Origin of the sequence: Streptomyces sp. NPDC050560 (assembly GCF_044457285.1) — a bacterium.
Lineage (GTDB): Bacteria > Actinomycetota > Actinomycetes > Streptomycetales > Streptomycetaceae > Streptomyces.
Genome location: NZ_JBITGT010000014.1, coordinates 82,342 through 172,304 on the forward strand (window position 1 = coordinate 82,342; position 89,963 = coordinate 172,304).

At 72.8% G+C, this 89,963-nt stretch carries 75 protein-coding genes, 1 other RNA gene and 1 pseudogene; 28 read left to right on the forward strand and 49 right to left on the reverse strand.

Annotation, left to right across the window (positions count from 1 at the left end; genetic code table 11):
* Nucleotides 1–604: 604 nt before the first annotated feature.
* The 4 genes and pseudogenes from ACIBIW_RS28800 to ACIBIW_RS28815 form a co-directional block, all read right to left on the reverse strand.
* Nucleotides 605–1,129: pseudogene (locus tag ACIBIW_RS28800) on the reverse strand (transposase).
* A gap of 334 nt (nt 1,130–1,463) precedes the next feature.
* Nucleotides 1,464–2,414 carry a PLP-dependent cysteine synthase family protein gene (locus ACIBIW_RS28805; RefSeq protein WP_399340090.1) on the reverse strand — a complete coding sequence of 317 codons (951 nt, stop codon included), beginning with the start codon at nt 2,412–2,414 and terminating at the stop codon, nt 1,464–1,466.
* Between the two features lie 6 nt (nt 2,415–2,420).
* Nucleotides 2,421–2,708 (reverse strand): MoaD/ThiS family protein, encoded by a 288-nt coding sequence (locus tag ACIBIW_RS28810; RefSeq protein WP_399340092.1) that lies wholly within the window; start codon nt 2,706–2,708, stop codon nt 2,421–2,423.
* 130 nt (nt 2,709–2,838) lie between these two features.
* Nucleotides 2,839–2,997, reverse strand: a complete 159-nt coding sequence (locus tag ACIBIW_RS28815) for a putative leader peptide (protein ID WP_399340094.1) — start codon at nt 2,995–2,997, stop codon at nt 2,839–2,841.
* Nucleotides 2,998–3,212: 215 nt separating this feature from the next.
* Between ACIBIW_RS28815 and ACIBIW_RS28820 the strand changes: the two genes are divergently transcribed.
* Complete coding sequence (locus ACIBIW_RS28820; protein WP_399340096.1) at nt 3,213–4,172, forward strand: PRC and DUF2382 domain-containing protein; 960 nt, start codon at nt 3,213–3,215, stop codon at nt 4,170–4,172.
* Between the two features lie 293 nt (nt 4,173–4,465).
* Here ACIBIW_RS28820 and ACIBIW_RS28825 read toward each other — a convergent pair whose 3' ends face one another.
* From ACIBIW_RS28825 to ACIBIW_RS28835, 3 genes are all read right to left on the reverse strand, one after another.
* A complete protein-coding gene (locus ACIBIW_RS28825) occupies nt 4,466–4,888 on the reverse strand; it encodes a Mov34/MPN/PAD-1 family protein (protein ID WP_399340098.1) in 423 nt (140 codons plus the stop codon).
* A 98-nt stretch (nt 4,889–4,986) separates the two neighbouring features.
* Nucleotides 4,987–6,426 carry an amino acid permease gene (locus ACIBIW_RS28830; protein WP_399340099.1) on the reverse strand — a complete coding sequence of 480 codons (1,440 nt, stop codon included), beginning with the start codon at nt 6,424–6,426 and terminating at the stop codon, nt 4,987–4,989.
* 101 nt (nt 6,427–6,527) lie between these two features.
* Nucleotides 6,528–7,133, reverse strand: a complete 606-nt coding sequence (locus ACIBIW_RS28835) for a DUF2017 domain-containing protein (protein WP_399340101.1) — start codon at nt 7,131–7,133, stop codon at nt 6,528–6,530.
* 602 nt (nt 7,134–7,735) lie between these two features.
* Here ACIBIW_RS28835 and eno point away from each other — a divergent pair.
* Entirely contained in the window at nt 7,736–9,016 is a 1,281-nt protein-coding gene (gene eno / locus ACIBIW_RS28840) for a phosphopyruvate hydratase (RefSeq protein ID WP_399340103.1), read from the forward strand.
* Nucleotides 9,017–9,058: 42 nt separating this feature from the next.
* Nucleotides 9,059–9,568: a MazG nucleotide pyrophosphohydrolase domain-containing protein gene (locus ACIBIW_RS28845; RefSeq protein ID WP_399340105.1), complete on the forward strand. Its 510-nt coding sequence runs from the start codon at nt 9,059–9,061 to the stop codon at nt 9,566–9,568.
* Between the two features lie 102 nt (nt 9,569–9,670).
* On the opposite strand, the gene clpS is transcribed toward ACIBIW_RS28845, so the two are convergent.
* Entirely contained in the window at nt 9,671–9,982 is a 312-nt protein-coding gene (gene clpS, locus ACIBIW_RS28850; protein WP_399340107.1) for an ATP-dependent Clp protease adapter ClpS, read from the reverse strand.
* 80 nt (nt 9,983–10,062) lie between these two features.
* Between clpS and ACIBIW_RS28855 the strand changes: the two genes are divergently transcribed.
* Nucleotides 10,063–11,391: a nicotinate phosphoribosyltransferase gene (locus ACIBIW_RS28855; protein WP_399340109.1), complete on the forward strand. Its 1,329-nt coding sequence runs from the start codon at nt 10,063–10,065 to the stop codon at nt 11,389–11,391.
* 301 nt (nt 11,392–11,692) lie between these two features.
* Nucleotides 11,693–12,277 (forward strand): isochorismatase family protein, encoded by a 585-nt coding sequence (locus ACIBIW_RS28860; protein WP_399340111.1) that lies wholly within the window; start codon nt 11,693–11,695, stop codon nt 12,275–12,277.
* Between the two features lie 70 nt (nt 12,278–12,347).
* Here the strand turns inward: ACIBIW_RS28860 and ACIBIW_RS28865 are convergent, their stop codons facing one another.
* Both ACIBIW_RS28865 and ACIBIW_RS28870 read right to left on the reverse strand, forming a co-directional pair.
* The gene (locus tag ACIBIW_RS28865; RefSeq protein WP_399340112.1) at nt 12,348–12,710 is read right to left on the reverse strand and encodes a hypothetical protein; all 363 of its coding nucleotides are present in this window, start codon (nt 12,708–12,710) and stop codon (nt 12,348–12,350) included.
* A 124-nt stretch (nt 12,711–12,834) separates the two neighbouring features.
* Entirely contained in the window at nt 12,835–15,237 is a 2,403-nt protein-coding gene (locus ACIBIW_RS28870) for an immune inhibitor A domain-containing protein (protein ID WP_399340113.1), read from the reverse strand.
* Nucleotides 15,238–15,733: 496 nt separating this feature from the next.
* On the opposite strand from ACIBIW_RS28870, the gene ACIBIW_RS28875 reads away from it, so the two are divergent.
* Entirely contained in the window at nt 15,734–16,027 is a 294-nt protein-coding gene (locus ACIBIW_RS28875; RefSeq protein WP_399340115.1) for a hypothetical protein, read from the forward strand.
* A gap of 44 nt (nt 16,028–16,071) precedes the next feature.
* On the opposite strand, the gene ACIBIW_RS28880 is transcribed toward ACIBIW_RS28875, so the two are convergent.
* Together ACIBIW_RS28880 and ACIBIW_RS28885 are read right to left on the reverse strand one after the other, a co-directional pair.
* On the reverse strand, nt 16,072–16,785 hold the full coding sequence (locus ACIBIW_RS28880; RefSeq protein ID WP_399340116.1) for an RDD family protein: 714 nt from the start codon (nt 16,783–16,785) through the stop codon (nt 16,072–16,074).
* An 87-nt stretch (nt 16,786–16,872) separates the two neighbouring features.
* Nucleotides 16,873–18,552: an RDD family protein gene (locus tag ACIBIW_RS28885; protein WP_399340118.1), complete on the reverse strand. Its 1,680-nt coding sequence runs from the start codon at nt 18,550–18,552 to the stop codon at nt 16,873–16,875.
* Between the two features lie 260 nt (nt 18,553–18,812).
* On the opposite strand from ACIBIW_RS28885, the gene ACIBIW_RS28890 reads away from it, so the two are divergent.
* The gene (locus ACIBIW_RS28890; RefSeq protein WP_399340120.1) at nt 18,813–19,247 is read left to right on the forward strand and encodes an SsgA family sporulation/cell division regulator; all 435 of its coding nucleotides are present in this window, start codon (nt 18,813–18,815) and stop codon (nt 19,245–19,247) included.
* 114 nt (nt 19,248–19,361) lie between these two features.
* Here the strand turns inward: ACIBIW_RS28890 and hppD are convergent, their stop codons facing one another.
* A complete protein-coding gene (gene hppD / locus ACIBIW_RS28895) occupies nt 19,362–20,516 on the reverse strand; it encodes a 4-hydroxyphenylpyruvate dioxygenase (RefSeq protein ID WP_399340121.1) in 1,155 nt (384 codons plus the stop codon).
* A 121-nt stretch (nt 20,517–20,637) separates the two neighbouring features.
* On the opposite strand from hppD, the gene ACIBIW_RS28900 reads away from it, so the two are divergent.
* The 7 genes from ACIBIW_RS28900 to ACIBIW_RS28930 all read left to right on the forward strand — a co-directional run bounded on the left by ACIBIW_RS28900 (nt 20,638) and on the right by ACIBIW_RS28930 (nt 26,412).
* Entirely contained in the window at nt 20,638–21,108 is a 471-nt protein-coding gene (locus ACIBIW_RS28900) for an Lrp/AsnC family transcriptional regulator (RefSeq protein ID WP_399340123.1), read from the forward strand.
* A 355-nt stretch (nt 21,109–21,463) separates the two neighbouring features.
* Nucleotides 21,464–22,111 carry an ABC transporter permease gene (locus ACIBIW_RS28905; RefSeq protein WP_399340125.1) on the forward strand — a complete coding sequence of 216 codons (648 nt, stop codon included), beginning with the start codon at nt 21,464–21,466 and terminating at the stop codon, nt 22,109–22,111.
* Nucleotides 22,104–23,396 carry an ABC transporter ATP-binding protein gene (locus tag ACIBIW_RS28910; RefSeq protein ID WP_399340127.1) on the forward strand — a complete coding sequence of 431 codons (1,293 nt, stop codon included), beginning with the start codon at nt 22,104–22,106 and terminating at the stop codon, nt 23,394–23,396. The genes ACIBIW_RS28905 and ACIBIW_RS28910 overlap by 8 nt, the downstream gene beginning before the upstream one ends.
* Complete coding sequence (locus ACIBIW_RS28915; protein ID WP_399340129.1) at nt 23,393–24,307, forward strand: ABC transporter permease; 915 nt, start codon at nt 23,393–23,395, stop codon at nt 24,305–24,307. Before ACIBIW_RS28910 ends, ACIBIW_RS28915 begins: the two co-directional genes overlap by 4 nt.
* Nucleotides 24,304–25,296 carry a glycine betaine ABC transporter substrate-binding protein gene (locus ACIBIW_RS28920; protein WP_399340130.1) on the forward strand — a complete coding sequence of 331 codons (993 nt, stop codon included), beginning with the start codon at nt 24,304–24,306 and terminating at the stop codon, nt 25,294–25,296. Before ACIBIW_RS28915 ends, ACIBIW_RS28920 begins: the two co-directional genes overlap by 4 nt.
* Before the next feature lie 167 nt (nt 25,297–25,463).
* Entirely contained in the window at nt 25,464–26,141 is a 678-nt protein-coding gene (locus tag ACIBIW_RS28925; RefSeq protein WP_399340131.1) for an ArsR/SmtB family transcription factor, read from the forward strand.
* 82 nt (nt 26,142–26,223) lie between these two features.
* Nucleotides 26,224–26,412: a hypothetical protein gene (locus ACIBIW_RS28930; protein WP_399340133.1), complete on the forward strand. Its 189-nt coding sequence runs from the start codon at nt 26,224–26,226 to the stop codon at nt 26,410–26,412.
* 219 nt (nt 26,413–26,631) lie between these two features.
* Here ACIBIW_RS28930 and ACIBIW_RS28935 read toward each other — a convergent pair whose 3' ends face one another.
* From ACIBIW_RS28935 to ACIBIW_RS28995, 13 genes are all read right to left on the reverse strand, one after another.
* Nucleotides 26,632–27,420: a S16 family serine protease gene (locus tag ACIBIW_RS28935; RefSeq protein ID WP_399340134.1), complete on the reverse strand. Its 789-nt coding sequence runs from the start codon at nt 27,418–27,420 to the stop codon at nt 26,632–26,634.
* 57 nt (nt 27,421–27,477) lie between these two features.
* Complete coding sequence (locus ACIBIW_RS28940) at nt 27,478–28,119, reverse strand: IclR family transcriptional regulator (RefSeq protein ID WP_399340135.1); 642 nt, start codon at nt 28,117–28,119, stop codon at nt 27,478–27,480.
* A gap of 474 nt (nt 28,120–28,593) precedes the next feature.
* On the reverse strand, nt 28,594–30,384 hold the full coding sequence (locus ACIBIW_RS28945; protein ID WP_399340137.1) for a DEAD/DEAH box helicase: 1,791 nt from the start codon (nt 30,382–30,384) through the stop codon (nt 28,594–28,596).
* A gap of 166 nt (nt 30,385–30,550) precedes the next feature.
* Nucleotides 30,551–32,842 (reverse strand): xanthine dehydrogenase family protein molybdopterin-binding subunit, encoded by a 2,292-nt coding sequence (locus tag ACIBIW_RS28950; RefSeq protein WP_399340139.1) that lies wholly within the window; start codon nt 32,840–32,842, stop codon nt 30,551–30,553.
* Complete coding sequence (locus ACIBIW_RS28955) at nt 32,839–34,989, reverse strand: 2Fe-2S iron-sulfur cluster-binding protein (RefSeq protein WP_399340140.1); 2,151 nt, start codon at nt 34,987–34,989, stop codon at nt 32,839–32,841. The genes ACIBIW_RS28950 and ACIBIW_RS28955 overlap by 4 nt, the downstream gene beginning before the upstream one ends.
* Complete coding sequence (locus ACIBIW_RS28960; protein ID WP_399340142.1) at nt 34,986–35,888, reverse strand: FAD binding domain-containing protein; 903 nt, start codon at nt 35,886–35,888, stop codon at nt 34,986–34,988. Before ACIBIW_RS28960 ends, ACIBIW_RS28955 begins: the two co-directional genes overlap by 4 nt.
* Nucleotides 35,889–36,148: 260 nt before the next feature.
* A complete protein-coding gene (locus ACIBIW_RS28965; protein ID WP_399340143.1) occupies nt 36,149–37,774 on the reverse strand; it encodes a beta-N-acetylhexosaminidase in 1,626 nt (541 codons plus the stop codon).
* 40 nt (nt 37,775–37,814) lie between these two features.
* Nucleotides 37,815–38,648, reverse strand: coding sequence for a carbohydrate ABC transporter permease (locus ACIBIW_RS28970; protein ID WP_399340283.1), 834 nt, complete (start codon nt 38,646–38,648; stop codon nt 37,815–37,817).
* 80 nt (nt 38,649–38,728) lie between these two features.
* Nucleotides 38,729–39,718, reverse strand: a complete 990-nt coding sequence (locus ACIBIW_RS28975; protein ID WP_399340144.1) for a carbohydrate ABC transporter permease — start codon at nt 39,716–39,718, stop codon at nt 38,729–38,731.
* Nucleotides 39,719–39,737: 19 nt separating this feature from the next.
* Nucleotides 39,738–41,042, reverse strand: a complete 1,305-nt coding sequence (locus tag ACIBIW_RS28980; RefSeq protein ID WP_399340145.1) for an extracellular solute-binding protein — start codon at nt 41,040–41,042, stop codon at nt 39,738–39,740.
* A 193-nt stretch (nt 41,043–41,235) separates the two neighbouring features.
* Nucleotides 41,236–41,931 carry a DUF899 domain-containing protein gene (locus ACIBIW_RS28985; protein ID WP_399340147.1) on the reverse strand — a complete coding sequence of 232 codons (696 nt, stop codon included), beginning with the start codon at nt 41,929–41,931 and terminating at the stop codon, nt 41,236–41,238.
* A gap of 262 nt (nt 41,932–42,193) precedes the next feature.
* On the reverse strand, nt 42,194–42,475 hold the full coding sequence (locus tag ACIBIW_RS28990; RefSeq protein WP_399340148.1) for a DUF3039 domain-containing protein: 282 nt from the start codon (nt 42,473–42,475) through the stop codon (nt 42,194–42,196).
* A gap of 99 nt (nt 42,476–42,574) precedes the next feature.
* On the reverse strand, nt 42,575–43,150 hold the full coding sequence (locus ACIBIW_RS28995) for a YqgE/AlgH family protein (RefSeq protein ID WP_399340150.1): 576 nt from the start codon (nt 43,148–43,150) through the stop codon (nt 42,575–42,577).
* 330 nt (nt 43,151–43,480) lie between these two features.
* Here ACIBIW_RS28995 and murA point away from each other — a divergent pair, with 330 nt between their 5' ends.
* Nucleotides 43,481–44,821 carry a UDP-N-acetylglucosamine 1-carboxyvinyltransferase gene (murA, locus tag ACIBIW_RS29000; protein WP_399340152.1) on the forward strand — a complete coding sequence of 447 codons (1,341 nt, stop codon included), beginning with the start codon at nt 43,481–43,483 and terminating at the stop codon, nt 44,819–44,821.
* Nucleotides 44,822–44,986: 165 nt separating this feature from the next.
* Here murA and ACIBIW_RS29005 read toward each other — a convergent pair whose 3' ends face one another.
* From ACIBIW_RS29005 to ACIBIW_RS29055, 11 genes are all read right to left on the reverse strand, one after another.
* Nucleotides 44,987–45,268: an HU family DNA-binding protein gene (locus ACIBIW_RS29005; protein WP_069466456.1), complete on the reverse strand. Its 282-nt coding sequence runs from the start codon at nt 45,266–45,268 to the stop codon at nt 44,987–44,989.
* Between the two features lie 296 nt (nt 45,269–45,564).
* The gene (locus ACIBIW_RS29010) at nt 45,565–46,995 is read right to left on the reverse strand and encodes an NAD-dependent malic enzyme (RefSeq protein WP_399340154.1); all 1,431 of its coding nucleotides are present in this window, start codon (nt 46,993–46,995) and stop codon (nt 45,565–45,567) included.
* A 547-nt stretch (nt 46,996–47,542) separates the two neighbouring features.
* Nucleotides 47,543–49,942, reverse strand: a complete 2,400-nt coding sequence (locus ACIBIW_RS29015) for a HelD family protein (protein ID WP_399340285.1) — start codon at nt 49,940–49,942, stop codon at nt 47,543–47,545.
* A 176-nt stretch (nt 49,943–50,118) separates the two neighbouring features.
* Nucleotides 50,119–51,024, reverse strand: a complete 906-nt coding sequence (locus ACIBIW_RS29020; RefSeq protein ID WP_399340156.1) for a zf-HC2 domain-containing protein — start codon at nt 51,022–51,024, stop codon at nt 50,119–50,121.
* Nucleotides 51,021–51,593 carry a sigma-70 family RNA polymerase sigma factor gene (locus ACIBIW_RS29025; protein ID WP_399340158.1) on the reverse strand — a complete coding sequence of 191 codons (573 nt, stop codon included), beginning with the start codon at nt 51,591–51,593 and terminating at the stop codon, nt 51,021–51,023. The genes ACIBIW_RS29020 and ACIBIW_RS29025 overlap by 4 nt, the downstream gene beginning before the upstream one ends.
* Nucleotides 51,594–51,750: 157 nt before the next feature.
* Nucleotides 51,751–52,359, reverse strand: coding sequence for a CGNR zinc finger domain-containing protein (locus ACIBIW_RS29030; RefSeq protein WP_399340160.1), 609 nt, complete (start codon nt 52,357–52,359; stop codon nt 51,751–51,753).
* Nucleotides 52,360–52,585: 226 nt separating this feature from the next.
* On the reverse strand, nt 52,586–53,731 hold the full coding sequence (locus ACIBIW_RS29035; protein WP_399340162.1) for a uroporphyrinogen-III synthase: 1,146 nt from the start codon (nt 53,729–53,731) through the stop codon (nt 52,586–52,588).
* A gap of 87 nt (nt 53,732–53,818) precedes the next feature.
* Nucleotides 53,819–55,225, reverse strand: coding sequence for a nitrate/nitrite transporter (locus tag ACIBIW_RS29040; RefSeq protein ID WP_399340164.1), 1,407 nt, complete (start codon nt 55,223–55,225; stop codon nt 53,819–53,821).
* A 208-nt stretch (nt 55,226–55,433) separates the two neighbouring features.
* Nucleotides 55,434–56,711, reverse strand: coding sequence for an acyltransferase (locus tag ACIBIW_RS29045; RefSeq protein ID WP_399340166.1), 1,278 nt, complete (start codon nt 56,709–56,711; stop codon nt 55,434–55,436).
* Nucleotides 56,708–58,942: a polysaccharide deacetylase family protein gene (locus ACIBIW_RS29050; RefSeq protein ID WP_399340168.1), complete on the reverse strand. Its 2,235-nt coding sequence runs from the start codon at nt 58,940–58,942 to the stop codon at nt 56,708–56,710. The genes ACIBIW_RS29045 and ACIBIW_RS29050 overlap by 4 nt, the downstream gene beginning before the upstream one ends.
* Nucleotides 58,939–59,568 carry a hypothetical protein gene (locus ACIBIW_RS29055; RefSeq protein ID WP_399340169.1) on the reverse strand — a complete coding sequence of 210 codons (630 nt, stop codon included), beginning with the start codon at nt 59,566–59,568 and terminating at the stop codon, nt 58,939–58,941. Before ACIBIW_RS29055 ends, ACIBIW_RS29050 begins: the two co-directional genes overlap by 4 nt.
* Nucleotides 59,569–60,326: 758 nt before the next feature.
* Here ACIBIW_RS29055 and ACIBIW_RS29060 point away from each other — a divergent pair.
* Together ACIBIW_RS29060 and ACIBIW_RS29065 are read left to right on the forward strand one after the other, a co-directional pair.
* The gene (locus tag ACIBIW_RS29060) at nt 60,327–61,538 is read left to right on the forward strand and encodes a hypothetical protein (protein ID WP_399340171.1); all 1,212 of its coding nucleotides are present in this window, start codon (nt 60,327–60,329) and stop codon (nt 61,536–61,538) included.
* A 10-nt stretch (nt 61,539–61,548) separates the two neighbouring features.
* Nucleotides 61,549–62,007, forward strand: coding sequence for a hypothetical protein (locus ACIBIW_RS29065; RefSeq protein WP_399340172.1), 459 nt, complete (start codon nt 61,549–61,551; stop codon nt 62,005–62,007).
* Here ACIBIW_RS29065 and ACIBIW_RS29070 read toward each other — a convergent pair.
* Entirely contained in the window at nt 61,986–62,792 is an 807-nt protein-coding gene (locus ACIBIW_RS29070) for a GNAT family N-acetyltransferase (protein ID WP_399340174.1), read from the reverse strand. The two genes, ACIBIW_RS29065 and ACIBIW_RS29070, sit on opposite strands and share 22 nt — an antisense overlap.
* A gap of 826 nt (nt 62,793–63,618) precedes the next feature.
* On the opposite strand from ACIBIW_RS29070, the gene ACIBIW_RS29075 reads away from it, so the two are divergent.
* Nucleotides 63,619–64,155: an ester cyclase gene (locus tag ACIBIW_RS29075; protein WP_399340175.1), complete on the forward strand. Its 537-nt coding sequence runs from the start codon at nt 63,619–63,621 to the stop codon at nt 64,153–64,155.
* 49 nt (nt 64,156–64,204) lie between these two features.
* Here the strand turns inward: ACIBIW_RS29075 and ACIBIW_RS29080 are convergent, their stop codons facing one another.
* Complete coding sequence (locus ACIBIW_RS29080; protein WP_399340177.1) at nt 64,205–64,852, reverse strand: maleylpyruvate isomerase N-terminal domain-containing protein; 648 nt, start codon at nt 64,850–64,852, stop codon at nt 64,205–64,207.
* Between the two features lie 472 nt (nt 64,853–65,324).
* Here ACIBIW_RS29080 and ACIBIW_RS29085 point away from each other — a divergent pair, with 472 nt between their 5' ends.
* The 3 genes from ACIBIW_RS29085 (at nt 65,325) to ACIBIW_RS29095 (ending at nt 67,585) form a co-directional block, all read left to right on the forward strand.
* Complete coding sequence (locus ACIBIW_RS29085) at nt 65,325–65,936, forward strand: hypothetical protein (RefSeq protein ID WP_399340179.1); 612 nt, start codon at nt 65,325–65,327, stop codon at nt 65,934–65,936.
* A 10-nt stretch (nt 65,937–65,946) separates the two neighbouring features.
* Nucleotides 65,947–66,396, forward strand: coding sequence for a protein phosphatase (locus ACIBIW_RS29090; protein WP_399340181.1), 450 nt, complete (start codon nt 65,947–65,949; stop codon nt 66,394–66,396).
* Between the two features lie 178 nt (nt 66,397–66,574).
* Entirely contained in the window at nt 66,575–67,585 is a 1,011-nt protein-coding gene (locus ACIBIW_RS29095; RefSeq protein WP_399340183.1) for a LacI family DNA-binding transcriptional regulator, read from the forward strand.
* Between the two features lie 311 nt (nt 67,586–67,896).
* On the opposite strand, the gene dacB is transcribed toward ACIBIW_RS29095, so the two are convergent.
* Both dacB and ssrA read right to left on the reverse strand, forming a co-directional pair.
* Nucleotides 67,897–69,558, reverse strand: a complete 1,662-nt coding sequence (gene dacB / locus ACIBIW_RS29100; RefSeq protein ID WP_399340185.1) for a D-alanyl-D-alanine carboxypeptidase/D-alanyl-D-alanine-endopeptidase — start codon at nt 69,556–69,558, stop codon at nt 67,897–67,899.
* Nucleotides 69,559–69,823: 265 nt separating this feature from the next.
* Nucleotides 69,824–70,193, reverse strand: a transfer-messenger RNA (tmRNA) gene (gene ssrA, locus ACIBIW_RS29105).
* A gap of 411 nt (nt 70,194–70,604) precedes the next feature.
* Between ssrA and ACIBIW_RS29110 the strand changes: the two genes are divergently transcribed.
* The 5 genes from ACIBIW_RS29110 to ACIBIW_RS29130 all read left to right on the forward strand — a co-directional run bounded on the left by ACIBIW_RS29110 (nt 70,605) and on the right by ACIBIW_RS29130 (nt 75,720).
* Nucleotides 70,605–71,366 carry a DeoR/GlpR family DNA-binding transcription regulator gene (locus ACIBIW_RS29110; RefSeq protein ID WP_399340187.1) on the forward strand — a complete coding sequence of 254 codons (762 nt, stop codon included), beginning with the start codon at nt 70,605–70,607 and terminating at the stop codon, nt 71,364–71,366.
* 184 nt (nt 71,367–71,550) lie between these two features.
* Entirely contained in the window at nt 71,551–72,921 is a 1,371-nt protein-coding gene (locus tag ACIBIW_RS29115; protein WP_399340189.1) for an ABC transporter substrate-binding protein, read from the forward strand.
* Nucleotides 72,918–73,862, forward strand: coding sequence for a carbohydrate ABC transporter permease (locus tag ACIBIW_RS29120; protein WP_399340190.1), 945 nt, complete (start codon nt 72,918–72,920; stop codon nt 73,860–73,862). The genes ACIBIW_RS29115 and ACIBIW_RS29120 overlap by 4 nt, the downstream gene beginning before the upstream one ends.
* Nucleotides 73,859–74,734 carry a carbohydrate ABC transporter permease gene (locus tag ACIBIW_RS29125; protein WP_399340192.1) on the forward strand — a complete coding sequence of 292 codons (876 nt, stop codon included), beginning with the start codon at nt 73,859–73,861 and terminating at the stop codon, nt 74,732–74,734. Before ACIBIW_RS29120 ends, ACIBIW_RS29125 begins: the two co-directional genes overlap by 4 nt.
* Nucleotides 74,731–75,720: a zinc-dependent alcohol dehydrogenase family protein gene (locus ACIBIW_RS29130; protein WP_399340194.1), complete on the forward strand. Its 990-nt coding sequence runs from the start codon at nt 74,731–74,733 to the stop codon at nt 75,718–75,720. Before ACIBIW_RS29125 ends, ACIBIW_RS29130 begins: the two co-directional genes overlap by 4 nt.
* A 386-nt stretch (nt 75,721–76,106) precedes the next feature.
* On the opposite strand, the gene smpB is transcribed toward ACIBIW_RS29130, so the two are convergent.
* The 4 genes from smpB to ftsE all read right to left on the reverse strand — a co-directional run bounded on the left by smpB (nt 76,107) and on the right by ftsE (nt 79,676).
* Nucleotides 76,107–76,592: an SsrA-binding protein SmpB gene (gene smpB, locus ACIBIW_RS29135; RefSeq protein ID WP_399340195.1), complete on the reverse strand. Its 486-nt coding sequence runs from the start codon at nt 76,590–76,592 to the stop codon at nt 76,107–76,109.
* Between the two features lie 106 nt (nt 76,593–76,698).
* Entirely contained in the window at nt 76,699–77,856 is a 1,158-nt protein-coding gene (locus tag ACIBIW_RS29140; protein WP_399340197.1) for a S41 family peptidase, read from the reverse strand.
* Nucleotides 77,857–77,946: 90 nt separating this feature from the next.
* Complete coding sequence (ftsX, locus tag ACIBIW_RS29145; protein WP_399340199.1) at nt 77,947–78,864, reverse strand: permease-like cell division protein FtsX; 918 nt, start codon at nt 78,862–78,864, stop codon at nt 77,947–77,949.
* A gap of 122 nt (nt 78,865–78,986) precedes the next feature.
* The gene (gene ftsE, locus ACIBIW_RS29150; protein WP_399340201.1) at nt 78,987–79,676 is read right to left on the reverse strand and encodes a cell division ATP-binding protein FtsE; all 690 of its coding nucleotides are present in this window, start codon (nt 79,674–79,676) and stop codon (nt 78,987–78,989) included.
* A gap of 406 nt (nt 79,677–80,082) precedes the next feature.
* Between ftsE and ACIBIW_RS29155 the strand changes: the two genes are divergently transcribed.
* Nucleotides 80,083–80,274 (forward strand): hypothetical protein, encoded by a 192-nt coding sequence (locus tag ACIBIW_RS29155; protein ID WP_399340203.1) that lies wholly within the window; start codon nt 80,083–80,085, stop codon nt 80,272–80,274.
* 243 nt (nt 80,275–80,517) lie between these two features.
* Here the strand turns inward: ACIBIW_RS29155 and ACIBIW_RS29160 are convergent, their stop codons facing one another.
* From ACIBIW_RS29160 to ACIBIW_RS29175, 4 genes are all read right to left on the reverse strand, one after another.
* Nucleotides 80,518–81,351, reverse strand: coding sequence for an LPXTG cell wall anchor domain-containing protein (locus ACIBIW_RS29160; RefSeq protein WP_399340204.1), 834 nt, complete (start codon nt 81,349–81,351; stop codon nt 80,518–80,520).
* A 391-nt stretch (nt 81,352–81,742) separates the two neighbouring features.
* A complete protein-coding gene (gene prfB / locus ACIBIW_RS29165; protein WP_399340206.1) occupies nt 81,743–82,849 on the reverse strand; it encodes a peptide chain release factor 2 in 1,107 nt (368 codons plus the stop codon).
* Nucleotides 82,850–82,977: 128 nt separating this feature from the next.
* Entirely contained in the window at nt 82,978–84,201 is a 1,224-nt protein-coding gene (locus tag ACIBIW_RS29170; protein ID WP_399340207.1) for a serine/threonine-protein kinase, read from the reverse strand.
* Nucleotides 84,202–84,470: 269 nt separating this feature from the next.
* On the reverse strand, nt 84,471–86,042 hold the full coding sequence (locus ACIBIW_RS29175) for a serine/threonine-protein kinase (protein ID WP_399340209.1): 1,572 nt from the start codon (nt 86,040–86,042) through the stop codon (nt 84,471–84,473).
* 674 nt (nt 86,043–86,716) lie between these two features.
* Here ACIBIW_RS29175 and ACIBIW_RS29180 point away from each other — a divergent pair.
* Nucleotides 86,717–89,950, forward strand: a complete 3,234-nt coding sequence (locus tag ACIBIW_RS29180; RefSeq protein ID WP_399340211.1) for an FHA domain-containing protein — start codon at nt 86,717–86,719, stop codon at nt 89,948–89,950.
* Nucleotides 89,951–89,963: the final 13 nt, after the last annotated feature.

Sequence of the window (89,963 nt, forward strand, 5' to 3'; positions counted from 1 at the left end):
GCGCGCCCTTCCTTGCGCGCCGGGGGAGGCGGCCGAGTTGGCTCAGGGCAGGGTAGTCCGGTTCTCCTGTAAGCCCGTACAGCCGCGCGATCCCTGTGGCCGACTCGACAACCGAGCCGGCTCGGGCGTCTTCACTGGCCCGCGCTACTCCGGGGTTGATGTGGAAACCCGGGTGCTTGCCCCGGGACTGCAGGGGCAGTTCCGCATCGCGCAGCACCGCCTCCTCAGCAGCACTCGCCCTGTTCTGGGACCTGAGCAGATTATAAAGGCGCTGGCGGGCTGCCCTTTCCCAGTCGGGCGCGCCCTTCCTTGCGCGCCGGGGGAGGCGGCCGAGTTGGCTCAGGGCAGGGTAGTCCGGTTCTCCTGTAAGCCCGTACAGCCGCGCGATCCCTACCTCCGACGGTACGGGGGGAAGAGACTGGTCCATGCGATCCTCCGAGTCACCGATACGGACATCACCCATCGCTTCTCACTACGCGCTCCGAGTACCGACGGTTCACCCCAGGCGATCGACAGCACGCGCAGCATCGCCGGTTCGCGCACCGGTGTGCACGAACACCTGGCCATTACACGCAAGTGCATATCAACGCGCTTACTGATCATTTCAGAATGGGGTGCGGAGTCGTCGCAAGCAGATGATGCTGCAGGCGAGTGGGAGGAGCCCGTGGTGGAGGGCGGCGCGTGTTTCGTACCGGGTCCGGGGGCGTGTGAACTGGTGGAGCCAGGCCGGGGTCCGCTCGACGACCCAGCGGGTCCTGCCCGGGCCGGACCGGTGCGGGACGCCGCGGCGGGCGATATCGGTGTGATAACCCGGGCCCGGAGCAGGCGGCGATACCTGCCGAAACCGTAGCCGCGGTCCGCGCACAGACGGACCGGCCGGTGACGCGGTCTCCCGTGCGTACCGCGGATGTGAGGCATGGCGTCCAGCAGGGGCATCAGCCAGGTGACGCCACGCCGGACCATGTCCAGCTCAGCCGCCCCTCACAGTTCCGCCAGAAGGACCCCCGCGCAGGGCAGCCCGGCCGGCTGCCGACAGGCGACCGGGACACCTATGACGCCCCGGCGGACGCGCAGACAGCAAGGAGACCACCCGTTCCCACAGGCCATCAGGCACAAGATCACCCGACACCCGCACAACTCCGCCGCCACTGTCCCCAACCGCCAAACCCTCCAACCGAACTCATTCTGAAATGATCAGCAAGAACGGACGCGCCCCCGGAAACCGTCCCGGGGGCGCGGGGGCCTGGAGCCCAGGCAGGGGCCTAGGCCGTGTCGTTTGGATCTTCGCGGGGGTGCGACGCCAGCTACGGCACCTCGCCGCGTTGTCGGACCGCCCACGTACGCCCAGTACGAGGACGATCCTCCGCCTTGCGATGCTCCCCCACAGCCCGAAGGGCGTGGGAGGTACCCCCAGCATCTGACGCCGCACCCTGGTCCACGAAGATCCAAACGACACGACCTAGCTAGGCCCAGAGCTGGCCCTGCAAGGTCTCGATGGCCTCTTCTGTGGTCGCCGCGGTGTAAACCCCGGTGGAGAGGTATTTCCAGCCACCGTCGGCCACGATGAACACGATGTCCGCGTGCTGCCCGGCCTTGGCCGCCTTGCGGCCGACACCGATCGCGGCGTGCAGTGCCGCGCCGGTCGAGACGCCCGCGAAGATTCCTTCCTGCTGGAGCAGTTCCCTGGTCCTGGTCACGGCGTCCGCGCTGCCCACGGAGAAGCGGGTGGTCAGCACCGACGCGTCGTACAGCTCGGGCACGAAGCCCTCGTCCAGGTTGCGCAGCCCGTAGACGAGGTCGTCGTAGCGCGGCTCGGCCGCCACGATCGCGACGTCGGGCTTCTTCTCGCGCAGGAAGCGGCCGACGCCCATCAGAGTGCCCGTGGTGCCGAGGCCCGCGACGAAGTGCGTGATCGACGGCAGGTCGGCCAGGATCTCGGGGCCCGTGGTGGTGTAGTGCGCGGCGGCGTTCCCGGGGTTGCCGTACTGGTAGAGCATCACCCAGTCGGGATGCTCGGCCGCCAGCTCCTTCGCCACCCGTACCGCGGTGTTGGAGCCGCCCGCCGCCGGGCTCGGCACGATCTCCGCACCCCACATGCCGAGCAGGTCACGCCGCTCCTGTGAGGTGTTCTCCGGCATCACGCACACCATGCGGTAGCCCTTGAGCCTGGCCGCCATCGCCAGTGAGATACCGGTGTTGCCCGAGGTGGGTTCGAGGATGGTGCAGCCGGGGGTGAGGACGCCCTCCTTCTCCGCCTGCTCGATCATGTGCAGCGCGGGGCGGTCCTTGACGGAGCCGGTCGGATTGCGGTCCTCCAGCTTGGCCCAGATCCTGACGTCCGGTGCCGGGGAGAGCCGGGGCAGCCGCACCAGCGGGGTGTTGCCGACGGCCGCAAGCGGGGAGTCGTAGCGCATCGGGGCTCAGACCCGGCCCCCGGCCACCGCCGGGAGGATCGTGACGCTGTCTCCGTCGGCGACCTTGGTGTTGACACCGTCGAGGAAACGGACGTCCTCGTCGTTCAGGTACACGTTGACGAAGCGGCGTAGCTGGTCGGCGTTGTCCTCGTCGAGGAGGCGGGCCCGCAGGCCGGCGTGCCGGGTCTCCAGGTCGGCGATGAGCTGCGCGAGGGTGTCCCCGCTGCCCTCGACGGCCTTCGCGCCGTCGGTGTACTGGCGCAGGATGGTGGGGATGCGGACCTCGATGGCCATGTCTTGGCTCCTGTCGGGAGGGTGTCGGGTGGGCGGCTCGGCACCGCGGCCCTGGTGACGGGCGCCCGGCCACCGCGGGGCCGCACGGCGCCCCGCCGTACGGCCGCGGGCCCGGTGGCCGCGCGGTGGTTCAGCACGTACAGATGGCGCTCGTGAGCCTGCACAGGTCGACATGGAGCCGCGCCGCGCCGCATCCGAAGGCCCCGAGCAGGCCGGAGGCGGAGCGGGCGTAGCCGAACGGGACCGCGCGGGGCCCCGGCATGCCGCTGCTCACGTCAGGGGGAACCATGCGGTCATCGTATCGATTCCCCCCTGAACGGCGGGGGACTGATCTCGGGTCGTGGATGAACGGCGCCCGGCATGTGGGATAGCGCGGCACGGCGCCGGGGAGCGCGTCGATGATTGAACGGTTTCGCGATGTTTATCCGTTTTATTCGGTTTCGCATGGTGACTCGCCCTCCGAGAGACGCTCCGTAGACATGCGACAGAGACGAGGAGCACACCGTGATCACCCGAGAGCAGATCCCCAGCGTGCTCGACCACGCGGTATACGACAGCGAGGGCAACAAGATCGGGGACGCCAAGCACGTCTTCCTCGACGACGCGAGCGGGCGCCCCGAGTGGGCCAGCGTGAAGACCGGCATGTTCGGCAACCGCGAGTCCTTCATCCCGATCAGGGACGCCAGCCTGGTGGAGGACCACCTGGAAGTGCCGTTCGACAAGACCAAGGTCAAGGAGGCCCCCGAGGTCGACGTGGACTCCGGTGGGCATCTGTCGGCGGAGGAGGAACAGCGGCTCTACGAGTACTACGGGGTGGACTGGGACGCCGCCTGGCAGGACGCCAACGAGCCGGACCGCGGCTGGGCCGGCGGTGCGGCGGGCGCGGCCGGTGCGGCGGGCGCCGCGGGGGCCGCGGGCAAGGCCGGGGACCAGCCGTCCGCGGCGACCGGCATGACCGCGGGCACGGCGCGCACCCCGGACATGGCCGCGGGCACCGCCGGGGCCGACGCCACGGCCCCCGGCTCGATGGACATGCCGGGCGAGGGCCGGGCCGGCGACGCGTACATGGTCCGCTCCGAGGAGCGCATGCACATCGGCACCGAGCGCCGTGAGACCGGCCGGGCCAGGCTGCGCAAGTACGTCGTCACCGAGGAGACCGACCAGCCGGTGCGGCTGCGCCACGAGGAGGTCAAGGTGGTGCGCGAGCCGATCGACGAGTCGGACCGCGCCTCCGCGGCCACGCCCGGCGCGGGCATCGCCGAGGGCGAGCGCGAGGTGACGCTGCACGCCGAGCGCGCCGTGGTGGAGACGGAGACGGTGCCGGTGGAGCGGGTCAGGCTCGCCGTCGAGGAGCACACCGAGGAGGAGACGGTGCACGGTGAGGTCCGCAAGGAGCGCATCGACGTCGACCTCCCCGAGGACGCCGGGGGCTCCGGCGGCGGGAAGAGCGGCGGACAGCGGTGAGGTGACCCGGTGCGGACGCCAGGCGCCACGCGGCGCCCGGCCCCCCTGCCCGGCGGGCCAGGAGCGGTGACGGGCTCCGGGTCCGCCGGCCCCCGCGGCCGGCGGGCGGTCCGCCTCATGAGGTCGCATCCGCGTTCGGCGGCGGGCGGGGCGAGACCGGTGGCGCCCCGCCGAGCGGGGCACCGAACGGGGTCGGATGAGCTGCGGAGTCTCGGGCCGGCCCGGCAACCCTGCGGGAGGACGGGACCGGAGTTCCCGGGCGACCGGGAACGGGGAGGGGCGCGGGAGCGGCGTCAGTAGGCGTCGACGACCCGTACCTCTTCCTCCTCCACCACCCCGTCCAGAATGCGGAACGACCGGAACTGGAACTCGCCGAAGCCGTCCGTGTCGGCCGTCGAGACCAGGACGTAGTGGGCTCCCGGCTCATTGGCGTACGAGATGTCGGTGCGCGACGGGTACGCCTCCGTGGCCGTGTGCGAGTGGTAGAAGATGACCGGGTCCTCCTTCCTCGCGCGCATTTCCTTGTCGAGTTGCAGCAGGTCATGGGAGTCGAACTCGTAGAAGGTGGGCGAGCGCGCCGCGTTCAGCATGGGGATGAAGCGCTCGGGCCTGTCCTCGCCCTCGGGTCCCGCGACGGCCCCGCACGCCTCGTCGGGGTGGTCCTTGCGGGCGTGCGCGACAATCCTGTCGTACAGATCCTGGGTGATGGTCAGCATGCGGGCCAGGATAAGCGGCCACCGTGCTCATTCCGAGGGCTGATACACGGCCGTCCGTATCACGGACATCCGCCCGGGGCACGGCCCTGGCGGCGGCCTCACGGGGAGTCGGTCGACGGGAGCGCGCGAGCGGCGCGGCGGCGTGCCAGCGCATGGCCCGCGACCATCAGCAGCGCCCAGGGCGGCGCGCAGTACAGCGAGACCCTGGCGTCCTTGTCGACGCCCATCATCACCACCACGAGGGCGATGTACGCGAGGCAGAACCAGCCCGCGTACGGCGCGAGCGGCGCACGGAACGGGGTCTCGGGCAGCGCGCCGCGGCGCACCGCCGCCCGGTGCCGCAGTTGGCAGACCAGGATGACGACCCACGCCCACATCCCGGAGATGGTCGCGAAGGAGACCACGTAGGTGAACGCCTCCCCCGGCCACTGGTAGTTGACCCAGACCCCGGCGAGCATGAGCACCGCGGAGAAGGTGGTGCCGGTGAGCGGGGTGCCACCGCGGGAGAGCCGGGCGAACCTGCCGGGCGCCTGGCCGCTGAGCGCCAGGTCGCGCAGCATCCGCCCGGTCGAGTACATGCCGGAGTTGCAGGACGAGAGCGCGGCGGTCAGCACGACGAAGTTGACGATCCCGGCGCCCGCCGCGAGGCCCATCTTCTGGAACGCGGCGACGAAGGGCGAGACGTCGGCGGCGAAGGCGGTCCATGGCACCACGGAGAGGATCATCACCAGGGCGCCGACGTAGAAGACGGCGATCCGCCAGGGCACGGTGTTGATGGCCCGCGGCAGGGTGCGCGCCGGGTCCCGGGACTCGCCCGCGGTGACCCCGACGAGTTCCACGGCGAGGAAGGCGAACATGACGATCTGAAGCGTCATCAGGGTGCCGCCCACACCGTGCGGGAAGAAGCCGCCGTCGGCCCAGAGGTGGCTGACCGAGGCGTCGTCACCCGCGTCGGAGAAGCCGAGCAGGAGGATGCCGAGGCAGATCAGGATCATGCCGACGATGGCGGTGACCTTCACCATGGAGAACCAGAACTCCAGCTCGCCGAAGAGCTTCACGGAGATCAGGTTGACGCCGTAGAGGACCGCGGTGAAGGCGAGCGCGGAGGCCCACTGCGGGATGTCCCACCAGTACGTCATGTAGGTGGCGGCGGCCGTGACCTCCGTGATGCCGGTGACCACCCAGAACAGCCAGTACGTCCAGCCGGTGGCGAACCCGGCGAGCGGGCCGATGAACTCGCGCGCGTACTCGGCGAAGGAGCCGGACACCGGGCGGTACATGAGGAGTTCGCCCAGGGCCCGCATGATCAGGAAGATCACGACACCCGAGACCGCGTAGGCGAGCACCAGGCTGGGTCCCGCCTTCGCGATCGCCTTCCCCGCGCCCAGGAAGAGCCCGGTGCCGATCGCGCCGCCGATGGCGATCATCTGGATCTGCCGGGCCCCCAGCGCCCGCCGGTACCCCCCGGAGCCCCCCTCCACCACCGCCTCGGCCGGTCTTTGCCCGTCGTCCTCGGTGTCCAGCTCGACAGAGGTCATGGAACTCCCTTGCCTGGTCCTGGTACGTCCGCGGACTGCGCAACACCAGAAATAGCAGGGGTGGGGCTTATGGGCTTATTTATGATCGGCCAGACGGGCCGTCACGGCAGCAACGTCGCCACCAATGTCTCCTGTAGCGAGCCGAGCCACAGATAGGCCATGACCAAGGGCTTGCGGGGGTCCTCGTCGGGGAGGCGGAACAGGTCCTCGATCTCGTCCTCGTCCTTGACCTCCAGGCGTTCGCCGAGGGCGAGCCGCAGGTCGTTGAGGGCGCCGAGCCAGCGGCGTGAGCCCTCGGGGTCGAGGTGGAGTTCCGCGGAGCCGCCGGTGGGGACGAGGGCGTCGAGGGAGCGGATGACGGCCAGGGCGTCGTCGCGTTTGCGGGCACGCAGGTCGTTCTCGGTGTAGCGGCGGAACTCGGCGGCGCGCTCGCGCTGCTCCGCGGCCTCCTTGTCGTCCGGCGGGCGGCGGCCGGGGGCCTGGGGGCCGCCGTACGCGTCGGGGAAGAGGCGTTTGAGCACGGGGTCGCTCGGGGGTTCGCTCGGGCCTTCCTCGAAGAGCTGTGCGAGCGGGTCGTCGGGGGTCTCCTCGCCGGGGCCGAAGAGTTCGAGGAGCTGGGTGGCGAGCGACCTGATGATGGAGATCTCGACCTCGTCGAGCGTGACGGCGGCGCCGCCCCCGGGGATCGGTGTGAACTGTCCTGACATGGAGTGGGCCGCCGCTTCCGATGCTGCTTGAGGGTTCATCCGGCCGTGCCGGGGGCCGGTCCGGGAACCGTACCCCGCGATCCTCCGTCCACGCCCGTCCGCGCCCGCCCCGGCACGTGCCACGGCGACCGTTTCTCCGCGGCCGTGCGCCCGCCGGGGGCGCGTACACCTAATCGTTCCAGCGTAACAAGGGCATGACCGGACGCAGAAATTCCGCGCATGGTCGCGCCGGTTATCCGGGAGGGGCGGGGAGGGCCGGGGGCGGCTTATTTCTGTTGCATTCCGGACGGCCGTACGGGGCTTTTGGCGGGTTTCCGCGAGGGTTTTACGGGGGTCTTACGAGGGGTTCCTTCCGGGGTCGGCCGTGGGGGCGTCCTGTATAGGGCGAAAGGGGGTGGTGGCCGGTGAACTGCCGTGGTCGAGGGGTGGAATGACGGGTGACGGGGGTGTCGCGCGGTTCCGGCGGGAAGCTGCGTCGGCGTATGACAATTGAGTCGGGGTGCGCTCAGAAGAAGCATAAAGGGGGCGGGCGGGCGGCCGAAACGGCTCTGGCAGAATGGGCGGCGACTGAGAATCAGGGAACGAGTTTTCAGGAGAGTCCCATGACTGCGGTATCCAGAGTCGTCGCCCGCGAAATCGTCGACAGTCGCGGCAATCCGACCGTCGAGGTCGACGTCACCCTGGAGGACGGCTCCTTCGGCCGCGCGGCGGTCCCCTCCGGCGCCTCCACGGGCGCGGGCGAGGCCGTGGAGCTGCGCGACGGCGACGCGTCCCGCTTCCACGGCAAGGGCGTGCGCAAGGCCGTCGACGCGGTGAACGGCCCGATCGCCGACGCACTCGTCGGCCTCACCGCCGAGGACCAGTCCCTCGTCGACCGTACGATGATCGACCTGGACGCCACCGCCAACAAGGGCAGCCTCGGCGCCAACGCGATCCTGGGCGCCTCGCTCGCCACCGTGAAGGCCGCCGCCGCCGCGCACCGGCTGCCGCTGTACCGGTACGTGGGCGGGGTGGGCGCGCGCCTGCTGCCGGTGCCGATGATGAACATCATCAACGGCGGCGCGCACGCGGACAATCCGATCGACTTCCAGGAGTTCATGATCGCCCCGGTCGGCGCCGACAGCTTCGCCGAGGCGGTGCGGATGGGCTCCGAGGTCTTCCACACGCTGCGCAAGGCGCTGTCCGACGCGGGCCACAACACCAACGTCGGCGACGAGGGCGGCTTCGCGCCGAACCTGCGCTCGGCGGACGAGGCGCTGTCGTTCGTGGTCCGCGCCGTCGAGGCGTCCGGCTACGAGCCGGGCCGCGACATCTGCCTGGTACTGGACCCGGCCACCTCGGAGTTCTTCCGCGACGGGGTGTACGACTACGCGGGCGAGGGCGTCAGGCGCTCCGTCGACGAGCACATCGCGTATGTGACGGAGCTGGTCTCGCGCTACCCGATCGCGTCGATCGAGGACGCGATGGCGGAGGACGACTTCGACGGCTGGAAGCAGATCACCGCCTCGCTCGGCGGCCGGATCCAGCTCACCGGCGACGACGTGTTCTGCACCGACGTGAACCGGCTCCGGCAGGGCATCGACGGCGGCTACGCCAACTCCATCCTGGTGAAGGTCAACCAGATCGGCTCGCTGACCGAGACCCTGACCACCGTGGAGAGCGCGCACAAGGCGGGCTACACCGTGGTGATGTCGCACCGCTCGGGCGAGACCGAGGACACCACCATCGCGGACCTCGCGGTCGCCACCAACTGCGGCCAGATCAAGACCGGTTCGCTGTCCCGCTCGGACCGTACGGCCAAGTACAACCAGCTCATCAGGATCGAGGAGGAGCTGGGCTCCGAGGCGGTCTACCCCGGCGACAGCGTGCTGCGGGTGCACTGACCCGGGGGACCGCGGGACGCGGGTCCCGGTAGATTCGGGCAGATGCGTCCCACCTCACCAGCCGCCGCCACGCCCGCCCCCGGTCTCCACTCCCCCGCCCCCGCCGGTGAAGAGCCCGCGGGGGCCGGGGGCCCCGCCGCCGTGCGCCCCTCCCCCGCCGCGTCCGTGCGCGCCTTCCACACGGCCTTCGGGCTCGACGTCGGCGCGGTCCCCGCCGAGGTGCCCGCCGCGCTCGGGGAGCACAGGGCGCGGCTGCTCGCGGAGGAGGCGGCCGAGGTCGCGGAGGTCGCCACGGGCCCGCTCGACAAGCTGGCGCACGAACTGGCCGACGTGGTGTACGTCGCGTACGGCACGGCGCTGGTGCACGGCATCGACCTGGACGCGGTGATCGCGGAGATCCACCGGGCGAACATGACCAAGGTCGCCCCCGACGGCACCGTGGCGCGCCGCGCGGACGGCAAGGTGCTCAAGGGCGGCCACTACCGGGCGCCCGACGTGGCGGGGGTGCTGAGGGAGCAGGGGTGGAGGGGCCCGGCGCAGGACACGGCCTGACCCCGAAGGGGCCGAAGGCCCTTCAGCTCCCGCCGCGACGGCGGGCCACCGCACGGGACAGGACCTGCGGCACCAAGCCCCGACCGGCCCCTGTCCCGCCCGCTACTGGTGCTGGAGCGTGGCCCACAGACCGTACCCGTGCATGGCCTGGACGTCGCGCTCCATCTCCTCGCGGGAGCCGGTGGAGACCACCGCGCGGCCCTTGTGGTGGACGTCCATCATGAGCTTGGTCGCCTTGTCCTTCGAGTAGCCGAAGTACGCCTGGAACACGTAGGTCACATAGCTCATCAGGTTGACCGGGTCGTTGTGGACGATGGTCACCCAGGGCAGGTCGGGCTCCGGTACCGCCGAAGCCTCCTCGGTGGCCTCGGGCTTCTCGATCTCAAGGGGGGCTGGTGCCGTCACAGGCCCCATGCTGCCACTTGCGGCGTGTCGTCGCACACATCCCCCGGCCTGAAATCGTCAGTCTGACGAGATGGGGGTAGCATCGAAGCATGAACCCTGCGGACCTGGGCCTGCCGGTGGACGTCCCGTCGACGGCGCTCTTCACCGACCAGTACGAGCTGACCATGCTGCAAGCCGCGCTGCACTCGGGGACCGCGGACCGGCGCTCCGTCTTCGAGGTCTTCACCCGGCGCCTGCCCGACGGCCGCCGCTACGGGGTCGTGGCCGGCACCGGGCGGGTGCTCGACGCCGTGGAGAACTTCCGCTTCGACGACCAGGTGCTCGGCTTCCTGCGGGACAAGGAGATCGTCGACGCGCGCACCCTGGACTGGCTCTCCGGCTACCACTTCTCCGGCGATATCTGGGGCTACCCGGAGGGCGAGGTGTACTTCCCCGGCTCGCCCGTGCTGCGGGTGGAGGGCTCCTTCGCCGAGTGCGTGCTGCTGGAGACGGTGCTGCTGTCCATCCTCAACCACGACTCCGCCATCGCCGCCGCCGCGTCCCGGATGGCCTCGGCCGCGGGCGGGCGGCCGCTGATCGAGATGGGCGCCCGCCGCACCCACGAGCTGGCCGCGGTGGCCGCCTCGCGGGCGGCGTACATCGGCGGCTTCACCAGTACCTCGGACCTCGCCGCGGGCTTCCGCTACGACATCCCGACCGTCGGCACCTCGGCGCACGCCTTCACCCTGCTCCACGACAGCGAGACGGACGCCTTCCGCGCCCAGGTGGAATCGCTCGGCCGGGGCACGACGCTGCTGGTGGACACCTACGACGTCGCGGAGGCGGTACGGGCGGCCGTGGCGGTCGCGGGCCCCGAACTCGGCGCCGTCCGCATCGACTCGGGGGACCTGCTGCTCGTGGCGCACCGGGTGCGCGGCCAGCTCGACGCGCTGGGCGCCACGGGCACCAGGATCGTCGTCACCTCCGACCTCGACGAGTACGCCATCGCCTCCCTCGCCGCGGCCCCGGTGGACGCGTACGGGGTCGGTACCCAGCTCGTCACGGGCTCGGGGCACCCCACAAGCTCCATGGTGTACAAGCTGGTGGCCAGGGCCGAGTCCGGCGACCCCGGGGCGCCGCTCGTACCGGTCGCGAAGAAGTCGCTGGGCGGGAAGCTGTCGGTGGGCGGCCGCAAGTGGGCCGCGCGCCGTCTCGACGCCGACGGGGTCGCCGAGGCCGAGGTCGTCGGCACCGGCGCGGTGCCCGCCGCGCTCGCCGACCGGCAGCTCCTCGTGGAGCTGGTCAAGGGCGGCACGGTGGTGACCAGGGAGCCCCTGGACACGGTGCGCGACCGGCACGCCGCGGCCCGCGCCAACCTGCCGCTGTCCGCCACCCAGCTCTCCCGGGGGGAGGCGGTCATCCCGACCGAGTACCGGTAGCCGCGGGGGCGGGACGGAGCGGGGTGCGCCGGGTGCGCCCGGGCGCCCCGGGGGTGCGCCCCCCGGCGCTCCCTGTGGTATGCGCCGGGGCCCATGCCCGCCCTCGCGGAATGCCGGGCCAGTCCCTAGGGTCTGTGAGGTGAACTCCGTCGGAGCGGGCGCCCACGGGGCGCGGGCCGCCCGGCCGGTCCCCGGGTCCGGCCCCGCCCGCCCCCGGCCCCGAGCGCCAGGACTCCCCGAAGGCACCGAACCCCCGAAACTCCCCGAAGTCCATGAAAACCCCTCGAAGAGGACACCCGACATGCGTCGTGCGTTGATCGTCGTCGATGTACAGAACGACTTCTGCGAAGGAGGCAGCCTCGGCGCCCCAGGGGGATCGCACGTGGCCGCCGCCATCACCGATCTCATCGGGGAGGCCCCGGCCGGCTACCAGCACGTGGTGGCGACCAGGGACCACCACATCGACCCCGGTGACCACTTCTCCGACCACCCCGACTTCGTGCACAGTTGGCCCCCGCACTGCGTGGCGGGCACCGAGGGCGTCGGCTTCCACCCGAACTTCGCCCCCGCGATCGCCTCGGGCGCCGTGGACGCGGTCTTCGACAAGGGCGCGTACGCGGCCGCGTACAGCGGGTTCGAGGGCTTCGACGAGAACGGCCTCTCGCTGGCCGACTGGCTGCGCGGGCACGAGATCACCGACGTGGACGTCGTGGGCATCGCCACCGATTTCTGCGTACGGGCCACGGCGCTGGACGCGGCCCGTGAGGGCTTTCGCACCCAGGTCCTGCTCGACCTCACCGCGGGCATCCACGCGGACACCTCGGAGGCGGCCCAGCGCGACCTGACGGACGCGGGCGTCGCCCTCACCGGCAAGCCGGTCCTCTAGACCTTCCGGCCCCCGCCCAGGCGCGGCCGGGCCCGCTCCCGGGCGCGGTCGGCAGGGCCGCGGCGCCGCGCTATGCGGCGCGGCCCGTCGAAGGGCCCGCGGGTCCCGTGGCGCCGTGCTCCCAGAGCGCCCGGATCGGGTGCCACAGCTCGGCCGCGTCACCGCGGGCGTCCCGCCATATCAGGCCGTCGGGGTGGTGCAGCACGGCCGTGATCTCGTCCGGGGTGGGCGGCTCCGTGTTCCCCCGCAGGTAGACGCCGCGCAGTCCGGTGTTGCGCAGCCGGGTCAGGGCCCGTGAGCGGTTCACCGAGCGCACCACCACACGCACCGTGGCCGCACCGGCACGCACCGCGCCCGGGGCGCCGGGGGCGGCCAGCGTCAGGGCCACCACCATGCTGCCGTCCGGCTGCTTGCTGTACCCTCCCGAGCTCATTCCGGTCACACCCCCGGGAGACGTCGCGTCAATAAGGAATCCACAGGACGCACCTAAACACGACCGGCCGCCACCCCGCTAGGGGGCGACGGCCGATCATGCTCTGAACTGGGACTTTACCTGTTTATTTGGCGGAGGGCGCCACCTGGACGGTCAGGGTCGAGCCGTCCTTCGGCTCCTTGAGGATCTTGATCTGGGTACCGGTGTCAGGAACGCGCACACTTCCGGCGGGGTTGTCCTCCGACCAGTACGAGCCCTTGTGGTCGTCGAAGACGGGGACCCCGGGGCTGGACGGGATCTTCAACGGCTCGTCGGCCTGGTGCAGCGTGAAGCCGTCGGTGCGGCGGGTGCTGAAGGGCGCGTCGAACGGCTGGATCTTGTTCCGTACGACGGTGCCGTCCGACCAGCGGAGCGGGTCCGGGTGCGAGTCGACCGGCAGGATCAGGCCCTCGCCCGGGTGGACGCTGGTGTTGTTGTCGACCTGGGAGGTGTCCCAGAGCCAGACCATCAGGCCGTTCTGGTACGGGTAGTGCTCCACCCAGTCGGGGCGCTTCGCGGAGCCGAAGTTGTACGGGCCGACCTTCAACGTCCTGTCGTACGACACGTACTGCCGGTTCTCGGCGATGTAGTACTGGTCGTAGTCCTTGGTGAAGGACTCGCCGATACGTGAGAAGCCGGAGGCGGTCCAGCCGCCCGCGTCGGACTCGGCGTCGTCGGAGAAGACGGGTTGGCCGTCGGCGGTGACGGTGATCTCGTCGGCGGCGAAGCCCTTCTGCGCGACCCCGCCGTCCGTCAGATAGCGGAACCTGAGCTGGATCTTCTTCCCCGCGTAGTCGTCGAGCGGGAACACCAGGTCCTGGTAGGCGCCGTTGGTGCCGGTGAGCACCGGCCGGTCGCCCGCGTCACGCGGGAGGGGCTTGCCGTCGGCGGTGCCGTCGAGCGGGGTCCAGGTGGCGCCGTCGTCCGTCGACGCCTCGGTGTAGAGGTAGTCGTAGTCCTTCTCGATGTCGTACCAGCCCTTGAGCGACAGCTCCGCCTTGCTCTTCCCGGTCAGGTCGACGGATCTGGTGAGGGTGTTCTTCAGGTTGTCGCCCATGCCGCTCCACCACTGGGAGTCGCCCTGGGCGGGCTTGGCGACGGTGGTGGTGACGGACTTCTTCGGCAGGTCGACGACGAGCGCCTGGGGGTTCTTGGTGTTGTACTCCTCGACCCCCAGTCTGTGGGCGGACCTGGTCGCGGCCTTGGCCTCGTCGTAGGTGAGCCAGCCGAGCTGGAGCTTGTCCCACGCGGTCATGTCGCCCGGCAGGTCGCCGATGACGTCCTTGCCGGTGCCGAGCCAGGAGCCTGCGGACATCAACGACCAGTAGCCCACGGAGTTCTCGGAGCTGCCGACCGTGTCGTAGAGGTCGGGCAGGCCCAGGTCGTGGGCGTACTCGTGGGCGAAGACGCCGAGTCCGCCGTTCTCCGGCTGCATCGTGTAGTCGCCGACCCAGATGCCGGTGTCACCGATCTCGGTGCCGCCCGCCTGGTTGTCGGCGGGGCCCGAGTGGCCCGCGTCGTTGCCGTACGCGTACCAGCGGTGCGCCCAGACCGCGTTGGTGCCCTCGACCCCGCCGCCCGCGGACTCGTCCTCGCCCGCGTGCACGATCTGGAAGTGGTCGATGTAGCCGTCGGGCTCGTTGAAGTCGCCGTCGCCGTCGTAGTCGTAGCGGTCCCAGGTGTCGTACTGGGCCAGGTCGGCCTTGACCTCGGCGTCGCTCTTCCCGGCGGCCTTCTGGTCCGCGACCCAGGCGTTGACGCCGTCGCGCACCAGGTCCCAGACGCTGTCGCAGTTGGTGGCGCCGCAGTAGTTGGAGCCGTAGCGGGCCTCGTTGTACGGCACCTTGACCCAGTCGGAGACCTCGCCGTCGACCGAGTAGCGGCCGGAGGAGGTCTTCTCGTAATAGGTCTTGAGCGATTCCTTCTTCTTGCCGCCCGCGTCCTTACCCGTGCCGAAGTACAGGTCCTGGAAGTGCTGCCGGTCGAAGTCCGCCTGCCAGTCGGTGCTGTTGTCCTGGCTGCGGTCGGGCTGCGCTATCTCGTTGTGCTGCGGCCCCGGCTCGCCGCCGTACTGCACGACCGGCGGCTCGGGCCCGTCGGGGCCGTCCGGGTCGTACATCGTGGTGTCGTCGACCTTGTCGCCGAACTCGGCCAGGATGGTGAAGATCTTGTCGGTCTTCTCCCGGCCCAGCTCGACGTACTTCCTGTCGCCGAGCCTGACGACCTGTGAGCCGTCCTTCTTCTGCACGTGCTTCCTGCCGGACAGCACGTCCTGCATGGCGGCCCTGCGCCGGCCGTCCTGCTCCTTGCTGAAGGGGCCCGGCAGGTTGTGGGCGCCCAGGCCCTTCGCCGCGCCGGGGGCCGGGTCCTGACGGTCGATCGCCGCCGGGGCGCCCGCGTGCCCGTCGGCCTGCGCCGTGGTCGCGTAGGCCGAGAACGCAGTGGTGGCGGTGGCCATCGCCACCACCACCGCGCCGGTTCTGAACATGCCGAATCTTCTTGGGATTCTTCTCACGTGGATTTTTCCTCCCCCGCGCCCGCGCGCACGGTCCGGGGGTCCGGACGTGGGGGTCCGCGCGCGGTATCGCGTCACAAGTGACGACATTCGACCGGAGTTGACGAAGAAAAGACAGACCTTGACTTGTACAGGTCGACTGCACTACGCGCGTCACCCGTCCCGTCCGCTCTCCGGAATGCGGACGCGCGAGGACGGCGCCGTGGACGGCAGCCGGGCGCAGAACACCGTCCATCCACTGGACTCGGTGAATCCGTGCGCCCCTTGTGCACCGGCACCGTGGGTTAGGCCACGCTTACCGCCAGTGCCGCTCGGGCATACAGGGGAGGGCGGGAGCGGCGTGCACGGCCGTGTCCCGCGCCCGTATCGCACGCCGTATCCGCACCAGCGGCCCGTCCGGCAGTGTCGCCGGTCCGCGACCGTCACGCGCCTTCCCGTCGGTACCGCCGCTTCGAGGACTGATCACGCCATGCCCCGTCCGACCGCCGCACAGATCGCCTACGGTCTCTCCACCGTCGTGCTCGCCACCGTCGCCATGCTGCTGCTGTCGCAGACGACGTCGGGCGCGGGCGTCGTGGTCGTCGCGCTCGTCGCGCTCGCCCTCGGGGTGGTGGTCGCCGTGGCGGTACGGATGCCGCGGCATGCCCGGCGCCTCGCGCAGGAGCGCCCGCTGCCCGCGGCGGTGCCGGCCCAGCGGACCGCGCCGCGTCACCTCACCGGGCACGGCGTCTCCGACAGCGCGCGTGGCCACTCCTCCCGCTGAGCCCGCGCGGCCCGCCGCGGCGGGCCGCGTCCCGTGGGGCGCGCTCACGGGGTGCTGACCACGACGGTCTTCGCCGACTTGTCGTGCAGCCCCTGCTTGTACGGGCGGTCGAAGAACGACCAGCCGCCGCAGATCGCGGTCCACACACAGGCGCAGCAGAAGGCGAACGGCAGCCAGAGCACCGCGGCCCTGCCGAGCGAGGCGCCCACCGAGGGGTTGGTGCCATTGCTGAGGTTCGCCACCCGCATCCGCAGCCAGCGCTTGCCCAGGGTCTGACCGTTCCTGGCGATGAGGAACGTGTCGTAGACGATGTAGAGCACGGCCGCGATCACGGACTGTCCGAACGACTTGCTGAATCGCATCTCGTCCGGGTCGACGTGGTACTCGCTGGTGCCGACGCCCCAGGAGATGAGGCCGACGACGATCCCCACCAGGATCATGTCGATGATCCGGGCGAGCGTGCGCCGCCACGAACCGGCCAGCGGGGGCATCCCGGCGAGCGGGTCATCCCCCGCGCCCTGCGGGCCGCCGCCGTAGGGGCCGCCGGGACCCGCGCCGCCGGGGCCTCCTCCGTACGGGCCTGCGGAGCCGCCCCCGTAAGGGCCGCCCGGACCGCCGCCGTACGGGCCGGAGCCGCCGGGCGGGGTGGGGCCGCCCGCGTCGCCGGGGGGCGGGGTGCCGTAGGGGCCCCCGCCGCCTGACGGGGGCGGCTGCTTCCTGAACGGGTCGTCCTCCGGCGGCGGCGGTTCGGTGCTCATGGCCCGAGTCCAACCCGGATCGCGCCACCGCGCATCCGGCGGGGGGCCAGACGGGGGTCGGCCGCGCGTGCGCTTTCTGAGGGCGGGTCAGGAACCGGCCACGAACGTGCCCGCGGCCTTGTCGTGCCAGCACTGCCGCCACGGCCGGTCGACGACGCACCAGAGCAGCCCGAGCAGCCCGACCACCAGCAGGCTCGGCACCCACAGCACCAGCCAGCGCCGTAGCGCCCCGCCCAGCGACGGGGGCTCGTACCCCTCGATGTCGCGCACGCCGAGCCCGAGGAGCCTCTTGCCCAGGGTGCGGCCCCACTTGGCGGTCGGCAGCACCTCGTACAGCACCCCGACGACCACCAGCACCGCGAGCACCGCGGCGAGGTAGCCGCCCGTGGTGCCGTCGAGGACCCAGACCTTGACGGTGCGTCCGGTGAGCTTGGCGGTGTCGATCTTGCCGTGTACGTGGTCGCTGCCCCTGGTGTACAGCGGCACCGCCGCGGCGGTGGTGACGGCGCCGACGACCACCGTGTCGATCAGCCGGGCCGCGAAGCGCCTGCCGAGCCCCGCGGGCCGCGCCGCGGCCTGGGCCTGCGCCGCCGCCTGGAACGGGTCGACCACCGGCGGCTTCCACGGCACCACCGGCTCGTCGGCGCCCGGCTGCGCGAGCCGCCGCACGTCGCCCGCCCAGCCCCCGCCGCCCTGCTGGGGCACGGCCCCGCCGTGACCCGCCGGATAGCCGTAGCCGCCGGGCGCGCCGGACGCGGAACCGCCCGGGTAGCCGTACCCCCCGGAGGCCGGGGGCCCGCCGCCCTGGGGCGGTGCCGGGTAGCCGTAGCCGGCCGGTGCCTGGCCGCCCTGCGGGGGCCCCGCCGGGTAGCCGTAGCCGGGGGCCGCGGGCCCGGCGGGCGGCTGGGCCGCGGTGGTGGCGACCGGATAGCCGTAGCCCGCGGGCGGTGCGGCGCCGGGGCCCGACTGGCCGGGGATCTGCGGGGCCGCGGGCGCGCCGAACTGCCCCGCGGACTGCTGGGGGATGCGGTTGTCGCCGGGGGGCGCGGCCTGGTCGCCGCCACCCGGCGGGGCCGCGGGCGGGCCGCCGCGCCCGGTGCGGATCGTCATGGTGCCGTCGTCGGCGGAGTCGGCGCCCGCGCCACCCGGGCCCGGCCTGCGGAAGGTGACGGTGCCGTCGGTCGCGGGCTCGTCCCCGGCGCCCGCCGTGGGCCGCCGGGCGCCGGGCGGTTCCTCGCCCACGCGGCGGATGGTGACGGTGCCGTCGCTCACCGGCGGGCCCGCGGGCTCCGCGGCCTCGGCGGGGACCCTGCGGATGGTGACCGTGCCCTCGGGCTCGCCCGCGTGCACCGGGGCGGGCGCGGGGGCGCCCGGCTGCCGGGGGTCGGCGCCGGGGCGCGCGCTCCAGGGAGCGGCGGGCTCCTGCGCGCCGGAGGCGTCGGCCGGTTGCCCGACCGGGGGCTGCTCGGCGGACTGTTGCGCGGGGGCCGGGTCCTGGGGCTGCGGCGCCGGGCCGGGGTCCTGCCCGTCGAGGAACAGGGGGCCCGTCTCCTCGGCCGCGGGCGGCGGCATGTGCGGCGGCGGAGCGGGGGCGGGGGCGACGCCGGGCGGCGGCGACAGCGTCTCGCCGGGGCCCGGCGCCGGGCGGCTGGTGCCCGGCACCCAGGTGGCGCCGTTCCAGTAGCGGACATACCCGGGGATGGACGGGTCCGGGTAGTAGCCCTCGCGGGGGCTTTCGTCGCCGGGGGCCGGAGTTGGGGCGCTCATGTCCGTCATCCCGTATCTGCTCGGGGGATTTTTCTGAGGGTCCCACATCTATCAGACCCGCCGGAGCGTCCGTGCCCCTCGGACACCGCCGCGCACCCCTCGGTGACCGTCCCCGCGCCGCCCGTTGCGGGGCCTTCGCGGCACCCGGGAAAAAAATTCCGCCGACTCGCGTAACGCCGGGCCGTTGACGCCCTCGCTCCCGGTACGGGCCCCACCGCCGGGTCCGTGAGCGGGAACAACGGAAAAGAGAGGAAGACGCCATGTACTCCGTGGTGGAACGCGAGATCGAGTTGCTGCTGATCCTTTCACCGGACCAGAGCATCCCGGTACCGGCGAAACTGCTGTACCGCACGGATGATCCGTGCGCGGTGCGCATCACCTTCCACGTGGGCACCGACACCCCCGTGAGCTGGACGTTCGCCCGAGACCTGCTGATCGAAGGGGTGTTCAGGCCGAGCGGCCAGGGGGACGTCAGGGTGTGGCCCTCGCGGTCGGAGGGCCGCGACGTGGTGCTGATGGCGCTGAGTTCGCCCGAGGGGGAGGCACTGCTCTCCGCCCCCGCGGTGGCGCTCTCGGCATGGCTGGAGCGGACCCTCAGGGTGGTACCGCCGGGCTCTGAGGGTGAGCGACTCGGTATCGACACGGCCCTCACCGAGTTGCTCACGCGCCATGTTTCCGAGGGGCCGTGGGCGTAGGTCGGGTCACACTGCCGCGGCAGTACGTCGTCGTGGAGCGGGGTGCGGCGCCCGGGGGACATCCCGGGCCGCAGCGGTCGCGGGTGCGCCGCGCCCCCGCTCCGGGCGGCACGCTCAGAGGTTGCCGCGGCGCTCCTGCTCGCGCTCGATGGCCTCGAAGAGGGCCTTGAAGTTGCCCTTGCCGAAGCCCATCGAGCCGTGCCGCTCGATCAGCTCGAAGAACACGGTGGGACGGTCCTGGACCGGCTTGGTGAAGATCTGGAGCAGGTAGCCGTCCTCGTCGCGGTCGGCGAGGATCTTCAGCTCGCGCAGGGTGTCGATCGGCACCCTGGTGTCGCCGACCCACTCCCCCAGCGTGTCGTAGTACGAGTCCGGGGTGTCGAGGAACTGCACGCCGGACGCGCGCATGGTGCGCACCGTGGTGACGATGTCGTTGGTGGCGAGGGCGATGTGCTGGACGCCCGCGCTGCCGTAGAACTCCAGGTACTCGTCGATCTGGGACTTCTTCTTGCCCTCCGCGGGCTCGTTGATGGGGAACTTGACCTTGAGGGTGCCGTCGGCGACCACCTTCGACATCAGCGCGCTGTACTCGGTGGCGATGTCGTCGCCGACGAACTCCTTCATGTTGGTGAAGCCCATGACCTTGTTGTAGAACTCCACCCACTCGTTCATCCGGCCGAGTTCCACGTTGCCCACGCAGTGGTCGACGGCCTGGAAGGTGCGGCGGGCCGGGGGCGCGACGATCGGTTCCGCGGCGGTGAAGCCGGGCAGGTAGGGGCCGTCGTAGTGGCGGCGCTCGACGAGCGTGTGCCGGGTGGTGCCGTAGGTGGCGATGGCGGCGAGCACCACGGTGCCGTGCTCGTCCCTGGTCTCGTACGGCTCCGCGAGCCCGCGCGCGCCGTGCTCGACGGCGTAGGCGTACGCCTTCCTGGCGTCGGGGACCTCGATGGCCAGGTCGACGACGCCGTCGCCGTGCTCCGCGACGTGCTGGGCGAGGAAACGGCCCCACTCGCTCGCCGCCTTGATCACGGAGGTGAGCACGAACCGGGCCGAGCCGCTCTCCAGCACGTACGTCGCCAGTTCCCGGCTGCCGTTCTCGGGACCCGCGTAGGCGACGAGCTTCATGCCGAACGCGGACGCGTAGTAGTGGGCCGCCTGTTTGGCGTTGCCCACCGCGAAGACGACCGCGTCCATGCCGTTCACCGGGAAGGGGTCGGCCTGTCGCGCGGTGGCGGGGGTGTCCTGCGGGTGCGCTGAGGTGGTTGCCATGTACGAAGGTTCGCGCCGCCCGGCAAGGTGCGCAATTGTTTGCGATTTCGCTGGGCAGTATGTATATCGGAGGTGCCTGGTCAGCGGGCGATCTGTGCAGTATGACCACCTTGGAGGCGGTGTGGCGATCGATCGCCTCGACGGCAGGCTCATCGTGCTGCTCGCCCGTGAGCCCCGGATCGGCGTGCTTGAGGCGTCCCGCCGGCTCGGGGTGGCCCGTGGCACCGTCCAGGCCAGGCTGGACCGGCTCAGGGCCACCGGGGTGATCCGCGGCTTCGGCCCCCAGGTCGACCCCGCGGCACTCGGCTACCCCGTGACCGCGTTCGCCACGCTGGAGATCAGGCAGGGCATGGGCGGCCAGGTGCGCGAGCACCTCGCGACCGTCCCCGAGGTGCTGGAACTGCACACCACGACCGGCAGCGGCGACATGCTCTGCCGTCTGGTGGCGCGCTCCAACGCGGACCTCCAGCGGGTCATCGACCTGGTCGTCGGCTTCGACGGGATCGTGCGCGCCGCCACCGCGATCGTGATGGAGAACCCGGTGCCGCTGCGGATCATCCCGCTCGTGGAGCAGGCGTCCCAGGACCCGTGACGCCCCGGCTCCCGGCCGCGCGCGATCGGTGGGAGTGCGTAAGGGCTCGTTTCCCGGACCGAAACTCCGTACATTCACACTTTTCACCGTGATCCCCACGGGGGACATTCCCGCGCCACCGGCCCACACGCAGCGTCACCCCCGTACGCCCCCTTCGTTCCCCCCACATCGTCGGCCGCCCCCCGACCCCCCACCACCCGGCGGCACCTCCCCACCACCCCGCACCCGTACGGCGAGCCACCCGCACGCCACCCGCCACCCGTCCTTACCTGTCCTTCACCCGTACGCACCCACGTCCGGCACGCGGCCGAGCATCCGGCTCGGGCGGCCGGAACCACTGAGGAGATGACGCGGATTGAACTTCTGGGACTATCTGGTGGGCCGCCACCAGCAACTTCTCGCCGACGCGGGGCAACACGCGTCGGCCGTCTTCCAGTGCATGGTCGCGGCGACGCTGATCGGTGTACTGATCGGGGTCGCCACGTACCGCAGCGAGTGGGCGGGCAGTCTGGCGACGACCGCCACCTCGACCATCATGACGATCCCCTCGCTCGCCCTGATCGGCCTGCTGATCCCGATCGCGGGGCTCGGGGTGGCGCCGACCGTCATCACCCTGGTGCTCTACGGGCTGCTGCCGATCGTGCGCAACTCGATCGTGGGTCTGCGCGGGGTCGACCCGGCGCTCGTGGACGCGGCCAACGGCATGGGGATGTCACGCCTCGCCCGGCTGCTGCGGGTGGAGCTGCCGCTCGCCTGGCCCGCGATCCTCACCGGCATCCGGGTCTCCACCCAGATGCTGATGGGCATCGCCGCCATCGCCGCGTTCGCCTCCGGGCCCGGTCTCGGCAACGAGATCTTCCGCGGCATCGCCTCGCTGGGCAGCAAGAACGCGCTCAACCAGGTGCTCTCCGGCACGCTCGGGATCATCGTGCTCGCACTTCTGTTCGATGCCGCCTATGTCCTGATCGGGCGGCTGACCATTCCGAGGGGGATTCGTGCCTGACACTCCGACCACGACCACAGGCGAGCCCGCGGCGGGCGGGCAGCCGGCCCCCGACCGGACGACGACCGGCGCCACCATCGAACTGGAGGGCCTGACCAAGCGCTACCCGGGCAGCGGCACGGCCGCCGTGGACAACGTCAGCATGGAGATCGCGGCCGGGGAGATCGTCATCCTGGTCGGGCCCTCGGGCTGCGGAAAGTCCACCACGCTGCGGATGATCAACCGGCTGATCGAGCCGACGTCGGGCCGTATCACCATCAACGGCGAGGACGTGACCCGGATGGACCCGGTGCGGCTGCGCCGCAAGGTCGGGTACGCGATCCAGTCCTCGGGCCTCTTCCCGCACATGACGGTGGCGCAGAACATCGCGCTCGTGCCGAGGATGGTGGGCTGGTCCAAGTCCCGTACCAAGGAGCGGGTCGCGGAGATGCTCGACCTGGTGGGGCTCGACCCCGGCGAGTTCCGCGGGCGCTATCCGCGCCAGCTCTCCGGCGGGCAGCAGCAGCGCGTCGGGGTGGCGCGGGCCCTGGCGGCCGATCCCCCGGTGCTGCTGATGGACGAGCCGTTCGGCGCCGTCGACCCGATCACCCGCGACCATCTCCAGGACGAACTGATCAGGCTCCAGCACGAACTGCACAAGACGATCGTCTTCGTCACCCATGACTTCGACGAGGCGATCAAGCTGGGCGACCGTATCGCGGTGCTCAGGGAGCAGTCCCACATCGCCCAGTTCGACACCCCGGAGGCGATCCTCACCCACCCCGCCGACGACTTCGTCTCCGGCTTCGTGGGCGCGGGCGCCGCGCTGAAGCGGCTGAACCTGACCCGGGTGCGGGACGTGGGGATCACCGACTATCCGACGGTGAGCCTCGACGATCCGCTTCAGCACATCTTCGACCGGTTGCGTTCGGAGAAGACCAACGAGCTTCTGCTGCTCGACCGGAAACGGCGCCCGTATAAGTGGCTGCGCCGTGGGGACCTCACGCTCGCCAAGGGCTCGCTCGCCCGCGCCGGGACGCTGGTGCACGACACGGTCACCCGGGACGCCACCCTGCGCGACGCGCTGGAGGCGGTGCTCACCGACAACGCGGGCCGGGTCGCGGTCACCGGGCGGCGCGGCGAGTACGAGGGCGTCGTGGACATGGAGACGCTGATGAACTCCGTCCACGAACTGCTGGAGGAGGACCGGCTCGACGCGCTGGAGAACCAGCACGAGCTGGCCGAGAGCCGCAGGTCGCGCACCGAACTGGCCCAGGAGGGCGGCTTCGGGGAGGGATCGTCATGAGCCCGTCGAGCCGTGCCCCTGGGCCGCCCGCGGAGGGCCGGGGCGGCAGCGCCATAAGAGGTGAGGACGAGCGCACGGCGGGCGAGCACGACGTCAAGGGCCGGGCGTTCCGCGACTCGGGCGAGGCCGCGCAGGAGGCGCCGCCGACCGCGCGGGCCGCGGCCCGGGAGCCGGCCAGGATCACCTGGCCGAAGCTGGCGCTGCTGCCCGGCTTCGTGGGCCTGATCCTGCTGGCCACCTGGATCTGGTACCAGGGCGCCGACCTCGACGCCGTCTCCCGCAACTCGCTGGCCAACGGCAATATGTGGGTCAGGCTGTGGCAGCACGTCGAACTGACCGGCATCTCCACGTTCTTCGTGCTCATCATCGCGATCCCGCTGGGCATCCTGCTGACCAGGCCCGGGGCGCGCAGGGCCGCCCCGCTGGCGATGGCGCTCGCCAACATCGGGCAGGCCACGCCGTCCATCGGGCTGCTGGCGCTGCTGGTGATCTGGATGGGCGTCGGCATGAAGGCGGCGCTGATCGGGATCATCATCTACGCGGTGCTCCCCGTGCTGTCCAACACCATCACGGGCCTGCGAGGAAACGATCCGACACTGCTGGACGCGGCGCGCGGCATCGGGATGTCGCAGTTCGCGGTGCTCGGCCGAGTGGAGCTGCCGCTCGCGGTGCCGCTGATCCTGGCCGGGGTGCGCACCGCGCTCGTACTGAACGTGGGCACGGCGACGCTGGCCACCTTCGGCGGGGGCGGCGGCCTCGGCGACCTGATCAGCGCGGGCATCACCAACCACCGGATGCCGGTGCTGATCCTCGGCTCGGTGCTGACGATCAGCCTGGCGCTGATGGTGGACTGGCTGGCGTCGCTCGCCGAACTGTTGCTGCGGCCACGCGGGTTGGAGGTGCGGGCATGAGGATCTATCGACCCCGGCGAGGGGTGAGGACACGGGCCGCGCTCGCGGTCGCGGTGAGCGGGGCGCTGCTCGCGGGCTGCGGCCTGACCAGCGGCTCCCCGATGGCGGACGCGGTACGCCCCGGCTCCATCGGGCAAGGCGAGCCGCTGAAGGGCGCCCATCTGACCGTGGCGTCCAAGGAGTTCACCGAGCAGTTGGTGCTCGGCGCCGTCATGGGCATCGCCTTCGAGGCCGGGGGCGCCGACGTGGTCGACCGCACCGGCATCCAGGGCTCGTTCGGCGCGCGCGCCGCCGTCGAGAACGGCGACGCGGACGGCATGTACGAGTACACGGGCACCGCCTGGATCACCTACCAGGGCAACGCGAAGCCGGTGCCGGACCCCGACAAGCAGTGGAAGGTGGTCAAGGAAGCGGACGCGAAGAAGGGCATCGCCTGGCTGCCGCCCGCCTCGCTGAACAACACGTACGCGCTGGCGCTCAACCAGGCCAACCTGCGCAAGTACAAGCCGAAGACCCTCTCCGACGTGGCCGCGCTCGCCAAGAAGAACCCGGGGGCGGTCTCGCTCTGCGTGGAGGGCGAGTTCTCCGCGCGCGAGGACGGGCTGCCCGGGATGCAGCGCGCCTACGGGATGAAGCTGGCGTCGAACAAGATCCAGAAGATGGACGGCGGTGTCGTCTACACCCAGGTCTCCCAGGGGCGCTGCACCTTCGGCGAGGTCTTCACCACCGACGGCCGCATCCAGGCCCAGCATCTGACGGTGCTCGCCGACGACAAGCACTTCTTCCCCAACTACAACGTGGCCCCCGAGATCCGCGCCAGCACCCTGAAGAAGTACCCGGGTATCGCGGACGTCCTCGACCCGATCACGAAGAAGCTCACCAACAAGGTCGCGCAGGAGCTGAGCGCGAAGGTCGACGTGGACGGTGAGGACCCGCACGAGGTGGCGCTCGACTGGCTGAAGAAGGAGGGGTTCGTGAAGGGGGGCTGACGCCCCCGGCGACAACGGTGGGGCGGAGGCCCGGCGGCTCCGGCCGGGTCGATGCCCCGGCGGCTCCCGTCCGGCTTGCAAAGGGTTCTGTGCAAAAGGTCCGCTGCAAAGACTTCGATGCAAAGGAAGCCTTGCAAAGGTCTCTTTGTAAGCCGTAGGCTGGGGCCATGAACGATGACGCGAACCGCGGGGCGGGGGCGGCCCGCGACCCGGGCGCCGCCGCCCCGCGCAGGCTGCGCACCCTCGACGCCCGCTCGCTGCGCGGCCTCGCGCACCCGCTGCGGATGGAGTTGCTGAACACGCTGCGGCACGACGGCCCGGCCACCGCCTCGCAGCTCGCCGCGCGGCTCGGCGAGTCGAGCGGCGCCACCAGCTACCACCTGCGCCAGCTCGCCGAGCACGGCTTCGTCGAGGACGCGCCGGAGCAGGGCAAGGGCCGGGAGCGATGGTGGCGGGCGGTCGAGGAGGGGACCCAGTTCGACGACACCCTGCTGACCGACTCCAACCCGGCGGTGCGCGGCGCCGCCGACCTCTTCATGCACGAGGTGGCCGCCACCCACACCAGAGAGCTGTCCTCCTGGATCGGCTCCCGCGGTGAGTGGCCGCGCGCCTGGCAGCGGGTGAGCGACGTCAGCGACTTCACCATGAGGCTCACCGCCGGGCAGGCGCGGGAGCTGGGCGAGAAGATCCACGACCTCATCGAGAGCTACCGGGTGCCGGACCCCGACGCCCCCGCGGACTCCGCGCAGGTGCGCCTCCACATCCACGCGTTCCCCCGGGGCCCGGTCCCCGGCGCCGACGACAGCCGGTCCCCGGGGCCCGGCACCGCACCCCCGGACGCCTGAGCGTCCCCGCGCCCCGCGCCGCCCTACGCGCCCCTCGCCGCGCACCCACAGACCCACACGGCACCCACAGGAGAGGCCCGCCATGCACCCCGACGTCCATCTGATGCTGCACCACGCCCGCGCGGCCGAGCTGTACCGGCGGGCGGCCACGGCGGGGCCCCGGCACCGGCTGCGCACCGAGCTGGGCTGGGCCCTTGTCGGCCTCGGCCTGCGCCTCGCCACCCCGCGCCGCCCGCTCCCCGCCCTGCCGGGCAGCCCTGCGGCGGTCTGACCCGCGCCGCCTCCCCCTGAAGGAGCGGGCCCCTGAGGGAGCGCGCTGGGGAGTGTCTTCAAAAGAGCGTCGTCCGCCTGGAGGGCGGGGTCGGGGTGGTCCGGTGCGTGCGGTCGCAAGGCGGAGGAGGGAGTCGACGCGGCGCGTCGGCGACCGACGACAACGCGGCGAGCGTGCGTGCCGGGCCGCCCCGACCAGACGGGCTTTTGAAGACACGACCTAGCAGGCCGGGACCGAACCGCCCTTCTGCAAGGCGTGCAGCGCGCTCACCGCGCCCTTGAGGGTGGTCACCGGGACCAGTCTCAGGCCCTTCGGCAGCTCCGCCCCGGCGTCCGCGCACTCGTCCCTCGGGACCAGGAAGACCGTGGCGCCGTCCCTGCGGGCGGCCTGGGTCTTCATCTGCACCCCGCCCACCGCGCCGACCTTCCCCGCACCGTCGATGGTGCCGGTGCCCGCGATGGTGCGGCCCCCGGTGAGGTCGCCGCCGTCGCCGTCGCCCTCCAGCTTGTCCACGATGCCGAGCGAGAAGAGCAGCCCGGCGCTCGGGCCGCCCACGTCGGCCAGTTTCAGCGTGACCTCGATGCCGTCGCCGTCCCTGCCGAGGTAGCCGAGCGCGGCCGCGGTGGCGCTGTCCTGGGAACGCTCCATCTCCCGGGTGTTGTGCTTCTCGATCTCCTGGGTGGAGTCGCCGCTCGGGTAGACCGCGTCACGCGGCATCACGGAGCGGCCGGTGTCGAACCAGCCGTCGATGATGTCACCGAGGTACACGTCCGCGTCGGGGCTCGTGGCCACGATCGTGGTCATACGCAACTGCCCCGAGGTCTTCCTGGTGTCCGCGCCGCTGATCGTGATCACCTGGGTGCCCTTGTTGCTGCCCAGCACGTCGGCGGTGAGGCCCGGCTGCGCCACGGAGAACGGCAGCGGTACGAACACGGCGGCGAGCACCAGCGCCAGGGCGGGGGCGGCGCAGACGGCCAGGAGCGCGGGACGCCCGAGTTTGAACAGCACGCACCAAACCTATCTTGACGCCCCGGGGACACTTCGCCCCCGGTGCCGCCCGCGGCCTCATCTGAGGGCGTCGGCGACCTCGCGGGCCGCGTCCATCACCCGGGCGCCGACCCGTTCCGGCACCGCGTCGGAGAGCATCACCACCCCCACGCTGCCCTCCACGCCTGTCACCCCGAGCAGCGGCGCCGCCGCGCCGCTCGCGCCGGTCTCCAGCTCGCCGAAGGTGAGGGTGTAGCCGGGGTCGGCCGTCGCGCCCTGGCGGGCGGCGAGGATCGCCCGGCCCGCGGCGCCCCGGTCGAGCGGGTGCCGGAAGCCGGTGCGGTAGGCGACGTGGTAGTCGGTCCAGGTGGGCTCGACGACGGCGACCGCCAGCGCCTCGGAGCCGTCGACCAGCGTCAGATGGGCGGTCGCCCCTATGTCCTCGGCGAGCGAGCGCAGCGCGGGCAGCGCCGCCTCCCGCACCAGCGGGTGCACCTGCCGCCCCAGGCGCAGCACCCCGAGCCCGACCCTGGCCCGGCCGCCGAGGTCGCGGCGGACCAGCGCGTGCTGCTCCAGGGTGGCGAGGAGCCGGTAGACGACGGTTCTGTTCACCCCGAGCTTGTTGGACAGCTCGGTGACGGTCAGGCCGTGATCGGTGTCGGCGAGCAGTTTGAGGACGCGCAGTCCCCGATCGAGCGTCTGGGAGGTCTCCGCGGTCACGACGCCCACTCCTTCGCGTGAGGGGTCGGCGGCCCCCGGTGCGCAGGCGCCGCCGCCGGTCCCACGGCGACGGGCATCGGGGCCGCCGGTCGGCAGACGGCCGCACGGGGGTACGCCGCTCCCCCTGGGCCGCATCGGCACCGGCACGCTCCGCCGCGCCGCCGCCGGGCCGTGTCCTTCGACACGCCCTGGCCACGAGCCGCCACGGGGCGTTTTCAGATAGCCGGGACAGTAGCGACCCAAGTCCGCTCAGCGAAAGCCATGGTCCAGAATCCGGTCACCCGCATTCGACATCGCCCCGTATTGCCCCGTTTTCCCCGGCGAACTTCGGCCATGACAGGCTCTCCACAGACTCCGAGCGAATCCCACAGAAACAAACCGAATTCCCGAAATCCGCTCGCCCGCCTTCACAAACGGAATCCCGTGAATACGACACCGGGTGCGCGGACGCGGAGGTACGGTCGCGCGGGCGGGTCAGTGGGAGCGGGTGGCCCACTCCCGGACCTTGTCGATGCGCTGTCGGAGCTGCCCCGCGGTCGCCTCCGCGCTCGGCGGGCCGCCGCAGGCCCTGCGCAGCTCGTTGTGGATCACGCCATGGGGCTTGCCGCTCTGGTGGACATAGGCGCCGACCAGGGTGTTGAGCTGCTTGCGCAGCTCAAGCAGCTCCTTGTGGGTGACCACGGGGCGCCGCTCCGCGGGCAGTTCGAGCAGGTCGGCCTCCTCGGCCGGCTTCTTGCGGCTGTGCGCGATCTGCCGGGCCTGGCGGCGCTGGAGCAGCAGTTGCACCTGGTCCGGTTCGAGCAGCCCAGGAATGCCGAGGTAGTCCTGCTCCTCGTCGCTGCCGGGGTGCGCCTGCATGCCGAACTCGGCGCCGTCGTACAGGACCCGGTCGAAGACGGCCTCGGACTCCAGCGCCTCGAAGGCGAACTCCTCCTGTTCCCCGGTGTCCTCGTCCTCCTCGCGGTTCGCCTCCGCCATTTCCTTCTCGGACTCGGCGTACGGGTCCTCCTCGCCGTCCTTCTTCGGCTTGTCGAGCACATGGTCCCGCTCGATTTCCATCTCATTGGCGAAACCGAGGAGATCAGGAATCGTCGGCAGGAACACCGAGGCGGTCTCGCCGCGCCGCCTCGACCGTACGAAACGGCCGACGGCCTGGGCGAAGAAGAGCGGCGTGGAAATGGTGGTGGCGTAGACGCCGACGGCGAGCCTGGGCACGTCGACGCCCTCGGACACCATCCGCACCGCGACCATCCAGCGGCCGTCGCCGTGGCTGAACTCGTCGATGCGGTCGGAGGACCCGGTGTCGTCGGAGAGCACCACGGTGGCCCCGTGCCCGGTGATCTCGCGCAGCAACTTGGCGTAGGCGCGCGCGGAGTCCTGGTCGGAGGCGATGACCAGGCCCCCGGCGTCGGGGATGGACTTGCGGACCTCGCCGAGGCGCCGGTCGGCGGCGCGCAGCACATTCGGCATCCAGTCGCCGCGCGGGTCGAGCGCGGTGCGCCACGCCTGGGACACGGCGTCCTTGGTCATCGGCTCGCCGAGCCTGGCCTCGATCTCGTCGCCCGCCTTGGTGCGCCAGCGCATGCTGCCGCTGTAGCTGAGGAAGATGACGGGGCGCACCACGCCGTCGCCGAGGGCGCTGCCGTAGCCGTAGGTGTAGTCGGCGGCCGAGCGGCGTACGCCGTCGTTGCCCTCCTCGTACGCGACGAACGGGATCGGGTTGGTGTCGGAGCGGAACGGGGTGCCGGTGAGGGCGAGGCGGCGCGCGGCCGGCTCGAACGCCTCAAGGCACGCCTCGCCCCAGGACTTGCTGTCGCCCGCGTGGTGGATCTCGTCGAGGATCACCAGGGTCTTGCGCTGCTCGACCCGGTTGCGGTGCAGCATGGGGCGCACCCCGACGCCCGCGTACGTCAGCGCCACGCCGTCGTACTCGCGGCTGAGCGGGCCCGCGCTGTAATCAGGGTCCAGCTTGATCCCTATGCGGGCGGCGGCCTCCGCCCACTGCTTCTTCAGGTGCTCGGTCGGCGCGACGACGGTGACCTGCTTGACCACGTGGTGGTGCAGCAGCCAGGACGCCAGCGTCAGCGCGAACGTGGTCTTCCCCGCGCCGGGGGTCGCGACGGCGAGGAAGTCGCGGGGCTGCTCCTGGAGGTAGCGGTCCAACGCGCCCTGCTGCCAGGCACGCAGCTTGCCCGCGGTGCCCCAGGGCGCGCGTCCCGGGAAGGCGGGTGAGAGGGAGTGCGAGTGGCTGCTTGTGGTGGTCACGGTCTTTGCTGGTCCAGGCTCGACGACGGGGGACGGCGAGCCACCCTACCGGCGCCGCGGGGCCCAACCGGGTGAAGCAGGCCGGGTGGTGGCCCGGTGCGAGATGGCTCACAGCGACGGCTCACCGAGGTACGCCCGGGGCCCGGCCGCCCCGGACCCGGCGTGCTCAGCCGCCCTGGACGACCACCGCCGCCTGCGGGCGGATCGGGAGGCGGTTCGCGGGGCGCCCGGTGGCGGCGCGCACCGCGGAGGCGATGGCCGCGGGGGCGGTGACCGCCGGGACCGCGCTGACCGACTTGGCGCCGAACGGGGCCACCACGTCGCGCTCCTCGACGAGCCGCACGAGGCGGATGTCGGGGGTGTCGAGCGCGGTCGGCAGGGTGTAGCCGGTGAGGTCGGGGTGGCGCAGCAGGCCGCGGGGGGTGCGCAGGTTCTCGGTGAGCGCGGCGCCGACGCCCTGGGTGATGCCCGCCTCGATACGGGCCCTGAGCCTGGCCGGGTTGAGGACGCGGCCGACGTCCTGCGCGACGGCCAGCTCCACCACCCGTACCGAGCCGAGTTCGATGTCGACGTCCACCACGGCGCGGATCGCGCAGAACGCGAGCCCGACGAACGCGTCGCCCTGGCCGTGCCCGTCGAGGGGTTCCGTGGGGTGCGGGCGGCACTGGGCGGTGGCCCACAGCTCCTTGCCGTCCATGGCCTCGGTGACCGTCGTGGAGAGTACCCCGTCATAGGAGGTGATCTTGCCGTCGGTGATCTCCAGCAGCTCGGTGGACATGCCGAACTTGTGGGCGAGCGGCTGGAGGAGCTGGGTGCGCACCATCTTCGCGGCGCGCTCCACGGCGCCGCCCGACACCCAGGTGTGCCGGCCGCGGCAGCCGGGCCCCGCGGGCGGCTGGTCGGTGTCCACGGGCGCGACGTGCACCTCGTCGATGCCCAGGGTCTCCTGGACGATCTGCCGGGCCAGGGTGGTGAAGCCCTGCCCGGTCTCGACGGCGGCGCAGATGACGGTGGCGACGCCGTCGCGCACCCGCACGGTGGCGGTGGAGACCTCGTCGGTGCCCTCGGCGCCGAGCATGTGGACCATGCCGAGCGCGTAGCCGACGCCCCGGCGCACGGCCCCCGGCTCCCCCGCGCCCTCGGGGCCGCCCGGCAGCAGCCACTGGTCCTCGGGGGCGTCCTTGGGCAGCGTCGGCAGGTCGGCGTCCTGGACCGCGGCGAGGAGTTCGGCGACGGGCGCGGGGCAGGTCACGGTCTGCCCGGTGGGCAGGGTGTCGCCGGTCGCGAGGACGTTGCGCAGCCGCAGCTCCACCGGGTCGAGGCCGAGCTTGCGGGCCAGCTTGTCCATCTGGGCCTCATACGCGGCGCACACCTGCATGGCGCCCTCGCCGCGCATATGGCCCGAGGGCGGGTTATTGGTGCGCACCGCCCAGCCCTCGATGAAGGCGTGCGGCACGACGTAGGGGCCGCAGGCGAAGGCGACGGCCGCGGCGAGCGCGTCGGACGAGGTGTCCGCGTAGGCGCCCGCGTCCAGCAGGATCTGCGCCTCGACCTTGACGAGCCTGCCGTCGGCGTCGGCGTGGTGGCGGTAGCGCAGCAGGGTGGGGTGGCGGTGGACGTGGCCGAGGAAGGACTCCTCGCGGGTCGCGGTGAGCTTCACCGGGCAGCCGGTGCGCAGCGCCAGCAGCCCGAGCGGCAGGTGGAAGCCGGGGTCCTCGCGGTCGGAGGTGGCGCCGGGCACCCCGGTGACGACGACCTTGACCTGGTCCTCGGTGAGCCCGAAGCAGGCGGCGGCGGTGTCGCGGTCGCCGTGCGGGTCGGTGGAGGCGATGTACAGCTCCACGCCGCCGTCCGGGCGCGGCACGGCGAGCCCGGCCTCGGCGCCGATCGGGGCGGGGTCCTGGCGGCCGATGCGGTACAGGCCCTCGACGACGGTCTCCCCGGCGGCCTCGGGGTCGCCGTGGGAGAGCGGGATGTGCCGGATCAGGTTGCCGTCGGGGTGCAGCGGCTCGGCCTCGAACGCCTGCTCGGGGTCGGTGACGGGCTCCCGTACCTCGTACTCGACGACGACGGCGGCGGCGGCCATGCGGGCGGTGTCGGGGTGGTCGGCGGCGACGGCGGCGATGGGCTCGCCGTGGTGGCGCACGACCTCGGAGGCGAACACCGGGCGGTCGGCGGTGCGCCGGCCGTGGGCGGGGGTGCCGGGGACGTCCTCGTGGGTGACGACGGCCCGTACGCCCGGCATGCCGCGGGCGGCCGAGGTGTCGATGGACAGGATCGCGGCGTGCGGGTGCGGGGAGCGCAGCACGGCGGCCCACAGCAGCCCCTCGGCCCACAGGTCGGCGGCGTAGGGGAAGGTGCCCTCGGTCTTGGTGCGGACGTCCTCGGGCGCCAGCGAGGAGCCGATGCCGTGCGGCAGGGGCTCAGCGGTGGTGGCTGCCGGGGCCTCGTTGCTCACGCCCTGCCTCCGTCGTCCTCGTGGCGTGCGGTGTCCTGCGGGGTGCCGAAGGCGGTGTGGGCGGGGTCGGTGCCGCCGGGGCGCGACGGGCGCGGGCGGGGTCTTGGCCGGGCCGAGCGCCCCTCGCCGTCGGCGCCGTCGGCCCCCTCGCCGCCGTCCGGCCCGTACCCGGGCTCGGGGTCGCCCGAGCCCTGGCGGCCCGCGACCACCTCGCGCACCGCGTCGAGTACGCCCCGGTAGCCGGAACAGCGGCAGAGGTTGCCGCTGAGGGCCTGCCTGGCCTCCAGGTCCGTGGGGTCGGGATTGCCTTCGAGCAGGTCGTGGACGGTCATGGCCATGCCCGGGACACAGAACCCGCACTGGACGGCGCCGCACCCGGCGAGCGCCCGCTGCACATCGGACGGGGTGCCGGCGGCGGCGAGCCCCTCGACGGTGCGCACCTCGCTGCCGGCCGCGGTGGCCGCGGGGACCAGGCAGGACGCGACGAGCCGGCCGTCGACCTTGACGTTGCAGGCGCCGCACTCGCCCTGGGAGCAGCCGTCCTTGGCGCCCGCGAGGCCGAGGCGCTCGCGCAGCACGTACAGCAGGGACTCGCCGATCCAGGCGCCGGTCACCGGCCGGTCGGTGCCGTTGACCCGCAGCACGTAGGAGTGGAGCGGGTGTTCGTCGTACGGCAGCGGTGCGGTGGCGTCGTCCTCGGGGGTGACGGACGGGTCGGCGAGCGCGTGCGCCTCGGGGGCGCGGGGGGCCTCGGGGGCGTCTGCGTCCGCCCCGTCCCGTGGGGCGTCGGCGGCGTCCCGCTCGACGGTCTCGGGGCCGCTGTCCGCGGGGTCCTCGGGGGCGGCGTCGTCCTGGCCCGTGTCGTCGGGGGCGCCCTCGGCCGCCGGGTCCTCGGGGGCGTCGAAGGGCTCAAGCTCCGGGTCGCGGGTTCCGGCGAACTCCTCGACGGCGGGCGGCTGCTGCGGCGGCGCGAACTGCTCGGCGTGCTCCCGCGGGTGGGGCGCGCGCGCCCCCGGGATCTGGGGCTCGAACGCCCCGGGCCCGCCCGGGTGCGGCGCCCGCTCCCGGCGCGGATAGGGCTCGTGGGCGTAGGGGCCGGGCGCCGGGCGCGGCTCGGGGCGCACACCGGTGCCGTACGCCTCGCCGCCGGGCGCGGGGGCTCTTCCGCCGCCGTACAGGGGCTGTTCGCCGGAGTCGTACGGGGACTGCTCGCCGGTGTCGTAGGGGGACTGCTCGCCCGTGTCGTACGGGGACGACTCGCCGGTGTCGTACGGGGTCTCGGCGTGCTCCGCAGGGGCGGGCGGGTAGCCGGGGCCCTGGTGGGCCCGTTCGCCCGGCGCGCGGGTGTCGGGCGGCGGGTAGGGGCCGGGCCTGGCGGCACCCCGAGGGGCGTATGGCGCCGGGCGCCGGGCGCCGGGCGCGTTCCGCGGCGCCGGGCCCTGGCGTGCGCCGTCGTCGGGCCTCGGCCGCTCGGGCGCGTCGGGGCGCAGGCGCGCGTACGGGCGCACGAGGGGGTGTTCCTCGGCTTCGGGCGCGCCCTGCGGGCGGTGCTCGGCGGGCCCCTGCCCGGGGGCGGCGTGGTCCTCGCGCCCCGCGCCGCCCCAGGCCCTGCCGGTGTCGGCGGCGCCCGGTGCGGCCGCCCAGGGCGCGGGCGCGCCGCCCGGCAGGGTCTGCGGCGGGGTGCCGCCCCACTGCTCCGCGAGCGCGGACGCGCTGAACTCCCCCGACTCCTCCGGCAGGTCGCCGCGGGCCACGGGGATGGACCACTGTCCGGTCACGTCGGTGCCGTCGCCGCCCTCGGCGGGCGCGTCGCCCTGCGGGGGCTGGTACCAGCCGGTCCGCGTCTCGTACCCGTAGCCGTCCTCGGGGCGCGCCGGGGCCCAGCCGTCGCCCCCCGCGGCGCCCGGCAGCGGCCAGACGCCGGTGGAGGCGGGGTCGGCCGACCCGTCGGGCAGCGGGGCGACCGTTATCTGCGGCGGTACGTAGCCGTGGCCCGGGGCGGCGAGCGGGATCTCGTCGTCGCCGCCGGTCAGATGCTCGGGCAGCTTGACGAAGGCGGTGGCGTCGGCGTCGTAGTCGCCGCCGGGCGTGGGCTGCCAGCCGCCCGTGGTGCCGGTGCCAGGATCGTCGTGCTCGTCGTCGGTCACGACAGCGCCCTCCCCAGTGCTCGTCGGGCCAGCGCGGCGACCGTGCGCCGCAGGTGCAGGACGCCGGGCGGCAACTGCTGGGGGGAGCCGTCGGCTGCGGGTTCCGGATCGGGGATGCAGGCCGCCGCGACGTACTCGCCGAAGGCCGCGGGCGCCTCGGGGACCACGGTGCGCCCGCTGTCCCAGTCGATGAGCGAGGCGATCCACTGCTCGGCCTCGACGGGGCGCAGCGGCATCGGCGCGACGGCGCCCACGGCGCACCGCACGCCCCGGCGCGCGGGGTCGAGCACCAGCGCCACGGACGCCACCGCGCGCCCGGGTCCGGTGCGGCCCGTGGCCTTCAGGAAGACCTGGGGGGCGTGCAGCAGCGGCACCCGTACGAAGCCGATGACCTCCCCGCCGCGCAGCAGGTCCATCCCGGCGAGGAGATGGGACACCGGGACCTCTCTGCGGTCGCCCTCGGGCCCCGCGACCACGAGGGTGGCCTCCAGCGCGGCGAGCACCGGCAGGGTGTCGCCGGTGGGCGCGGCGCTCGCGATGTTGCCGCCGAGGGTGCCGGCGTTGCGGATGTGCGGGGGGCCCGCGGCGCGGGCGGCCGCGGCGAGGCCCGGGATCAGGGCGGCGAAGTCGGGGCGGCCGATGCGGGCGTGGGTGAGGCCCGCGCCGAGCAGGGCGTGCCCGTCCTGGTACTGCCAGCCGCGGATCTCGCTGATCCGGCCGAGGCCGACGAGCGCGGCGGGCCGCAGCAGGCCCGCGTTGACCGAGGCCATCAGGTCGGTGCCGCCCGCCACCGGCACGGCGGCGGGCATGGCGTTGAGTGCCGCCACGGCTTCGTCCAGCGTGCCAGGCAGTGTCACCGTCGGTGCCTTCAGCGCTTTCTGCGGTGCGTGCGTGGTCAAACCGGCTGCCCCTTCCCGCTGTCCCGTCTGATCCACCTGCGCCGTACGGTACGTGCCTCCAGACCGGACGTTGGCCACTCTGGCACATCTTCCCGGGGCCCCGGCACAGGGGTCCGCTAGGAGGCATTCCTCCGGGGTGCCGGTGGTTGGGCCGGTTTGCTGCCCGCTTGACCGCCAGGGGGCGTTGGCGTATTTCGGCGGGGCTTGTGTGACTTTCTCCCCGCCCCTTCCGGCGGCCGGGCGGGGGCGGGGAGCGTGACTCACACGGTCGGGGGCGGTCCCTCGACGGGGCGGCCGAGTACGCCGGGGCGGCGCTGCCAGGGCAGGGGCCCGGTGGGCGGGCGGTAGGCCACGCCGAGTGCGTCAAGGCGCCGGTAGTGCGCGGTCATGCGCCGCAGGAAGTCCTCGTGGTCGCGCTCGGCGGGCGGCGGCAGGGTGCTCCAGGCGACCTCGGCGAACGCGACGAGGCGCGGGAACACCTGGTAGTCGACGCGGCCCTGATCCTCCATGACCTCCGTCCACACGTTGGCCTGGGTGCCCAGGATGCGGGACGCCTCCTCGGGGGTGAGTCCCGGCGGCACGGGGTCGAAGCGGTGGACGTCCTCCAGGGTGCGCACGTAGCCGATCGGCACCGGCTCGTCGTCGCCGCCGTCCTGCCGGTGGTCGAGGTAGACCTGCTGCTCCGGGCACATCACGACGTCGTGGCCCGCGCGCGCCGCGGTGACGCCGCCGCCGTAGCCGCGCCAGGAGGAGACCGCGGCGCCGGGCGCGAGGCCGCCCTGGAGGATCTCGTCCCAGCCGATGAGGCGGCGGCCGCGGTCGGCGAGCCAGCGGTCGAAGTGCCGTATGAACCAGGACTGGAGCTGGTCCTCGTCGGTGAGGCCGAGTTCGGCCATGCGGGCCTGTGCGGCGGGCGAGGCGCGCCACTCGTCCTTGGGGCACTCGTCGCCGCCGATGTGGACGAAGGTGGAGGGGAAGATGTCGAGCACCTCCTCCAGCACGTCCTCGTAGAAGCGCAGGACGGCCTCGGTGGGCGCCAGGATGTGCTTGCTGACGCCCCAGTTGTCCCAGACCCCGAGCGCGGCGGTGTCCACGACGTCGGTGTTGCCGAGTTCCGGGTAGGCGGAGACGGCGGCCTGGGAGTGTCCCGGGATGTCGATCTCGGGCACCACGGTGATGTGCCGCGCGGCCGCGTAGGCGACGATCTCGCGCAGGTCGTCGTGGGTGTAGTAGCCGCCGTGCGGCCGCTCGTCCCACAGCGGGGACGCGCGGTGGCCCGCCTTGCTGCGGGGGCGCCAGGAGGCGGCCGAGGTGAGCCTGGGGCGGCGCTCGACCTCGATGCGCCAGCCCTGGTCGTCGGTGAGGTGGAAGTGCAGGACGTTCAGCTTGTGCGCGGCGAGCAGATCGAGCCACCGCAGAACGCCCTCCTTGGGCGTGAAGTGCCGCGCCACGTCCAGCATCATGCCGCGCCAGCCGAAGCGCGGCGCGTCCTCGACGACGACGGCGGGCACGCTCCAGGAGCGCCCCGGCGCGAGCGGCGCGCGGCGGAACGCCTCGGGGCCGAGCAGTTGACGCAGCGTCTGGGCGCCCCAGAAGACCCCGGCCGGGCCGCCGCCGTCGATCCTGACGGCGTACTCGTCCACGATGAGCCGGTACGCCTCGGGGGCGAGCGCCCGGTCGATCCTGAGCACGATGCCGCTGTCGCTGCCGCCCTCGGGCAGCGGGAGCCCGGTGGCGGCGCCGAGGGTGGCGCGCAGCCAGTGGGCGGTGGACTCGGTGCCGGGGGCGGCGTGCAGCGGGGTGCCGGGGCCGAGCGGGTAGGCGCCCTCGCCCGAGGGCACCCGCCAGGCGCGGCGCGGGGCCGGAATCAGATCCTCGAATGTCACGGGTGTTCCCTTTCCGTCCGCTCGTGGCGGGACGCGTGTCTCAGTCCTTGACCGCGCCGCCGAGCCCGGAGACGAGGCGGCGCTGCACGAGCACGAAGAAGACGAGGACGGGGACGGTCATGACGGTGGAGGCCGCCATGATGCCGCCCCAGTCGTTCTCGTCCGGCTTGAAGAAGACCAGCAGGGCCATGGGGAGGGTGGACTGGGAGGTGTCGCTGATGATGAACGACTTGGCGAACAGGAAGTCGTTCCAGGTGGAGATGAAGGAGAAGACGCTGGTGGCGACGAGCCCCGGCAGCACCAGCGGGAAGAGGATGCGCCACAGGAACGCGGCCCGGCTCGCCCCGTCGAGCGCGGCGGCCTCCTCGATGGCCTCGGGCACGGCCCGTACGAAGCCGCGCAGCATCCAGATCGCGAACGGCAGCGAGAACGCGATGTGCGGCAGGATCAGCGAGCCGAGCGTGTTGAGCTGGCCGGCGTCCCGCATCAGGAAGAACAGCGGGATGGTCAGGGCCTCCACCGGCACCATCTGGGCGATGAGGAACATCACCAGCAGCGTGGTGCGGAAGCGGAACCTGAAGCGGGTGACGGCGGTGGCCGCGAGGAACGCGATCAGCGCGGACACCACGACGACGCTGACCGCCACCACGAGGCTGTTGACGAAGTAGCGGCCGAAGTCCTGCTGTCCGAAGACCCGTCGGAAGGAGTCGAGGGAGGGGGCGAGCGTCCAGGGCCGCGGCCGGGTGGACTCGACCTCACCGGCCGGTTTGAACGCGGACAGCACCATCCAGTACAGCGGGAAGGCGACGACCACCGCGATGACGAGCGCCGCCGCGTCGGCGCCCCAGCGGCGCCCGCGCCTGCGGCGCCGTATGCGCGCGGGGCGTTCGGCGCCGGTCGCGGGCGCGGCGCCCGGCTGCGCCGCCGCGGCCGCCGTCGCGGCCTGGGACACGCTCACAGCCCCTCCCCTTCCCGGCCGTCCGCTCCGGCGCGGTCCTGACGGCGCAGCAGCCGCAGGTAGACCAGGGTCACCGCGAGCAGGAGCAGCAGCATCACGACGCCGATCGCGGAGCCGAGGCCGTACTGCGACGACGCGAACGCCTTCTGGTACGCGTACACGTTGAGGACGAGGTTCTGTCCCGCGATGCCGCCGCCGTTGGTCATGACGTAGATCTGGGTGAAGACCTTGAAGTCCCAGATGACGGACTGCACGGTGACGACGACCAGGACGGGCCGCAGCATCGGCGCCAGCACCGAGCGCCAGACGCGCAGTTGGGAGGCCCCGTCCAGTTCCGCGGCCTCCAGGACCTCCCCGGGCACCGCCCTGATGCCCGCGTAGACGGTCACCATGACGAACGGGAAGGAGCACCAGACGACTTCGAGCAGGACGAGCGCGAAGGCGCTGTAGCGGCCGTAGGTCCAGGAGTGGTCGCCGAGCCCGAGTACCTTGTTGACGGGCCCGAAGTCCGGGTCGAAGAGGAACACCCAGACCGTGGAGCCGGTGATCGCGGGCGTGGCCCAGGCGCCGAGCGCGGCGAGCAGCAGCGCCAGCCTGGGCAGCGCGCGCACCCGGGTGAGCAGCACGGCGAGGGCGCAGCCGATGGCGAGCGTGCCGACGACGCAGGCGCCCGCGAACAGCACGGTCGAGGCGAGCACCCGCCAGAACTCGGGGTCGCCGAAGAGGTCCGTGTAGTTGCCGAAGCCCCGGAAGGACGTCGGCTGTCCGCCGCTGACCTGCGCCTGGGTGTAGTCGAGGAACGAGATCAGGCCGAGCTGGTAGACGGGGTAGACGAGGAGCCCGCCGAGGACGACGAGCGCGGGCGCGAGATAGAGCCAGGGGGTCCATCCCGGGTGCGCGGGCCCGCGGCGGCGGGTCCCGGCTGCGGGCGAGGGCGGCGGCGGGGCCGTGAGACGCGGCCCCGCGGCGGCCTGTGGCGTGGTCACGGTGCGGGTTCCCGGCCGGTCACCCGGCGTTCCCGAAGGCGTCGTCCATCTTGGCCGCCGCCTCCTTCGCCGCCCCCGCCACGTCCTTGCGGCCGCTGATGACCTCCTGGAACATCGTCGGCAGCACCAGCGACGCGTCGATCTGGCCCCAGCCGGGCGACGCGGGGACGAACTTGGCGCCCGCGCCGAGGGTCTTGATGAACGGCGCCACGAACGGCTCCCGCTGCGCGGCCTGTTCGCGTACGTCCTTATACGTGGGCAGGAAGCCCATGCCGTCGAAGAGTTCGCCCTGGGTCTTCTTGGAGGCGAGCCGCTCCATCAGGTCGACCGCGAGGGTGCGGTGCGACGTGCTCTTGAGCACGCCGAGGTTGTTGCCGCCCGCGAACGCCGGGGCGATGTCGCCCTTCTTCGCGCCGGGCAGCGGCACCACCGCGTACTTCCCCTTGACCTTGCCCGCCTCGATGGCCTGGTGGTTGAAGTCGCCGCCGATGGCCATGGCGGCCTTCCCCGTCGCGAACGCGGTCACGGTGTCGTTGCCGCCCCAGCCCGCGCACTTGGCGGCGGGGCAGTTGTCGTCGCCGAAGAGGTCCGTGTACGCGGTGATGCCCTTGCGGGCGGCGGGGCTGTCGATGGACGAGGTGTAGGAGCCGCCGTCGGCGGTGGCGAGTTCGCCGCCGCTCGCCCAGATGAACGGCATGGCGCCGTAGGTGTAGGCGCCGCCGACCGCGAGCCCGTAGAGGTCGGGCCGCGCCTTGTGGACGGCGCGGGCGGCCTCGGTGACCTCGGCGAGGGTGGTGGGGACGGCTATGCCGAGGTCCCTCAGGACGTCGGTGCGGTAGTAGAGGGCGCGGACGCCGACGAAGAGGGGCGCGCCGTACACCCTGCCGTCGACGGTGACCGACTCGCGGGCGGTCGGGTCGGTGTCCTTGGCCTCGTCCCACGTGCCGAACTCGCCCGTGATGTCGGCGAGTCCGCCGTCGTGGACGTAGCCAGCGGTGTCCGTGTTGCCGTACTCGATGACGTCGGGGGCGCTGTCGGGGTCGTTGAACGCCGCCTTGATCTTCTCCGCCCTGGTGTCGACGGGGATGTACTCGACGCGCACGTCGGCGCCGTCGTGGGCCTTCTCGAAGGCGTCGACCGCGCGGTTCACGGCCTGCTGCTTCGGCTGGTTGTCGACCTCCTGGAAGAGCCAGACCCGCAGGGTTCCGCTCTTGTCGTCCTTGGCCGTGCCGGAGCCACCCGAGGTGCTGGGGGCGCAGCCGGCGGCCAGGGCGAGAACGGTGAGTGCGGCGAGGGGGGTGGCGATTCGGGCGGGAAGCTTCATCGGCATCCTCTGGGCGGTGTTGCACCACGCGCAACGGGTGATTCGTGCTGCGCACCGACATCACGGAGGCTAGAAGGTCGGGGACACGCCGACAAGAGGTCTGTACCAGTGTTGTTGGCCGGTCTTCGGCCCCGCCCGTGGCGGGCCGGTGCGCCTCCGCAGCGGCCCGGCGGGTCCTCTCAGGGGCGGCGGCTCACGCGCCCGCGGGCCCGTAGGACGCGGCGATCTCCTGTGAGCTGGGCCAACGGCTGTACGCGGGCTCCTTGGGCCAGCCCTCCGGGGAGTCCTGCCACTCCTCCCTGCGCCCGTAGGGCAGCAGGTCGATCAGCGCGAAGGAGTAGGTGAGCTGCTCGGTGCCGCGGCCGTCGGTGTGCCAGGTGCGGTAGACGGTGTCGCCGTCCCGCAGGAAGACGTTGACGGCGAAGCCGCCGTCGGGCGGGGCGCCGATGTCGCTGCCGAAGGAACTGTTCGCCGTCGAGTACCAGGTCATCGTGTTCCCCACCCGGTGGCGGTAGGCGAGCGCCTCGTCGAGGGGGCCCTGGGTGACGACGACGAACCTGGCGTCGTACTTCTTCAGGAAGTCCAGCCGGGCGTACAGGGAGGTCAGCCCCGTGCAGCCGGGGCACTGCCACTCCTCGCCCGCGGACCACATGTGGCTGTAGACGATGAGCTGTGACGCGCCCTCGAAGACGTCGGCGAGCCGTACGGGGCCGTGCTCGCCCGCCAGGCGGTAGTCGGGCATCTCGACCATCGGCAGCCGCCTGCGCTGGGCGGCGATCGCGTCGAGTTCCCTGGTCGCGGCCTTCTCCCTGGCGCGCAGGGCGGCGAGGTCCCGCTGCCAGGTCTCGGCGTCGACGACGGGCGGCAGTGCGTGCGCTGCTGTGGTCATGGCGGTCCCTCGCTCATCCTGTGCGGCCTCCGGTGGCGGAGGCGTTCACAGGCGTAGACCCCGGGGGGCCGCCGAAGTCATCGGTGGCGGGCGGGGCGGCCGGCGCGTGGCGGCCGCGGGAGCCCGGCGGGTACGCACGGTGAGCGGGCGGGCCGTGAGCGTGGCGCGCGGGCGCGCCCGGAGGCGCGCGGAAGACGCGGGCGGGCGCCCGGGGCCGCCAGGCCCCGTCCCCCACGCCCGCTCGTCCCCCTGAGCAGTGCGGCTACTTGTCGTCCTTCTTGCCCTTGTCGCCGCCCGCGCCCATGGACTCGTAGATCTCCTTGCACATGGGACAGACCGGATACTTCTTGGGGTCACGGCCCGGCACCCACACCTTGCCGCAGAGCGCGACGACGGGCGTGCCGTCGAGCGCGCTCGCCATGATCTTGTCCTTCTGGACGTAGTGCGCGAAGCGCTCGTGGTCGCCGTCGCCGTGCGACGTCTGCGGCGTCGGCTCTACGAGGGTCCCCGTACCTGCCCCGCGCTCGGGCTCAAGAGTGCTCATACGCCCAAGGGTACTGAAGCCGCGGGACATCAGTTGAAACAGTCACCAACTGCCTCCGGCCGGTGTTCGGGGGCCCGTACGGGGTGGCGGCGGGCGGTGTCAGTTCAGGGAGGCGTCGTCGGGATAGGTGGCGACCATGGCCAGTTCGTTGCGCTGGCGGCGCAGGACCTGGCGCCACAGCCGCTCGGGGGACGGCGAGGACACGTCGCCCGGTTCCGACTCGACCACGTACCACGCGCCCTCGCCCAGTTCCTCCTCAAGCTGCCCGGGGCCCCAGCCCGCGTACCCGGCGAAGATCCGCAGCGAGCCGAGCGCGGACGCGAGCAGTTCCGGCGGGGCCTCCAGGTCGACGAGGCCGATGGCGCCGTGCACCCGCCGCCAGCCGAGCGGGGCGCTCTCGCCGCCCTCGCCGCCGCCCGGGACGACGGCGACGCCGAGCGCGGAGTCGAGGGAGACGGGACCGCCCTGGAAGACGACGCCCGGGGCGCCCGCGAGGTCGCCCCACCCCTCCAGGATGTCGCCGACGTCGACGGGGGTGGGGCGGTTGAGCACGACGCCCAGCGAGCCCTCGTCGTCGTGGTCGAGGACGAGGACGACGGCCCGGTCGAAGTTCGGGTCCGCAAGGGCGGGGGTGGCCACGAGCAACCGCCCCGTGAGCGAGGACACCTCGGTCATGCCTGACATGATCCCGCATCTTCCTCTCGGGGGAGCAGCCGATGATGGGACTTCGTCCTTCTCTTGGGCATTGTCGCCCGCACCCCGCCTCCCGGGCATCGCACCCCGCGCCCCCGCCGCCCGGTTCCCCGGGGCGGGCGGCCCGGCACTCTTCAAACTGTCGCTGCGGGCGTACAGTTCGGGCGCCGGATGGGTCATGTACCCGTTTTGTGGCGAATATCTCCGGGCGGGAACAGCACGGTCCGGTGTCGTCACCGGGCTTACGGAACAGGGGGCCCCGCCCATTACTCTTGGGCATCCGGCCCACCGTCTCTTCGGAACGCGAGATTCATGACCGTCACCGATGATGTCCTGCTTGTCCACGGCGGCACCCCGCTTGAGGGCGAGATCCGTGTCCGAGGCGCCAAGAACCTTGTGCCGAAGGCCATGGTCGCCGCCCTGCTCGGCAGTTCGCCGAGCCGCCTTCGCAACGTCCCCGACATCCGCGACGTCCGCGTCGTACGGGGGCTGCTCCAGCTTCACGGCGTCACGGTGCGGCCGGGCGAGGAACCGGGCGAACTGGTCATGGACCCGACCCGGGTGGAGAGCGCCAACGTCGCCGACATCGACGCGCACGCCGGGTCCTCCCGCATTCCGATCCTCTTCTGCGGCCCGCTGCTGCACCGCCTCGGCCACGCGTTCATCCCGGGCCTCGGCGGCTGCGACATCGGCGGCCGCCCGATCGACTTCCACTTCGACGTGCTGCGGAAGTTCGGCGCCAGGATCGAGAAGCGCGCCGACGGCCAGTACCTGGAGGCGCCGCAGCGGCTGCGCGGCACCAAGATCGCGCTGCCGTACCCCTCGGTGGGCGCGACCGAGCAGGTGCTGCTGACCGCGGTGCTCGCCGAGGGTGTGACGGAACTCTCCAACGCCGCGGTGGAGCCCGAGATCGAGGACCTGATCTGCGTCCTCCAGAAGATGGGCGCCATCATCGCGATGGACACCGACCGCACCATCCGCATCACGGGCGTCACCCGGCTCGGCGGCTACGCCCACCGCGCCCTGCCCGACCGCCTTGAGGCGGCCTCCTGGGCGTCGGCGGCGCTGGCCACCGAGGGCAACATCTATGTGCGCGGGGCGCAGCAGCGCTCGATGATGACGTTCCTGAACACCTACCGGAAGGTGGGCGGCGCCTTCGAGATCGACGACGAGGGCATCAGGTTCTGGCACCCGGGCGGCGCGCTCGACGCCATAGCGCTGGAGACCGATGTGCACCCGGGCTTCCAGACCGACTGGCAGCAGCCCCTGGTGGTCGCGCTGACACAGGCGAACGGCCTGTCGATCATCCACGAGACGGTGTACGAGTCGCGGCTCGGCTTCACCTCGGCGCTCAACCAGATGGGCGCCCACATCCAGCTCTACCGGGAGTGCCTCGGCGGCTCCGACTGCCGCTTCGGGCAGCGCAACTTCCTGCACTCGGCGGTGGTCTCCGGGCCGACGAAGCTCCAGGGCGCGGATCTGGTGATCCCCGACCTCAGGGGCGGCTTCTCGTATCTGATCGCGGCGCTCGCGGCGCAGGGGCGCTCCCGGGTGCACGGGATCGACCTGATCAACCGCGGCTACGAGAACTTCATGGACAAGCTCAAGGAGCTGGGCGCCAAGGTGGAGCTTCCCGGCAAGGCCCTGGGCTGAGCCCTGCCGCCGCGGGGGCGGCGGCGGGGGCCGCAGCAGGCCGCCCGGGTCTTCGTGCGGCGCCGCGGCCCCGGGAAAGCCGGACGGGGCGGCCTCGTCTTGAGGCCGCCCCGTGGGACGGCAATGGCCCCTGACGGGGCCCGCCCGGCCGCCGCCGGGGTGTGGTCACTTGCCCTTGGCCGCTTCCTTGAGCTTGGAGCCCGCGGACACCTTCACGCTGTAGCCGGCCGGGATCTCGATCGGCTCACCCGTCTGCGGGTTGCGCGCGGTACGAGCCGCACGGTGGGTGCGCTCGAAGGTGAGGAAGCCAGGGATGGTGACCTTCTCGTCGCCCTTCGCGACGATCTCGCCGACGGTCTCGGCGAACGCGGCCAGCACGGCGTCGGCGTCCTTGCGGGTCACCTCGGCGCGGTCGGCCAGCGCGGCCACCAGCTCACTGCGGTTCATGTTTGTACTCCCGTGTTCAGCTTGCGTTGAGGCGTGAGATCGAAGGCCGATGCTGCCAGGGCCCATGCAGGTCCCCGGACCGGGTCCTGAGGAGACCTTCGCGCCCAGAGAGGCATCCTGCCCCCACCTGCGGCGGGAAAGCCAATCCAGCACCCTTGGGAGTCACACGAAAAGCGCCACTGCCTCGAATCGGTGACGCTCCGTCCGCTCCCGGCAGCGGAGGGCAGGGCCCCGCGAGTCCCTGCCCCGACACCCTAAAGTCTGTTTCCGGTCACTTGCCCACGACGCGCCGTTCGTCAGGCCGTGGTACCCGTCACAGCTACGCCCGCGGCCTTGGCGGCCCGGCTGACCGCGCCGGCGACGGCGCCCGCCACCCGGTCGTTGAAGACGCTGGGGATGATGTAGTTCGGGTTCAGCTCGTCGGCGCCGACGACGTCCGCGAGCGCGGTGGCCGCGGCCAGCATCATGTCGGTGTTCACGGTGCGCGACTGGGCGTCGAGCAGGCCGCGGAAGACGCCGGGGAAGACGAGCACGTTGTTGATCTGGTTGGGGAAGTCGGAGCGGCCCGTGGCCACGACGGCCGCGGTCTGGCGGGCGATCGCGGGGTCCACCTCGGGGTCGGGGTTGGCCAGCGCGAAGACGATGGCGCCCTCGGCCATGGCGGCCACGTCCTCGGCGCCGAGCACATTGGGCGCGGAAACCCCGATGAACACATCGGCGCCGCGCACGGCGTCCTTGAGGGTGCCCGTGGTGCCCTCGGGGTTGGTGTTGTCGGCGATCCAGCGCAGCGGGGAGTCGGGGGCGGCGCCCACCAGGTCCTCGCGGTCGCAGTGCACCACGCCGTGGATGTCGGCCACGACGGCGTCCTTGACACCGGCGGCGAGCAGCAGTTTGAGGATGGCGGTGCCCGCGGCGCCGGCCCCTGACATCACGACGCGCACGTCGGCGGCGGACTTGCCGACCACGCGCAGCGCGTTGGTGAGCGCGGCGAGGACGACGATGGCGGTGCCGTGCTGGTCGTCGTGGAAGACGGGGATGTCGACGGCCTCGCGGAGTCTGGCCTCGATCTCGAAGCAGCGGGGCGCGGAGATGTCCTCCAGGTTGATCCCGGCGAAGCCGGGGGCGATGGCCTTGACGATCTCCACGATGGCGTCGGTGTCCTGGGTGTCCAGGCACAGCGGCCAGGCGTCGATGCCCGCGAAGCGCTTGAACAGCGCGGCCTTGCCCTCCATCACCGGGAGCGCGGCCCGTGGCCCGATGTTGCCGAGGCCGAGCACGGCGGAGCCGTCGGTGACGACCGCGACGGAGTTGCGCTTGATGGTGAGGCGGCGCGCGTCCTCGGGGTTCTCGGCGATGGCCATGCAGACCCGGGCGACGCCCGGCGTGTAGACCATGGAGAGGTCGTCACGGTTGCGGATGGGGTGCTTCGACTGCATCTCGATCTTGCCGCCGAGGTGCATCAGGAACGTACGGTCGGAGACCTTGCCGAGGGTGACGCCCTCGATGGTGCGCAGCTTGCCGACGATCTCGTCGGCGTGCGCGGTGGAGCTTGCGGCGATGGTGACGTCGATCCGCAGCTTCTCGTGCCCCGAGGCCGTGACGTCGAGTCCGGTGACGGACCCGCCGGAGGATTCCACGACCGTGGTGAGCTGCGAGACCGCGGTGCCGCTCGCGGGCACCTCAAGGCGGATCGTCATCGAGTAGGAGACGCTGGGCGCCGTTGCCATGGCCGACTTCCTCTGCTTTCCCTCTGTGTCGCGCGCCGGAGCCCGCGGCTCTCTTTCCCCCACCCGGGCGGCGCCATTTGATGGTCGCACCTACCCCCGGGTACGCGTTAGCCGCCCCCGCCTCGCGACCAGCTTGTTCGTCCACTGTTCCCGGAGAAACCCCAGATAAGCGGAAAGACATTTCCACCATACGGTATTTATGGTGAGGTACCGGAAGCGGGGGACGGAGTCTGCGGTGCGGGCCCGTGCAGCGCAAGGTATCCGCTACGGGTGGGTACGGGAACGCAAAGTGCGGAGCGCCACAGCGGGCTGCCGGGGCGGCCGCGGGCCGACGCACGAGAGGCCCGCGCCAACGGATGGCGCGGGCCTCTCGCTCACGTTCATGACACCGGCCCGCCATGCTCGCCTCGCGGCAAGTGGTCGCTCGAAGCGACTAAGGTTGGGCCCGGGGGCGTGGATCGGGCCGGTGCCACGTCCAAGGTAACAAACGTTCGGCCGCGGGTGATTCCCGTACCGGCAAAGTCGATTCGGGAGCGGCCGGGTCCCGTCAGTCCCGCAGAAGCTCCGGCACACCGTCCGCGTCGGGCGCGTCCGCGGGCAGCGAGAGGACCGTCAGCTCCCTGGTGGCGCGGGTCAGCGCCACGTACAGCACCCGCAGTCCAGGACGCGGCGCGTTCGCCGCGCCGCCCCCGGCGATGCCCGCGGGCGACACCACGAGCGTGGCGTCGTACTCCAGGCCCTTGGCCTCCAGGCTGCCGAGGACCACCAGGCGCTCGCCGAGGCCGCCGAGCCAGCCGCGCGCCTGCGCGCGCCGCTCCATGGGGACGATCACCCCGACGGTGCCGTCCACGGACGCCAGCAGCGCCACCGCCTCCTCGCGCACCGCGGCCCCCACCGCGTCGCCCCGCGCCGTGTCCACCGCGCGGAAGCGGGGCCGCAGGCCCGTGCTGCGGACCGCCTTCGGGGACTCGGCGCCCGGCATGGCGCGGGCCAGCACCTGGGCGGCGAGGTCGGCGATCTCGGCCGGGTTGCGGTAGTTCACGGTGAGCGTGAAGCGGCGGCGCGGCCTGCTGCCCAGGGCCTCCTCGCGGGCCTCGGCCGCCTCCTCGGCGTCGGGCCACGAGGACTGCGCGGGGTCGCCGACCACGGTCCAGGTGGCGCGGCGCCCCCTGCGGCCCACCATCCGCCACTGCATCGGGGTGAGGTCCTGCGCCTCGTCCACGATCACGTGCGCGTACTCGGTGCGCTCGCGCGCCAGCCGCTCGGAGCGCTCCCTGCGGCTCTCCTCGCGCACCGGCATCAGCTCCTCAAGGCCGGTGAGCTGGTCGAGCGGGTCCGCCTCGCGGCGCGGCGCGGGGCGCGCGGGGGCGCCCAGGATCGCGTGCAGTTCGTCGAGCAGCGCCACGTCGTGCACGGAGGGGGCGGAGGAGGCGGAGGGCGCGCCGCCGCGCAGCGAGCGCGCCAGCGCGCGGGACTCGCCCGGGGTGAGCACCCGGCGCGCCCAGCGGCCGAGCCTGCGCTCGTCCGCCATCGCCGCGAGCACGTCGTACGGGGTCAGCTCGGGCCACCAGGCGTCGAGGAACTCGGCGAAGCCGTCCTCCGCCGCGACGTCCTCGTCGAAGGAGGAGCGCAGTTCCGCGGCGAGCTGGGGGTCGTCGTGCCGGGACGCGGCGCCCGAGCGCTCCCACAGCGCGTCGAGGAGGAGCCGGCGGGCGCGCGGGCGCAGCAGGTTCACCGGGGCGGTGCCGCCGAGCACGGTGCGCCGCACCCCGGCGAGGTCGGCCGCCGCCAGCTCGATCCTGCGGCCGAACGCGACCACCCGCAGCAGCTCCGGCCTGCCCGGCCGCTCCAGCGCGCCGCGCGCGGCCCTGCGCAGCACCTTCACCATCCGCGCGGAGCCCTTGACCCTGGCCACCGCGGGCGGGTCGTAGCCGGTCGCGGCGGGGGCGCCGCCTGCGCGGGCGGGGGTGCCTGCTGTGCCCGCTGTTCCCTCGTAGAGCGACCCGATCGCGCGGATCGCGACCTGGCCCTCCTCCCCCAGCGACGGCAGCACGCCCTCGGTGTACGCGACGAGCAGCGGGGTCGGCGAGACGATCAGGATGCCGCCCGCGTACCGGCGCCTGTCCTGGTAGAGCAGATAGGCGGCGCGGTGCAGCGCGACGGCGGTCTTGCCGGTGCCCGGGCCGCCCTCGACGAGGGTGACGGAGGCGGCGGGCGCCCTGATCACCCGGTCCTGCTCGGCCTGGATGGACGCGACGATGTCGTGCATGGTGCGCCCGCGCGCCCGGCCGAGCGCCGCCATCAGCGCGCCGTCCCCGACGACGGCCAGCTCACGGCCGTCCAGGCTGGCGGTCAGCTCGGGCCGCATCAGGTCGTCCTCGACGCCGAGCACCCTGCGCCCCTTGGAGCGGATGACACGGCGCCGTACCACCCGGCCCGGGTCGACCGGGGTCGCGCGGTAGAAGGGGGCCGCGGCGGGGGCGCGCCAGTCGACGACCAGCGGGCTGTAGTCGGAGTCCAGGACGCCGATGCGGCCGATGTGCAGGGTCTCGGCGATGTCGGCGCGGGCGCGGCCGTCGGGGTCGGTGCGCACGGCGCCCTCCGCGGGCTCGACGGCCGTGTAGGCGCCGTCCGGGCCCTTCTCGCCGTCCCGGCCCGCGAGCAGGTCGACGCGGCCGAAGAGGAAGTCCTCGAACTCGTTGTTCAGGCGGCTCAGGTGCAGCCCCGCGCGGAAGACCTGCGCGTCCCGCTCGGCGAGCGCCCCCGGGGTGCCGACCTGGCCGCGCGCGGCCGCGTCCCGCATCAGGAACTCCGCCTCGTCGATCTTCTCCTCAAGGCGCCGGTAGACCAGGTCGAGGTGGCGCTGCTCCTCGCCGGTCTCCCGGTCCCGGACGGACTCGGGGGTGCCGGCCGCCGCGGCGTGCGCGGCGTGCGCGGTGTCGCCGATGCCCGCGATGTCCGCGGCCCTCCCCCGGTGTCCGGCGTTTCTGGCGTAGCTGGCGTCCTGCGCGGCCACGAGGTCCCTTTCTGCCCTACGGAACAGCCGTCCACCGTACGCGATGCCGCGCCCCGGAACATCCCGGCGTGGGTACCGGAACGCTCCGGTGCCCACGCCGCACCCGCTCAGGAGTGCAGGGAGACCAGGCGCTTTCCGTCGAAGGTGCGTACCTCGAAGTGGTCGATGTCGTTGGGCGGCAGTGACGCGCCCCCGTGCACGTACAGGGGGTACTTCGCGGACGCGTACGTACTGTTGGCGATGCCGTAGCCCCACTTGGGCACCGCCCAGGAGGCGAGGGTCTCGCGGGCGCCGTCCTTGGCGTAGGCGACCAGGGTGCACCGCAGGGGCCCGTGCACGTTGGTCAGCTCCAGCATCGCGTGGGTGCCCCACGCCTTGCGGTCGAGGCCGAGGGTCGCGCTGACCTTGGTGGCGGAGTCGGTGGCCCGCAGGGTCTGCGGCATGGCGCGCAGTTGCGCGTGCTCGCTCGGCATGGCGGTGTGGGCCGCGCCCCGGCGGCCGTCGGTGATGGCCACGACGGCGGTCGGGCCGCCGATGATCAGCGCGGCCGAGGCGGCCACCAGCGCCATGGTGCGCCTGCGGCGCCTGGCGCGGCGGGCCGCGACCTGCCCGAACAGCTTCTCGGAGAGCCCGGGGCCCGGTTCCGGCTCGTACGGCACGGCGGGCACGGAGGCGGCCGCGGACTTGGGCTCGGGTGTGGCTCGGGGCGTGGAGGGGGGCGCGGGGGCGGCGGTCCCCGGGGCCGCGGAGGCGGTTCCCCGGGCGGCGCCGGGTGCGGTGTCCTGGCCTGGGGCGTCCGGCAGGCCCGCGAGTGCGGCCAGCATGGGGGTGACGCCGACGAGGTCGTCGAGGTCGCGCGCGCAGCGGTCGCAGTCCGCGAGGTGCTCCTCGAAGGCGGTGGCCTCGGCGTCGTCGAGGATGCCGAGGGCGTAGGCGCCGACGGTCTCGTGCACCGAGCCGGGCGCGGCGGCGCCCCCTGGGCCCGGGGTGCCCCGCTGCTCGTCCGTGCTCATGAGGTCACCCCCCGTTCTTCGAGTGCGAGTTTCATGGAGCGCAGGGCGTAGAAGACGCGGGAGCGGACGGTGCCGCTCGGTATCCCGAGTTTCTCGGCCGCCTCGTTGACCGTACGGCCCTTGAAGTATGTCTCCACGAGCACCTGGCGGTGGGCCGGGGTGAGGTCGCCGAGCGCGTCGGAGAGCGTCATCAGCCAGAGCGCCCTGTCGATCTCGTCCTCCGCGGGGATCACCTCAAGCGGGGCCGGGTCGACCTCCTGGGGTCTGGCGAGCCTGCTGCGGTGGCCGTCGATGACGATGCGGCGGGCGACCGTGACCAGCCAGGGGCGCACGGAGCCGGTGGCACCGGCCAGTGCCGCGGCGTTCTTCCAGGCCCTGATCAGGGTCTCCTGGACGATGTCCTCGGCGCGCTGGCGGTCGCCCGCGACGAGCCGCAGCACATACGCGTGCAGCGGTCTGGCGTGTTCCCGGTAGAGGGCCCGCATCAGCTCCTCGTCGGGTTCCGGCGGCGAGGCGCTGACGCGAGCCCTCGCCGGGCGTTCATCGGCCACGGCGGATTCCTCGCGCACGCGTACCTCCGGGTTCGCCTCGTCGGCTGGCCCCCAGGGGTACGTACGGTAATTGCTGAGCGTTCAACAACTCTACGGGGAATCCGGCGGAGGCAGGTGCGCGGGGTGCCGGGGGCGGGACCGGGGCGCGGGCCGAGGGCGCCGGGCAGGCCCGGCGTCAGACGGGGCCCACGGCGGCCTCCCTGGCGGCGCGGCGGCGGTGGCGGGCCACCCGCTCGCGGTTGCCGCAGGACTCGCTCGAACACCATCTGCGGCGGTGGCCGCGGGAGGTGTCCAGATAGATCAGCGGGCAGTTGTCCCCGGCGCAGCGGCGCAGCCTGCCGCGCGCGACCGGGTCGGTGAGCAGGTCGACGGTGTCGCGCGCGAGAAGGGAGAGCAGGGCGTCGCAGCCGGGCTCCCCGAGCAGGGTCCGCACCAGGCGGCCGTCGGCGCCCGGCACCGCACGGGGCACCGGGGGCGCCTTGCTGGCCAGGTCGTTGACGCGGGCGAGTGCCGCGGTGGGCCGCGGGGCCCGGCCCTCCAGCTCGGCGACTACCAGGCTCCCGACGCAGCCGCGCAGCTCGTGGAAGGCGGCGGTCCAGTGCGGCCCCGCGGCGGGCGGCGTACTGCCGGGCGGCAGCAGTCCCTCGGCCGCGCACCAGGCGAGCAGCCGGGGCAGCGAGTCGAGGTGCTCGCAGGGATGGGTGGTGGCGAGCAGGTCGAGACAGATCCGCCCGGAGTCGAATCGGGGTTCGCGGGCCGCTGCCGTGCCGGGGCTGCTTGCCATGAGCCTGTCACCGCCTTGCGGGGGTCCGGTGGTTGTGCCCTCCCCCCTACAGTGCCCGCGTCGGGCCCCGCCCGGAACCCGGTGTTCGCAAAGCGGGGCCGCGCGGTGCGCGGGGAGGGCGCCCCCGGGGCGGGGACGGCCGTGGCCGGACGGAGCGGTCCGCACCGGGCCCGGCGGTGGCCTGACGTGCGCGCCCGCGCCCCGTCCCCCGTACGCACGCGTCCCTTTACGCCCCGTACTTGTCCCCTGCCGAGGGGTCGAAGGCCAGCCGGTAGCCGCGCTTCACCACCGTCTGGACCAGCTTCGGGGCGCCGAGTCCTGCGCGGAGGCGGGCCATCGCGGTCTCCACGGCGTGTTCGTCGCGGCCCGAGCCGGGCAGCGCCCGCAGCAGGTCGGCCCGGGAGACGACCCACCCGGGGCGGCGCGCGAGCGCCCGCAGCAGCGCCATGCCCGCGGGCGGCACGGGCCTGAGGGCGTCGTCGACGAGGGCCGCGTGCCCGCGGATCTCCAGACGGTGTCCCGCGACCGGCAGCACGGGGGCACGGGCGGGCAGCTCCCGGCAGACCAGTTGCACCAGCGGGCCGAGCCGGAAGCGGTCGGGCTGTACGGTGTGCACCCCGTGCGCCTGGAGCGGCTGGGCCGTGACGGGGCCCACGCAGGCGGCGAGCACGTCGTGCTCCAGGGCGCCGAGCAGTCCCGGCAGCATGCGGCGCTCCTCGGCGCGGCGCAGCAGCGAGGCGGCGGCGGGCGCGCTGGTGAAGGCGAGCGCGTCCACGGCGCGCGCGGCGACCGCGTCGAGGAGCCGGTCGACGGGCCCGATGTCCTCGGGCGGCATCCACCGGTACACCGGCACCCCGACGACGTCGGCGCCCGCGTCGCGCAGCGCGTCCACGAAGCCGGGCAGCGGCTCGCCGTGCAGTTGGACCGCGATCCGGGGCGCGGTGCCCGCCCCGGCGACCTCGGCGAGCAGCCGGTCGAGCACCTCCGCCATCGACTCGGAGCCGGGCGACCAGGTCTCGCTGAGCCCGAGAGCCCGCACGGCGCCCTTCACCTTGGGGCCCCTGGCGAGGAGTTCCGCCGCGCGCAGCCGGTCGAGGAGCGGCTCGCCGAGCCCCCAGCCGTCGGCGGCCTCGATCCAGCCGCGGAAGCCGATGGCGGTGGTGGCGACCACCACGTCGGGGGGCCGGCTGATCAGCCCCTCGGTGGCGGCGAGGAGTTCCGTGTCGTCCGCGAGCGGCACGATCCGCAGCGCGGGCGCCTGCTGCACGGCGGCGCCGCGCCTGGTGAGCAGCGCCGCCAACTCCTCGGCGCGGCGCGCCGCGGTGACTCCTACCGTGTAGCCGCTGAGCGGCCCCGTCTGCTGCTCGTCCATGACCGCCGATCCCACGTCCCGAGGGGTTGTGCCGAAGAGCCTCGCCCGGGCACGTGTCGGGCTCGGTTCGCCGCGATGTCCGCCGTGTTACCCGTGCTGCCGCGGGGCGGTGGTTGTGCCCGACGGCACCGGGCGCGCACGGCGCGCGGGTGCGCCCCGCAGGTATACGGCCCGGGTGACTCCGTAACAGGCAGCGTAGAAGACGAGGAAGCCGAGGAAGGCCGCGGTGCCGGTGCCCGCGGTGTCGTAGGACTGGCGCAGGGCGAGGTTGACGCCGAGCCCGCCGAGCGCGCCGACGGCGCCGGTCAGCCCCATCGCGGCGCCTGACATCCGGCGCGTCCAGGCCGCCGCCGCCTCGCCGTCGAGGCCGCGGCTCTCCGCCTCGGCGCCGAAGACGGCCGGGATCATCTTGTACGTGGAGCCGTTGCCGAGCCCGCTGAGCAGGAAGAGCGCGATGAACGCGGCGGTGAACAGCGGCAGCGACGCCCGTACGGAGGCGAGGGCGACGAGGGCCGTGGCGGCGGCCATGGCGGTGAAGTTGGCCTGGGTGACACGGGCGCCGCCGTACCGGTCGGCGAGCCTGCCGCCGACGGGGCGCGCGAGGGAGCCGAGCAGCGGCCCGAGGAAGGTGACGGCCGCGGCCTGGAGCGGGGTGCGGCCGAACTGGGTCTGGAGGACGAGTCCGAAGGCGAAGCTGTAGCCGATGAAGGAGCCGAAGGTGCCGACGTAGAGGAACGCCATGGTCCAGGTGTGCGGGTCGCGCGCGGCCTGCCGGACGGCGCGGGTGTCGCCGCGCACGCCGGTGAGGTTGTCCATGCGGCGTGCGGCCAGGACGGCGGCGAGCACGATCAGCGGCAGGTAGAGCGCGAGCAGCAGCCGGGGGCCGCCCCCGGCGCCGATGACGGCGAGCGCGAGGAGCTGGACGACGGGGACGCCTATGTTGCCGCCGCCCGCGTTGACGCCGAGCGCCCAGCCCTTGCGGTGCTGGGGGAAGAACGCGTTGATGTTGGCCATGGAGGAGGCGAAGTTGCCGCCGCCGAGCCCGCTGAGCGCCGCGCACAGCAGGAGGACGCCGTACGGGGTGCCAGGACGCATCGCCGCGAGCGCGGCGGCGGTGGGGAGCAGCAGCAGGCCCGCGGAGACGACCGTCCAGTTCCGGCCGCCGAAGCGGGCGACGGCGAAGGTGTAGGGGACGCGGACCACACCGCCGACGAGGGTGGCCACCGAGGCCAGCGCGAACTTGCCCGCGGGGTCGACGCCGTACTCGGGCCCCATGAAGAGCACGAGCACCGACCACAGCGTCCACACCGAGAACCCGATGTGCTCGCTGAGCACCGAGAACAGCAGGTTGCGGCGGGCGACGCGGGCCCCGGTGCGGGCCCAGAAGCCGGGGTCCTCCGGGTCCCACTCGTCGATCCAGCGGCCCCGGCCGCCTGGCGCCGCGGTGTGCGGCGCCTTCGCCCCGGCCTCTCGTCGCGCGCTGGATGCCGTCATGCCACGCCCCTTCGTCCGTCGTCGGTCCGTCGTCGGGGCGACGCTAGGCACGGGGCGTTTCGGGGCTGTGGCGGACGGGGGCGGCCCGGCGAACGTTGCGCTCACCGGGGGCGTGCGGGCGAGGTGAGGTGCGGGGGCGTGCGGCGGCTGGTGCGAGGTGCGCGGCGCACGCGGGCGTGCGGTCAGGCGTTCACGCGGTGGCGCGCGGTCAGGCGGGTGCGCGCCTGGCGTGGCCGCCGGGCGCCCGGTGCGCGCCGCCGTCGCGGGCGCCTCCGTCGGTGCCGGGCGCGGGCGGCGCGGGGGGCCTTGCGCGGTCGCGCCTGCGCGCCCCGTCGGGCCACAGCCGCGGCCGCCGCCCGGCCGCCAGGTCCTCCACCCAGCCGAGGGCCGCGACGGCCACCGCGATCATCGGCCACACCAGGACGAACATCCACAGCGTGTACGTCTTGTCCAGGGCGTTGCCCCAGCGGTCGTCCATGAACGGCAGCTTCCACGCCTGGTCGATCAGCGGCACGGTGAGCATGATCAGGGCGTTGTGCCAGAGGTAGATGGTCACGGCGCGGTTGTTGGAGAGCGTGACCAGCTTGTCGAACGCGGCGAGTCTGCCGGGCAGCCGGCGCCAGGACGGGGAGTACTGGAGCAGGATCAGCACGAAGCCGAAGGACCAGGCGGCCTGGGCGAGCGGGATGTCGCCCAGGTCCCAGCCCTCCTCCGTGAGGTGCCCGTGGGCCCACCAGATCCCGAACACCATGATCAGCGAGGCGCAGGACACCGCCATGTAGCGGGGCACCTTCCGCAGGGCGCCCTCCTGGTGTGCGACGCCGAGCATCCAGCAGGAGCCGTACGTCATGAAGTCGGTGAGCGCGCGCCCCGTCTCACCGGGGATGTCGACGAGGCCGGTGGTGACGACGGCGGTGACGGCCATCGGCGCGAGCACGGTGGCCAGCGGGAAGCGGCGGAAGGCGCGCAGCAGCAGCGGGGTCGCGATGACGAACCACAGGTAGGCGCGGATGTACCAGAGGGGGCCCGCGGCCTGGTCGGCCCAGGTGGTGTCGAAGAGGCCGCCCGGGGAGGCGATCTCGTCGGGGTACGGCGGCGCCCCCACGGGGACCAGGTAGTTGAGGAGCTTGAGCCGGCCCCAGGTGGGCCCCTCCTCCGCGGTGGGGTCCCAGTGCTGGAGGAAGAGCAGCACCAGCACCACGGCGCCGAAGAGCCACATCGGCGGCAGCAGCCTGCGCATCCGGCCCTTGATCACGCCGAGCGCGGGCCTGCTCAGCGAGCGCGCCATCAGCGATCCGGCGAGCGCGAACATGACGCCCATGGAGGGGAAGAGGATGGACAGCCAGGCCCATCCGAAGAGGTGGTAGACGACGACGCGGACGAGCGCGACGGAGCGGAGCAGGTCGAGGTACCTGTCACGGCCCGGTCTCGCGGGCGCGGCCGCCCCCTCGCCCGCGCCGTCCGCCTCCGGGGTGTGCGGCGTCATCCGACGGGCCTCCGATCGTTGGCGCGCCTGCGGGGCGCGGGGATGACGCCCGGTGCCTCCACGACACCGGTGCGGCGGAGCTTCTGCCAGCGCAGCCGGCCGCCGGTGAGGGCGGTGATCCAGGACTGGAGCAGGACCACGTACATGAGCTGCCGGTACATGATCTGCTGGAGCGGCAGCGAGATCAGATGGTGCATGGGCTCGCGGTCGAGCCGGAACGCGTACGCGGCGCAGACGGCCTGGAACAGCAGGATGCCGAGCCACGCCATGAGGGTCCTGCCGGTGGGCCCGAAGACCAGGCCGTACACGAAGAAGAGGTCGATGAGCGGCGCGAGCAGCGGCGCCAGGACCATGAACAGGGAGACGAACGGCAGCCCGACCCGCCCGAAGCGGCCCGAGGGCCCCCGGTCGAGGACGGCGCCCCGGTGCTTCCATATCGCCTGCATGGTGCCGTACGACCAGCGGTAGCGCTGGGACCAGAGCTGCTGCACGGTCTCCGGGGCCTCGGTCCAGGCGCGGGCGTTCTCCGCGTAGACGACGCGCCAGCCCGCGCGGTGCAGCGCCATGGTGACGTCGGTGTCCTCGGCGAGGGTGTCGTCGCTCATGCCGCCGATGGGCTCCAGCGCGGAGCGGCGGAACGCGCCGACGGCGCCCGGGATGGTCGGCATGCAGCGCAGGACGTCGTACATCCTGCGGTCGAGGTTGAAGCCGATGACGTACTCGATGTGCTGCCAGGCCCCGATGAGGGAGTCCTTGTTGCCGACCTTGGCGTTGCCCGCGACGGCGCCGACGGCCGGGTCGCCGAAGGGCTGGACGAGTTCGCGGACGGTGGACGGCTCGAAGACGGTGTCGCCGTCCATCATGACGACGAGGTCGTAGCGGGCGTTGGCGAGGCCCCGGTTGAGGGCGGCGGCCTTGCCCGCGTTGTGCTGGCGCACCACGCGCACGTTCGGCAGCCGCATGTCCTCGACGATGCGGGCGGTGCCGTCGGTGGAGCCGTCGTCGATGACGATGACCTCGACGGGGTGGTCGCTGCCCATCAGGGAGCGGACGGTGTTCTCGATGCACTTGGCCTCGTTGAACGCGGGCACGAGCACCGACACCGGTTCTGTGACCGGCGGCCCCCAGCTGAACCGTCTTCGGCGCACGCGGCGCGCGTGCGAGCCGGAGAGCACCAGCATCATGACGAACCGGGCGATGACCAGGACGCCGATGACGGCGAGGCAGACCACGAGCACGTCCGCGGTGTGGTCGGCGAGGGCGACGAGCAGCACCCAGGCCCTGCCCTTCCACAGGTCGAGGCCCCTGACGGGGGTGAGCGCGCTCGGCTTGCCGAGCGCGTCGGTGAGGTTGTCGAAGGTGTAGCCCTCGTGCTGCATCGCCGGCAGGTACCTGTCGAGGGCGGCCACGGTCTGGGCGCGGTTGCCGCCCGAGTCGTGCATGAGGACGACGGCGCCCCTGCCGTCGTGCGGGGTGGCGCGGCGGATGATCTCGGGGACGCCGGGGCGCCGCCAGTCCTCGCTGTCGCGGTTGTTGACCACGGTCACGTAGCCGAGGCTCGCCACGTACTCGGTGGGCGGCCAGGACTTGTTGTCGAAGGCGTCCGCGAAGGAGGAGTACGGCGGCCTGAACAGCGAGGTGCGCACCCCGGCGGCGCCCGCGATGGCGAGCTGGGTCTGGGACAGCTCCCAGTTGATACGGCTCCTGGACTGGAAGGCGAGGTCGGGGTGGTTGAAGGTGTGCACGCCGACCTCGTGGCCCTCGTCCACCATCCGCTTGACGAGTTCCGGGTAGCGGGACGTCATGGTGCCCGTGACGAAGAACACGGCGTGCGCATGGTGTTTCTTGAGCACGTCGAGCACCTTCGGTGTCCAGGTGGGGTCCGGACCGTCATCGAAGGTGAGCACGATCTTCCGGTGCGGGATACGGACGGTGTTGATCTTGCCGTCGGTGCCCTGGATGACGGGGCCGCCGTCGAGGATGCGGTGCGGCACCTTGTCGTAGTCGGCGGGCTTGGCGACCCGGTGGTCCGCGAGGATCTCGCTGTGCACATAGCCGCGCAGCATGAGCATCGCCATGATCGCCGCGAGCAGCAGCGAAGGCAGCAGGTAGCGCATGGGCAGGCGTCTCTTGCGGGGACCGCGCGCCGCCCGCCCCCGGGGCGCGGCGGAGCGCTGCCTGGCGACCCTGCTGCGGGGGGCCGTCCGGCCGTGGGTGGTGCGGGGTGTCATCGGACCCGGGCCTCCCGAGCGCCGGCCGGCTGCTCGCCGCCCTCGGGCGGGCTGGCGGGCGGGTCGGCGGGCGTGGTGTCGCCGCCACCGGGCTCGTCGCTCTGGTCGGGGCCGGGCGAGTCGGGCCTGCCCGAGGAGTCGCCGCCGCCCGGGTGGGAGGGGGAGTCGGCGGGGTCGCTCTTGCCGCCGCCCGGCTTGTCCGGCTTCGTGGACTGCCCGCCCGGGGTGCCGCTCGCGGAGTGCGTCGGGTCGGGGGACGGGGACTCGCCGCCGGTGGACGGTGCGGTGCCCGTGGTGCCCGACGGTGTGACGGAGGCGGAGCCCGCGCCGGAAGGGGCGGCGCTCTCGGTACGGGAGGGCACCGGCGAGGTGTCCACGGAACCGGCAGGCTTGCCCGCTTCCGGGCCCAGGCTGGGCAGCCAGGGGGCGTTGGAGTTGCCCGAGACCAGTGTGGCCACGATGACCACGGCGTAGACCGCGCATATCAGGCCGACGACGGCGCCGACCATGCGGAAGTGCCGTCCTCGGCGGCCCGACTCGTCGACGAACACGGGCCCGTCGGAGCCCTCGGGCTCGCCGCCGCCACGGGAGCGCAACTCGTCGAGATCCCGGCCGAGGCCGTCCATCTGGACGGTTACCTCGTTCGGGTCATGCGTGACCCCCGGTTGGGCGTCTTCTCGCCATTGTTCCATGCCTGCGCACATCCCCCCACAAGAAAAAAACCGGATGCGTCTTTTCGTGCGAGGTGCGGCCTTGAACCGGGCCCCCACCCGGTCCGAACGCCCCCCTTACCACATCGCACCCGGACCAAGAATGTAGCGCACGCCGGTGGTAACTGCTCTCCCGTGCCAGTCCGTGGTCCTCACGGGCCCGACTTCCGTGGCCGAAATTCGGCCAGCGGTATGCCCCTGAACCCGGCCTTCTTCCGCGCCGATCTCCGCTACGGAACGGCGTCGCGGGATAATCCACAGATCCTTCAGGACCGTGTGCCACACCAGCGATGCGGAGTCGGGGGCTCCAGGACGGTACGTCGCGCGCGGCGGTCGGCGCGCCTGGCCGGATAACCCACCCCTGCCAGTACGTAATTACGATTCTCCGCCATGTCCCGCCGCCCCGGAGCCACCCCTCGGGGACCGCCTACGGCCCCCGGTGCGTGACGTCCGCAGTTCGCTCGAAATGGGTATATGACGGTTCTGTCGACCGTCTGACTGAAAGATCATGTGAGTGACCCGTGAGGGCGGTGTGGAGGACGGCGCCCTCGATGATCATCGCTGGAAGCGTTCGCTCGCGTGAACGGACGGTTCGCACAGGGGGACGGTCGACGTCTTCCGTTCCGCCGTGGAAGCCCCTTCCGGCGACCGCGGCGGAACGGAAGAATGAGCCCATGACGCTGCGATACCGCGACCTCCGGGAGGTCGACCTCGGAAAGCTGGACAGCGCGGTGGCCGACTGGAAGAAAGTGGCGGACGACTTACGGAAGTTGAAGGGCAGCGCCGAGAACGGCCTGAAGGCGAAATCGGACTCGGCGCGCTGGGAGGGCGTGAACGCGGGGGTTACCCGCGGTTTCGTGAACAAGACCGCCAAGGAAATTGCCGATCTCTCCGCAGAAGCGGACAGTATTCACCATCTACTTGACGACGCTCATCGCGAACTGGTCAGAATCCAGAAGAAGTTGATCGGCCTGGTGGCGGAGGCGGAGGACAGGTCGTACGTCGTGACGGACGAGGCGGCCGACACGGTCACGGTCTCCGCACGCACCGCCCCCGGCGAGCCGGTGAACGAGGACGCCGCCACCGAGCGGGACCTCAAGCACTACGCCGACCAGATCAGTTCCTGCCTGCTGGAGGCGGAGACCCTCGACCAGGTCGTCGCCTTCGCCCTGGGACGCGTACACGGCAGAGACCCGTACAACGCGGGACACAAGACCTATGACTCCCTCAAAGACGCCGAGATCGACCCGGCGGCCTTCCAGTACCCTCCGGAGGCGTCGGACGACAGGTACCGGGCGGCGTGGGCGAGCGCGGAGCCGGGCGAGCACGACAAGTGGGTCTTCCGCGAGACCTGGTCGCTCGCCGACACGTACATGGCCCTGGCGGGCAACAAGCGCTCGGCGGAGTTCCTGACGCACTGGCTGGACAACACCGGGGAACCGATGCGGGTGCGGCCGACGGAGATGATGGGGGATCTGGAGTCGTTCCGGTCCGCGGTCCAGGATGAGTTGCGCCCCGGAAAGTTCGACAGCGGCTGGAAGTCAGGGAGTGTGCACGACGAACTCCGTCTCCCCGGGGGCGGCGACCGTGAGAACGTGCAGGACTGGTTCCACACGCTGAACGGCTACCAGTACCGCGTCCGCGGCGATACCACGGCTGAGGGGGAGAAGTTGACCGGCGAGGTGACCGTCGACGTGTACAAGCGCTACAACTGGGGCAATCCGGCGGGCGGCAAGCATCGCGACGACCTGGGGCCCGAGGGATGGATGGGAAGCCTGACGTCCGGCGTCTTCGACATCAAGCAGAACGATCTGGCGCATCTGCACACCACCGGGATGGCCCGTGACTACGACGTCATCGGGCACGAGACCTTCCACATCGGCTGAGCGGGCGCGCATGAGTGACGCGAGGATCGGCCGGGCGCTACTGGGCGTCTGCTGTCTGGCCCTGCTGGCGAGCGGCTGCGGTGACGACCGGTTCCCCCACCAGTACGAGGACACCGACACAAACGTCAGCCTGGAAACGGCCTTGAAGGACCACCAGGTGACACTCCCCCGCAAGGCCAGGGACGTCCGCTACTCGGCCAACAACCAGACCGAGGGCTATCCACTCCTGATGGAATTTCGCATACGGTGCGCATCCGCAACAGACTTCATCACCACGAACTCGTTCAAAAAGGCGACTCGGCATGACATGAGCGGTGGGCTCGTGTCTGCCGGCGCGAGCGAGGCGGGCTGGCGTCCCACCTCCGGAGATGCCTGGTACGTACGCCACTCGTCAGGTCACCGCTACTCCCTCGGCGCCCTGATCTCCCCCGAAAGCGGCGGCGACTGTCACGTCTGGGCCGCCACCTGACCCCCCGGCGACCACACGTACGGCGTCGTGGTGGTCACCTCGTGGAGGCCGAGGCGGCGGAGGATGGGCGCGCTGTCGGGTGAGGCGTCGACCTGGAGGTAGCGGGCGCCGCGCGCCGCGGCGAGGTTCGCCCGTGCGGACACCAGGGCGCGGTAGATGCCCCTGCCGCGCCACTCGGCCAGCGTGGAGCCGCCCCAGAGCAGCCCGAATTCGGTGCCCGGCCTGAACTCCAGCCAGGCCGCGCACACCACCTCGCCGCCCGCCTCGGCGACCAGCACCACGACGTCGTCGGGGGCGGCGGCCCTGCGCCCGATGAGGTCGTCGGCGAGCCAGCTCCAGTCGTCGTCCCACACCGCCGACTCCATGGCGGCGATCCGCCGCATGTCCGCGTCGGACGCGACCTCGCGCAGATCCACGCCCTCCGGCAGCACGGGGTGCGCGGCCAGCCGCTCGACCTCGCCGATCAGCACCGTCTCGCGCTCCTCCGGTACGAAACCGGCGGCGGCCAGTCGCTCCGGCAGGTCCTCCGGCAGGTCGTGCCCCCGGGTCTTCCACTCCACCGCCTCGCCGCGCGCGCCGAAGTGGGCGGTCTGGCGGGCGATCAGCGCGTCGAGTTCCGCGCCCCGTACGCCCACGTCGCGCGGGGCGTCCACGAAACCGCGGCGCTGACCGGTGATCCTCAGCAGCGGGCCGTCCTGTTCATGGCGCACACCCGGAGCAGGGGCGGACGGTCTCTGCCGCAGTTGGGCATCGTAAACCGCGAGCAACTGGTCGATATTCGTCATGGGCGAAACGGTATCCGCCATGGCCGGAATTCGGGATTCCCCGACGCTGACCTTCGCAAACTCCCCCGTACTAGGCGAACTTAAGCCATCTCCCGCACGCTGGCGCACGCCCGGAACCGGTCTAGGTCGTGTCGTTTGGATCTTCGTGGACCAGGGTGCGGCGTCAGATGCGGTGCATCGCAAGGCGGAGGATCGTCCTCGTACTGGGCGTACGTGGACGTTCCGACAACGCGGCGAGGTGCCGTAGCTGGCGTCGCACCCCCCGCGAAGATCCAAACGACACGGCCTAGGGGAGGCCGGACGGTCGAGGGGAGAACCGTATGTCCCAGGGCGTCGGAGCAAGGGCGTGCGCACGTCGGCGCGAGCGCCGGGCCGAGGGCGCGCCACAGCGGAGTGCGCACGCTTGTGCCCGCCCGCGCGCGGCACGGTCCACGGCGCCCGCGCGGGGCGAGGACTCCGCTCGCACGAGCGAACACCGGGCCCGCGCCTGGAACCCGCCGCCGTTAGTCCGCTGGCCCGCACCGCTTGACGGTTCCGCGGGGCCCGCCCTGTCCGCCGGGGCCACCGGGCCGCGCCTGGGGTAGCCCAGGGCTGGGGCCCGTTCGGGTTTCCGCCACGGCAGCGCGTTCATATCCCATGTCCCGTCCCCTCCCTCCGTGTCCTTCCGGGTCCTTCCGGGTCCTTTCGGGTTTTTTCGGGTCCGGCCGCGTCCTGGCGAACGCGCCTGCGGAGGGGCCCGGTTGAGGCTGCCGGTGCCGCCCCGCCCCGTGGGGTGCGGTGCGCCGTACCGCTCCTGTGCACTGACGTTCCGAGAAGAGGAAGAACCATGACCGAGACAGTCGTGACCCGCAGGCCCTGGGATCTGCGCCGACGGAGACCCGGGCCCGGCGCCACGGGGGCGCGGCGCGGCTGGCGACGACGCCCGGGGCCGGGGGCCGCCGAGGCCCAGCGGATCTGGGACGGCTGGCTCGCGCTGTGGAGCGGGAACACGGCGCTCGGCGCGGAACTGCTCGCCGAGCGGGTGACGGTGCACTCCCCGAAGCTGTCGGAGCAGTTGGACCCGAGCACCCTCGTCGACCGGGAGAAGGCGCTCGCCATGATCGGCGCCATCCACGCGATGACGGGCCTTGAATACACCAGCCAGGCCGGGCCCGTGGCCCAAGGCGACCTGATCGCTGGCGCCTGGACCTACACCGGCACCTACCGGGGCGGGCTGCCCGGCGCGACGGCGGCGCCCGGCACCCCCGTCACCAACGAGGGCGTCTACCTCCTGCGCCACACGGACGGCCGTGTCCACGAGTGGTGGAGCGCCGCGGACAACATGGGGCTCCTGCTCACCCTCGGGCTCCTGCGCAGAGGCTGACTCAGGACAGCGGCCCGGCCCGCCCCGCCGGTGGCGGGCGGGCCGTGGCTCACCCCAGGAACAGCGGGAAGCGCGCGGGCAGTTCGGGCCGCCCGGCTCCGTCGGGGGTACGGCGTCCCGTGCCGAGCCGGAGCGCGTCCTCGTCGGGGAGTGCCGCGGGAAGCGGTGTCCCTGCGATGTCCTCCAGCATCCGGCGCGCCTCCGCCAGGCACTCGGCGGGCGGCCCCGCGCGTCCTGGGAGGTGGGCGACCAGGTCGAGGTGGTGCAGCGTCCATTCGAGGACGTACGCGGAAAGGTAGTCCCCGGCCGTCAGCACCTCGTCCTGGGTCCCCACCCGCAGGCCGCGGTCGGCGAGCGCGGCGGCGCGGCCCGCGGCCGAACCCACGTCGTCCAGGTGGAACTTGAGCAGCCCCGGGTCCTCGTAGGCCGCGGCGAGGCGGACGGTGAGCGCGTCGAGGGGGTCGTCGCCTGTCGGCGGCTCCGCGGCGACCTGCCAGTAGGTCAGCGCGGTGCGGGTGGGTTCCTCGTCCATCGGCGTCGCGAGGGTGATCAGTACGTCCTGGGCGTCGATGACCAGATGGCAGGCCAGGTCGCGCACCAGCCAGCCCGTACACCCCGAGGGCCGTCCGAAGTCCTCGTCGGGGGTCTCGGCGACCGCCGTGCGCAGTGCCGTCCAGGAACGCGAGAAGAGATCCACGCGCGCAAGCTAGCAGCGCGCGCCCCGCGCGGCACGCGCTTTATGCGCCCCGGCTCCGCACCACACGCCCTTGCGAGCAGCCGCGCGCCCGCGCATGCCGCCCCCCCCACGGCCTCTGCACCCGCCGACCGCGGGCTCAGTGGCGGTACAGGTGCTCTTAAGCGGGCCCGACCACCCTGAGGCGTGAGGCACCGTCGGGAGGAGCACCGTCATGGCGCGGCGCGTGTGTGTGATCGGAGCCGGGGAGAGCGGGCTGGCGGCGGCGCGGGCGCTCGCAGCGCGCGGGGTCGCGTCCGAGGTGTACGAGCGCGGTCCCGGCGCTCCGGCACCCGGCGCGCGCCTGGGACGTTACGGCCACCTCCGTGACGTCGAGCCTCCCCTCCCTGAAGTGGGGCCGTGCCTCCGTGAAGTGGAGCCGTACCTCTGCGGGGTGGAGCCGTACCCAGGTGAATTGGCGCCGCCCCTCCGGCAAGTGACGCCGCCCATCCGGTTCCGTACCACCGTCGGTCTGGTCGAGCCGGACGGTGCCGGGTACACCGTGACCCTCGACGGCGGCCGGGCGCGCCACTTCAGCCATGTGGTGGTGGCGAGCGGCCTGCGGCGGGAGAGGCCTGGACGTGTCGACGGCTGCGCGGGCGGCGCCGGTGTCCCCTCGCGGTGCGGCGGCGACCGCGTCGCCGACTTCCCGTTCCTGCCCTCCGATGCGGCTCCCCTCATGGTGGGGCCGATGCGGCTGTTCCGGCGGATCGTGATGCCCGGCCACGAGCGGATGTTCTTCGTCGGTTTCGTCAGGCCGCGCGGCGCGTGGGCGCCGGTCGTCCTGGCGCAGGCGCGGTGGGTCGCCGAAGTCGTCGTGGGCGGGATCACGCTGCCGGGCCGCTCCCGTATGGCCGACGCGCTCATCACCGACGAACGCGCCCTCGGCCACCGCCTGCGCCACGTCCCCCACCCCACCGTGGAGATCGACGACCACCGCTACCGGCGGCAACTGCAACGCGACCGCGACCGCGCACGGCGCCCGGCCGCAACCCGGCAGGCACCGCCCCGAACTGCCGCGGCAGCCCCCGCCCCCACCCGGTGTTAACCTCCCCGCCATGACGACCCCCTGGCCCGACGACACCCCCGGCCTGCTGTGTCTGCCCTCGGGGCGGCGGTTGCGGGGGCGGGGGCTGCGACGGCCGGTGCCCGAGGGGGCCGCGCCGACGTATGGCGTGTATCTGCTGGGGAAGCGGCCCATGGAGACGGCGTGGGAGGCCCGTTGGGTGCGGTGGCCCGACTTCCGGCTGCCCTCCGACCGCGCGGACGCCGCCGCGGCGCTGGGCGACGCGTGGGAACGCGCGGCGACCGAGCGGGTGGAGATCGCCTGCGGTGGCGGGCAGGGCCGCACCGGGACCGCGCTCGCCTGTATCGCCGTCCTCGACGGCGTGCCGCGCTCCGAAGCCGTCGCCTACGTACGGGCCCACTACGCCCCTCGCGCGGTCGAAACCTTCTGGCAGCGGCGGTATGTGAGCCACTTCGGCGCGGACGCGACACACATCGGATGACCGGGGGCCGAAGGCCGGTCGGGCCGGTGGGACGACGGATGCGGCGGCGGTCCGTGAGGAAACCGCGCCCCGGGGATTGACGCGCTCACGTCACCCCCTTACCTTCCCGCATCGAAGCGTTTCGACATCTGCAATCGAAACGATTCGACCCCACATGGGACTCACCCAGGAGCCTCCCTTGGTCAAGATCACAGACGTGGCGCGGCATGCCGGGGTCTCCCCGAGCACGGTCAGCTACGCCCTCAGCGGCAAGCGCTCGATCTCACGGGAGACCAGGCAGCGGATCGAGGCGAGCATCCGCGAGCTGGGCTACCGCCCGCACGCCGGGGCGCGCGCCCTGGCCAGCAGCAGGTCGAACGTGGTGGCGCTGGTGGTGCCGCTGCGTACGGGCATGCACGTGCCGGTGGTGACGCAGTTCGCGGTGTCCGTGGTGACCGGCGCCAGGGGCCATGACCACGACGTGCTGCTGCTGACCCAGGAGGAGGGCGAGGACGGGCTGCGCAGGGTGGCGGACTCCGCGCTGGTGGACGCGCTGATCGTGATGGACGTCCAACTGCACGACCCCAGGCTGCCGCTGCTGCGCTCGCTGGCGCTGCCGTCGGTACTGATCGGGTTCCCCGCCGAGCCGGCCGGGCTGACCTGCATCGACCTGGACTTCCGGGCGGCGGGCGAGGCGTGCGTGGAGCAGTTGGCGCTGCTCGGGCACCGCTGTGTGGCCCTGGTCGGGTCGCCGCCGGAGGTGTACGTACGGCAGACCGGGTTCGCGCGGCGGGTCGCGCGGGGCTTCACCGCGGCGGCCGACCGGCACGGGCTCGCCTCGTCGATCCACCCCTGCGAGGCGTCGGGGGCCGCGGCGCGGCGGACCGCGGAGCGGCTGCTGCGCGAGCACCCGGCGCTGACCGGTGTCGTCGTCCACAACGAGGCCGTGCTCGAACCGCTGGTGGACGCCTTCGAGCAGCTCGGCCTCTCGGTGCCCGGGGACCTGTCGGTGGTGGCGATCTGTCCCGACAAGCTGGCGGAGGCCGCGAGGACCCCGCTGACATCGGTGGCGATCCCGTCCGCCGAGGTCGGGGCGCGTGCGGTGGAACTGCTGATGGCGAAGCTCAGCGGGGCGCCGGTGCCCGTGTCGACGCTGCTGCCGCCGCGGCTGACGGTGCGCGCGAGCACCGGTCCACGCGGCACGGGCTGAACAGATCACCGTGCGTGACGGGGAACGCACGGCGGCGCCCCGCACGTTGCAAGGGTGACGGCGGCCGGATCGGACTCAGGCCGTCCGCCGCCCACGGGCCCCGGTGCCCGTGCCCCACTCGATGGAGAGAGTGAGAGAGCCGGGCCGGTGACCCCGACTGCACCGGGGTCACCGGCCCGGTGCGCGCGCCCGGGGCCGAAGGGCCCGGGCCGGGCGCGGGGCCCGTGGCACAAGCGGCTCGGGCGGGCCGGGCAGTCCGAACAGGCCGAGCGGCCGTGCCGGTTACGGGCGCCGCGCCGACGGGGGCGGGGTCAGCAGGGGGCGGGCTTGCGCCAGTCGCACTCAAGGCCGCGGGGCCCGGCCGTGGCGGGGGCGCCGCCGCGGGTGGTGGTGTGCGGGGTCGTGGGCTTCACGGTGACGGTCTTGTCGGGGGTGGACGAGGCCAGCGTGACCACGACGGCATCCTCGATGTCCTCGACCGAGTCGGCCAGATAGTTGTTCAACAGGATGCTGTATGCCAGTTCCCTGCCGCTCGCGTCGGTGACATAGCCGGACAGGGCGGAGGCCCCGGTCAGCGAGCCGGTCTTGCCGCGTGCGTTCAGCGCCGCGGGGGTGTCGCACATCCGGGAGCGCAGCGAGCCGCCGGTGAAGCGGTCGGGGTCGCAGGCCACCGGAAGACCCCGGTACCAGTCGTCGTACCAGGGCTCGTGCCGTGCCGCCGTCAGGACCTGGGTGAACACGGCGGCGGGCACCATGTCCATCCGGGAGAGACCGGAGCCGTCGACCTGCCGCAGCCGGGAGGTGTCCACGCCGAGGCCCTTCAGATACGTGTCGACCGCGGTGAGCCCGTCCGTCCAGGTGCCGCGCCCCGCCGTCTTCTCTCCCATGGCCTTGGTGAGGATCTCGGCATGCATGTTGTTGGACAGTTTCAGGAAGGGGATGAGCAGGTCGGACAGTGTCATGGAGCGGTGCCCGGCGAGGGGGCGGGCGTCATTCGGGGTGGCGGCCCCGAGCCGGGTGTCCCCCGCGACCCGTACGCCGTGCGCGGCGAGCGCGTCCTTGAAGACGGCGGCGGCGTAGCCGGTGGGGTCCCAGACGGAGACCCACTCCTTGGCGGTGTCGCCCCCTGCCGGGACGCTGCCGTCGACGACGATGTCGTTGGTGCCGTGGCCGCGCTCCACGGTGATGTCCGCGTCGCTGTCGGCGGGCCCGGTGGTGGCGCGCACGTCGAGGTGGACGTAGCCGGTCTTCGGGGTGAGCGTGACATGGGGCCGGTCGCCCTGGTGCGCGCCCGGCTCTGCCTGGACGATCACGGTGCCGGTGTCGTAGTCGGTGTCGGGCGCCACGCTGAGCGCCGAGATCTGTGCCGAGTAGTACGCGGACTCGTCGTCGGCCGCCCAGGAGCGGCCGAGGCGCTGGTCGTCGAAGAAGGTGTCGTCGGCGACGAGCCGCCCGGTGACCCGGCGCACGCCGGCCGCGGCGACCTTGGCCGCCAGCTTGTCGTAGTCGGCGGCGAGCAGGGTGGGGTCCCCGGTGCCGCGCAGGTAGAGGTCGCCGGAGAGGGTGGCGCCGTGCCGCCTGCCGGTGGCCAGCACGTCGGTGCCGAAGCGGTAGCCGGGGCCGAGGACGTCCATGGCTGCGGTGGAGGTCAGCAGCTTGGTGTTGGAGGCGGGCAGCAGGCGGTCGCCGCCGCGGTGCTCGTACAGCACCTTGCCGCTGTCCGCGTCGGCGACGACGACGCTCGCGGCGGCGCCCTCCATACGGGGGTCGGCGAGGAGGGTGTCCAGCGCGTCCGGCAGGCCCCCGGCGGCGGAGTCCGCACCGGCGGGCGCCGCCCACACCATGGTCGCGACGGCCGCGGCGGCCAGCAGCCCGCGGGCCAGCCGACTGCCCCTGCCCCTGCGGTCCTTCGGCGCGTACCCCCGGGCCTTCGCCGCCGCGGAATCGCCCCTGGGTCTCAGTGATCTGCTCATGTCACAGCAGCATTCCGGCTGTTCGCCACCCGCGACAGCCCCCCGCAGTCTCGTTTGCACAGTCCTGACCGGGCGGTTCACCCGATCGAGGGAGCGCGGGCAGACGCGGGTGCACGGCGCGGGCGGTTCCGCTTGCCTGAACGGGCAGCCGCACTGAACGGGCAGCGCCCCGCGCGGGACACGGCCCCGGGCCGGCTCAAGACCCGCGTACCTGCGAAAAGCCCCCGGCCTGCTGGAAACTTCGCAGGTCGGGGGCTTCATGGGGTGGTGGAGATGGCGGGAATCGAACCCGCGTCCAACGGTGCGGAATCAGGGCTTCTCCGAGCGCAGTCCGCTGCGCTTTTCTCGGCCCCGGAGATCACGCGGACAAGTCTCCGACGGGCTCAGTCACAGTGAGTTTTCCCTCTACACCCCGTGACCGGGTCTAGAGGTGGAGTTCCCTAGCTGATGCCAGGATCCGGGTCGGGAACAGCCCCGGGCTGACACTTCGCAAGTCGCTACTTAGGCAGCGAGGGCGAAGGAATCGCGCTTGGTATTGGCGATTATTGGTTTCGGCCTGTGGTTAACGAGATCATGGCCGCTTCCTCGGCTCGCTTCCCCTGCTTCGACAGCCGCTGTCGAAACCGATCATCCCCATGTGGTGTTGTCAATCCGCACGTGGGAGCCCCACGTGCCACCCAGTGTAAGGGGAGAACGCCGGGGGAGGCCACCGTATTTCCGCGGGCCCGGGACTCCCCCTCCCTCACCCTCCGCGTCCGGGCGCGTACGGAAGCGGTGTCCGCCGCCCGCCCGGGGCCGCCCCGGGCGCTCCGCCCGACCCCGTCTCACGGAAGCGGGCAGCAAACGGGCATCCGGAACCCGGTCAGCGGGCCGGGGGTCCCGGCTGCCCGGTCCTGGTGCGCTGTTCTTGAGGGGGCCATGCCAGCGGAAGCGGGCAATCACGGGCAGACACGGGCGGGGTGTGCCCCTGGTCGGTCGTGGCAGGCGGGGGTAGAAACATCCCCACGAGTCCGAACGGGCATGGATGTTTCGAGAGGCGGGTGGAGATGAACGCGGAGGAGCGCCAGCGGCGCATCGTGCACGCGGCCCGCCGCTCGGGCTCCGTCGAGGTCACGGCGCTCGCCGCCGAACTCGGCGTGGCCAAGGAGACCGTACGCCGCGACCTGCGCGCCCTGGAGGACCACGGGCTGGTGCGCCGCACGCACGGAGGCGCCTATCCGGTGGAGAGCGCCGGCTTCGAGACCACGCTCGCGTTCCGCACCACCATGCAGGTGCCCGAGAAGCGCCGGATCGCCGCCGCCGCGGTGGAGTTCCTTCAGGACGCCGAGACGATCTTCATCGACGAGGGCTTCACCCCGCAGTTGATCGCCCAGGCGCTGCCCAAGGACCGCCCGCTCACCGTGGTCACCGCCTCGCTCGCGACCGCGGGCGTCCTCGCGGAGACGGAGAGCACCACGGTGCTGCTGCTCGGCGGCCGGGTGCGGCACGGGACCCTCGCGACCGTCGACCACTGGACGACGCAGATGCTCTCCGGCTTCGTGATCGACCTCGCCTACATCGGCGCCAACGGCATCTCCCGCGAACACGGCCTGACCACCCCGGACCCGGCCGTCGCCGAGGTCAAGTCGCAGGCCATCAGGGCGTCGAGGCGCACGGTGTTCACCGGTGTGCACACCAAGTTCGGGGCCGTCAGCTTCTGCCGGTTCGCCCGGATCGGCGATCTGGAAGCCATCGTCACCAGCGGTCTTCTGCCCTCCGCCGAGGCGCACCGCTACTCGCTCCAGGGCCCCCAGGTCATCCGCGTCTGAGCCCACCCCGTCCACCGCACGTCCCGCATCCCCCGCCCCTACGCAACCCGCCCACACATCCCGCACTCGCACCACTCCGCCCCCCACCGCCCCTCCTGCCTCCCCTCCCCCGTTCCATCCCGTCCCGTTCGGTTCCCCACCCCGCCCACCCGCCCACCTCCACACCGCCCTACCAGGAGCACCCATGCGAACCCCGAGCCGATTCAGGCCGCGCGCTCCGCTCGCCATGGCAGCCGCCGGGGCCCTGCTCGCCCCCCTGCTCTCCGGCTGCTGGACAGGAGCCGGTGGGACCGGTTCCGGCGGCAACTCCCTCAACGTGCTGATGGTCAACAACCCCCAGATGGTGGAGTTGCAGAAGCTCACCGCCAAGCACTTCACCAAGGACACCGGCATCAAGGTGAACTTCACCGTGCTGCCCGAGAACGACGTACGCGACAAGATCAGCCAGGACTTCGCCAACCAGGCGGGCCAGTACGACGTCGCCACCCTGAGCAACTACGAGATACCCATCTACGCCAAGAACGGCTGGCTGCACGAGATGGACTCGTACGCGAGGAAGGACACCGCCTACGACCAGGCGGACGTACTGCCCCCGATGCGGCAGTCGCTCAAGGGCGACGACAAGAAGACGTACGGGCAGCCGTTCTACGGCGAGTCGTCGTTCCTGATGTACCGCAAGGACATCTTCGCCGCGAAGGGCCTGAAGATGCCCGCGCACCCCACCTGGCAGCAGGTCGGGGACCTGGCGGCCAAGGTGGACGGCGCCAAGCCGGGCATGCGCGGCATCTGCCTGCGCGGACTGCCCGGCTGGGGCGAGCTGGCCGCGCCGCTGACGACCGTCGTCAACACCTTCGGCGGCACCTGGTTCGACACCAAGTGGAAGGCGCAACTGAACGCCAAGCCGTTCAAGGACGCCGTCCAGTTCTACGTGGACCTGGTGCGCAAGCACGGCGAGTCGGGCGCCGCACAGTCCGGGTTCGCCGAGTGCCTGAACACCATGACGCAGAGCAAGAGCGCGATGTGGTACGACGCCACCTCGGCCGCAGGCTCGCTCGAAGCGTCCAACTCGCCCGTCAAGGGCAAGGTCGGCTACGTGCCCGCGCCCGTGGAGAAGACGAAGAGCGCGGGCTGGCTCTACACCTGGGCGTGGGGCATCCAGAAGGCGTCCCGCAACACCGACAAGGCGTGGAAGTTCATCTCCTGGGCCTCCGGCAAGGACTACGAGCGGCTGGTCGGGCAGGAGTTCGGCTGGGCCGACGTGCCCGCGGGCAAGCGGGAGTCCACGTACAAGATCCCGCAGTACCGCAAGGAGGCCGCCGCCTTCCAGGACGTCACCCGCGCCGCGATCGAGAACGCCAGGCCCAACGACCCGGGGGTGCAGCCGCGCCCGGCGCCCGGTATCCAGTTCGTCGACATTCCGGAGTTCACCGACCTCGGTACCAAGGTCTCCCAGGAGATCAGCGCGGCCATCGCGGGACGTCAGTCCGTCGACTCGGCCCTGGACAAGTCGCAGCGGCTCGCCGAGCAGATCTCCGAGGAGTACGAGGGACGATGACCGCCACCACGACCCCACCGGTGACCACCACACCGCCACGCCAGGTCAACCCGTCCGGCAAGCTGCGCGGCTGGGTCACGCGGGCGCCGCTGATGCCCGCCCTGGTCTTCATGATCATCGTGACGCAGCTCCCCTTCGTGGCGACGCTGGTCATCTCCTTCTTCGACTGGAACGCCCTCTACCCCGACGCCCGCAAGTTCACCGGCTTCAGCAACTACGGCGACGTCCTCACCGAGCCCGACCTGCGGAAGTCGGTACTGACGACGATCATCCTGACGGTCGTCGTGGTGCTGGTCAGCCTGATCATCGGACTCGGCCTCGCGCTGCTGCTCGACCGCAAGTTCCGCGGCCGCGCGGCCGTGCGCACCCTGCTGATCGCCCCGTTCCTCGTGGTGCCGGTCGCCGCGGCACTGCTGTGGAAGCACGTGCTCTACAACCCCGAGTACGGGCTTCTGAACGGGCTGCTGCACTGGGTCGGCGGGGACGGCGCGACCCAGCCCGACTGGGTGTCCAACAACCCGCTGATCGCGATCGAGGTGTCGCTGGTCTGGCAGTGGACGCCGTTCATGATGCTGATCCTGCTGGCGGGGCTCCAGAGCCGCGACCCCCAGCTCATCGAGGCCGCCCGGGTGGACGGCGCCGGGGCCTGGCAGATCTTCCGCCATATGACGCTGCCGCACCTGCGCCGCTACCTCGAACTCGGGGCGCTGCTCGGGTCGATCTACATCGTGCAGAACTTCGACGCGGTGTTCACCATCACCTCCGGCGGCCTCGGCACCGCCAACCTCCCGTACACCGTCTACCAGAGCTTCTACCAGGCACACGAGAACGGACTCGCGTCGGCGGCCGGTGTGCTGGTGGTCATCGGCTCCATCATCATCGCGACCCTCGCGCTCAGGGTCGTCTCTTCCCTCTTCCGCGAGGAGGCGTCTCGCGCATGACCACCGCTGTCTCCCCCCTGCCCGTGGCCAGGCGGTCCCCCGAGCGGGCCCGCAGGCGCAAAGGCGCCGTGCTCGGCCTCGCCGCCTGGCTCATCGGCATCATCTTCTTCATCCCCATCGCCTGGATGGTGCTGACGTCGTTCCACTCGGAGCCCGACGCGGCGACCAACCCGCCGTCGATCGCGGTCTCGCTGACCCTGGACGGCTACCGGGACTTCTTCGGCGTGGGCGGCGGCGCCAGCCCCTGGCCCGCGTTCGCCAACTCGGCCGTGGCGTCGATCGGCTCCACGCTCTGTGTGCTGGTGCTCGCGCTGCCCGCCGCGTACGCGCTGTCCATCCGGCGGGTGCGCAAGTGGACGGACGTGCTGTTCTTCTTCCTGTCCACGAAGATGCTGCCGGTCGTCGCGGGGCTGCTGCCGATCTACCTGTTCGCCAAGAACGTCGACATGCTCGACAACATCTGGCTGCTCGTCATCCTCTACACCTCGATGAACCTGCCGATCGCGGTGTGGATGATGCAGTCGTTCCTCGCCGAGGTCCCGGTCGCGGTGATCGAGGCCGCGCAGATGGACGGGGCGCGGCTGCCCACGGTGCTGACGCGCGTGGTGGCGCCGATCGCGCTGCCGGGGATCGCCGCCACCTCTCTGATCTGCTTCATCTTCAGTTGGAACGAACTCCTCTTCGCCCGGGTGCTGACCGGGGTCGTGGCGCAGACCGCGCCCGTCTTCCTGACCGGCTTCATCACCAGCCAGGGCCTTTTCCTCGCCAAGGTGTGCGCCGCGTCGTTCGCCGTCTCCCTGCCGGTACTCGCGGCGGGGTTCGCCGCCCAGGACAAACTCGTCCAGGGCCTGTCGCTTGGAGCCGTGAAATGAAGGCTGCCGTCATCGAGTCCGTGGACCGGGCGGTCGTCACCGAGGTCCCGGACCCGAAGCCGGGCCCTCGCGACGTGGTCGTCGCCGTCGCCGCCTGCGGGCTCTGCGGCACCGATCTGCACATCCTGAAGGGCGAGTTCGCGCCGACGCTGCCGGTCACCCCCGGGCACGAGTTCGCCGGCGAGGTCGTGGAGACCGGCCGCGACGTCACCGAGGTCGCGGTCGGCGACCAGGTCGCCGTCGACCCCTCGCTGTACTGCCACGAGTGCCGCTACTGCCGCACGGGGCACAACAACCTGTGCGAGCGCTGGGCCGCGATCGGCGTGACCCGCGCGGGGGGCGCCGCCCAGTACGCGGTGGCACCCGTCGCCAACTGCGTCAAGCTGCCCGAGCATGTGCGCACGGAGGACGCGGCGCTGGTGGAGCCGCTGTCCTGCGCGGTGCGCGGCTACGACGTGCTGCGCACCTCGCTCGGCGCCCATGTCCTGATCTACGGCTCCGGCACCATGGGGCTGATGATGCTGGAGCTGGCCAAGCGGACCGGCGCCGCCTGCGCCGACGTGGTGGACCTCAACCCGGAACGGCTCGCCACCGCGCGGAAGCTGGGCGCGTCCGGCTGCGCGGTCAGCGCGGACGAGTTGGAGCGCCCCGGCGGCTGGGACGTCGTGGTGGACGCGACCGGCAACGCCGCCGCCATCCAGGACGGCCTCGGCCGGGTGGCGAAGGCGGGCACCTTCCTCCAGTTCGGCGTCGCCGACTACGCGACCCGGGTCACCATCGACCCGTACCGCATCTACAACCAGGAGATCACCATCACCGGCTCGATGGCGGTGCTGCACAGCTACGAGCGGGCGGCCGAGCTGTTCGCCGGCGGGGTGCTCGACCCGGACGTGTTCATCAGCGACCGGCTGCCGCTGGCCGACTACCCGACGGCGCTCGACCGCTTCGCGCAGGGGGTGGGGCGCAAGATTCTCGTGGTGCCCTGATCCTTCCCTGGGGCCCTCTTGTGGGGCCCCCTCCCCCCACCCCTCCCCACCCCTCCCCACCGCGAGACGGTGACCCGAGTCGCGGACGGCACGCGTCGTGGGCGGCCCCGGGCCGCGGGCAGCCCCCGGTCCGGGCGAGCCCGAGCCCCGGGCGGGGCCCCGAGTCCCTGGCGACCCGAGTCCCTGGCGACCCGAGTTCCTGGCGGCCCGAGTCCCAGGTGGCCCGGGCCCAGGACTCCACCCGCGTGTTTGCGCGCGATACGGCACCGCCGACCACGTATGACTACGCAGCGTGACGTACCTTCACGATACCCCGCGCGCCTCGCGACGGCCCCCCTCCCCAGTGGCCGGGCGGGGCGCGCGGTAGTGAAGGGGGGCGCGGGGGGTCAGCGGGAGGCGCGTTCGCGGCGGCGGACCGCGGACATGGCGCGCTCCGCCTCCCTGCGGTCCTGCCGCTCCCGCAGCGCCTGCCGCTTGTCGTACTCCTTCTTGCCCTTGGCCAGCGCGATCTCCACCTTGGCCCGGCCGTCCCTGAAGTACAGGGCCAGCGGCACCACCGTGTGCCCGGTCTCCTGGGACTTGGCGTCGAGCTTCTCGATCTCCAGGCGGTGCAGCAGCAGTTTGCGCCTGCGGCGGGCGCTGTGGTTGGTCCAGGTGCCCTGGCTGTACTCGGGGACGTGCACGTTGTGCAGCCATGCCTCGCCGCCGTCGAGCTGTACGAACCCGTCGGCGAGGGACGCCCGCCCCTGGCGCAGCGACTTCACCTCGGTACCGGTGAGGACGAGACCGGCCTCGTAGGTGTCCAGGATGTGGTAGTCGTGCCGCGCCTTCTTGTTCTGCGCGATCAGCTTGCGCCCTTTTTCCTTAGCCATAGTCCCGCCATTTTCTCACTTCTACTCGTTCGCCTCCGGTTTTATATCGAGGGCGCCCGAGGGGCCGTCGGCGGGAGGCGGTGGTCTCCTGGCGGGCCCGGGGGCGTCACAGGCCGCTGAGGACCGTCTGGGCCTGGGTGCGGGCGTGGTCGGTGGCCTCCAGGTCGGGGGTGATGCCCCGGCCGTCGAGGGTCCGCCCCGAGGGGGTGCGGTAGTGGCCGACGGTGAGTTCGGCCACGGAGCCGTCGGGCAGCGGGCTCGGCATCTGCACGGAGCCCTTGCCGAAGGTCCTGGCGCCGACGACGACCGCGCGCCCGCGGTCCTGGAGGGCGCCCGTGAGCAGTTCCGCCGCGCTCATCGTGCCGCCGTCGACCAGGGTGACCAGGGGCCTCGTGGTGTCGCCGCCGGGCTTCGCGTGCAGGGCGTGCTGGACGCCCTTGATGTCGTAGGTGGCGACGAGGCCGCCGTCGAGGAACGCGGAGGCGGCCTCGGTGGCCTCGGTGACCAGCCCGCCGGAGTTCCCCCGCAGGTCGAGCAGTATCCCGGCGCCCGCGGGGGCGGCGCGTACCGCGTCCCGTACCCGCTGTCCCGAGCCCTTGGTGAACGCCGAGACCTCGACGACCACGGTGGCGTGCGCGCTGTCGCCGAGCCGGGTGACGCTGACGGAGGGGTTGGTGAGGGTGGCGCGGTGCAGGGTGCGGTGCCAGGCGTGCGCGGCGCGCCGCAGCCCGAGGGCGACCGCGGTGTCGGCGGCGTCCCCGCCGCGCGCGTCGTCGCCGCGCAGGCGGGCCACGACCTCGGTCACCGGGAGCCCGGTGAGCCGTCGGCCGTCGATGTCGGTGAGCAGGTCCCCCGCGCGGATTCCGGCGCGGTCGGCGGGGGCGCCCGGCTGGACGCGGACGATCTCGGTGCGGCCCCGCTCGTCGCGCCTGACCCAGAGGCCGACGCCGGTGTACTCGCCGTCCAGGGACTGCTCGTACGCGGCGTAGTCGCCCTCGGAGTAGACGGCGCCCCAGCGGTCGCCGCTGCGGCTGACGGCGCGGCGGGCCGCGTCCGCGGCCGACGTGCCCTTGGCGAGCGCCCGGGTGGCGGCCTGGACGACCTCGTCCTCGCCGTGCCGACCCACGGGCGTACGGCCGCGCTCCGTCGGCCCCTCGAAGGAGCCGGTGGCCGCGCCGGTCACGAGCACCCCGGCGAACACCAGCGTCAGCGCGGCGCCGCGGCGGACGCGGCGGGGTCTGGGGAGCGGGTCGGAGCCGGACATGACGGTGAGTCTAGGACAACGGCGGACCGGCCACGGTCCGTTGGGACATCCCCAGACATGGGCCTACATCACACCTACGGACCCTTGCGATCACACCTTCAGATACTTGCGCAATGCGATGAACGCGGAAACGGCGGGCATCAGCAGGCCGATGGCGAGCACGAGCGGCAGCTTGGACAGGACCGCGTCCCAGCCCACGAAGTTGATCAGTGCCAGCTTCTGGGAGAGCGCGAGGCCGTGGTCGATGAGGAAGTAGCGGCCGACGACGAGCATGCCGCAGGCGAGGAAGCCGCCGATGAGGCCGGCCACCGCGGCCTCCATGATGAACGGCATCTGGATGTAGAAGTTGGACGCGCCGACGAGCCGCATGATCCCGGTCTCGCGGCGCCTGCTGAACGCGGACACCCGTACCGTGTTCACGATCAGCATCACGGCGACCACCAGCATCAGCGCCATGACGACGATCGCCGCCCAGTTCATGCCGTTGAGCAGTTCGAAGATGTTGTTCAGCGTGTCGCGCTGGTCCTGCACCGACTGGACGCCGTCGCGGCCGTTGAACGCCGTCGCCACGACCTGGTACTTCTCCGGGTCCTTCAGCTTGACGCGGAACGACTCCTGCATCTGGTCGGGGGTGAGGGAGTTGGCCAGCGGGGAGTCGCCGAACTGCTCCTTGTAGTGCTTGTACGCCTCGTCGGTCGACTCGTGGATGACCTTCTCGACGACCGGCATCTTCTTGAGGTCCCCGAGGATGTCGGCCTTCTCCTCCTCCGTGACGGCGCCCTTGGAGCAGTGCGGGTCGGACTCGGCGTCGCTCTTGTTGCAGAGGTAGATCGAGACGTTGACCTTGTCGTACCAGTAGCCCTTCATGGTGCTGACCTGGTCGCGCATCAGCAGGGAGCCGCCGAACAGGGCCAGCGAGAGGGCCACGGAGACGACGACCGCGAAGGTCATCGTGAGATTGCGGCGGAGACCGACGCCGATCTCCGACAGGACGAACTGGGCGCGCATGGCGGCTTCTCAGACCTTTCCGTGGGTCACATCGATCGCGGGGCGGCGGGTTCCTGTGCCCCTGGGGGCGGCGCGTGGGCCGCGGCGTGCCGCGCGGGCGTGGCGCGCGGCACGGGGCGTCGTCAGTGCTGGTAGCCGTAGACGCCGCGGACCTGGTCGCGCACGAGCCTGCCCTTCTCCAGCTCGATGACGCGCTTGCGCATCTGGTCCACGATGTTCTGGTCGTGGGTCGCCATGACCACGGTGGTGCCGGTCCTGTTGATGCGGTCGAGGAGCTTCATGATGCCGACCGATGTCTGCGGGTCGAGGTTGCCGGTGGGCTCGTCGGCGATCAGCAGCTTGGGGCGGTTGACGAAGGCGCGGGCGATGGCGACGCGTTGCTGCTCACCGCCGGACAGCTCGCCCGGCATCCGGTCGTCCTTGCCGCCGAGGCCGACGAGGTCGAGCACCTGGGGAACGGACTTGCGGATCTCGCCGCGGGACTTGCCGATCACTTCCTGGGCGAAGGCGACGTTCTCGGCGACCGTCTTGTTGGGCAGCAGCCTGAAGTCCTGGAAGACGGTGCCGAGCTGCCGCCGCATCTGCGGGACCTTCCAGTTGGACAGCCGGGCGAGGTCCTTGCCGAGTACGTGGACCTGGCCGTGGCTGGTGCGCTCCTCACGCAGCACGAGCCGCAGGAAGGTGGACTTGCCCGAGCCGGAGGACCCGACGAGGAACACGAACTCGCCGCGCTCCACTTCGAGGGAGACGTCCCGCAGGGCGGGGCGGGCCTGCTTGGGGTAGACCTTGGAGACGTTGTCGAATCGGATCACGGGAACACCACGAGTCGCCGGGGGTAGGTGAGCGTGACCATACGCGAACCCGGTGTCGGAGCGCAGTCGACGGCATGGGTTGCGCGCCCCTTGCCCCATTTGTCGCGCCCGCCGGGGAGCGGCGCCGGTGGTACACGGCGGCGCGCACGCCGCGGCCGCGGGAGGGGCCGGGCGGGGGGGCCGCGGGGGCGGGCCGGGCGGCCCCCGCGGTGTTCCCCGGGGGGCACCTCGGCGTTCCCCGGGGGCCCGGTGCGGGGCGCGGCGGAGGTCCGCGGGACGGGGAGGGGGACTGTGCCCGAATCCGGGGAAGCTGGCACAGTAGAAGGGGAACGGTTGTGTGTCCCCGGGCGTTATTCGATGAGAACGCTGCCCCGGTAGCCCCGCAGCGGCGGGAGGAGGAGAGCGCATGACCTACGACCGCCTGGTGTGCGCGAACTGCGCCTCACCGGTCAGCGAAGGGCGCTGTCCCGTGTGCCGTGCGAACCGCGAGCGCCTTCAGCAGGAGAATCCCTGGGCGCGGCTCAGCCCGGTGGCCCTGATGGGCCTCCTCGTGGTGCTGCTCGCCGCCGTGGCCCTGCTGGCCCACCAGACCGCCTAGCCGCCCCTTCCCCGGGGGCCGACGGCCGGGTCCCGGTCCCGCGGTGGCGGCAGGCTCAGGCGCCCGTTTCCCGGCCCCGGAGGGCCCTGGGGACCCTTTGCGCTGCTGTGATTTGCGTCACATGCCACTGGGTGGGGTGGGGTGCCGTACGGGCGTATGAAGGTTTTGGAACGACATCGGGCCCGAAACCGTGGTGGCTTCGGGCCCGGATGCGTGCTGCGGGTGTGTGCGGTACGCGTCGCGTTACGCGGCGGTACGGTTCCCGCCGACGAAGCGCGGCAGCAGGCGGAAGCCCACACCACCGGCGATCATCGTCGCGGCGCCGATGACGAGGAAGGTCGTCTCGGCCGCACCGGTGTCGGCCAGCTCGTCACCGCCCTGCGCGACGGGCTGCGCGGGGGCGTCGGTGCCGGTGTCGGTCAGACCGCTCTGACCCTCCTGGCCCTGCTCGACCGGCGCGGAGCCGTTGTTGTCGGTGCCGGTGCCGCCGTCGTTGCCGCCGCCACCGTTGTTGCTGCCGCCGTTGTTGCCACCGTTGCCGTTGCCACCGTCGTCGGTACCGCCATTGCCGTTGCCGCCGTCGTCGGTACCGCCATTGCCGTTGCCGCCGTCGTCGGTGCCACCGTTGCCGTTGCCACCGTCATCGGTGCCGCCATTGCCGTTGCCACCGTCATCGGTACCGCCGTTGCCGTTGCCACCGTCATCGGTGCCACCGTTGCCGTTACCGCCGTCGTCGGTACCGCCATTGCCGTTACCGCCGTCGTCGGTGCCACCGTTGCCGTTGCCACCGTCATCGGTACCGCCATTGCCGTTGCCACCGTCATCGGTGCCACCGTTGCCGTTACCGCCGTCCTCGGAGCAGGACGGGTCACCGGGGATGCAGGTCGGGATACCGCCGTCGTCCCCGCCGTTGTCCCCACCCTCGCTCGTACCGACGTGCGCGCCGACCTTGATCCCGAGCACGTCGACATTGGCGTCGAGGGCCGAGGCGGCACCCGCGGCGGTCAGCGAGGCGCCGGCGGCGATCACCGCGCCGGCGGCTATCCGCGCTACGCGGAGCCTCGTCTTCTTGGTCATCTGCTGCTACCCCCAGTAGGTAATCGTCGTGGAGCAGCGCTCGGGGCGGCGGTCCACCGGGGGTAGCCGGACGGCCCCCGTTCACACGCGCCCCAGAAACACGCATGCCGCGCGTCAGCCTTCCCAGTTTTTCTGGGTGCGTCAAGGCGGTTCCGAGAGCCATGTCCCCATTACGGCTGATTGCACCCCGCATGGACATGTGAATGTGACGTAAAACCGATCGTCGATCTTAACTGCCGTGCAGGTCGGGACAGTTGTCATGTCGACAAAGCGGCCTGCCCGTGGGGGCGGCCGGGAGCCGTGTCGACTCTGCTTGCGCGCCCCGTGGCGCGCGCCCCGCACACCTCGGGCGCCCCGCGCGCCCCACGGTGGCACGGCGGCGCCAACGCCCCTACTTCTCCTGCTGCTTGCGCCACCTGATGCCGGCTTCGAGGAAGCCGTCGATCTCGCCGTCGAGGACGCCCTGCGGGTTGCCGACCTCGAAGTTGGTCCGCAGGTCCTTCACCATCTGGTACGGGTGCAGGACGTAGGACCGCATCTGGTTGCCCCAGGAGTTGCCGCCGTCGCCCTTGAGCGCGTCCATCTTGGCCTGCTCCTCCTGGCGGCGCCGTTCGAGGAGCTTGGCCTGGAGGACGTTCATGGCCGTGGCCTTGTTCTGGATCTGGGAGCGCTCGTTCTGGCAGGAGACCACGATGCCGGTGGGCAGGTGGGTGATGCGGACGGCGGAGTCGGTGGTGTTGACGCCCTGGCCGCCGGGGCCCGACGAGCGGTAGACGTCGACGCGCAGCTCCGACTCGTCGATGTCCACGTGGTCCGACTGCTCGACGACCGGCAGCACCTCGACGCCCGCGAAGGACGTCTGGCGGCGGCCCTGGTTGTCGAAGGGCGAGATGCGCACCAGGCGGTGGGTGCCCTGCTCCACGGAGAGCGTCCCGTACGCGTACGGGACCTGGACGGCGAAGGTGGTCGACTTGATGCCGGCCTCCTCCGCGTAGGAGGTCTCGTACACCTCGGTCTTGTAGCCGTGCCGCTCGGCCCAGCGCAGGTACATGCGCTGGAGCTGCTCGGCGAAGTCGGCCGCGTCCACGCCGCCGGCCTCCGCGCGGATGTTCACCAGGGCCTCGCGGGCGTCGTACTCGCCGGAGAGGAGGGTGCGTACCTCCATCTCGTCGAGCGCGCGCCTGACGGCGGTCAGCTCGGTCTCCGCCTCGGCGCGGGTCTCCGGGTCGTCCTCGTCCGCGGCCAGCTCGAAGAGCACCGCGAGGTCGTCGATCCTGCCGCGCAGGGCCTCCGTCCTGCGTACCTCGGACTGGAGGTGGGACAGCTTGCTGGTGATCTTCTGCGCCTGCTCGGGGTCGTCCCAGAGCGACGGCGCCGCCGCCTTCTCCTCGAGCGCGGTGATGTCCGCCCTCATCCTGTCGAGGTCGAGAACGGCCTCGATGGACTCCATGGTCGAGGAGAGGGACTTTAGCTCTTCGGATACGTCGACGACTGCCACAGCTCCCAGCCTAACGGCTGCGCGGGAGGAGGGAGGTTTGGAGGCTTTATCCCCCTCCCCTCGGACCGGGTTCCGGGGCCCCCTCCCCTCGGACCGCTCCACGCCCAGGGCCTCCCCCGCTCAGATGCTCACGGTGTGGAGTGCGTGGAGCGGTCCGAGGGGGTTGCGTCGTCGCCGGAGGAGGCCGCCCACGCGCCGATGCCGACCGCGGCCGCGAGGACCACGGCGGAGGCGCCGATGATCACGCGGCGGCGGCCGTTGCCGCCCGGGCGGTTGCGTGCGGAGCCGGGGCGGGGGGCGCCCGCCGTGCGGGGCGCGCGGGCGGTGCCGCGCGCGCCGCCCGCCAGCTCGTCGGGGCCCGGCACCCGCATGCTGGTGTGAGTGTCCCGGTTGGAGTCGGGTGCCGCGCCGGGCACCAGCGGCACCGCGCCGCGCGGGGCCGCCGCGGGCGCCGTCCGCGTGGCCTCCTGGGGCGCCGTCTCCTCCTGCTCGGCGGCCTCGGGCTCGTCGACGTCGAGCGGGCGCATCCCGGCGAGCGAGGGCAGTTGCTCCCGCAGCCTGGCGGCCAGTTCCGAGGCGCGCAGCCGGGACGCGGGCGCCTTCGCGAGGCACTGCACCAACAGCCGCCACAGCTCCTCGGGGATGCCGGGCAGCGGTACGACGGTCTCCGTGACGTGCCTGCGCAGCACCGCCCCCGGGTGGCCGCCGCCGAACGGCGTGAACCCGGCGAGCAGCTCGTAGAGCACGGTGGCCAGCGCGTAGATGTCGACGGCCGCGCGCGGCGGCAGGCCCTCCACGATCTCGGGCGCCAGGTAGTCGGGCGTTCCGATGATCTTGGTGGCGCGTGGGCTGCGGGGCGCGTCGATCAGCTTCGCGACACCGAAGTCGGTCAGGAGCGCGGGGTGCGCGCCGCCGGGACCGAGCGGGCCCTCCATGTCGAGGAGCACGTTCTCCGGCTTCACGTCGCGGTGCACGATCCCGGCGGCGTGCGCCGCCGCGAGGCCGTCCGCCACGTCCGCCACGATGGCCACCGCCGCCTCGGGCGCGAGCCTGCGCTCGCGCTCCAGGCGGGTGCGCAGGTCGGTGCCGCGCACCAGGTCCATGACCAGGGCGAGGTCGGCGCCGTCGACGACGAGGTCGCGCACCTTCACCACATGCGGGTGGTCGAGGCCGAGCAGCGCGGTGCGTTCCTGCACGAAGCGGCCGACGAGGTCCTGGTCGGAGGCCAGGTCCTCGCGGAGGGTCTTGATGGCGACGGGCCCCTGGGGCCCCTCGCCGAGCCAGACCGTGCCCGCACTGCCGCGCCCGAGTATCTGATGCGCCGTGTACCGGCTGCCGATCTTTCTCGCCAAGACTGCTCCTACCGACGCGTGTTGGCGACAAAGCTACGCGGCTCGCGGGGCCGCCTTCACATCGACGGCGGAAATTATCCCCCAGATGTCGACAAATACCCAGGACCGCTTCGCCGTACGGGTGCGTGGGGACCGGTTCCGGGCGGATTCCGGCCGACTTGTGAATATCTCCGTGACGGTGCGGCTTTTTCCGGACGACCTGTGGTCACGGGGCGGCCGCGAGGCCCGGCGGAGCGCCGCGGGGGCGGCGCCGGGCCGCGGCCCCGGGGTCAGTTGCCGAGGTCGCCGAGCCAGTCGGTGGCCTTGCCGACCCAGTCGGAGAGCTGGTCCCAGTAGCCCTTGGTGGTGCCGATCCAGTCCTGTAGCGGGCTCAGCTCCCACACCAGCCAGCCGGCCACGAACAGCACCACGACGACCAGGAGGCAGCCCTTGAGGCAGCCGAGCCCGGGGATGTGCACCGGGTTCGCGCTGCGCCTGCGCGGCTCCCTGGGCTCGCGCGTGGGCGCGGGCGCCTGCGGGGGCGCGCTGTACGGCTGCTGCTGGGGCTGCGGCGCGGGCGGGTAGCGGGGGCCCGGCTGCTGCTGGGGGTAGGGCTGCGGCGGCGGGGCCGTGTAGCGGGGGGCCTGCTGCCGCTGCGGCCGCGCCACCTGCCGCTGGGGGCGGCGGCGCAGCGGGTCCTGGTTGGGGTCGACGTAGCCCTGGACCTGGGTCTGCTCGTTGCGGTCGCGGGCCGCGCGTAGCTGGTTCTGCCACGGGTGCGGCTGGTCGGGGCCGCCCGCGCCGCCCTCCTGCGGCAGGACCGCCGTGGGGTCGGCCGCGCCCTGCTGTCCCGGTCCCGAGTGCGGGAGCACGCCGGTGGCGGCGTTGGGGTCGCTGCCGGTGTGCGGGAGTACCTGGGTGGGGTCGGCGGAGCCGGGCACGGCCGTCGGGTCCTGGTCGGGGGCGAGCAGCGCCGCGACGCCCTCGGCCGCGACGATCTGCGCGGGCGCCGCGTGCACCCCGATGCCGTCGGCGACGGTACGCAGCGCCCTGGCCAGGGTCTCGGCGCTCGGGCGGCCGTCGGGGTCCTTGCGCAGGCAGTGCTCGATCACGGTCCACAGCGGGCCCGGCAGCCCCGAGGGGCGGCGCGGCTCGGCGCTGAGGTGCTGGTGGAGCACTTCGAGCGCGCTCTCCCCCGAGAACGGGGGGCGCCCGGTGACCAGCTCGTACATCAGGATGCCCGCGCCGTAGACGTCGACGGCCGAGGTCTGGGGCCTGCCCTCCGCGGACTCGGGCGCGACGTACGCGGGCGTGCCGACGAACTCGCTGGTGCGGGTGAGGCCGGGAGAGTCGGCGAGCCGGGCGATGCCGAAGTCGGTCAGCATCGGGTGCATGCCGGCGCCGTCCTGCTTCAGCAGAACGTTGGCCGGTTTCAGATCACGGTGGACTACGCCGTCCGCGTGGCTCGCCGCGAGCGCGTCCGCGATCTGGGCGGTGAGCAGGGCGGCGGCGACGGGCGTGAACGGGCCGTGCTCGCGGAGGTGGCGGTGCAGGTCGGGGCCGTCGACGAGGTCCATCACCAGGGCCAGCAGATCGCCCTCGACGACCAGGTCGCGCACTCGCACGATGTTCGGGTGGGTCAGCCTCAGCAGCACGGAGCGCTCTCTGAGGAAGCGCATGACGACGTCGGCGTCGCCCGCCAGCTCCTCCTTGAGCACCTTGATCGCGACGGTCTCCCCGGGGCTGCCCTGCACGGCAGCCTCGGCACCCGCGGTCTCGCGCTGCCGCGCGCGCCACACGGTGCCGGTGGCGCCCCGGCCCAGCGGCTCCTCCAGGATGTACTTGCTGCCTACCGGCCGCACGTCATGCGCTCCCTGTGCTTGCTCCGAGCTGTGGCGGACCCGCCGTGGGCCCGCCCTCGGTTGCCGTCCCGGCGCCGGATCGGGGACCGGGTGGTACGTCCGCTGTCCCACTCTAGGGCGTGCCCCGTGGACACGGCCTGGCGCCGGGCTCCCACGACGGCGTTTCCCCCGCGCCCCGGCCGTCCCGCCGGGCGCCGCGGGGCATCGCCTCCCGGAAGCGGACGTGTGAGGGAGGACGCGCGGCGGGGGCGGGAGGTTGCGTCGGGGGCGGTTCGCACGAGGCTGCACGCGCGCGTGGTGGCAGTTGGGCGTACGCGCGTATGCGGTGCGCCGCGCGGGGGCGTCGCGGGGGCCGGTGGGGCCCGGCGGGCGTACGGGCGTGAGTGGTCCGCCGGGTGTCGGGTACCGGCGGCTGCGGCGGGGGACGCGCCTGCCGGGCGCTGCGGGCGGCGTGGCTCCGGGGCGATTCCGCGCCGTGCGGCCCGGCCCGTATTGCGTGAACAAGCCGCGTTTCGTGGGTGGTTGAGACGTCAATGATCTTGGGCGCGGGGGTGGGCTGTCAGTGAGGGGTGGGAGGATGTTTTCGTATTGGCCGACGTGCCGGTGTGCGCGAGGGGAAGGAAAGGCCCACAGCCCCCGTGCCGGATTCCGCGCAGAAGGGACCGTTGACGGCTATGCAGATCCGCCTGACCGTCCTCGGGCCGCGCCCCGAGCCGACGGGCGGGAGCCCCACGGCGAGTGACGTGCTGGTCACGGCGCCCGCCGGGACCCCGCTCGCCGCCGTGGCCGGTGCCCTGGCCGCCGCCGCGGGCGGCGCCGAGGGCCCCGCCGCGCTGTACGCGGGGCGCGACCGGCTCGACCCGGGGCGCGCCCTGCTGGGCGAGCCGCCGCTGACCGACGGCGCGGTCGTCTCGCTGGGCGCCCCGGCCGACCCGGGCCCCGTGCCCGCGGACGGGGTGCCGCAGCTCCGGGTGGTCTCGGGCCCCGACGCCGGGGGCGTGCACCTGCTGCACGGCGGGCAGGTGCGCGTGGGCCGCTCCGCGCAGGCCGACGTCCCCCTCGACGACCCCGACGTGTCCCGGCTGCACTGCGCGGTCACCCTCGGCGCCGACGGCCGGGTCACCGTGCGCGACCTGGGTTCCACGAACGGCACCCTGGCCGCGGGCACCCCGGTCTCCGAGGCCCCGGTGCCACTGCCGCCCGGCGCGCTGCTGCGGCTCGGCGAGTCGGGGCTGCGCCTGGACAGCGGCGCGGCGGGGCAGCCGCTGCGCACCACCCCGGACGGCGAGGGCCACATCAGGGTCCTGCCCGGCAGCGTGGCCGCCCCGGCACCCCCCGCGCCCCCCGCGGGCCCCGCCCCGCACGCGCACGGCTACGGCCCCGCCGCCTGGGGCGCGGCCTCGGGCGCCGCCGACGGGCAGGCCGCCGCCCCCGCGGGCCCCGGCGGGAGCGTCGTACCCCGCGAGGGCGCCGACCCCGGCCCCGACGACACCAGGCCGGGCACCCCGCTGCGCGGCACGCCCGTCGTGCGCGGCCCGCGCAGACGCGGCGGCCTGGGCACCTGGGCCCGCCGCCTCGGCGGCCGCCCGCGCGGCGAGGACGAGCCGTACGGGAAACCTCCCGGCAGCGACGACACCGGCGATGACGGCGCGTACCCGGGCCCCACCGCCTACGGCGAGTACGGCGACCACGGCCCGGGCGGCGAGCACACCGGCCGCGACGAGCCCCCCGCGCCCCCCGCGCCCCACTCCCCCGGCGACGGCGCGCCCGCGCCCTGGCCCGACCCGGCGGAGCTGCTGCTGACCGCGCTGGGGCCCGGGAACCGGCTGTGGGAGCGCGGCCACGGCGACCCGAGCGCCCTCGCGGTCCGGCTCGGCATGGTGGAGCGGCCGGGCGCGCGCGGCGGCGCCCCCACCTCGTCGCCGGTCGTCGCCGGGCTGCGCGAGACCGGCTCGCTCGGCCTCGCAGGCCCCGAGGACCGCCTCCACGGCCTCGCCAGGGCGGTGATCGCGCAGCTCGCCGCGCTGCACTCGCCCGACACCCTGGAGATCGTCCTCGTCAGCGCGGACCGCATGGGCACCGACCGGGCGCGCGGCGCGCGCGAGTCCGCGGAGCGCTGGGCCTGGCTCGGCTGGCTGCCCCATGTGCGCCCCGCACGCGGCCAGGACTGCCGGCTGCTGCTCGCACACGACAGGGAGCAGGCGCTCGCGCGCGTGGGAGAGCTGCTGCGCCGCCTGCCCGAGCCCGGCCGCGCCCCCGCGGACACCGCCCAGGGCCCCTACAGCGTGCTCGTCGTGGACGGCGACCCCGGCTCGGCCGCCGTACGGGACGCGGTCGCAAGGCTGACCACCGAGGGGCCGGCGGCGGGCGTGTTCGTGATCTGCCTGGCGCGCGCCCCCTCGGTGTCGGCGTCCGTACCGATGGCGGTCGCCTACGAGTCGGCCTGCGAGGCGTCACCTGCGCTGCGGCGCTGCTCGGCCGTGGCGCTGCTCAGCGGCGACGTGGTCACGGAGCTGCGGCTGCTGCGCGGCGAGGACGGCGCCCTGGTGGAGCAGGGCGGGCCCGCGATGGTGGACGCGGTGTCGGCGGCGTGGGCCGACCGCTTCGCGCGCGCCCTCGCGCCACTGCGCCCGGAAAGCTCCCCCACCCGGGTCCCGCACACGCCGCTGCCCACCGCGGCCCGGCTCCTCGACGAACTCGACCTGTCCCGCGCCACCCCCGCCACCCTGCGGTCCCGCTGGGCGGCGGCCGCCCAGGACAGGGACGCGCCGGGCGGACGCGCGTACGCCGTGCTCGGCGCGGGCCCGAGCGGCCCCGTGGGGCTCAGCCTGGTCACCGAGGGCCCGCATCTGCTGGTGGAGGGCCCCTCGGGCAGCGGGCGCACGGAGCTGCTGCGCGCCGTCGCCGCCTCGCTCGCCGCGGGCGACAGCCCCGACCGGCTCGCGCTCGTACTGATCGACGGCCGCGGCGGCCCCGGCGGCGGCGCGAGCGCGCCCGAGGGCCTGCGCGCGTGTCTCGAACTGCCGCATGCCGAGGGCCATCTCGTGGCCGGCGACCCGCTGCGGATGCGGGAGTTCGCGCAGGCGCTCAGCGCCGAACTGAAGCGGCGCGCCGAGGTGCTGGGGCCGGCCGGCTTCGCCGAGTGGCACACCGGCCGCGAGGTGGCGGAACGGCTGATCGCCCGGCGCGCGGGCAGCACCGCGGGGACCGCGCCCGGCGGGTCGGGCGGGGCGATACCGGCGTCCGCGCGGCGCGGCCGGGAGACCGGGGCCGTACGGGACGAGCAGGGCGCGGCCGACGCCTTCGAGGCGCCGACGAGCCCCACGCTGCGGCTGCGCCCCGGCCTCGACGCGGCGGCGGGGGGCGCCGACGAGCCCCGGGTGCCCGCGCAGCGCGGCGGCGGGGCCGACTCGCTGCCGTCACTGCCCCGGCTCGTGGTGCTGGTCGACGACCTGGACGCGCTGGTGGCACCGCCGCTCGGCGCCCCAGGGCGGCCCGCCGCGGGCTCCGTGGTGCGGGCCCTGGAGGCGGTGGCGCGGGAGGGCGAGCGGCTCGGTGTGCATCTGGTGGCCGCGACCGAGCCCGGCGGGCGCACCGCGGAGTCGGCGCTCGCCCGCTGCGCGGCGCTGCGCGTGACGCTCGACGCGCCCACCGCGGGCCCCGAGGGCGTGGGCCCGGGGCGGGGGCGCCTGACCGGCGCCGACGGCCGCGGCACGGTGTTCCAGGCCGGGCGGGTGACGGGGCGTATCCCCCGCACCGCGACGGTACGGCCGAGCGTGGTCCCGCTGGAGTGGGAGCGCATGGGCGACGCCCCCGCCCGCCGCGCCGTACGCGAACTGGGCAACGGCCCCACGGACCTGGCCCTCCTGGCAAGCGCGATCACCAGAGCGGCACGCACGGGTCCCTGAGGGGGCCTCCGGC

Coding starts and splice junctions, on each gene's coding strand:
- ACIBIW_RS28920 (WP_399340130.1), top strand. CDS start 24,304: ATGAGGATCTATCGACCCCGGCGAGGGGTGAGGACACGGGCCGCGCTC.
- ACIBIW_RS29180 (WP_399340211.1), top strand. CDS start 86,717: ATGCAGATCCGCCTGACCGTCCTCGGGCCGCGCCCCGAGCCGACGGGC.
- ACIBIW_RS29030 (WP_399340160.1), bottom strand. CDS start 52,359: ATGGCAAGCAGCCCCGGCACGGCAGCGGCCCGCGAACCCCGATTCGAC.
- ACIBIW_RS29155 (WP_399340203.1), top strand. CDS start 80,083: ATGACCTACGACCGCCTGGTGTGCGCGAACTGCGCCTCACCGGTCAGC.
- ACIBIW_RS29070 (WP_399340174.1), bottom strand. CDS start 62,792: ATGACGAATATCGACCAGTTGCTCGCGGTTTACGATGCCCAACTGCGG.
- ACIBIW_RS28875 (WP_399340115.1), top strand. CDS start 15,734: ATGCCCCGTCCGACCGCCGCACAGATCGCCTACGGTCTCTCCACCGTC.
- ACIBIW_RS29035 (WP_399340162.1), bottom strand. CDS start 53,731: ATGGACGAGCAGCAGACGGGGCCGCTCAGCGGCTACACGGTAGGAGTC.
- ACIBIW_RS29040 (WP_399340164.1), bottom strand. CDS start 55,225: ATGACGGCATCCAGCGCGCGACGAGAGGCCGGGGCGAAGGCGCCGCAC.
- ACIBIW_RS28805 (WP_399340090.1), bottom strand. CDS start 2,414: ATGCGCTACGACTCCCCGCTTGCGGCCGTCGGCAACACCCCGCTGGTG.
- ftsX (WP_399340199.1), bottom strand. CDS start 78,864: ATGCGCGCCCAGTTCGTCCTGTCGGAGATCGGCGTCGGTCTCCGCCGC.
- ACIBIW_RS28835 (WP_399340101.1), bottom strand. CDS start 7,133: ATGTCAGGACAGTTCACACCGATCCCCGGGGGCGGCGCCGCCGTCACG.
- ACIBIW_RS28980 (WP_399340145.1), bottom strand. CDS start 41,042: ATGAAGCTTCCCGCCCGAATCGCCACCCCCCTCGCCGCACTCACCGTT.
- ACIBIW_RS28825 (WP_399340098.1), bottom strand. CDS start 4,888: ATGCTGACCATCACCCAGGATCTGTACGACAGGATTGTCGCGCACGCC.
- ACIBIW_RS29075 (WP_399340175.1), top strand. CDS start 63,619: ATGACCGAGACAGTCGTGACCCGCAGGCCCTGGGATCTGCGCCGACGG.
- ACIBIW_RS29065 (WP_399340172.1), top strand. CDS start 61,549: ATGAGTGACGCGAGGATCGGCCGGGCGCTACTGGGCGTCTGCTGTCTG.
- ACIBIW_RS28815 (WP_399340094.1), bottom strand. CDS start 2,997: ATGGTTCCCCCTGACGTGAGCAGCGGCATGCCGGGGCCCCGCGCGGTC.
- smpB (WP_399340195.1), bottom strand. CDS start 76,592: ATGGCTAAGGAAAAAGGGCGCAAGCTGATCGCGCAGAACAAGAAGGCG.
- ACIBIW_RS29090 (WP_399340181.1), top strand. CDS start 65,947: ATGACGACCCCCTGGCCCGACGACACCCCCGGCCTGCTGTGTCTGCCC.
- ACIBIW_RS29115 (WP_399340189.1), top strand. CDS start 71,551: ATGCGAACCCCGAGCCGATTCAGGCCGCGCGCTCCGCTCGCCATGGCA.
- ACIBIW_RS28885 (WP_399340118.1), bottom strand. CDS start 18,552: ATGAGCGCCCCAACTCCGGCCCCCGGCGACGAAAGCCCCCGCGAGGGC.
- ACIBIW_RS28855 (WP_399340109.1), top strand. CDS start 10,063: ATGAACCCTGCGGACCTGGGCCTGCCGGTGGACGTCCCGTCGACGGCG.
- ACIBIW_RS29110 (WP_399340187.1), top strand. CDS start 70,605: ATGAACGCGGAGGAGCGCCAGCGGCGCATCGTGCACGCGGCCCGCCGC.
- ACIBIW_RS29020 (WP_399340156.1), bottom strand. CDS start 51,024: ATGAGCACGGACGAGCAGCGGGGCACCCCGGGCCCAGGGGGCGCCGCC.
- ACIBIW_RS28990 (WP_399340148.1), bottom strand. CDS start 42,475: ATGAGCACTCTTGAGCCCGAGCGCGGGGCAGGTACGGGGACCCTCGTA.
- ACIBIW_RS29005 (WP_069466456.1), bottom strand. CDS start 45,268: ATGAACCGCAGTGAGCTGGTGGCCGCGCTGGCCGACCGCGCCGAGGTG.
- ACIBIW_RS28930 (WP_399340133.1), top strand. CDS start 26,224: ATGCACCCCGACGTCCATCTGATGCTGCACCACGCCCGCGCGGCCGAG.
- ACIBIW_RS28915 (WP_399340129.1), top strand. CDS start 23,393: ATGAGCCCGTCGAGCCGTGCCCCTGGGCCGCCCGCGGAGGGCCGGGGC.
- ACIBIW_RS28830 (WP_399340099.1), bottom strand. CDS start 6,426: ATGACCTCTGTCGAGCTGGACACCGAGGACGACGGGCAAAGACCGGCC.
- ACIBIW_RS29045 (WP_399340166.1), bottom strand. CDS start 56,711: ATGACGCCGCACACCCCGGAGGCGGACGGCGCGGGCGAGGGGGCGGCC.
- ACIBIW_RS28870 (WP_399340113.1), bottom strand. CDS start 15,237: ATGTTCAGAACCGGCGCGGTGGTGGTGGCGATGGCCACCGCCACCACT.
- ACIBIW_RS28845 (WP_399340105.1), top strand. CDS start 9,059: ATGCGTCCCACCTCACCAGCCGCCGCCACGCCCGCCCCCGGTCTCCAC.
- ACIBIW_RS28985 (WP_399340147.1), bottom strand. CDS start 41,931: ATGACCACAGCAGCGCACGCACTGCCGCCCGTCGTCGACGCCGAGACC.
- ACIBIW_RS28865 (WP_399340112.1), bottom strand. CDS start 12,710: ATGAGCTCGGGAGGGTACAGCAAGCAGCCGGACGGCAGCATGGTGGTG.
- ACIBIW_RS28995 (WP_399340150.1), bottom strand. CDS start 43,150: ATGACCGAGGTGTCCTCGCTCACGGGGCGGTTGCTCGTGGCCACCCCC.
- dacB (WP_399340185.1), bottom strand. CDS start 69,558: ATGAGCAGATCACTGAGACCCAGGGGCGATTCCGCGGCGGCGAAGGCC.
- ACIBIW_RS29060 (WP_399340171.1), top strand. CDS start 60,327: ATGACGCTGCGATACCGCGACCTCCGGGAGGTCGACCTCGGAAAGCTG.
- ACIBIW_RS29140 (WP_399340197.1), bottom strand. CDS start 77,856: ATGTCCGGCTCCGACCCGCTCCCCAGACCCCGCCGCGTCCGCCGCGGC.
- ACIBIW_RS28890 (WP_399340120.1), top strand. CDS start 18,813: ATGTACTCCGTGGTGGAACGCGAGATCGAGTTGCTGCTGATCCTTTCA.
- ACIBIW_RS28925 (WP_399340131.1), top strand. CDS start 25,464: ATGAACGATGACGCGAACCGCGGGGCGGGGGCGGCCCGCGACCCGGGC.
- ACIBIW_RS29010 (WP_399340154.1), bottom strand. CDS start 46,995: ATGGCAACGGCGCCCAGCGTCTCCTACTCGATGACGATCCGCCTTGAG.
- clpS (WP_399340107.1), bottom strand. CDS start 9,982: ATGGGGCCTGTGACGGCACCAGCCCCCCTTGAGATCGAGAAGCCCGAG.
- ACIBIW_RS29055 (WP_399340169.1), bottom strand. CDS start 59,568: ATGGACGGCCTCGGCCGGGATCTCGACGAGTTGCGCTCCCGTGGCGGC.
- ACIBIW_RS29160 (WP_399340204.1), bottom strand. CDS start 81,351: ATGACCAAGAAGACGAGGCTCCGCGTAGCGCGGATAGCCGCCGGCGCG.
- ACIBIW_RS28860 (WP_399340111.1), top strand. CDS start 11,693: ATGCGTCGTGCGTTGATCGTCGTCGATGTACAGAACGACTTCTGCGAA.
- murA (WP_399340152.1), top strand. CDS start 43,481: ATGACCGTCACCGATGATGTCCTGCTTGTCCACGGCGGCACCCCGCTT.
- ACIBIW_RS28810 (WP_399340092.1), bottom strand. CDS start 2,708: ATGGCCATCGAGGTCCGCATCCCCACCATCCTGCGCCAGTACACCGAC.
- ACIBIW_RS29120 (WP_399340190.1), top strand. CDS start 72,918: ATGACCGCCACCACGACCCCACCGGTGACCACCACACCGCCACGCCAG.
- ACIBIW_RS29130 (WP_399340194.1), top strand. CDS start 74,731: ATGAAGGCTGCCGTCATCGAGTCCGTGGACCGGGCGGTCGTCACCGAG.
- ACIBIW_RS29125 (WP_399340192.1), top strand. CDS start 73,859: ATGACCACCGCTGTCTCCCCCCTGCCCGTGGCCAGGCGGTCCCCCGAG.
- ACIBIW_RS28880 (WP_399340116.1), bottom strand. CDS start 16,785: ATGAGCACCGAACCGCCGCCGCCGGAGGACGACCCGTTCAGGAAGCAG.
- eno (WP_399340103.1), top strand. CDS start 7,736: ATGACTGCGGTATCCAGAGTCGTCGCCCGCGAAATCGTCGACAGTCGC.
- ACIBIW_RS29050 (WP_399340168.1), bottom strand. CDS start 58,942: ATGACACCCCGCACCACCCACGGCCGGACGGCCCCCCGCAGCAGGGTC.
- hppD (WP_399340121.1), bottom strand. CDS start 20,516: ATGGCAACCACCTCAGCGCACCCGCAGGACACCCCCGCCACCGCGCGA.